The sequence below is a fragment of the Bradyrhizobium sp. MI1.11 genome (assembly GCF_055811255.1).
On the sequence record NZ_JBVVPM010000014.1, the window covers coordinates 1 to 110844 of the forward strand.

General features: G+C 64.0%; 112 protein-coding genes and 1 tRNA gene (1 of these 113 only partly in view). 61 read left to right on the top strand and 52 right to left on the bottom strand.

What is annotated here, in order from left to right; translation table 11 throughout:
• Positions 1-166: 166 nt before the first annotated feature.
• The 5 genes from AC0L30_RS16140 to pncA form a co-directional block, all read right to left on the bottom strand.
• Positions 167-1447, bottom strand: a complete 1281-nt coding sequence (locus AC0L30_RS16140; RefSeq protein ID WP_473404692.1) for a DUF1236 domain-containing protein — start codon at positions 1445-1447, stop codon at positions 167-169.
• 109 nt (positions 1448-1556) lie between these two features.
• Positions 1557-1943, bottom strand: coding sequence for a GrlR family regulatory protein (locus AC0L30_RS16145; RefSeq protein WP_007590950.1), 387 nt, complete (start codon positions 1941-1943; stop codon positions 1557-1559).
• A 14-nt stretch (positions 1944-1957) separates the two neighbouring features.
• Positions 1958-3991, bottom strand: coding sequence for an NAD(+) synthase (locus AC0L30_RS16150; protein ID WP_473404693.1), 2034 nt, complete (start codon positions 3989-3991; stop codon positions 1958-1960).
• Positions 3992-4132: 141 nt separating this feature from the next.
• Positions 4133-5248, bottom strand: coding sequence for an alpha/beta fold hydrolase (locus AC0L30_RS16155; protein ID WP_473404694.1), 1116 nt, complete (start codon positions 5246-5248; stop codon positions 4133-4135).
• A gap of 16 nt (positions 5249-5264) precedes the next feature.
• Positions 5265-5903 carry a bifunctional nicotinamidase/pyrazinamidase gene (gene pncA / locus AC0L30_RS16160; protein WP_473404695.1) on the bottom strand — a complete coding sequence of 213 codons (639 nt, stop codon included), beginning with the start codon at positions 5901-5903 and terminating at the stop codon, positions 5265-5267.
• A gap of 256 nt (positions 5904-6159) precedes the next feature.
• Between pncA and glk the strand changes: the two genes are divergently transcribed.
• From glk to AC0L30_RS16175, 3 genes are all read left to right on the top strand, one after another.
• A complete protein-coding gene (gene glk, locus AC0L30_RS16165) occupies positions 6160-7131 on the top strand; it encodes a glucokinase (RefSeq protein ID WP_473253619.1) in 972 nt (323 codons plus the stop codon).
• Positions 7132-7270: 139 nt separating this feature from the next.
• Entirely contained in the window at positions 7271-7474 is a 204-nt protein-coding gene (locus AC0L30_RS16170) for a hypothetical protein (RefSeq protein WP_473404696.1), read from the top strand.
• A 142-nt stretch (positions 7475-7616) separates the two neighbouring features.
• A complete protein-coding gene (locus AC0L30_RS16175) occupies positions 7617-7781 on the top strand; it encodes a hypothetical protein (RefSeq protein WP_162847220.1) in 165 nt (54 codons plus the stop codon).
• A gap of 63 nt (positions 7782-7844) precedes the next feature.
• On the opposite strand, the gene AC0L30_RS16180 is transcribed toward AC0L30_RS16175, so the two are convergent.
• Positions 7845-8222, bottom strand: a complete 378-nt coding sequence (locus tag AC0L30_RS16180) for a response regulator (protein ID WP_354210012.1) — start codon at positions 8220-8222, stop codon at positions 7845-7847.
• A gap of 111 nt (positions 8223-8333) precedes the next feature.
• Entirely contained in the window at positions 8334-9119 is a 786-nt protein-coding gene (locus AC0L30_RS16185; protein WP_007590931.1) for a Spy/CpxP family protein refolding chaperone, read from the bottom strand.
• A 477-nt stretch (positions 9120-9596) separates the two neighbouring features.
• On the opposite strand from AC0L30_RS16185, the gene AC0L30_RS16190 reads away from it, so the two are divergent.
• The 6 genes from AC0L30_RS16190 to AC0L30_RS16215 all read left to right on the top strand — a co-directional run bounded on the left by AC0L30_RS16190 (position 9597) and on the right by AC0L30_RS16215 (position 15745).
• Positions 9597-10937, top strand: coding sequence for an ABC transporter substrate-binding protein (locus AC0L30_RS16190; RefSeq protein ID WP_473404697.1), 1341 nt, complete (start codon positions 9597-9599; stop codon positions 10935-10937).
• Positions 10938-11084: 147 nt separating this feature from the next.
• The gene (locus AC0L30_RS16195) at positions 11085-12023 is read left to right on the top strand and encodes a carbohydrate ABC transporter permease (RefSeq protein WP_007590928.1); all 939 of its coding nucleotides are present in this window, start codon (positions 11085-11087) and stop codon (positions 12021-12023) included.
• Entirely contained in the window at positions 12023-12934 is a 912-nt protein-coding gene (locus AC0L30_RS16200) for a carbohydrate ABC transporter permease (RefSeq protein ID WP_219684342.1), read from the top strand. The genes AC0L30_RS16195 and AC0L30_RS16200 overlap by 1 nt, the downstream gene beginning before the upstream one ends.
• A gap of 6 nt (positions 12935-12940) precedes the next feature.
• Positions 12941-14041, top strand: a complete 1101-nt coding sequence (locus AC0L30_RS16205) for an ABC transporter ATP-binding protein (protein ID WP_473404698.1) — start codon at positions 12941-12943, stop codon at positions 14039-14041.
• A gap of 33 nt (positions 14042-14074) precedes the next feature.
• On the top strand, positions 14075-15064 hold the full coding sequence (locus AC0L30_RS16210; protein ID WP_473253622.1) for a hydroxyacid dehydrogenase: 990 nt from the start codon (positions 14075-14077) through the stop codon (positions 15062-15064).
• 183 nt (positions 15065-15247) lie between these two features.
• A complete protein-coding gene (locus AC0L30_RS16215) occupies positions 15248-15745 on the top strand; it encodes a hypothetical protein (RefSeq protein WP_473253623.1) in 498 nt (165 codons plus the stop codon).
• Positions 15746-15778: 33 nt separating this feature from the next.
• On the opposite strand, the gene AC0L30_RS16220 is transcribed toward AC0L30_RS16215, so the two are convergent.
• Positions 15779-16276: a DUF1993 domain-containing protein gene (locus AC0L30_RS16220; RefSeq protein WP_473404740.1), complete on the bottom strand. Its 498-nt coding sequence runs from the start codon at positions 16274-16276 to the stop codon at positions 15779-15781.
• 138 nt (positions 16277-16414) lie between these two features.
• On the opposite strand from AC0L30_RS16220, the gene AC0L30_RS16225 reads away from it, so the two are divergent.
• The gene (locus AC0L30_RS16225; protein ID WP_473404699.1) at positions 16415-17197 is read left to right on the top strand and encodes a transporter substrate-binding domain-containing protein; all 783 of its coding nucleotides are present in this window, start codon (positions 16415-16417) and stop codon (positions 17195-17197) included.
• A gap of 28 nt (positions 17198-17225) precedes the next feature.
• On the opposite strand, the gene AC0L30_RS16230 is transcribed toward AC0L30_RS16225, so the two are convergent.
• Positions 17226-17984 (bottom strand): alpha/beta hydrolase family protein, encoded by a 759-nt coding sequence (locus tag AC0L30_RS16230; protein WP_473404700.1) that lies wholly within the window; start codon positions 17982-17984, stop codon positions 17226-17228.
• A gap of 449 nt (positions 17985-18433) precedes the next feature.
• Between AC0L30_RS16230 and AC0L30_RS16235 the strand changes: the two genes are divergently transcribed.
• Both AC0L30_RS16235 and AC0L30_RS16240 read left to right on the top strand, forming a co-directional pair.
• Positions 18434-19342, top strand: a complete 909-nt coding sequence (locus AC0L30_RS16235) for a DUF2147 domain-containing protein (protein WP_473404701.1) — start codon at positions 18434-18436, stop codon at positions 19340-19342.
• A gap of 179 nt (positions 19343-19521) precedes the next feature.
• Positions 19522-19872: a hypothetical protein gene (locus tag AC0L30_RS16240; RefSeq protein WP_473404702.1), complete on the top strand. Its 351-nt coding sequence runs from the start codon at positions 19522-19524 to the stop codon at positions 19870-19872.
• Positions 19873-20016: 144 nt separating this feature from the next.
• Here AC0L30_RS16240 and AC0L30_RS16245 read toward each other — a convergent pair whose 3' ends face one another.
• Both AC0L30_RS16245 and AC0L30_RS16250 read right to left on the bottom strand, forming a co-directional pair.
• The gene (locus AC0L30_RS16245) at positions 20017-20421 is read right to left on the bottom strand and encodes a (R)-mandelonitrile lyase (RefSeq protein ID WP_007590914.1); all 405 of its coding nucleotides are present in this window, start codon (positions 20419-20421) and stop codon (positions 20017-20019) included.
• A gap of 25 nt (positions 20422-20446) precedes the next feature.
• Positions 20447-21145: a ribonuclease activity regulator RraA gene (locus AC0L30_RS16250; protein WP_007590912.1), complete on the bottom strand. Its 699-nt coding sequence runs from the start codon at positions 21143-21145 to the stop codon at positions 20447-20449.
• 248 nt (positions 21146-21393) lie between these two features.
• Between AC0L30_RS16250 and pxpB the strand changes: the two genes are divergently transcribed.
• From pxpB to AC0L30_RS16265, 3 genes are read left to right on the top strand one after another with little or no spacing between them, the layout of a single operon-like run.
• Positions 21394-22125 (top strand): 5-oxoprolinase subunit PxpB, encoded by a 732-nt coding sequence (gene pxpB / locus AC0L30_RS16255; RefSeq protein WP_473404703.1) that lies wholly within the window; start codon positions 21394-21396, stop codon positions 22123-22125.
• Complete coding sequence (locus AC0L30_RS16260; RefSeq protein ID WP_473404704.1) at positions 22122-23159, top strand: 5-oxoprolinase subunit C family protein; 1038 nt, start codon at positions 22122-22124, stop codon at positions 23157-23159. Before pxpB ends, AC0L30_RS16260 begins: the two co-directional genes overlap by 4 nt.
• Positions 23160-23191: 32 nt before the next feature.
• Positions 23192-23962 carry a LamB/YcsF family protein gene (locus AC0L30_RS16265; RefSeq protein WP_473404705.1) on the top strand — a complete coding sequence of 257 codons (771 nt, stop codon included), beginning with the start codon at positions 23192-23194 and terminating at the stop codon, positions 23960-23962.
• A gap of 106 nt (positions 23963-24068) precedes the next feature.
• Here AC0L30_RS16265 and AC0L30_RS16270 read toward each other — a convergent pair whose 3' ends face one another.
• The 5 genes from AC0L30_RS16270 to AC0L30_RS16290 all read right to left on the bottom strand — a co-directional run bounded on the left by AC0L30_RS16270 (position 24069) and on the right by AC0L30_RS16290 (position 29889).
• Entirely contained in the window at positions 24069-24221 is a 153-nt protein-coding gene (locus AC0L30_RS16270; protein WP_007590908.1) for a hypothetical protein, read from the bottom strand.
• Positions 24222-24421: 200 nt separating this feature from the next.
• Positions 24422-26029 (bottom strand): sulfite reductase subunit alpha, encoded by a 1608-nt coding sequence (locus AC0L30_RS16275; RefSeq protein WP_473253628.1) that lies wholly within the window; start codon positions 26027-26029, stop codon positions 24422-24424.
• Positions 26026-27807 carry a NirA family protein gene (locus AC0L30_RS16280; protein WP_473404706.1) on the bottom strand — a complete coding sequence of 594 codons (1782 nt, stop codon included), beginning with the start codon at positions 27805-27807 and terminating at the stop codon, positions 26026-26028. Before AC0L30_RS16280 ends, AC0L30_RS16275 begins: the two co-directional genes overlap by 4 nt.
• Positions 27808-28138: 331 nt before the next feature.
• Complete coding sequence (locus AC0L30_RS16285) at positions 28139-29302, bottom strand: CmpA/NrtA family ABC transporter substrate-binding protein (protein ID WP_473404707.1); 1164 nt, start codon at positions 29300-29302, stop codon at positions 28139-28141.
• A complete protein-coding gene (locus AC0L30_RS16290) occupies positions 29299-29889 on the bottom strand; it encodes an ANTAR domain-containing response regulator (protein ID WP_473404708.1) in 591 nt (196 codons plus the stop codon). Before AC0L30_RS16290 ends, AC0L30_RS16285 begins: the two co-directional genes overlap by 4 nt.
• 111 nt (positions 29890-30000) lie before the next feature.
• Between AC0L30_RS16290 and rimO the strand changes: the two genes are divergently transcribed.
• A complete protein-coding gene (rimO, locus tag AC0L30_RS16295; RefSeq protein ID WP_007590900.1) occupies positions 30001-31326 on the top strand; it encodes a 30S ribosomal protein S12 methylthiotransferase RimO in 1326 nt (441 codons plus the stop codon).
• Positions 31327-31403: 77 nt separating this feature from the next.
• Here the strand turns inward: rimO and AC0L30_RS16300 are convergent, their stop codons facing one another.
• The 3 genes from AC0L30_RS16300 to AC0L30_RS16310 form a co-directional block, all read right to left on the bottom strand.
• Positions 31404-31847, bottom strand: coding sequence for a carboxymuconolactone decarboxylase family protein (locus AC0L30_RS16300; protein ID WP_473253630.1), 444 nt, complete (start codon positions 31845-31847; stop codon positions 31404-31406).
• A complete protein-coding gene (locus AC0L30_RS16305) occupies positions 31780-32211 on the bottom strand; it encodes a MerR family transcriptional regulator (RefSeq protein ID WP_473404709.1) in 432 nt (143 codons plus the stop codon). The genes AC0L30_RS16300 and AC0L30_RS16305 overlap by 68 nt, the downstream gene beginning before the upstream one ends.
• 125 nt (positions 32212-32336) lie before the next feature.
• Positions 32337-33284: a hypothetical protein gene (locus AC0L30_RS16310; RefSeq protein WP_473253631.1), complete on the bottom strand. Its 948-nt coding sequence runs from the start codon at positions 33282-33284 to the stop codon at positions 32337-32339.
• A gap of 403 nt (positions 33285-33687) precedes the next feature.
• Here AC0L30_RS16310 and AC0L30_RS16315 point away from each other — a divergent pair, with 403 nt between their 5' ends.
• On the top strand, positions 33688-34884 hold the full coding sequence (locus tag AC0L30_RS16315) for an acetylornithine transaminase (RefSeq protein WP_473404710.1): 1197 nt from the start codon (positions 33688-33690) through the stop codon (positions 34882-34884).
• Positions 34885-34981: 97 nt separating this feature from the next.
• On the opposite strand, the gene AC0L30_RS16320 is transcribed toward AC0L30_RS16315, so the two are convergent.
• The 3 genes from AC0L30_RS16320 to pcsA all read right to left on the bottom strand — a co-directional run bounded on the left by AC0L30_RS16320 (position 34982) and on the right by pcsA (position 37528).
• Positions 34982-35956, bottom strand: coding sequence for a quinone oxidoreductase family protein (locus AC0L30_RS16320; RefSeq protein WP_007590887.1), 975 nt, complete (start codon positions 35954-35956; stop codon positions 34982-34984).
• A 73-nt stretch (positions 35957-36029) separates the two neighbouring features.
• Positions 36030-36764, bottom strand: coding sequence for a TerC family protein (locus AC0L30_RS16325; protein WP_473404711.1), 735 nt, complete (start codon positions 36762-36764; stop codon positions 36030-36032).
• Positions 36761-37528: a phosphatidylcholine synthase gene (gene pcsA, locus AC0L30_RS16330; protein ID WP_219684364.1), complete on the bottom strand. Its 768-nt coding sequence runs from the start codon at positions 37526-37528 to the stop codon at positions 36761-36763. Before pcsA ends, AC0L30_RS16325 begins: the two co-directional genes overlap by 4 nt.
• Positions 37529-37615: 87 nt before the next feature.
• Here pcsA and AC0L30_RS16335 point away from each other — a divergent pair, with 87 nt between their 5' ends.
• Positions 37616-38800, top strand: a complete 1185-nt coding sequence (locus tag AC0L30_RS16335; protein ID WP_473404712.1) for a UbiH/UbiF family hydroxylase — start codon at positions 37616-37618, stop codon at positions 38798-38800.
• 7 nt (positions 38801-38807) lie between these two features.
• On the opposite strand, the gene AC0L30_RS16340 is transcribed toward AC0L30_RS16335, so the two are convergent.
• A complete protein-coding gene (locus AC0L30_RS16340; protein ID WP_354160822.1) occupies positions 38808-39761 on the bottom strand; it encodes an AEC family transporter in 954 nt (317 codons plus the stop codon).
• A gap of 106 nt (positions 39762-39867) precedes the next feature.
• Between AC0L30_RS16340 and hspQ the strand changes: the two genes are divergently transcribed.
• Positions 39868-40200: a heat shock protein HspQ gene (hspQ, locus tag AC0L30_RS16345; RefSeq protein WP_007590865.1), complete on the top strand. Its 333-nt coding sequence runs from the start codon at positions 39868-39870 to the stop codon at positions 40198-40200.
• A gap of 77 nt (positions 40201-40277) precedes the next feature.
• Here hspQ and AC0L30_RS16350 read toward each other — a convergent pair whose 3' ends face one another.
• Complete coding sequence (locus tag AC0L30_RS16350; RefSeq protein WP_219684367.1) at positions 40278-41081, bottom strand: invasion associated locus B family protein; 804 nt, start codon at positions 41079-41081, stop codon at positions 40278-40280.
• Positions 41082-41340: 259 nt separating this feature from the next.
• On the opposite strand from AC0L30_RS16350, the gene AC0L30_RS16355 reads away from it, so the two are divergent.
• The 3 genes from AC0L30_RS16355 to AC0L30_RS16365 all read left to right on the top strand — a co-directional run bounded on the left by AC0L30_RS16355 (position 41341) and on the right by AC0L30_RS16365 (position 46028).
• Positions 41341-43209 (top strand): extracellular solute-binding protein, encoded by a 1869-nt coding sequence (locus AC0L30_RS16355; protein ID WP_219684371.1) that lies wholly within the window; start codon positions 41341-41343, stop codon positions 43207-43209.
• Between the two features lie 4 nt (positions 43210-43213).
• Positions 43214-44716 (top strand): class I adenylate-forming enzyme family protein, encoded by a 1503-nt coding sequence (locus AC0L30_RS16360; protein ID WP_219684368.1) that lies wholly within the window; start codon positions 43214-43216, stop codon positions 44714-44716.
• An 85-nt stretch (positions 44717-44801) separates the two neighbouring features.
• Positions 44802-46028, top strand: coding sequence for a GGDEF domain-containing protein (locus tag AC0L30_RS16365; RefSeq protein WP_473404713.1), 1227 nt, complete (start codon positions 44802-44804; stop codon positions 46026-46028).
• A 116-nt stretch (positions 46029-46144) separates the two neighbouring features.
• Here AC0L30_RS16365 and mfd read toward each other — a convergent pair whose 3' ends face one another.
• Both mfd and AC0L30_RS16375 read right to left on the bottom strand, forming a co-directional pair.
• Complete coding sequence (gene mfd / locus AC0L30_RS16370; protein ID WP_473253637.1) at positions 46145-49663, bottom strand: transcription-repair coupling factor; 3519 nt, start codon at positions 49661-49663, stop codon at positions 46145-46147.
• Entirely contained in the window at positions 49660-49950 is a 291-nt protein-coding gene (locus AC0L30_RS16375; RefSeq protein WP_009859479.1) for an FAD assembly factor SdhE, read from the bottom strand. The genes mfd and AC0L30_RS16375 overlap by 4 nt, the downstream gene beginning before the upstream one ends.
• A 183-nt stretch (positions 49951-50133) precedes the next feature.
• Between AC0L30_RS16375 and recG the strand changes: the two genes are divergently transcribed.
• Positions 50134-52242, top strand: coding sequence for an ATP-dependent DNA helicase RecG (gene recG / locus AC0L30_RS16380; RefSeq protein WP_473404714.1), 2109 nt, complete (start codon positions 50134-50136; stop codon positions 52240-52242).
• On the opposite strand, the gene panE is transcribed toward recG, so the two are convergent.
• Positions 52239-53165, bottom strand: a complete 927-nt coding sequence (panE, locus tag AC0L30_RS16385; protein ID WP_473404715.1) for a 2-dehydropantoate 2-reductase — start codon at positions 53163-53165, stop codon at positions 52239-52241. The two genes, recG and panE, sit on opposite strands and share 4 nt — an antisense overlap.
• 285 nt (positions 53166-53450) lie before the next feature.
• Here panE and AC0L30_RS16390 point away from each other — a divergent pair, with 285 nt between their 5' ends.
• Entirely contained in the window at positions 53451-53897 is a 447-nt protein-coding gene (locus AC0L30_RS16390) for a P-loop NTPase family protein (protein ID WP_473404716.1), read from the top strand.
• 28 nt (positions 53898-53925) lie between these two features.
• Here AC0L30_RS16390 and AC0L30_RS16395 read toward each other — a convergent pair whose 3' ends face one another.
• The 4 genes from AC0L30_RS16395 to glmS form a co-directional block, all read right to left on the bottom strand.
• A complete protein-coding gene (locus tag AC0L30_RS16395; RefSeq protein WP_035992465.1) occupies positions 53926-54783 on the bottom strand; it encodes an NAD(P)-dependent oxidoreductase in 858 nt (285 codons plus the stop codon).
• A gap of 308 nt (positions 54784-55091) precedes the next feature.
• Positions 55092-55742, bottom strand: coding sequence for a glutathione S-transferase family protein (locus AC0L30_RS16400; RefSeq protein ID WP_473404717.1), 651 nt, complete (start codon positions 55740-55742; stop codon positions 55092-55094).
• Positions 55743-55975: 233 nt separating this feature from the next.
• Complete coding sequence (locus AC0L30_RS16405) at positions 55976-56746, bottom strand: DUF502 domain-containing protein (RefSeq protein WP_007590844.1); 771 nt, start codon at positions 56744-56746, stop codon at positions 55976-55978.
• An 88-nt stretch (positions 56747-56834) separates the two neighbouring features.
• A complete protein-coding gene (gene glmS, locus AC0L30_RS16410; protein ID WP_473404718.1) occupies positions 56835-58661 on the bottom strand; it encodes a glutamine--fructose-6-phosphate transaminase (isomerizing) in 1827 nt (608 codons plus the stop codon).
• Positions 58662-58880: 219 nt separating this feature from the next.
• Here glmS and AC0L30_RS16415 point away from each other — a divergent pair, with 219 nt between their 5' ends.
• Positions 58881-59099, top strand: a complete 219-nt coding sequence (locus AC0L30_RS16415; protein WP_473404719.1) for a hypothetical protein — start codon at positions 58881-58883, stop codon at positions 59097-59099.
• Between the two features lie 6 nt (positions 59100-59105).
• Here the strand turns inward: AC0L30_RS16415 and glmU are convergent, their stop codons facing one another.
• Positions 59106-60473, bottom strand: coding sequence for a bifunctional UDP-N-acetylglucosamine diphosphorylase/glucosamine-1-phosphate N-acetyltransferase GlmU (gene glmU, locus AC0L30_RS16420; protein ID WP_473404720.1), 1368 nt, complete (start codon positions 60471-60473; stop codon positions 59106-59108).
• A gap of 173 nt (positions 60474-60646) precedes the next feature.
• On the opposite strand from glmU, the gene AC0L30_RS16425 reads away from it, so the two are divergent.
• Both AC0L30_RS16425 and AC0L30_RS16430 read left to right on the top strand, forming a co-directional pair.
• Positions 60647-61990, top strand: a complete 1344-nt coding sequence (locus AC0L30_RS16425) for a hypothetical protein (RefSeq protein ID WP_473404721.1) — start codon at positions 60647-60649, stop codon at positions 61988-61990.
• A 110-nt stretch (positions 61991-62100) separates the two neighbouring features.
• Complete coding sequence (locus AC0L30_RS16430) at positions 62101-62481, top strand: hypothetical protein (RefSeq protein WP_007590823.1); 381 nt, start codon at positions 62101-62103, stop codon at positions 62479-62481.
• Here the strand turns inward: AC0L30_RS16430 and AC0L30_RS16435 are convergent.
• Positions 62441-64000, bottom strand: a complete 1560-nt coding sequence (locus AC0L30_RS16435) for a glycoside hydrolase family 17 protein (protein WP_007590821.1) — start codon at positions 63998-64000, stop codon at positions 62441-62443. The genes AC0L30_RS16430 and AC0L30_RS16435 overlap by 41 nt on opposite strands.
• Before the next feature lie 329 nt (positions 64001-64329).
• On the opposite strand from AC0L30_RS16435, the gene AC0L30_RS16440 reads away from it, so the two are divergent.
• The 3 genes from AC0L30_RS16440 (at position 64330) to AC0L30_RS16450 (ending at position 68202) form a co-directional block, all read left to right on the top strand.
• The gene (locus AC0L30_RS16440) at positions 64330-64920 is read left to right on the top strand and encodes a hypothetical protein (protein ID WP_007590816.1); all 591 of its coding nucleotides are present in this window, start codon (positions 64330-64332) and stop codon (positions 64918-64920) included.
• Positions 64921-65133: 213 nt separating this feature from the next.
• On the top strand, positions 65134-67809 hold the full coding sequence (locus AC0L30_RS16445) for a glycosyltransferase (protein WP_473404722.1): 2676 nt from the start codon (positions 65134-65136) through the stop codon (positions 67807-67809).
• A gap of 317 nt (positions 67810-68126) precedes the next feature.
• Positions 68127-68202 (top strand) — tRNA-Lys (locus AC0L30_RS16450).
• A 322-nt stretch (positions 68203-68524) separates the two neighbouring features.
• Here AC0L30_RS16450 and AC0L30_RS16455 read toward each other — a convergent pair.
• Positions 68525-69082 carry a helix-turn-helix transcriptional regulator gene (locus tag AC0L30_RS16455; RefSeq protein ID WP_473404723.1) on the bottom strand — a complete coding sequence of 186 codons (558 nt, stop codon included), beginning with the start codon at positions 69080-69082 and terminating at the stop codon, positions 68525-68527.
• A gap of 303 nt (positions 69083-69385) precedes the next feature.
• Here AC0L30_RS16455 and AC0L30_RS16460 point away from each other — a divergent pair, with 303 nt between their 5' ends.
• From AC0L30_RS16460 to AC0L30_RS16495, 8 genes are all read left to right on the top strand, one after another.
• Positions 69386-70399 carry an LAPAL motif-containing putative phage structural protein gene (locus AC0L30_RS16460; protein ID WP_473404724.1) on the top strand — a complete coding sequence of 338 codons (1014 nt, stop codon included), beginning with the start codon at positions 69386-69388 and terminating at the stop codon, positions 70397-70399.
• Between the two features lie 109 nt (positions 70400-70508).
• Positions 70509-70889, top strand: a complete 381-nt coding sequence (locus AC0L30_RS16465) for a hypothetical protein (RefSeq protein ID WP_473404725.1) — start codon at positions 70509-70511, stop codon at positions 70887-70889.
• Between the two features lie 429 nt (positions 70890-71318).
• Positions 71319-71849 (top strand): hypothetical protein, encoded by a 531-nt coding sequence (locus tag AC0L30_RS16470; protein ID WP_157158530.1) that lies wholly within the window; start codon positions 71319-71321, stop codon positions 71847-71849.
• A gap of 473 nt (positions 71850-72322) precedes the next feature.
• Positions 72323-72592 (top strand): hypothetical protein, encoded by a 270-nt coding sequence (locus AC0L30_RS16475; protein WP_473404726.1) that lies wholly within the window; start codon positions 72323-72325, stop codon positions 72590-72592.
• Between the two features lie 900 nt (positions 72593-73492).
• A complete protein-coding gene (locus tag AC0L30_RS16480; RefSeq protein WP_473404727.1) occupies positions 73493-73852 on the top strand; it encodes a hypothetical protein in 360 nt (119 codons plus the stop codon).
• A 38-nt stretch (positions 73853-73890) separates the two neighbouring features.
• Complete coding sequence (locus tag AC0L30_RS16485) at positions 73891-74349, top strand: hypothetical protein (RefSeq protein WP_245285851.1); 459 nt, start codon at positions 73891-73893, stop codon at positions 74347-74349.
• Positions 74350-74397: 48 nt separating this feature from the next.
• On the top strand, positions 74398-74589 hold the full coding sequence (locus AC0L30_RS16490; RefSeq protein WP_007590801.1) for a hypothetical protein: 192 nt from the start codon (positions 74398-74400) through the stop codon (positions 74587-74589).
• Positions 74590-74658: 69 nt separating this feature from the next.
• The gene (locus AC0L30_RS16495) at positions 74659-74841 is read left to right on the top strand and encodes a hypothetical protein (protein ID WP_157158529.1); all 183 of its coding nucleotides are present in this window, start codon (positions 74659-74661) and stop codon (positions 74839-74841) included.
• A gap of 80 nt (positions 74842-74921) precedes the next feature.
• Here the strand turns inward: AC0L30_RS16495 and AC0L30_RS16500 are convergent, their stop codons facing one another.
• Positions 74922-75128 carry a hypothetical protein gene (locus AC0L30_RS16500; protein WP_007590800.1) on the bottom strand — a complete coding sequence of 69 codons (207 nt, stop codon included), beginning with the start codon at positions 75126-75128 and terminating at the stop codon, positions 74922-74924.
• Positions 75129-75286: 158 nt separating this feature from the next.
• Positions 75287-75949: a hypothetical protein gene (locus tag AC0L30_RS16505; RefSeq protein ID WP_219684143.1), complete on the bottom strand. Its 663-nt coding sequence runs from the start codon at positions 75947-75949 to the stop codon at positions 75287-75289.
• A gap of 485 nt (positions 75950-76434) precedes the next feature.
• Here AC0L30_RS16505 and AC0L30_RS16510 point away from each other — a divergent pair, with 485 nt between their 5' ends.
• From AC0L30_RS16510 to AC0L30_RS16525, 4 genes are all read left to right on the top strand, one after another.
• Positions 76435-76605 (top strand): hypothetical protein, encoded by a 171-nt coding sequence (locus AC0L30_RS16510; RefSeq protein WP_007590796.1) that lies wholly within the window; start codon positions 76435-76437, stop codon positions 76603-76605.
• Positions 76606-76917: 312 nt separating this feature from the next.
• Entirely contained in the window at positions 76918-77160 is a 243-nt protein-coding gene (locus tag AC0L30_RS16515; RefSeq protein ID WP_007590794.1) for a hypothetical protein, read from the top strand.
• Between the two features lie 134 nt (positions 77161-77294).
• On the top strand, positions 77295-77522 hold the full coding sequence (locus AC0L30_RS16520; RefSeq protein ID WP_198288291.1) for a hypothetical protein: 228 nt from the start codon (positions 77295-77297) through the stop codon (positions 77520-77522).
• A 105-nt stretch (positions 77523-77627) separates the two neighbouring features.
• Positions 77628-77918 carry a hypothetical protein gene (locus AC0L30_RS16525; protein WP_473253653.1) on the top strand — a complete coding sequence of 97 codons (291 nt, stop codon included), beginning with the start codon at positions 77628-77630 and terminating at the stop codon, positions 77916-77918.
• Between the two features lies 1 nt (position 77919).
• On the opposite strand, the gene AC0L30_RS16530 is transcribed toward AC0L30_RS16525, so the two are convergent.
• Entirely contained in the window at positions 77920-78306 is a 387-nt protein-coding gene (locus tag AC0L30_RS16530) for an NUDIX hydrolase (RefSeq protein ID WP_219684146.1), read from the bottom strand.
• A 144-nt stretch (positions 78307-78450) separates the two neighbouring features.
• Positions 78451-79560, bottom strand: coding sequence for an AI-2E family transporter (locus AC0L30_RS16535; protein ID WP_007590777.1), 1110 nt, complete (start codon positions 79558-79560; stop codon positions 78451-78453).
• 141 nt (positions 79561-79701) lie between these two features.
• Here AC0L30_RS16535 and AC0L30_RS16540 point away from each other — a divergent pair, with 141 nt between their 5' ends.
• Together AC0L30_RS16540 and AC0L30_RS16545 are read left to right on the top strand one after the other, a co-directional pair.
• A complete protein-coding gene (locus tag AC0L30_RS16540) occupies positions 79702-79920 on the top strand; it encodes a hypothetical protein (protein ID WP_007590776.1) in 219 nt (72 codons plus the stop codon).
• An 84-nt stretch (positions 79921-80004) separates the two neighbouring features.
• Positions 80005-80232, top strand: a complete 228-nt coding sequence (locus AC0L30_RS16545; protein WP_007590775.1) for a hypothetical protein — start codon at positions 80005-80007, stop codon at positions 80230-80232.
• Between the two features lie 74 nt (positions 80233-80306).
• On the opposite strand, the gene dapD is transcribed toward AC0L30_RS16545, so the two are convergent.
• Positions 80307-81278 (bottom strand): 2,3,4,5-tetrahydropyridine-2,6-dicarboxylate N-succinyltransferase, encoded by a 972-nt coding sequence (gene dapD, locus AC0L30_RS16550; RefSeq protein WP_007590771.1) that lies wholly within the window; start codon positions 81276-81278, stop codon positions 80307-80309.
• A gap of 183 nt (positions 81279-81461) precedes the next feature.
• Here dapD and AC0L30_RS16555 point away from each other — a divergent pair, with 183 nt between their 5' ends.
• Together AC0L30_RS16555 and AC0L30_RS16560 are read left to right on the top strand one after the other, a co-directional pair.
• Complete coding sequence (locus AC0L30_RS16555; protein WP_007590766.1) at positions 81462-83510, top strand: acetoacetate--CoA ligase; 2049 nt, start codon at positions 81462-81464, stop codon at positions 83508-83510.
• 93 nt (positions 83511-83603) lie between these two features.
• Positions 83604-83906, top strand: a complete 303-nt coding sequence (locus AC0L30_RS16560) for a hypothetical protein (RefSeq protein WP_007590765.1) — start codon at positions 83604-83606, stop codon at positions 83904-83906.
• A 3-nt stretch (positions 83907-83909) separates the two neighbouring features.
• Here AC0L30_RS16560 and AC0L30_RS16565 read toward each other — a convergent pair whose 3' ends face one another.
• Positions 83910-84146 (bottom strand): hypothetical protein, encoded by a 237-nt coding sequence (locus AC0L30_RS16565; RefSeq protein WP_007590764.1) that lies wholly within the window; start codon positions 84144-84146, stop codon positions 83910-83912.
• A 338-nt stretch (positions 84147-84484) separates the two neighbouring features.
• Positions 84485-84772 carry a hypothetical protein gene (locus AC0L30_RS16570; RefSeq protein WP_007590763.1) on the bottom strand — a complete coding sequence of 96 codons (288 nt, stop codon included), beginning with the start codon at positions 84770-84772 and terminating at the stop codon, positions 84485-84487.
• A gap of 190 nt (positions 84773-84962) precedes the next feature.
• On the opposite strand from AC0L30_RS16570, the gene AC0L30_RS16575 reads away from it, so the two are divergent.
• From AC0L30_RS16575 to AC0L30_RS16585, 3 genes are all read left to right on the top strand, one after another.
• Positions 84963-85550, top strand: a complete 588-nt coding sequence (locus tag AC0L30_RS16575; RefSeq protein WP_007590762.1) for a formyltransferase family protein — start codon at positions 84963-84965, stop codon at positions 85548-85550.
• 212 nt (positions 85551-85762) lie between these two features.
• Entirely contained in the window at positions 85763-86107 is a 345-nt protein-coding gene (locus AC0L30_RS16580; protein WP_007590760.1) for a hypothetical protein, read from the top strand.
• Positions 86052-86597: a hypothetical protein gene (locus tag AC0L30_RS16585; RefSeq protein WP_007590758.1), complete on the top strand. Its 546-nt coding sequence runs from the start codon at positions 86052-86054 to the stop codon at positions 86595-86597. The genes AC0L30_RS16580 and AC0L30_RS16585 overlap by 56 nt, the downstream gene beginning before the upstream one ends.
• Before the next feature lie 52 nt (positions 86598-86649).
• On the opposite strand, the gene AC0L30_RS16590 is transcribed toward AC0L30_RS16585, so the two are convergent.
• Entirely contained in the window at positions 86650-87048 is a 399-nt protein-coding gene (locus tag AC0L30_RS16590) for a RidA family protein (RefSeq protein ID WP_219684152.1), read from the bottom strand.
• Between the two features lie 151 nt (positions 87049-87199).
• Here AC0L30_RS16590 and AC0L30_RS16595 point away from each other — a divergent pair, with 151 nt between their 5' ends.
• Positions 87200-88075: a DMT family transporter gene (locus AC0L30_RS16595; RefSeq protein WP_473404728.1), complete on the top strand. Its 876-nt coding sequence runs from the start codon at positions 87200-87202 to the stop codon at positions 88073-88075.
• A 234-nt stretch (positions 88076-88309) separates the two neighbouring features.
• A complete protein-coding gene (locus AC0L30_RS16600; protein ID WP_473404729.1) occupies positions 88310-89740 on the top strand; it encodes a caspase family protein in 1431 nt (476 codons plus the stop codon).
• Between the two features lie 75 nt (positions 89741-89815).
• Here AC0L30_RS16600 and AC0L30_RS16605 read toward each other — a convergent pair whose 3' ends face one another.
• Both AC0L30_RS16605 and cysK read right to left on the bottom strand, forming a co-directional pair.
• Positions 89816-90058, bottom strand: coding sequence for a BrnA antitoxin family protein (locus tag AC0L30_RS16605; RefSeq protein ID WP_007590749.1), 243 nt, complete (start codon positions 90056-90058; stop codon positions 89816-89818).
• A gap of 3 nt (positions 90059-90061) precedes the next feature.
• Positions 90062-91039, bottom strand: coding sequence for a cysteine synthase A (cysK, locus tag AC0L30_RS16610; RefSeq protein WP_007590747.1), 978 nt, complete (start codon positions 91037-91039; stop codon positions 90062-90064).
• Between the two features lie 223 nt (positions 91040-91262).
• Between cysK and AC0L30_RS16615 the strand changes: the two genes are divergently transcribed.
• Positions 91263-91481, top strand: coding sequence for a hypothetical protein (locus tag AC0L30_RS16615; RefSeq protein WP_007590746.1), 219 nt, complete (start codon positions 91263-91265; stop codon positions 91479-91481).
• Positions 91482-91514: 33 nt separating this feature from the next.
• Here the strand turns inward: AC0L30_RS16615 and tgt are convergent, their stop codons facing one another.
• Positions 91515-92663, bottom strand: coding sequence for a tRNA guanosine(34) transglycosylase Tgt (tgt, locus tag AC0L30_RS16620; protein WP_007590745.1), 1149 nt, complete (start codon positions 92661-92663; stop codon positions 91515-91517).
• Positions 92664-92892: 229 nt separating this feature from the next.
• Between tgt and AC0L30_RS16625 the strand changes: the two genes are divergently transcribed.
• The 4 genes from AC0L30_RS16625 to AC0L30_RS16640 all read left to right on the top strand — a co-directional run bounded on the left by AC0L30_RS16625 (position 92893) and on the right by AC0L30_RS16640 (position 97067).
• Complete coding sequence (locus tag AC0L30_RS16625; protein WP_473404730.1) at positions 92893-94077, top strand: patatin-like phospholipase family protein; 1185 nt, start codon at positions 92893-92895, stop codon at positions 94075-94077.
• A 134-nt stretch (positions 94078-94211) separates the two neighbouring features.
• Positions 94212-94958 carry a TetR/AcrR family transcriptional regulator gene (locus AC0L30_RS16630; RefSeq protein ID WP_007590740.1) on the top strand — a complete coding sequence of 249 codons (747 nt, stop codon included), beginning with the start codon at positions 94212-94214 and terminating at the stop codon, positions 94956-94958.
• 248 nt (positions 94959-95206) lie between these two features.
• Positions 95207-95809, top strand: coding sequence for a PepSY domain-containing protein (locus AC0L30_RS16635; RefSeq protein WP_007590739.1), 603 nt, complete (start codon positions 95207-95209; stop codon positions 95807-95809).
• A 220-nt stretch (positions 95810-96029) separates the two neighbouring features.
• On the top strand, positions 96030-97067 hold the full coding sequence (locus AC0L30_RS16640) for an aspartate-semialdehyde dehydrogenase (RefSeq protein WP_035992631.1): 1038 nt from the start codon (positions 96030-96032) through the stop codon (positions 97065-97067).
• A gap of 96 nt (positions 97068-97163) precedes the next feature.
• Here AC0L30_RS16640 and queA read toward each other — a convergent pair whose 3' ends face one another.
• From queA to coaD, 5 genes are all read right to left on the bottom strand, one after another.
• Complete coding sequence (gene queA, locus AC0L30_RS16645) at positions 97164-98234, bottom strand: tRNA preQ1(34) S-adenosylmethionine ribosyltransferase-isomerase QueA (RefSeq protein ID WP_007590737.1); 1071 nt, start codon at positions 98232-98234, stop codon at positions 97164-97166.
• 141 nt (positions 98235-98375) lie between these two features.
• Positions 98376-98840: a peptidylprolyl isomerase gene (locus tag AC0L30_RS16650; protein ID WP_007590736.1), complete on the bottom strand. Its 465-nt coding sequence runs from the start codon at positions 98838-98840 to the stop codon at positions 98376-98378.
• Positions 98837-99262 (bottom strand): hypothetical protein, encoded by a 426-nt coding sequence (locus AC0L30_RS16655; protein ID WP_007590735.1) that lies wholly within the window; start codon positions 99260-99262, stop codon positions 98837-98839. Before AC0L30_RS16655 ends, AC0L30_RS16650 begins: the two co-directional genes overlap by 4 nt.
• A gap of 8 nt (positions 99263-99270) precedes the next feature.
• Positions 99271-99834 carry a peptidylprolyl isomerase gene (locus AC0L30_RS16660; RefSeq protein WP_007590733.1) on the bottom strand — a complete coding sequence of 188 codons (564 nt, stop codon included), beginning with the start codon at positions 99832-99834 and terminating at the stop codon, positions 99271-99273.
• A gap of 41 nt (positions 99835-99875) precedes the next feature.
• Positions 99876-100370, bottom strand: coding sequence for a pantetheine-phosphate adenylyltransferase (gene coaD, locus AC0L30_RS16665; RefSeq protein ID WP_007590732.1), 495 nt, complete (start codon positions 100368-100370; stop codon positions 99876-99878).
• A 248-nt stretch (positions 100371-100618) separates the two neighbouring features.
• On the opposite strand from coaD, the gene AC0L30_RS16670 reads away from it, so the two are divergent.
• The gene (locus AC0L30_RS16670; protein WP_007590731.1) at positions 100619-100876 is read left to right on the top strand and encodes a hypothetical protein; all 258 of its coding nucleotides are present in this window, start codon (positions 100619-100621) and stop codon (positions 100874-100876) included.
• Positions 100877-101075: 199 nt separating this feature from the next.
• The gene (locus tag AC0L30_RS16675) at positions 101076-102929 is read left to right on the top strand and encodes a potassium transporter Kup (RefSeq protein WP_051058391.1); all 1854 of its coding nucleotides are present in this window, start codon (positions 101076-101078) and stop codon (positions 102927-102929) included.
• A 137-nt stretch (positions 102930-103066) separates the two neighbouring features.
• On the opposite strand, the gene gyrA is transcribed toward AC0L30_RS16675, so the two are convergent.
• On the bottom strand, positions 103067-105811 hold the full coding sequence (gene gyrA / locus AC0L30_RS16680) for a DNA gyrase subunit A (RefSeq protein WP_007590727.1): 2745 nt from the start codon (positions 105809-105811) through the stop codon (positions 103067-103069).
• A gap of 372 nt (positions 105812-106183) precedes the next feature.
• Positions 106184-106681 (bottom strand): single-stranded DNA-binding protein, encoded by a 498-nt coding sequence (locus AC0L30_RS16685; RefSeq protein ID WP_007590726.1) that lies wholly within the window; start codon positions 106679-106681, stop codon positions 106184-106186.
• Positions 106682-107140: 459 nt separating this feature from the next.
• Between AC0L30_RS16685 and AC0L30_RS16690 the strand changes: the two genes are divergently transcribed.
• From AC0L30_RS16690 to uvrA, 3 genes are all read left to right on the top strand, one after another.
• Entirely contained in the window at positions 107141-107923 is a 783-nt protein-coding gene (locus AC0L30_RS16690; protein ID WP_007590725.1) for an outer membrane protein, read from the top strand.
• A gap of 227 nt (positions 107924-108150) precedes the next feature.
• Positions 108151-108840: an outer membrane protein gene (locus AC0L30_RS16695; RefSeq protein ID WP_473404731.1), complete on the top strand. Its 690-nt coding sequence runs from the start codon at positions 108151-108153 to the stop codon at positions 108838-108840.
• Between the two features lie 278 nt (positions 108841-109118).
• Positions 109119-110844 carry the 5' portion of an excinuclease ABC subunit UvrA gene (gene uvrA, locus AC0L30_RS16700; RefSeq protein WP_473404732.1) on the top strand. 1256 nt of this gene lie beyond the right edge of the window, so the window shows 1726 of its 2982 coding nt (coding positions 1-1726); the start codon lies at positions 109119-109121; its stop codon lies off the right edge, out of view.

Here is a 110844-nt window from a genome sequence, read left to right on the forward strand (position 1 = left end):
GGACCACATGGGGCGGGGGGATCAAAGGCTGGGGCAAGGTTACGAGGTCCGGACTCCTAGGCACTCCGGACCTCGGGACTTTCTAGATTGAACGTGATTTCGCGCCGCCGGCTTGATCAGCCGTGCGGCGCGAAGTCGTTTTGGCGTCGTTATGCCGACACGGGCGCTAGCGCGTCTGGGGCTCGATCGTCACCGTGCAGTCGCCCTGCCCTTGCGTCGCGACCACGATGTTGCCCGCGGGAGCGCCGAGGGCGATCGGCGCGGACGAGCCGCCGCCGGGCATCTGGACAGTCACGCTCAGAGAATCGGTTCGCGCGGTCGAGCCTACGGTCGAGGGCTCTGCCTGGGCCACATTGCCCGAGGCGTCACGCCGCATGATCTGGCAGTTCACATTGCTGCCCCCGGCCGCGCTCCCTCCTGCCGCAGCCATGCCCGATGAGGTGCCGCCGCTCATTTGCGCACGTGCTCGCGACGGATCGCGGGGCACCTGGCTCACGATGCGATGCGTCCGCGGCTCCACAATGACGACGTCATCGCCGGTCGCAAAATATTCGTAGTCGCGATATTCGGGCTCGATCGAGACGATCTCGGGCGGAAGCCTGTGAAGGCGCACGCGCGAGGGAATGGTCTCGCCGACCCGGATCGAAATGTTCAGATTGCGCTCCGGCTCCGCCAGGCGTGCACGGCTCACCGTTTCAGAAATCCGCACCTGCTTCTCGGAGGTCACCTGCGCCTGCTGATTGGCTTGCGTGTTGGTCTGCGTGGTCTGGTTGGCTTGGTTGGTCTGCGTGCCCGAACTGGCAGGTGCGCTCTGCGCATTGTTGGTCGGGGCCGTCCGGTTCGTGTCGGTCGCGGTGGCCGGCCGGTTGTTCTGCTGCGCCGGCGGCTGCTGCTCGGCCGCGTTGCGCTGCGGCTGGGTCTGGTTGCGCTCGTTCTGGTTGGCTGCGGCACCCGTGCGCTCGTTCTGCTGGCTAGACGTGCCTGACTTGGACTTCTCGGACTCTGCCGTTGATTTCTGCGGCGCGGATTTGTCCTGCTTCGTCTCAGCACTGCTCTTGCTGTCGCGTCCGGGTTTCGTGCTCTCGGCATCGCGGTTGCGATCGCGCGAGGGCTCGCGGGATTCTTGCGCCTGATCCTTCGATTTCGGCTGGTTGCGCTCGGCAGAACTGGCCGGCTGGCGCTTATCGTCACTCGCGTCCTGCCTGGCAGCGCCGCCCTTCTCCTCGCGGCCCGCGCCCTGCAATCGTTCCTGGGCGCCCTGCGCGCGCTCTTGAGCACGCTCCTGAACACGCTCTTGGCCGCCGCCGTGTTGCGGTGCGGCGCCTTTCGCCGGCTCCTCGGTCCGTCTCGGCTCGTCCCTTCGCTCACCGGGCGCCTGGGCGTAGGCGAAGCCGGAAGCAAGCATCAGTCCGATAGCTGCGGTCGATAACATCAAGTGCTTGCGCATGGTCCCTCTCCTCGGAAATTCGCAACAACAGACGCGAACGTTCTGTGGGTGCGAAGGTTCCTGATCAGGAACGAGGGCTGATCACGCGGTCTCACATCTCAGGCGGGTCTCACATCGGGTCCTTCAGCGTGAGCCGCGCCGTGAATGTCACGCTGGTCTTGCCAACCAGCGCCATGCCTTCGACCTCGGCGCCGTCGGCGGAGTAGTCGCCCGAAAAGCCGCAGGTCACTTCCCTGCCGCCGAACGCGAGTGGCTTGCCGACGGCCTCGGTGTGCTGATTGACGGTCATGTCGCCGCGCCATTTCCCGTTCCGGAAGGTGTAGCTGCCGGTGTAATAGAAATAGCTGTCACCGCCCATGATGCGGCCATCGCAGAGCACGACGACGCCTTTGGCCTGGCCGCGCTTGCCGTCGCGCATCTCAATCTCAAAGATGTAGAGGCCGTTGAGGACCTTCTGTGGGTTGGCGCCCTGCTCGGGCTCATCGCCGGCCGACATCGCTCATCTCCCGTTCAAACCGGCACATTCCGTTCGAGATCTTCAAGCCACGCCGCCGCGCTCGAATCCGACGGCGCGCGCCAGTCACCGCGCGGCGACAATGAGCCGCCGGCCGAAACCTTGGGGCCGTTCGGCATCGCCGAGCGCTTGAACTGGCTGAAAGCGAAGAAGCGGCGCAGAAACACCTCCAGCCAGCGGCGTATCTCGGGAAGGTCATAGGCCTTGCGCTTATCGGTCGGGAATGCCGGCGGCCATTCACCCTGGGCGACGTCCTTCCACGCCTGCAGCGCCATGAAGGCAATCTTGGACGGCCGCATGCCGAACCGCAGCGTGTAGAACAGGTTGAAATCCTGGAGCTCGTAGGGACCGACGGAAGCTTCCGTGCTCTGTGGCTTCTCGCCCGGCTCGGCCGGAACCAGCTCCGGCGAGATTTCCGCCGACAGGATCGATCCAAGCGTTTGGTTGACGTCGTCGCTGAACTGCTTGGAAGCAATCACCCAGCGGATCAGATGCTGAATCAGCGTCTTCGGCACCCCGGCATTGACGTTATAATGCGCCATCTGGTCGCCGACGCCGTAGGTGCACCAGCCCAGCGCGAGCTCGGAGAGATCGCCGGTGCCAATCACGATGCCGCCGTGATGATTGGCGAGCCGGAACAGATAGTCCGTGCGCAGGCCCGCCTGCACATTCTCGAAGGTGACGTCGTAGACCTTCTCGCCCTTGCCGAAGGGATGGCCGATGTCCTTCAGCATTTGCGTCGCCGTGGTGCGAATGTCGAGCTCCTGCCAACTCGTCTGCAACGCCTTCATCAGCGCCAGCGCATTGGTCTTGCTCTCGCTGCCGGTGGCAAAGCCCGGCATGGTGTAGGCGAGAATGTTTTCGCGCGGCAGGCCAAGCAAATCGACCGCCTTGGCGGCGACGATCAAAGCGTGGGTGGAATCGAGCCCGCCCGAGACGCCGATGACGACGCGCTTGGTGCCGGTCGCGCGCATACGCTGGACCAGGCCCGCGACCTGAATGTTGTAGGCCTCATAGCAGTCCTGCTCGAGCAGGCTCTCGTCGCTCGGCACGAACGGAAAGCGCTCGACCTTGCGCAGGAAGCCGATATCGGCGGCCGGCGGCTTCAGGGTAAAAGTCACTTTCCGGAAGAAGGCCTCGCGCTGCCGGCGGTTGTCGTCGAAGGTTCCCATCAGTGCGCGTTCCTGCCTGAGCAGGTCAAGATCGACGTCGGCCAGCGTGATCTGGCCGCCCTGGCGGAACCGCTCGCCCTCGGTCAGTAGCACGCCGTTCTCGTAGATCGAGGTCTGGCCGTCCCAGGCAAGATCCGTGGTCGATTCCCCTGCCCCCGCCGCGGAATAGACATAGGCCGCGAGGCAGCGGGCCGAAGTCGATTGACACAAGAGCGCGCGCGAGCGGGCGCGGCCGATCGTGATCGGGCTGCCCGAGAGATTGATCAGCACGCTCGCGCCCGCGAGCGCGAGCTCGGAAGCCGGCGTCACCGGGATCCACATGTCCTCGCAGATCTCGACGCCGATGGTCAGGCCCGGGACGTCCTCGGCCGCGAACAGCAGGTCGACGCCGAAAGGGGCATGCAGCCCGCCAAAGGCGACCATCTCTCCGACGGTGCCGGCGCCGGAGGCGAAATGCCGTCCCTCGTAGAATTCGCGATAGGTCGGCAGGTAACTCTTGGGCACGACGCCGAGGACTTTGCCGCGATGGATGACGACCGCGCAATTGTAGATGCGATTGCCAAAGCGCAACGGCGCGCCGACGATCAGGATGGTCATCAGGGCCGAGGATGCCTCAACGATGGCCACAAGCCCGCGCTCGACCGCATCGAGCAGCGGATCCTGCTTCACAAGATCTTCGATCGCATAGCCGGACAGACACAGCTCCGGAAACACGGCAACCGCCACTGACTGTTCGTGGCAGTCCTTCGCCGCCGCCAGAACCGCCGTCGCGTTGGCCGTGGGATCGGCCACATGAGAGGTGGTGACGCAGGCCGCCACGCGCGCAAATCCGTGGGCATAGATCGAGTGGAAACTCATCGAGCACAGTCCCTTTGTCTCGTCGCGACCGGCCTCCGCCAGCTCTGGACTCCATTTAACCCATCGACATGGCCCCGTGCAGGCCATTCGACGGCATGCATAACGGATTTGCAGCTTCGCTGCCCGGCCCTTGGGGCAGTGTCAGGCTCTGCGCACCAGCATGCCGGGCAGATCGTCGCGCAGCCATTCGGCGATCCGGGGCCAGGCATGGGCATGGGTCCGCGCCCCCATGAACAGGCCGAGATGGTTGCTGGGCTCGGAGGCCGCCGCAACGAAGGCCGGCGGTGTGCCGAGCAAACCGGCGGTGGCGAGCGCCTGCGCAGCCGGCACGACGTCGTCATCGAGCCCGGCCAGCAGGAAGACCGGCGCCTTGACGTCCTTCAGATCAATCACGCGGCCGAGTGCCGTGAATTGGCCGCGCGCGATCCGGTTCTCCCGGAAGATCCAGTTGACGATCTCGAGATAATAGGTGCCGGGCAGATTGAGAGGCTCGGCGTTCCAGCGCTCGAAGCGTGCCAGCAGCGCCGCACCTTCCTCGCCGGAGAGGTCGCTCTGCAGCGCCGTCGCGATGTCGTCGCAGCTCGGCGCCTTCGACCAGACACGCAGCATCTCCTCGCCGCTGACATTGCCGCCGCCGCGGGCGACGAGCTGGTCATAGACCATCTCCGGCGCGTTGCGGGCGAGCTGCGACAGCCTGGACTCGATCGAGAGGTCGACGGGCGCGCCTGCCAGCACCAGCCGCCGCACCTTGGCGGGAAAGCGCGCCGCATAGAGCAGCGACAGCCAGCCACCCTGGCACAGGCCGACGAGATCGACCGGCGCGCCGATCTCGTCGATGGCGACGTTGAGATCGCCGAGATAGCTGTCGATCGAGAGATAGCGCATGTCGGGTGCGGCCGAGCGCCAGTCGGTGAGATAGACCCGGTCGATGCCGCCATTTTGCAGGGACTGCACCACGCTGTGGCCGGGCGCGAAGTCGGCGATCAGGGCCCGGTGCAGCGCATAGGGCGCGCAGACCAGTGCCGGGAGGCCGGAGCCCGTTCGCGTGCAATCGCGCAGGCGCATGGTCGCAAGCTCCAGCGCGACGGAGTTGGGCGTGGTCCACGGCAGACTGCTGTCGGCCTGCTCCGGCGGACCGCGGTCGAGCCATCCGAAGCAGGCGTCCATGGCAAGCCGAGCTGCTGCGAACGGCCACAGCAGCGGGTCATCCGGGACCGGGCCCGGTGCGCGCTGCTGTTTGCCGGTCTTCTCCGCCATGGCTATCTCACGGTCCTCACAGGAAGGCCTCGAAGCTGACGAGCGAAATACCGCGCTCCCGAAAACTCTGATGGGTCGCGGCCACCGAGCCGTCGAGATCGATGCCGCGGCAGGCGTCCTCGATGACTGCGACCTCGAACCCCGCCTTGCGGGCATCCTCCGCCGAGAAGCGGACGCAGAAATCGAACGCGAGGCCGGCGACGAAGACGGTGTTCAACTCGCGTTCGCGCAAATATCCGAGCAGGCCGGTCGGCGTTTTCCTGTCGTTCTCGAACAGCGCCGAATAGGAATCGATGCCGCGCCGAAACCCCTTCCGCACCACGAGATTTGCGCGAGTGGCGTCGAGATCGCGATGAAATTCAGCGCCGGCCGTGCCCTGCACGCAATGGCTCGGCCAGAGCACCTGGACGCCGTAGTCAAGCGCAATGGTCTCGAACGGCTGTTTGCCCGCATGGTTCGGGGCAAAGGAGACATGATCGCGGGGATGCCAGTCCTGGGTCAGCACCACATTGGCGAATTTTTGGGCGATCCGATTGATGGCGGGGACAACCTTCTCGCCGCCGGGCACGGCGAGCGCCCCGCCCGTGCAAAAATCGTTCTGCACGTCGATGACCAGGAGCACGTCGCGGTCGGAAATCTTCATCGCAAGGTCCATTCCAGGCCATCCCGCGCGACCGGCGCCGAAGGCCACGCCGCCAGTGTCGATCTTCCCGCGCTGCTTCGCAACCACCGACAAGGTGCGGCGATATGCGCGAATGCACCCCGTCGGGACCGGGATGCAACGGTTTGGGCTGATGCGTGTTGACTAGATCCACCCGGGGACGGATTCTGACAGCCGTTCGCGTCTTGCGATCGGATAGAGCGGAGGAAGCGGTTCCCGCAGCCGGAAGGGCTGCGGCAGCCATACGCACATGACCATCGGCAAGACAGGACAGATTCTTCTCGCCGATATCGGCGGCACCAATGCGCGCTTCGCGCTCAGTCAGGGCGACCAGACCGGACCGATCGACTACGTCAAAGTGGCAGACTTCCCGACCGTCCGGGAAGCCATTGCCGATGTTCTCGCGCGTCGCTGCCACGGCCTGCCGCCCCCAAGGGCCGTGCTGGCCGTGGCGGGCCCGGTGACCAACAACCGCTGCGTCATGACCAACAGCCCCTGGGTCATCGACGGCAACGAGCTCCAGCCGGCCTTCGGCTTCGACAGCGTCCATGTGCTCAACGATTTCGAGGTGGTGGCCTGGTCCCTGCCCGCCCTGCAGCCCGCCGACCTGATCCCGCTCGGCGGGCAAGATGGCCTTCCCGGAGAGCCGTTGCTGGTGGTCGGCCCCGGAACCGGCTTTGGCGTTTCCTGCCTGGTCGAGCGCCATGGCGCACGACTGGCTGTCGTCACCGAGGCCGGCCACGCGACCCTGCCGGCGGAGGACGAGCGCGAGGAACGCGTCATCGCCTGCATGCGCCGACGCCTCGGCCATGTCTCCATCGAGCGTGGCGCGTTGTCCGGTTCCGGCCTGCAAAGCCTCTACGAGGCGCTGGCCGAGATTGACGGCGCTCAGGTGCCGCATCGCGATGCTGCCGCCATCACGAAGGCCGCCCTGGAAGGCAGTTGCGAGCTCAGCCGCAAGACGCTGGAGATGTTTTGCGCCATTCTCGGCTCGGTCGCGGGCAATCTCGCGGTGACCTTCGGCGCACGCGGCGGCGTCTATATCGCCGGCGGAATCGTGCCGCGCTTTCCCGACTTCCTTGCAGCTTCCGCATTCCGGGCGCGCTTCGAAGCCAAGGGACGCTTCCAGGACTATCTCCGCGACATCCCGACCCGGCTGGTCACCAAGCCCGATGCGAGTTTCCTCGGCCTCAAGATGTTCGCCGAGCACAACCAGCCTTAACGGCGCGCGCCTCCGTTCGCGCCCAGTAATTCACAGCTGATTAACGAGCACGCGCGCGCGACGCGGGATCGTGCTTGCGCGCACGTCCCGGATGAGAAACAATCCTGGCTTGTGTGTGGCGTAGTTGCGGGGGCGTGACATGCGTAAGCAGGATCTGGGTTTCGACTATCACCGCTATCACCGCCTGCTGCTCGAGGCGGACGACGATGGCAAGCGGCTGGCCCTGATCGAGCTCTTGATCGAGGAAAAGGCGCGTGACCGCCTCGCCGCCCAGCGCGCTTCGGACCGCGCCGCCATGACGGCCCACACCATCGCTACCGTGCTGAAGAACGGGCGCCACTGAACGAGTAATGGCGCTCCAGTGCCCGAAAATGCAGGACCGATTGCCATTTCGTTAACGATCCCTCGAAAGCTCGCGTCAAACTTTTTGCTCTAGGAGTTCCCTCACCTGATCCAATTCAGGGGCAACAAAGGGGGGAATGAACATGAGCATGATTTCGATCGCCGCGATGCCGGCCACCAGCGAAACGCGTTTGGCCGATTCTTCGTTTTCTTCGTTCAAGACCATCTTGCTGTTTTGCTGCACGGGCCTGGTCGCCTCGTTCGGCCTGATGGCGCGCGGCATCGATCTCGGCGCAGGCCTGATGTGAGACAGCGACGAATTCCGTCGCGAAATGGCCGCCCCTGACGGGCGGCCGTTTTTGTTTTTGGTCTCAGTGCGGCGTCTTCGCTGCCGCTTCCGGAAACATCGAATCGATCATCGCCTTGAGCTGATCGATCGAAATCGGCTTGCGCAGGATCGGCCGCCGTCGGAGCAAGGACGGCAGCAGCTCCGGACCGTAGCCCGTGGCGAACAAAAACGGCTTGCCGCGGCGCTCGATCAGGTCGGCGACCGGATCGACGTAGAGGCCCTTGAGATTGATGTCGAGGATCGCAAGATCGTACTGCGCGGTCATGGCGAAAGCGCTGGCGTCCCGCACATTGTCCGCTTCCGCGGCGACGTGGTGGCCGAGTTCCTCCACCATGTCCGCCATCATCATCCGGATCAACGTCTCGTCTTCGACCAGGAAAACGGAGAGTCCGTCCGCCATATCAACCCCGCCATCAGCTTCCGAAGCTAATCATAACCGAATCGCGAAGAGGATTCACGAATTCGTGGCGGGGGCCGTTAATTCGGACACGCCCGATCCGATTCAACTTGATCAATCCAGTCCTCGTTCGTGGCTGAGCCGCACCATCTCCTGTACGAAGACCTGCTTCTGCTTGTCATCGAGGCTCGAATAGAGGGGTTCGGCGGCGTCGGCGACATTGCGCTGGTCGGCAGCGCGGTCGATGAGAAATTGGGCCTCGTTGCGCATCTGCTCGACGATGTCGTCGGGAGGATCCCGCTTGGCGCGCGCAACCCGCAGGTTGAGCCGCTCCGCACCGTTATGCCCGAGGTAGTGCATGGCGCTCGAGAATCCGTACCAGTGCTTCTCCTGCTCGGGCGTGAGGTTCAGTTCGGTCTTGATCCGCTCGATATAGGAGTCGCTGTTGGTGACGATCTGGTCGGCGGTCAATTGCGGCGCGCCGGTCTGGGTCAGGACCGTGACATCCTGCGGAGCGTTCTTCGCCTCCTTGCTCGCCTTGGCGCCCTTGCCCGCCTTGGCGCTCTTGGCATCCTTGTCCTTGCCGGCGCCCTGCTTGGCGTCCTTGGCCGCATCCTTGCTTGCGTCCTTGCTCGCATCCTTGGCTGCAGGCGCCTGATTGCCATTATTGCCAACGCCGAGCACGCCGGTGAAAACGCCGACCACACCGCCGATCGCGCCGCCAAGCACGCCGCCGACCGGACCTGCCGCCTTGTTCCCGGCCGCCGCCCCTTCCTGAACCCCTTTGACCAGGCCCTGAGCGTTCGCCACCGCGGCTGCGCCGAGCAGCAACACGAAAACGGACCCCAGCGCGAACCATCGTCGCAGGTTAAGCCGCGCGAGCGGCGCCGGGTTGATCATTCTGGTCTCCATCTCGATCTGATTAGGCTGTTGGGGGTGAGAACCACTCGCCAGTTGCAACTCTATCGTTTTCACCGCTTCGAGGTCTAGCCACCGACAATTGCTATCCACGCCCGAAAAGTGTTTGGCCCGAGGCGCTTATGCAGGCTTATTCGAAACTGCGGCGTAATTGCGCATGCATCGGCCGGGCAGGTCGGCGCAAAGTGTGCGTCGCAAAATGACCGATCGTGGTTCATGGCCTGCGCAGGACATCGAGGGCACTGCCACCTTCCCGGACACAACGTTAGTTCTAGGCGCAAGCCGTTCGGTTTTCTCGACAGAAGCAATCAATCATGATCTGATCGCGCTACCAATTTGCCTTCGAAGCCGACGGCATCAATAAGAAACGTCGAACAAGAAACTTTCAAAAAGAAAGCAGAACTCGGAAGAGTTCAGAGGAAACGCCAGAACAATAAAACACCCAAGCGAGGAAACGAGATGTCACGCAAGACACTGACGCGACGTCAATTTGTGGCTGCCACTGCAATGTCCTCCACGGCGCTGATCGCGGCGCCCTATGTCCGGGGCGCTTACGCCGCCGGCAAACTCTCGATCGGCTTCTGGGACCATTGGGTGCCCGGCGCCAACGATGCCTCAACCGCTCTCGTCAAGGAATGGGGCGAGAAGGAGAAGGTCGAGGTTTCGATCGACTACATCACCAGCAACAACAAGAAGATCGAGCTGACCGCAGCGGCGGAAGCCCAGGCCAAGTCCGGTCACGATATTCTCCAGATGCCGAGCTGGTGGCCGCACGCTTATTCCGAGAATCTCGAGCCGCTCAACGACGTCATGGAGCCGCTCATCAAGCAGAACGGTGAGGTGAACGACACCGTCAAATATCTCGGGCGGTCGGGTGGCAAATGGCTCGCAGTGCCCGCGACGCCGGGAAGCCAGATCAAAGGCCCCTGCTCCCGCATAGATCTCATGAAGAAACACGCCGGCATCGACGTGCAGGAGATGTATCCAGTCGGCGCTCCGCCGAAAGCGGACAACTGGACCATGGAGACGTTCCTGAAGGCGGCCGAGGCTTGCCACAAGGCCGGCTTCCCCTTCGGCATCGGTCTCGGCGAGACCACCGACAGCGTCGACACCGCCGGCGCGATCTTCCAGTCCTTCGGCGCCGAGCTCGTCAACGCCAAGGGCGATATCACCGTCAAGACCGACGCGGTGCGGCAGGCGCTCGAATTCTACAAGAAGCTGATCGCCGTCCTGCCCACCGACGCGCCGTCCTGGGACGATGCCTCCAACAACAAATGGCTGATCTCGGGCCGCGGCGCGATGATCCTGAATCCGCCGAGCGCCTGGGCGGTCGCCAAGCGCGACGCACCGCAAGTCGCCGAACAGTGCTGGACGCACGGCTTCCCGTCCGGTCCGAAGGGCCGTTTTGCGCCCTTCCTGCCATACTTCTGGGGCGTCTGGGCCTTTGGCAAGAACAAGGAAGCGGCCAAGAGCTTGCTCGTTCACCTGTCCTCGCCAGCGGCGATCGAGAAGTTCGTCGCGGCGAGCGGCGGGTACGATCTCCCGGCCTACGCGAACATGACGAAGTTCAAGACTTGGGCCGAGGAAGGGCCGCCGAAGGGCACACTCTTCCACTATGCGGATCCCTACAAGCAGCAGACGATGTCGATCGCCGCGTCTCCGGCGCCGCCGAAGATCGCCCAGCAGATCTACTTCCAGGCGACGCTGACCAAGATGGCGCTGCGCTTTGCACAAGGAGAGAAGTTGGAAACCGCGCTCGCCTGGGCCGAAGGCGAGTGCGAAGGCTTCATGCGGACCTGAGCCGGGTATGTGCCATGGCGGTTCACGCTTCGGGCGTGGGCCGCCGAGGCACCCCTCGCTCGATCCGCTTGCCGAATGAAGCCGACGGCTGCGCCGGCTTCGCCGTTCCAGATATCCTGCTAGGTGTCCTGCAAAGAGGCTAAATTCATGGCCGATGTCGTCGTTGAGCAAGGCCGTCCCGCTCGAGCTGCGAGCCCGCGCAAACGGGCGAGCCTGCGCAATGCAATGGGACGGAAATCGACCGTAGCGTTCTTCCTGACGCTGCCGCTGATCCTCCTGATCGCCCTGCTCGTACTTTATCCCGCCTTCTACTCGGTCTACCTGGCGACGCTGAACAAGGCGATGACAAAATTCGTCGGCCTCAGCAACTTCACCTTTCTGTTCAAGCGCGAAACGTTCTGGATGGTGGTGAGACAGTCCTGCATTTTTGCGATCACCGCCGTGGTCTTCAAAGCGCTGATCGGCTTCATCGTCGCGCATTTCGTCCACAACATTCCCGGCAAGAAGCAACGTAAATGGCGCGGCATGCTGCTGGTGCCCTGGGTGATCCCGCCGGCGATGAGCACGCTGGCATGGCTGTGGCTGTTCGACCCCTCCTACAGCGCCTTCAACTATACGCTCTCGTTCTTCGGCATCGGTCCCATCCCGTGGCTCGGTGATACCTTCTGGGCGCGTTTCTCCGTCATCCTCGTCAACGTCTGGTACGGCGCGCCGTTCTTCCTGATCATGTACCTGGCCGCGTTGAAATCCGTACCCGATCAGCTCTACGAAGCCGCAGCAATCGACGGCGCCAATTGGTGGCAGAAGATCTGGCACATCACCTTGCCGATGATGCGCAACATCATCGCCATCACCACGCTGTTCTCGCTGATCGTCACTTTCGCCAATTTCGACATCGTGCGCATCCTCACCTCCGGCGGTCCGCTCGACCGGACGCACCTGTTCGCCACCTGGGCGTTCCAGGTCGGCATCCAGAGCAGCGACATTCCGCTCGGCGCCTGCGTCTCGCTGTTCATGGTGCCGATCCTCGCCGTCGCAGCGGTCTTCATCCTGCGCGATGTCAACAAACGTGGGAACGAAGCCTGATGAGCACGCTCGCAATCGACAAGGCCGGACCGACACGCAAGGTCAAGCTTCGAAGCATGAGCCGCGACCGCACCTGGGCGCTGCGCTGGTCCTACTTTTTCCTGGTGCTGTTTGCGATCTTCTTCCTGATCCCGCCGATCTACATGCTGATCACCTCGCTCAAGAGCAGCGCGGAGATCTCGGCCGCCACCAATCCGTGGTGGGTATTTCATCCGACCCTCTCGAATTATGTCGAGCTACTGACCTCGAACCAGTTCCTGCGATTCTTCTGGAATTCGTCGATGATCTCGATCGTGGTCGTGATCGTGACGATGTTGATCAGCATTCCGGCGGCGTTTGCATTGGCGCGGATGAAGTTCTGGGGCTCGGCGACGCTCGCGACCGGCGTGTTCCTGACCTATCTCATTCCGGACAGCCTTCTGTTCATTCCGCTGTTCAAGGTGCTCGCGACCGTCCAGGAGTTCACCGGCATCCCCCTGCTCAACCGGTGGTACGTGCTGGTGTTCATCTATCCGACGCTGACCGTGCCGTTCTGCACCTGGATCATGATCGGTTATTTCGCCTCGATCCCGAAGGAGCTGGACGAGGCGGCTCTGATCGACGGCGCCTCCTGGCTGCAGACCCTGACGCGGATTTTCATCCCCGTTGCCCTGCCCGGCCTGATCGCAGCGACCATCTTCGCCTTCACCGTGTCCTGGGCGCAGTTCCTCTATCCGCTGGTGTTCACGACATCCATCGACCAGCTCGTGCTGCCGGTCGGCATCACCACCACGCTGATCAAGGGCGACGTCTTCAACTGGGGTCAGATCATGACCGGCGCGCTGCTGGGCGCAGCCCCTCCGCTGGTCATCTACGCCTTCCTGATGGACTATTACATTGCCGGCCTGACCGCCGGCGCGACAAAGGGTTGATGTCTTATGGCTGAGGTTGCGTTGCGGAAAGTGATCAAGCGTTACGACGACGTGGAGGCGGTGCGCGGCATCGATCTCGACATCTCCGATCATGAGTTCATCGTGCTCGTCGGCCCCTCCGGCTGCGGCAAGTCGACGACGTTGCGGATGATCGCGGGGCTCGAGGACATCACCGACGGCGACATCATGATCGGCGGGGACGTCGTCAACGACGTGCCGCCGAAGGACCGCGACATCGCCATGGTGTTTCAGAACTACGCGCTCTACCCGCACATGACGGTCGCGGAGAACATGTCGTTCGGGCTGCGGCTCAAGCACTATCCCAAGGCCGAGATCAAGGCGCGGGTGACCGAAGCCGCCCGCCTCCTCGACATCACCGACCTGATCGACCGCAAGCCGAAGCAGCTCTCCGGCGGCCAGCGCCAGCGCGTTGCGATGGGCCGGGCCATCGTGCGTAACCCAAAGGTCTTCCTGTTCGACGAGCCGCTGTCCAATCTCGATGCCAAGCTGCGCGTGCAGATGCGGATCGAGATCAAGAAGGTGCACCAGAAGGTGCGTACCACGACGGTCTACGTCACCCACGACCAGGTCGAGGCGATGACGCTGGCGGATCGCGTGGTGGTGATGAACAAGGGGCGGATCGAGCAGATCGGCACCCCGAACGAGCTCTACCACAAGCCGGCCACGCGCTTCGTCGCGGGCTTCATCGGCTCGCCGGCGATGAACTTCATTCCGTGCCGGCTCGAGGATTTCGGCGGCAAGCTCAACATCCGCCTGACGGACCGCATCTCATTCCCGTTGCCGCCGGCCCGCGCCGCCCGTTACAGCGCGCTGCCCCGAGCTGAAAACCTGTTGCTCGGCATCCGTCCCGAACATCTCACGGAATCGCATGCGCATCTGGAGCCGGGTGTCGAGACCTTCGACACCGTGCTTGATGTCACCGAGCCGATGGGAATGGAGACGCTGGTCTATTTCGGACTGGAAGGCACGCCCGTCTGCGGCCGCGTCGATCCCAATGCGGGCGCCAAGGACGGGGCACCCATGCGTTTGGCGATGGACCTCAACAATATGCACCTGCTAAACGAGGCGACCGGCGTCGTGTTGTGACGGCCGGCCAAGAAACTCGCGCAGGTAGGGACGATGTCGACCAACAAGAAGAAAATCTTTGTCACGCAAACTTTGTCGCAAGGGGCCCGCGCCCTCCTCACCCAGCGCGATGACATCGAGCTCATCGAGTTTCCGAACCTGATCTCCGCCAGGGATTTCGAGGCATTGCTGAAGAGCCACGCGCCGGTCCATGGCGTGGCGCTCGGCGCCACCGCTTTCGGCGAGACCGAGCTCGAAGCCTCGAAGGACATGAAGGTGGTGACCCGGATCGGCGTCGGTTACGACGCCGTCGACGTACCAGCCCTCTCCCGCCGCAAGGTGCCGCTGATGGTCGCGGGCAGCGCGAACTCGCCCTCGGTCGCAGAGCAGGCGCTGTTCATGATGCTGACACTGGCAAAACGCGCGCAGGAGATGCATTCCTGCGTCAAGGACGGCAAATGGGCCGACCGCCTCGGCATGCTGCCGTTCGATCTCTACGGCAAGACCGTCCTCATCATCGGCTTCGGCCGCATCGGCACCCGCACCGCCAAGCGCTGCCTGGCGATGGACATGAATGTGCAGGTCTATGATCCCTATAAGCCCGCCACAGAGATCAAAGCAGCAGGCTGCGAGCCGGTCGCCGATCTCGATGCCGCGCTGCCGCACGCCGATTTCGTCACCATCCACTGCCCGAAGACGCCAGAGACCGTCGGCCTGTTCGATGCTGACAGGATCGGCCGGATGAAGCCGAAATCCTATCTGATCAACACCGCGCGCGGTGGCATCGTGAAGGAGACGGCGCTGTACGACGCACTGGTCTCGGGCAAGCTCGCCGGTGCCGGCATCGACGTGTTCGAGGTCGAACCGCCGCCGGTCAGCAACGCGCTGTTCGCGCTGCCCAACGTCATCATGGCGCCGCATGTCGCCGGCGTCACGGTCGAGGCGGTGAGCCGGATGAGCGAGCAGACCGCGCGCAACATCCTCAGTGTGCTGGACGGCGATCCCATCCGGCAGAACATCATCAATCAGGATGTCCTGGGCTGAGCTGGTCTCCCGGGCGGTTCTTCTGGGCGGACGATCAACCCGCCCGCCTTCGGAACGCCAGAATGAGTCCCATTTTGGTGCAGATCGAGCCCTCACTCAGCCTTAATCAAACCCGCGTAATAGGTCCGGCTGCGGCGGCAGTGGGACAGACTTGCCGGCCGCGTCGAGCTGGAGGATGGACCCTTGTCAGAGATCGACCCGACCGACCACGCGTTGGCGACCATCGCCAGCATCCTGGAGCACCCTGAACCCGTCCTCGTCGTGCGCGAGACCGAGACCGTGCGCGAGACCGAGACCGTCACCGTGACCGAAATGGTGGTTGCTGGTGAGGATGGGGTCGCGGACGAGCACGCTGTGGTCGACGAGCATCCGGTTGTCGAGGAGCAGCCGCTGGTGCCGGAGCATACCGATGCCGACGGCTACAGCAAGGTCGGCCCCGGGCCGATGGTGGCGATCCGTCTGAAATGGACGGTCCATCGCGGCGACGACGGCCAGTTCTACGTCCACGAAACCATCGGCGAGCAGTCCGTGCCCGTGGTCAGCGGCCCTATGACCGGCGAGGCCGCGGTGCATTTCGTCGACACGCACGAGGACGAGGCCCATCGGCGCTTCGAAGAGCTGCGCAGCGAGATCGCCGGCCGCAGCTCGCTCGCCGATTACGAGCGCAAGGGCGAAGCCTAGCGCGCTTCCGAGCGAACTGGATACGGGTTCGGCTTATCGCCGTCCGAGATAATCCTTCTTCACGAGCTCGACGCCTGCGTGCCGCAACAGGTCGTAGGCCGTCGTGACGTGAAAGAAGAACTGCGGCACGCTGAAGGTCAGCAGCAGCGTCCGCCCGGTGAAGGGCAACTCGGTCCCGTTCTTCAGCCTGAAGAAGACATTCCGTTCCGCCGCAGCATTGATCTCCGCGCGCGGCAGGCTTTCGATGAACTCGATCGACGTCGCAATCCGGGCCTGCAGCCCGGCCATGTCGTGCTCCAGCACCGGCAGCATCACCGGCTCGCAGTCGGCCAGCAAGGCCGCGGCGACCGTGGCATGGCGGCAGGCCTCGCCGATCTGTTGCGCCAGATCGTACATGTCGGGCGCAATGCGCATGCCGAGCAGGACGGCCGGGTTGAACTTCCGGGCTTCGGCATAGGCAACGCCCTTGTCGAGCAGCGCGGACAGATTGCGCAGATACGGCACGAAGACGCCGACCGAGGCGTCATGCATCGAAATCGTCACTTCAAAATTCCCTTCACTTCCGCCTCGCCAGCGACGGGCATCTGGTCTAAATCCAAGCCTCAAGACAGGCATCGAGAGCTGCACAATGACAGCTTGGGCATGGGTGGAAAAGAGATGATCGTTCGAATGACCAGTCGAATTCTGGCGACTTTGGCCGTGGTCCTGCTGGCAAGCCTATCTGCCCACGCACAGCAGGCGGCGCCGTCCCGCCTCGACGAGATCGTCAAGCGCGGTACTTTGCGCATCGGCATGACCGGCGACTACAAGCCCTTCACCTATCTCGACAAGACGACGCAGCAATTCAGTGGCTTCGATGTCGACATGGCGGAGGCGCTCGGCAAGGCGCTCGGCGTCAAGGTCGAATTCGTGCCGACGGCCTGGCCGAAGCTGATGAAGGATTTCGAGGCCGATCAGTTCGACATCGCCATGGGCGGCGTCTCGGTCACGCTGGACCGGCAGAAGAAGGGCTTCTTCTCCACGCCGATCATGCGCGAGGGCAAGACGCCGATCGCGCGCTGTGCCGATGTCGGCAAATACCAGAGCATCACCGACATCGACAAGAAGGGCACCCGCGTCATCGTCAATCCCGGCGGCACCAACGAGCGCTTCGCCCGTGCCAACATCAAGGACGCCGACATCACAGTCTTCCCGGACAATACCGTGATCTTCGACGAGATCGCCAAGGGCAATGCCGATCTGATGATGACGGACGCCTCCGAGACGCGCTACCAGCAGAAGCAGCATCAAGGCGTGCTCTGCGCGGTGCATCCCGAAACGCCGTTCGATTTCTCCGAGAAGGCCTATTGGCTGCAGCGCGACATGGCGCTGAAGGCATTCGTCGACCAATGGCTGCACATTTCCATGCAGGACGGCAGCTACAAGAAGATCTACGCCGCCTGGTTCGACTAGGCGATACCCGCGCTGCGTGCGCCTTACGTCACTCCAGGCGCGCGCGGAAGAAGGCCACGACCGCGCCATTGAACTCGTCGTGAAACGCTTTTCGATTGAACCCGGGCGGATCGGTGCAAAGAATCGGCGCTGTTTCGGCCAGTTCAGGCGCGCATGGCGCGATAAAGGAGAAATGCGCGGAGTTGGGCACGATCCGATAATCGGGCCGTGCGGGAAGAAGGGCTTCCAGCACATCGACAGCATCGGGCGTGACGCCGTCGCCACCGAGCGCTGAACGCCACAACATAATTGGGATCGTTAGATCGGCGAGGCGCTCTCGGCTGAAGAGACCATCAAGAAGTGGCGGATCCGCCAAGATGGCCGCTCTGACACGGGGATCGTGGACTGCCGGCTCGGTTGGCATCCGGCCCTCGCGAATGTCCCGACATTTCGGCGTCGTGCCTCCCTCTCTCTCGCAGAGCCGGGCCAGCGCGCCGAAGTCAGGGTTGCCGCCGATCACGACGAGACCGGTATAGGCGCCGCGCGAGAACCCGAACAGGCCAATCCGCCGGGGGTCCAGGACCGCCGCTTCCTTCCATGCGCCGAGCATGAAACTCGTGAGCCGTTTCATGTCGGTGGGACGCTGCATAAGGACGGAGAACTCGTCCGTCCGGCTGCTGTCCCTGGCATTGTCGCCGGGATGGCTGATGGCAGCGACCACGAATCCGGCATCAGCAAGTGCGGCCGCGGTATCGTTGTGCGTGAGAAACGAGCCGCGGCGCCCGTGCGAGACAACGATCAGTGGCAATCGATTGCCGCGACCGGACAGTCCTTTACGCCCGGCACAATGACTCCGCGGCCCAATGCGACCTCGGCGGGCGCCGCCGTGCAAGGTGTCCACGCCATGCCCTTGAGGGCGAGCCCGTCGGCATCCGCGGGTACCTCGATGAATTGAAGTCCGGCCGCTTGCGCCAAGGTCGCACCTAGACAGCAGGCCGCGATCAGAATGATTGTGGCAAGTGGCCGTGGCATGAGCGTGTACTTTCAAACTATTCAACCAGGACGGTTGTACTTGCCCATTCTGTATCCGTCCAGATGCGGGCCACGCCGCTGTCCAACTTTGGACCCGCTCCGGTGTTATTGAACCCGAAACCGCCGGACCACGACTCATACGGTGACAGTGATCTAGGTCACTTTTTGCGATCGAACCGGCGCGTAAGCGTCGGTGCGGGGACCACCTGTTTCAGGAGATGCGAAATGAGGAAGCTGTTGGCCACGGCCGCATTCCTTTTGGCGAGCACCGCTGCGCAGGCGCAGTACACTTTCGACTATGGCGGGCGCACCATCCGCATCGATCCCGACCGCGGCACGGTGCAAATCCCCGGCGTCTACGACAACACCGGCCAGGGCAAGGCGAAGAAGGCCAAGAACGATGCCAAGGGGGCTCCCAAAGCGGACCCGCAGGCACCGCAACAAGCCAAGGTTGACCCGCAGCCGCCGGCCAATCCGGCGCCGGCACCGGTCACGGCGCCCCCGGCCGCCGAGCAGGCCCCTGTCCAAGCCCCCGTCCAAGCTCCCGTGGCCGTCGCGCCTCCTGCCCCGCCGGCACCTCCCGCCGCCACGGCTAACAATGCTCCGGCCGAAGAGGCGCTTGTGCCGCCGCCTCAGCCGGCCCCAAGTGCCGCCCCGACGGTGGCGGCAGTCCCGCCCGCACCGCCTCCACCGCCCGCCCCGACCGTCGCAGCCGCGCCTCCGGCGCCGTCTCCGCCTCCCATCCCGGCGCCTGCGCCTGCCCCCGTTCAGTCCGCTGCCGTCGCGCCGCCGGCTCCCGCAACCGCGCCCACGCGCGATCTCAATTCACCGCTCGGCGTCTGGCTCACCGAGGAGAAGGAAGGCAAGGTCCGGATCGAGCAATGCGGCAGCAATCTCTGCGGTTACTCGGTCGATTCGAAATCGAACCAGAATGGCGAGCAGGTTCTAATCAACATGAAGCCCGGCAAGGACCAGAACAAGGACCCAAAATGGTCCGGCCGCATCCTCGATCCGAACTCCGGCTCGACCTATGATTCAACCATCGCGCTGAAGGGCACCGATCGCCTGCGCGTGCAGGGCTGCGCCTTCGGCGGCATGTTCTGCGGCGGCCAGACCTGGACGCGGGTGAACTGACTTCGGGGCGACACTCTGACCGAGACAAAGGGCCCGCAATGCGGGCCCTTTTGCTTTCGCCCGCCCAATCGATTGCGACGTGCGCGACATCACAGAGCCAGTCGCGCGCGTGACAGCCCTCACATCGCCGGTTCCGCGTCCGTGACACGATCCCGCATGATCAACCCTAGGGGCGTGTCATGAACGGATTTCGCAGGGCTCTCTTCGCCACAATCATCGTCATCGCGTTGCCAGCCGCGCAGGCCAGCGCCAGCACTTTCGACGGCGCATGGAATGTCCGCATCTCGTCGTCGAGCGAGACCTGCGGTAACGGCTCGACCGTCGCCATCGGCATCAACAACGGTCAGATCGCCTCGAGCAGCGCAATGGTGACGGCGTCAGGCCGCGTCGCAGATGCCGGCAGCATCAACGTTACCTTGAGCACCGGAATCAAACGCGCCGTCGGCTTCGGCCGGCTCAGCGGCACTTCGGGCTCCGGCACCTGGCGCGGCAGCATGTGCACGGGCACGTGGACGGCGGAGCGGATGTAGGGTGCTGTGTCCCGGACGCGGCGCAGCGTGCAACGCTGCTCCGCAGAGCCGGGACCCAGCATTCTTCGTGGGTCCCAAATCTCTGAGTCCCGGATCGGCGCCGCACCGCCTTGCGGCGATGCGTCTTGTCCGGGACACGAGACGTTAGCCGACCGCCGCGCCGTATTCCGCGTCAGTCACCGGCTCCAGCCAGGTCGAGAACACGCCGTCGAGCGCTTCCTGCATGGCGATGTGGGTCATGCCGTTGGTTGGCGACCCGCCGTGCCAGTGCAGCTCGCCCGGTGGAATCCAGACGGTGTCGCCGGGACGGATCTCCCTGATCGGCCCGCCCTTGGACTGGACCCGGCCGACTCCCGAAATCACATAGAGCGTCTGCCCGAGCGGATGGTGGTGCCAGTTGGTGCGCGCGCCCGGTTCGAACGAGACGCGCGAGCAGTTCAGCCGCGCCGGGGCGGGCGCCATGATCACGGGGTCCTGCCACACGGTGCCGGTGAAGTGTTCCCCGGGCGCACGGCGTGTCGGCCGCGTGCCTGCTACAGTGATGTCCATTGGATTTACCTCGTTTCCTTACCGATTACTTCTTGCTTGCGGCGTAGCGCGCCTTGGTCTCGGCGTTCATGGGATAGAGGCCCGGGAGCACCGCGCCATTGTTCACCTCGTTGACGATCCAGGCTTCCATCCGCTCCTGCTCGACGCCCTCATTGAGCACGTGTTCGAGCATCGCCTGCGGGATCAGCACGCAGCCGTCCTGGTCGGCGACCACGATGTCGTTCGGGAACACCGCAACGCCGCCGCAACCGATCGGCTCGCCCCAGCCGACGAAGGTCAGACCGGCAACCGACGGCGGCGCGGCATAGCCGTCGCACCAGACCGGCAGGTTGGTGCCGAGCACGCCCTCGACGTCGCGCACGACACCGTCGGTGACGAGTGCGGTGACGCCGCGCTTCATCATGCGCGCGCACAGGATGTCGCCGAAGATGCCGGCGTCAGTGATGCCCATGGCATCGACCACGGCGATGCAGCCCTCCGGCATCGCCTCGATCGCGGTGCGGGTCGAGATCGGCGACGACCAGGATTCCGGCGTCGCCAGATCCTCGCGCGCCGGCACGAAGCGCAGCGTGAAGGCCGGTCCCACCAGGCGCGGCAGACCCGGGCGCAGCGGACGCGCGCCGCGCATCCAGATGTTGCGCAGGCCCTTCTTCAGCAGGACCGTGGTGATGGTAGCAGTGGTGATGCCGGCGAGGGTCTTGCGGGCTTCGGGGGACAGCGACATGGAAACAGACGAGCTCCGGGATGGGCGGGAAAGAACGCGCGCATCTTGCGGGGTGCGGGCCTTGCGTCAAGGGCCAACAAGCTACCAATCATGCAGGGCCGCAGCGCAGTTATGCGTCGCGATAACAAGGCTTTATCGCCTCCCCCTGCATTAATTTATTGGACTTGCGGGCGCATTTACGCGAAGCAGGAACAAGCGGAGCTCAAGGCCGAGCCCGCGTATCTCCAGAAGCCCGATTTCGACAGCCCATGTCCGCGACGCTTCCCCCGCCCCGCCTTCTGCCCAGTGGCGACAGCGCCGTCACGGTCGAGTTCAGCCGTACCATCGACGACGACGCCAACCAGCGCGTGCTGGCGCTCGACAAGGCACTCGCAGCAAGCCCGATCGATGGCATCACGGAGTCCGTGCCGACCTATCGCTCGCTGCTGGTGCATTACGATCCCGGCAAGATCGGCTTCGATGCCCTTGGCGAAAGGCTGCTCGCGCTCGCCAGCCAGCCGCTGCCGCCGGCGACCCGGGCGCGCCGCTGGCGCATTCCCGTCGCCTATGGCGGCGAGCACGGCATCGACCTCGAGGACGTCGCGAAGGCGCTGAACACCACACCCGACGACATCGTCGCGCGCCACGTCGCCGGCGACTATAAGGTCGCCATGATCGGCTTCACGCCGGGCTGGTCCTATCTCAGCGGCCTCGACAAATCCCTGCAGATGTCGCGGCGGCAGAATCCGCGGCTGCTGACGCCTGCCGGCACGATCTCGATCGGCGGCATCCAGGCCGGAATCCAGTGCCTGGCAGCGCCGAGCGGCTGGCACCTGCTCGGCCGCACGCCGGTGCGGACCTATCAGCTCCACCGCAATCCGACCTTCCTCACCGAACCCGGCGATCGCGTGACGTTTTTCGCCATCGACCACAAGACGTTCGAGGAACAGGACCGCGCCGCCGAGGCCGGCGAGATCATTGCCGAGCAGGTGATCGCATGAGCCGGCTCGTGATCGCCAGCATCGGGCCCGCAAGCTCGGTCCAGGACGGCGGACGCCATGGCGCGCAACGCTATGGTCTGACGGTCAGCGGAGCGATGGACCGCCTCTCGCTCGCGGCAGCGAACACGCTTGTCGGCAACGAACCGTTTGCAGCCGCTGTCGAGGTCGGCCCGTTCGGCGCCTCGTTCACCGCGCGCGACGGTGCCGTGCGCGTCGCGATCTCAGGCGCGCCGCGCAATGCGGACGTCGCCGGCAGTCCAGTCGCCATGGACACATCGGTGACGCTGAAGGACGGCGAGACGCTGACGCTGGGTTTTGCTCGCGGCGGTGCGTTCACTTATCTGGCGATCGAAAGCGGGATCAAGGGCGAGCCGGTGTTCGGCAGTCTCGCGGTCAACGCCCGTGCCGGTCTCGGCAGCCCCTACCCGCGCCCGTTGCAGGCCGGCGACGAATTCAGCGTCGATGCCGCAAGCGGTGCACCGGAACTGCGCATCGAACTGCCGAAGCCATCGAGCGGTCCGATCCGCGTCCTGCTCGGACCGCAGGACGACGAATTCGACGACGCCAACAAGGCGCTGTTCCTCGACAGCGAGTGGAAGATCTCGGCGACGTCAGATCGCATGGGCTACCGGCTGGAAGGTGCCGCGATCAAGCATCTGCACGGCCACAACATCGTCTCCGACGGCACGGTCAACGGCAGCATCCAGGTGCCCGGCAACGGCGCACCGATCGCGCTGATGATGGATCGCGGCACCTCCGGCGGTTACCCGAAGATCGCGACCGTGATCACAGCCGATGTCGGCCGTCTCGCGCAGACCTCGGCAGGAACGGCGTTCCGCTTCAAGTCGGTCAGCATGGCCGAGGCGCAGGACGAGGCAAGGAAGCTTGCGCAATTGATCCGCAACCTGCCCGATCGCCTGCGCTCCGCCGACACAGTCGCGCTCAACATCGAAGCGCTCAGCGATGCCAACGTCGCGGGCTATGCTGTCAGTGCCGTCGACGCCGGGACCTGGCAGGTCGCAGCCGAGCCGTAAACGACAAGACGACCAGAGACGGAGAGCACCCCATGAAGACGATCGATCTCAATTGCGATCTCGGCGAAGGTTTTGGCGCGTGGGAGATGGGCAACGATGCCGCCATGATCGAACTGGCGAGCTCAGTCAACGTCGCCTGCGGCTTCCACGCCGGCGATCCCGATATCATGCGCCGGACGGTCGAGCTGGCGAAGGCGCGCGGCGTCTCGGTCGGCGCGCATCCTGGATATCGCGACCTGCATGGCTTCGGCCGCCATCCGATCGCGGGCCTGAAGGCCTCCGAGATCGAGAACCTCGTCGCCTACCAGATCGGCGCGTTGCAGGCGATCGCGACCGCCGCCGGCCACAAGGTCACGCATGTGAAGGCGCATGGCGCACTCTCCAACGTCGCCTGCGAGGACGATATGACCGCGAAGGCGATCGCGGCCGGCATCAAGGCGGTCGATCCCGGCTTGATCTTTGTCGTGCTCGCCAATTCGAAGCTGGTGAAGGCCGGCGAAGCCGCCAATCTGCCGATGGTGCATGAGGTGTTCGCCGACCGCGCCTATGAGGACGACGGCAATCTCGTCTCGCGCAAGAAGGAGGGCGCGGTGCTGCATGACGCCAAGGCGATCGCCGACCGCGTGGTGCGCATGGTGCAGGACGGTGCGGTGGTTTCGGTCACGGGCAAGGTCATCAAGATGCGAACCGACACGGTGTGCATCCACGGCGATACGTCCGGCGCGGTCGAGATCGCGCGCGGTCTGCGGCAGGCTTTGAAGGACGCAGGGATCGAGGTCGCGCCGTTCAGGCGCGGGGCGTGAGGTTGGTCCGTAGGGTGGGTTAGCGAAGCGTAACCCACCATGGCTCAGCGCATGCGGAACGAAGTTGGTGGGTTACGCCTTCGGCTAACCCACCCTACGTGGGTCATCAGAACGGGTGCACCGAGAGCGTGCCGAACACGATGGCGGCGATGACCGCGAAGGCGCTGTACATCGCGGCATGATGCACACTCGCCCCGGTCCGCCGCGAGAGCGATCGCGCGTAGAAGTGCAGCCTGGCTTCCGCCGATAGTTCGCGCATGGTCGATCTCCAACGCCCCATTTGGGGGATTATGAGGGATCAACCGGGGTGGCGGGCAAGACTCCCGCCGAAATAGCGATGCAGGTTCTCTGAAGACCCCGCATTGCAGGAGCAAATTCTCCTGGCCCGCCGCTTCCGAGAATCTTATTCGTTCAAATCCGAGCCAGTTGGAACCGGCTCGGATGACGGTAGGATGACAGCTAGTAGACGTCAGCCTGGAAGCGGCCCGTCTTCTTGAGCTCGGCGACAAAACTGACGGCTTCGTCGGTCGAACGCGCCCCGAACTGGGCGACGATATCGACCAGCGCGCGCTCGACGTCCTTGGCCATGCGCTTCGCATCGCCGCAGATGTAGAGATGCGCCCCCTCGGCGAGCCACGTCCACAGCTCGCGGCCGACCTCGCGCATGCGATCCTGCACATAGAACTTCTTCTCGCCGTCGCGCGACCAGGCCAGCGACATGCGCGTGAGCAGGCCCGAGGTCTTCATCGCGTTGAGCTCCTCCTGGTAGAAGAAGTCGCAATCGCTGCGCTGATGGCCGAAGAACAGCCAGTTCTTGCCGGGCGCACCGGTCGCCTTGCGGTCGAACAGGAAGGCGCGGAACGGCGCAATGCCGGTGCCGGGGCCGATCATGATGATCGGCGTCTTCGGATCCTGCGGCAGACCGAAATTGTGCGCCTTCTGCACATAGACCTTGAGCTTCTCGCCTTCGGCGATGCGCTCCCCGAGGAAGGTCGAGGCGACGCCGATGCGCTTGCGCTTGCCGATCACGTAGCGCACGGAATCGACCGTCAGCGACAACTTTCCAGGCGTCGCATTGTGCGACGACGAGATCGAATAGAGCCGCGGCTGCAGCGGCTCCAGCGCCTCGACGAAGGCTTCAGGATGCGGCCGCGTGCCCGAGAACTTCTGCAGCGCCGCCATGACGTCGAGCGTGGCGGCATCGCCATCGGGATCCTCGCCCTGCGCCAGTGCCCGCGCCTTCTCGCGCTGCGCGCCGCCAGTGATGAAGGAGAGCAGTTCGAACAGCGTGTCGGGCGCCGGCGACAGCGAGACGTCGTCGATCAGCACCTCGCGCAGCGTCTTGCCATTGACCTTGGTGGTGTGGGACGCGCCGAGCAACGCGATGACCTGGTCGACGAGACCGAGCTCGTTGCGCGCGAACACGCCAAAACTGTCACCGACGACATAGTCGAGCTTGCTCTCGGAGAGATCGAACTCGACGTGATAGGTTTCCTTCTCGGACTTTCCCTTGTTGAGAAGACGGCGCGACAGGAAGGTCGCCGCAACAGGGTTGTCGCGCGAGCGGCCGGGCTCGGCGATCGTCACGGTCACGGCGGGGGCCGCCACAGCGTCTTGCTTGTCGCCAGCCTTTGCCGCCGGCGCCTTGTCCAGCTCTTCATGCAGTGACTTCAGCATCCGCGCGGTTTCCTTGCCGCCGGGGACGCAAAGGTTGAGCCGCGCTTCACTGCGGCTCGCGATCGCCTCCGAATAGTCGTGGCAATTGTAGCCGCACTGCCCGCAATCCTGCTGCGCCATCGCCGCCATCATCTTGCGCCGCACGGGACGGCCTTCGGCGAGTTTCATCCGATCGGCGATCGGCATGGTCTGGTCGTGCCACGGCGCTTCACCGTCATCACCATCACCGCCTTGCATGACAGCAGCGCCCTGCTCGGCCGACAGCGGCGTGGCCGCGTCAGGCGACAGCAGCCCGGCAAAGAAGCCGTTCAGCCAGGAGCGTTGCGCGTCGGAGAACGGGGCACTCGTGGGAATGATGTCTAGTTTGGGTGGAGGGCTGATCTGGTTCATGAAGACACCTCGGCATCGGCAAGCTTGCGCAGCGTCTCGCCGTCGTGGCGGCGCGCAAAGGACAGGAACGTCTCGTCGGGAGACGAGCGATGGGCGATATAGGCCTTGAGCAACCCTTCGACCGTCTTCGGCGCGTCTTCGGCCTTGAGGTCGTGGTAGACCTCCTGCCCGACGTCGGCGTCAGGACCGAACCCGCCGCCGGTGAAGAGATGATAGCCCTCGACAGTGTCCTCGTCGTTCACCGGCACGCGCGCCCCGATCAGGCCGATGTCGCTGATGTAGTGCTGGGCACAGGAATGGTGGCAGCCGGTGACGTGGATGTTGACCGGCTTGTCCATCTCGACGCGCGGCTCGCACCAGTCGCCGATCTCGGCAGCGTGGCGTTTGGTGTTGGAGGCGGCAAAGCGGCAACCGGCGTTGCCAGTGCAGGCGATCAGGCCGGCGCGGATATGCGAGGCCTCGACCGCAAGCCCGATCTGCTTGATCGCCGCGATGGCGAGTTCGACATTCTCGTCGCGCACCCCTGATATCAGCAGGTTTTGCCAGACGGTCAGACGGATCTCGCCGTCGCCGAGGTCCCGCGCCACCTTGGCGAGGCCCCGCATCTGATCGCAGCTGATCTTGCCGAGCGTCAGCGACACGCCGATCCAGTTCAAGCCGTTCTGCTTCTGCTTGTGCACGCCGATATGCGCCATGCGGTCCGCGGCCGGTCGCGGCACAAACGCCTCTTCCGGCACGCGCGTGAATGGCGTCTTCAGCCGCTCTTCGACGAGCTTGAGGAAACCGTCATGGCCCATGGCGTCGAGCACGTATTTCAACCGCGCCTTGTTGCGGTTGGTGCGGTCGCCATGCTCGATGAAGACGCGCACGATGGCGTCGGCAACGGCGGTCGCGTTTTCAGGCTTCACGACGATGCCGGAATATTTGGCAAAGTCCTTGTGGCCGGTGATGCCGCCGAGGCCGAGGCGGAACCAGGTCCCGGGCTCGACGCCGAAGCCGTCCTTCACCTCGACCGCCGTGAAAGCGATGTCGTTGGTCTCCTCGAGCACGGCGATCCTGCCGGCACCGTCGAAGGCGACGTTGAACTTGCGCGGCAAGCCATACAACGAGCGATCGTTCAGGATGTGGTAGTGCCACTCGCGCGCATAAGGCCGCGTGTCGATCAGCTCCTGCGGATCGATGCCCGCCGTCGGCGTTCCCGTCACGTTGCGGATGTTGTCGGCGCCGGAGCCGCGCGAGCACAGGCCGAGGTCCTGAATGCCCTCGATCAGCTTCACGGCGTTCTTCGGCGGGATCTCGCGAAGCTGCAGGTTGGCGCGCGTCGTGACGTGGCTGTAGGGACCGCACGTTTCATCGGCGAGATCGGCAAGGCCGGTCAGCTGCCAATGCTTCATGATGCCGTTCGGAATGCGCAGACGGCACATGTAGGAGTCCTGCGTCGGCGCGACGTAGAAGATGCCGTAATAGCGCCAGCGGAAATTGTCCGCCGGGCTCGGCGGCGTATTGTCGAGCGCCTGCTGGCGGAGACGCGGATACGCATCGAAGGGATGCTCGTCGCGCTTGACCTTCTCCTGGTCGGCGAGCTTCTTGCCCGCGGCGATGACCTTGTCCTGCGCCTTGATGTGCACGGCATCGGGACCGGTCGGCTCGGTGTTCGCCTTGCCGGCGCCGCCGCCGAGACCGCGACCGACGCGACTGATCTGCAGACCGGTCGTGAAGCCTTCGAGATAGCGTTTCTGGTCGTCGGTAAAGTCGACTGAGACGGTGTCGAGTTTCATGGTCAGTAACGAAGCTCCTGCGGCCACCTGGGTGGTATCGACGGAAAGTGCACGACCCGCGAGGAGCTCGGCTGGCTCGAGAGCCGGCTGTGCACCCAACGGTCCGATCAGCTTCGTTGCTGGGGACTGGCGCAGCAGGCATCTGTGACAGGCTGGCCGCACTGCAACATTCAAGTTGCGTGCCAGCTTCGACGAAATGAAAATGTGTGTAGTATCAGGTAATTAAGAGCGCCTTGGGGAACTCTTGGCTCTGGAACTCTTATGAAATTCGAGCAGTCGGCCTAAAATTTAGACTCGGATCTCCAGCGCTCAAAAACGATGCAGGCCCGAATCACACCTTCCAGCGACCCACCTCGAAGGCTTCGAGATGCCCCCGAATATTGGCGGGATCGAAGGCGGGGCCGGCGAATGCGCCGAATGCCGCGGGGGCTTGGGCGGGCGGCCGGCGGCCGAGGGCGCCGTCGTAGAGGTCGGGCCTGAACACGGCCATGGCCGTCTTGACGCCGTCGGCCGTCAGCGTCGTCTGCCCCCAGCGAACCATCTGCGCATAAAGCCAGGCGGCCTGGACCGGATCGGGGCGCCCTGCTTCCTCGCGTCCCACCAGGAGGTAGCTGCCGCTCTCGCGAAAGGTGCCATCCGGCGAAATCTTGAGGCGCCCCGTGAGGGTGCGCTGAATGACTTCGGCATCGACACCGATCCGCTCGGGCTGCGCCAGGATCTGCGCCGCTTCGGTCCGGTTTTCCGGATGCTCGATGAACTCGGCGGCTTTCACCGCCGCGCGCACCAGGCTGGCGACCACGTCCGGATTCTTGTCGGCCCAGACCTGGCGGAGCGCCAGCACCTTCTCCGCCGCATGGGCCAGGATGTCGGAGACGAAATGCAGGATGTGGCCGATCCCGAGATCGACCGCGATCGAATTCCAAGGTGCGCCGACGCAGAACGCATCGACATGCCCATTGGCGAGACTGTCGACCATATAGGGCGGCGGCAGCACCACCAGCCGCACGTCCTCGTCGGGATCGACGCCGGCCGCCGCCATCCAGAACCGCAATTGGTAATTGTGGGTCGAGAACGGGAAGGTCATGCCGAAGGTCAACGGGTCGGCCCCCGCTTTGCGCCGCTTGGCGACCACACGCGCCAACGCTTTTGCCGTGGCGAGCGGATCGAAGCGGTCGCCGTCGATCTCCTCCATCAGTGCCGCATGAAGCGCCGGCGAGACCGTGATCGCGTTGCCGTTGATGCCGAGATTGAAGGGCGCCGCGATCGGCACCTTGACATGCCCGAGACCGAGCGAGGACGCGATCGCGACGGGCGCGAGCAGGTGCGCGGCGTCGAACAAGCCGATATTGAGCTTGTCGCGGACGTTGGACCAGGAGACCTCGCGGACCAGTTCGACCTCGAGCCCTTCGGCCGCGGCAAATCCCTTGTCGACGGCAACGATCAGCGCTGCGGCATCGACCAGCGGAATGAACCCGATGCGGAGGGGAGTGGTCATTTCAGCATCTCCGACGCGGTGATGATCGACTGGGCGATCTCGCCGATTTTCTTCTTCTCGCGCATCGCGGTGGAGCGCAGCAGCACATAGGCCTCGTCCTCGGTCAGGCCCTTCAACTTCATCAGGATGCCCTTGGCCTTCTCGATGACCTTGCGATCCTCGAGCTGCGACTTGGTACGCTCCAGCTCCTCCTGGAGTTTCGCGAAGGCATTGAAGCGCGACACGCAGAGGTCGAGGATCGGCTTGATGCGCTCCTTCCTCAGCCCGTCGACGATGTAGGCGGAGACCCCCGCCTCGACCGAGGCCTGGATCGAGGATGAATCGCTCTGGTCGACGAACATCGCGATCGGCCGCTTCACGGCGCGGCTGACCTGGAACATCGCTTCCAGCACGTCGCGGCTGGGGTTTTCCAGGTCGATCAGGATGATGTCGGGGTCGACCGCATAAATACGGGCGAGCAGGCTTTGCATCTCGCTGATATGAACGATCTGCGTGAATCCGGCCTCCCGCAACCCTTCCTCGAGGATCGCAGCCCGGATCGGGCTTTCGTCGACGATCACGATTTTGGGCGACTGTTCGGCGCTCATTGCTCACTCACCACCAGTGATTCATCCATAGCATGCCCGCCGGCCATGCAAAGGGTTGTAATTATGGGCAATTGGGACTAGCTCAACCCTGTCAATCAGGCAGATTTGGATATGGATCAGACGGCTGCGCCGAAGGTCAGCTTCGTGTCGCTCGGGTGCCCCAAGGCTTTGGTGGATTCCGAGCGCATCATCACGCGCCTGCGCGCCGAAGGCTACGAGCTCGCCCGCAAGCATGACGGGGCCGACATCGTCATCGTCAACACCTGCGGCTTCCTCGACAGCGCCAAGCAGGAATCGCTCTCGGCGATCGGCGAGGCCATGGCCGAGAACGGCAAGGTGATCGTGACCGGTTGCATGGGCGCGGAACCCGAGCAGATCGAGCAGGCCTATCCTGGCGTGCTCTCCATCACCGGCCCGCAGCAATATGAGAGCGTGCTGGACGCCGTGCATCGCGCGCTGCCGCCCGCCCACAATCCGCATCTCGATCTGGTGCCGCCGCAGGGCATCAAGCTGACGCCGCGGCACTATGCCTATTTGAAAATCTCCGAGGGCTGCAACAACCGCTGCACCTTCTGCATCATTCCGAAGCTGCGCGGCGACCTGGTCTCGCGACCGGCCAACGACGTGTTGCGCGAGGCCGAGCGCCTGGTCGGCGCCGGCGTCAAGGAGCTGCTGGTGATCTCGCAGGACACCTCGGCCTATGGCGTCGATCTGAAATACGCCGAGAGTCCGTGGAAGGATCGCCAGGTCCGCGCCAAATTCATCGACCTCGCGCGCGAGCTCGGCGAATTGGGCGCCTGGGTCCGCTTGCAATATGTCTACCCCTACCCGCATGTCGACGAGGTCATCGCGCTGATGAACGAGGGCAAGGTGCTGCCCTATCTCGACATCCCGTTCCAGCATGCAAGCCCCGAGGTGCTGAAGGCGATGAAGCGCCCGGCAGCGCAGGACAAGACGCTGGCGCGCATCAAGCGCTGGCGCGAGCAATGTCCCGATCTCGCTCTGCGCTCGACCTTCATCGTCGGCTTCCCCGGCGAAACCGACGCGGACTTTGCCTATCTGCTCGACTGGCTGGACGAAGCCGAGATCGATCGGCTCGGCTGCTTCAAGTACGAGCCGGTCGCCGGCGCGACCGCGAACGCGATCGAGAACCCCGTGCCGGAAGAGATCAAGCAGGAGCGCTACAACGCGCTGATGGCGCGCCAGCAGAAAATCTCCGCGCGCAGGCTGAAGCGCAAGGTGGGCACCCGCCAGCAGATCATCATCGACGAGGTCGGCCCGACCGTCTCAAAGGGCCGCTCCAAGGCCGATGCGCCGGAGATCGACGGCGCCGTCTACCTGTCGAGCCGCCGCCCCTTGCGCGTCGGCGAGATCGTCACCGCCAAGATCGAGCGCGCCGACCAATACGACCTGCACGGCAGCGTCGCGGGATTCTGATCTTCCGCTGTCGCGGTCAGTGCAGCGACGAACTCTCCGCTCCCTCTCCCGCAAGCGGGAGAGGTCGCGAGCCGTCGCTAAGCTACGGCAACATCACGCCCGCCGTTCGCTTCTCCCGACGCCTGCTGTTCGTCACGTGCGGCGAACACTTCCTTGGCTGCGAACAGCCCGTTCAGCGCCGCCGGGAAGCCCGCATAGACGGCCATCTGCATGATGACCTCCACGATCTCGTCGCGAGACAGCCCGACGTTCAGACCCGCCTCGATATGCACCTTGAGCTGAGGCGCGGCATTTCCGAGGGCCGTCAGCGCGGCGATCGTCGCGATCTCGCGATCGCGCAGGCCGAGGCCCGGGCGGCAGTAAATGTCGCCGAACGGAAACTCGATCACGTATCGTGCGAAATCCGGAGCAATGTCGGCGAGTGAGGCGACGACCGCTTCACCAGCTCTGCCGTCAATGCGTAACAGGGCCCGCTGTCCGCGATCGAAGCGGCTTTCGTCTTGCGTTTGGGCGTGCGTCATTTTCCTTCGTCCTCTGTTCGTCGCTGGCATAGCCGGCGATCTTGGTATCAAGGACGAGCAGGCATTCCTGGAGTTCGGCAATCTGCGTGCGCACCTGTTCGCGGTGGACTTCCAGCATCTGCCGCCGGCTTGAGCCGGTAGCGTCGCCTTCGTCACGAAGCGCCGCGTAACGCAACATGTCCCGGATCGGCATTCCCGTGGTCTTGAGCCGACCAAGGAATGCGATCCATGTGAAGATCGATGCGTCAAAGTCACGCTGGCCGGAGCGATCCCGGTCGGCGTATGGCAGCAGCCCGATGCGCTCGTAGTAGCGCAGCGTGTGCGTCGACAGGCCGGTTCGTTTTGCGAGGTCGCCGATCTTCATGTGTGCCCGTTCTCGTACTGACGCATGTACAGATACCCCTTCGAGCGCGCTCTAAGTCAAGGGGGATCGAAGGTGCAAAGATTTCGGCGCGCCGGCGGGGCGGCAGCGTCGCGGCAATCCGGGCTTCAAGATCCCGCCAGCCATTTCGGCACCCAGCGCTCCGGCCGCGGCGCGCGGGCAAGATCGGCTTGTGCCTCGGACAACTTCGCAGGCTCGCCGTCGATGCTCGGGCGCACATCGTATTCGAAGTTGGGCATGACGCGGCCGTCGGCATAAAGCCCGAAGTTCATCGCGTACCACAGCCCGAGCTCAGGCTGCGCGCGGCGCATCTCCTCGCGCAGATCGCGCAGCAGGGATTCGATCGCGGCGGCTTCCTCGAACGGCTGCGGCCCGCCCGTCAGCACACGCGCCTGGTATTGCCTGCCGACGATCGCGATCTCGAAGCTCGTCCTATCCCAGGGCTTCTTGCCCTTCGGTAGATGCGCGGCGAGGCGCCAGCCGAGTTCGGCCATCAAGCGATGATTGGCCCAGTAGTCTTCGCGATCCCGGCTCCATTTTTCCATGAAACCGCGAAAGTCGGGCAGCTCCGACGGATCGTCATCGGGCGCCGCCATCTCCCCGCTCAGCCGTCCGATGAGCCATTGCGCAAGTTCGACCGTCTGGCATTCGACTTCGTCGTGCGGCTTCAGATCGCTCCAGGCCTTGTCGAATTGTTGCGACGTCAGTTTTGCGAGCAGGCCATCGAGGCTCGGTGCCAGCAGCTCGTAATCGCCCTCGGACCCAAGCCCCACGATCGGCGGATTGTCACGGTCGAGACCCGCGCCATACCAGCCGCCAACAGCCGAGCCATCCGGCAACCGCATGAACAGCGAAAACCTGTCGCGCAAGGGACTGCCGTCGACAATCGGAGCGTGATCGGAGAATTGGCCTTGCAAGGAGAAGCAGCCGACGCTGCCCCAGGGGCGCCCCTCCAACCAGCCGGCGAAGTCCAGCAACAGCGACGGCGCCTCGATGCCCGGCGGAAACGCGCCGCGAATGCTGTCGAGGTCGATCGGATAAGGCGTGTCGGACAAGGTTTAAAACTATCTGGTTGGTCCCGCCCCTCTTGGTCCGAACCGTCATGCGTTCGGTTCGAGCCAATTCGCGTCCTGTGATCACAAACGCGCTAGAGACATAATGGTTTCCAGGCGCGCATCTCTCACCTGCCCCATGCACGCTGCGCGTGTGGTTTGTAAAGCGCCCGCTTGACAAGCCCCACCTTTCGCATGTATTGCCGCGCACCATGATCAACGCTCGGACCCATCAGCGCACCGAAATGCTCCGCCGTCGCTCCCGCGACGATGAGAGGGTGCGCCATGTCCGACGACGCCGCTGAAGCACTGAATTCAGCGTAAGTTTTCGAGAAGGCCGCACCCGCAAGGTGCGGCCTTTTTGCTGTTCGCGCGCCCTTTTCCCCCGCCTCCAGAGGAGTTCGACATGACCAACGCCACCCATCCGTATGACGCGTTGATGGACATCACCGCTCGGCCCAAGGCCGTGTTCGTCCGTGGCGCCGGCTCCTACCTCTGGGACGACAACCGCAAGCGCTATCTCGATTTCGTGCAGGGCTGGGCCGTCAACTGCCTCGGCCACTCCCCGCCCGCGATCGCCGACGCGCTTGCCGCGCAGGCCAAGCGGCTGCTGACGCCGAGCCCGGCCTTCTACAACGAGCCCAGTCTGAAGCTCGCGCAGGCACTGGTCGCAAACAGCGCGTTCGACCAGGTGTTCTTCGCCAATTCCGGCGCGGAAGCCAACGAGGGCGCGATCAAGCTCGCGCGCAAATATGGCGGCATCCACAGAGGTGGCGCATTCGAGATCATCAGCTTCGAAGGCAGCTTTCACGGCCGCACGCTGGCGACGATGTCGGCCTCGGGCAAGAAGGCCTTTGAGCCGCTGTTCGAGCCGAAGGTCGCCGGTTTCAAGAAGGCGAAGCTCAACGACATCGCGTCGGTCGAAAAGCTGATCAACGACAACACCGTCGCTGTGATGCTCGAGCCTATCCAGGGTGAATCAGGCGTGTGGCCGGCGACCGATCAGTTCTTGCAGGAGTTGCGCGCCCTCACCGACGCGCACGGCCTCCTCCTGATCTTCGACGAGATCCAGACCGGCATGGGCCGGACCGGCAAGCTCTTCCACTACGAGCACACCGGCATCGCCCCTGATATCATGACGCTCGGCAAGGGCATCGGCGGCGGCGTGCCGCTCGCGGCGCTGCTCGCGACCGACCGCGCCGCCTGCTTCGAGCACGGCGACCAGGGCGGCACGTTCAACGGCAACCCGATCATGTGCGCGGCGGGACTGGCGGTGCTCGACGAGGTCAGCAAGCTGGATTTCCTGAAGACGGCGACCGAAACCGGGCTGCTGCTTGAAAGCGAATTGCAGAAGGTCTCGGCGCGGCATGGGCTTGGCGAAGTGCGTGGCCGCGGCCTCCTGCTCGCGCTCGACCTCAAGCTGCCGATCGCGCCCGGCATCGTCGCGCAGGCGTTCGAGGCCGGCGTGCTGCTGAACGCGCCGCAGGTCGACACGTTGCGCTTCATGCCGGCGCTGAACGTCACGCGGGCCGAGATCGCCGAGATGATCGATTGTCTGGACGGGATTTTGACCAGGGCAGGCGCGGCACGGCGCGTGGCGTGACGCGTTCGTCGTTGCGAGGAGCGAAGCGACGAAGCAATCCAGACTGCCTCAATGGAAAGATTCTGGATTGCTTCGCTTCGCTCGCAATGACGGCGAGCTACGGCTTCAAGATCGACGCGCCGGTGGTCTTGCGGCTTTCGAGATCGATATGCGCCTTGGCGGCGTCCTTGAGCGCGTAGGCATGGTTGATCGGCACGTGCAGCTTGCCGTTGATGACGGCGGCGAACAGCGTGTCGGCGCCTTCCAGCAATTCCTTGCGCGTGCCGATATAGTCGTTGAGCTTGGGCCGGGTCGCAAACAGCGAGCCGTGGGTGTTGAGCTCGGCGATCGAGAACGGCGGCACCGGGCCCGAGGCATTGCCGAAGGAGACGAACATCCCGCGCGGCTTCAGGCAGGACAGCGAGCCCGGGAATGTCGCCTTGCCGACGCCATCATAGACCACGTCGCAGCCCTCGTTGCGGCTGATCTGTTTGACGCGCGCGACGAAGTCTTCCTCGTTGTAGAGGATGACATGGTCGCAGCCATTGGCCTCGGCAAGCGCAGCCTTCTCGCGCGAGCCGACGGTGCCGATGACGTGGGCGCCCATGGCCCTCGCCCATTGGCAGGCGAGCAGGCCGATGCCGCCCGCCGCGGCATGGATCAGCACGCGATGATGCGGCTCGACCTTGAAGGTCTTGTGCAGGAGATACCACACGGTCAGCCCCTTCAGCATCAGCACGGCGCCCTGCTCGTGGGTGATGTGGTCGGGCAGCTTGACCAACCGCTCCCAGGGGATGTTGCGCTCCCCGGTATAGGCGCCGAGATTGTGGTAGTAGGCGACGCGATCGCCCGGATGGAAATTCGTCACGCCCGGCCCGACTGCGAGAACCTCGCCCGAGGCCTCGTTGCCGGCGATGAAGGGCAGCCCCGGCGCCTTGTAGAGGCCGGTGCGGTAATAGACGTCGATGAAGTTCAGGCCGACGGCATGCTGGCGGATGCGCACCTCGCCGGGCCCGGGCGCCGGAACATCGACGCTCTCATAGACCAGGGCTTCGGGGCCTCCGACCTTGTGCACACGGACGGCTTTGGTCATCACCTGACCTCCTCTTCTGGCGGACCAGCGAAAGACATCGCGCCCGCCTTGTCAACTCGACCCGGCTGAACGTCTAGACCGACGGCTTGCCGGTTTTCCTGCGGTTGCGTTTTGCCAGCACGTTGAAGAACTCGACCGCCGCCGAGAACGCAATCGCGAAATAGATGTAGCCGCGCGGGATGTGGAATTGGAATCCGTCCGCAACCAGCGCGACGCCGATCAGCACCAGGAAGGCCAGCGCCAGCATTTTCGTGGTCGGGTGCTCCGCGACGAATCGCGACACCGGCCCGGACGAAATGTACATGATGAGACAGGCTATCACGACGGCCGCGATCATGATCTCGAGGTCCTGCGCCATGCCGATCGCGGTGATGATCGAGTCCAGCGAGAACACCATGTCGATGATCACGATCTGGACGATGACCCAGAAGAAAGCGTTACGAGGGGACTTTTCGTCGCCCTCGCCGTCATCGGCTTCGACCTCGCCATGAATCTCGTGCGTCGCCTTCGCGATCAGGAACAGGCCGCCGCCGATCAGGATGAGGTCGCGCCAGGAGAAGCCGTAACCCGAAAACGAAAACACCGGCGCGGTCAGGCCGATCAGCCAGACCAGGAGGCTGAGCAGGATGATGCGGAAGATCAGCGCCAGCGCCAGCCCGATCTGGCGGGCGCGGTGCGCCTGCTTCTCGGGAATGCGCGAGACGATCACCGACAGGAAGATGACGTTGTCGATGCCGAGTACGATCTCGAGCGCGGTCAGGGTGAGGAGCGCGGCCCAGGCTTCGGGGCTGGTCAACAGGTGCATCATGCGAAGGATCTTGTCAGCCGTATCAATGCGTCGCTAAAGCTGATCCAGAGCGCGATCGCGCAGAGCGCGACAGTCACGCCGGTGCCGACGCGAAAGTCCATCTGCAGCGTGTAGAAGGAGAGCAGAGCCCAGATCGCGATCAGCGACATCGTCAGCCAACGCAGCCGCACGACGCGCACGGGATGCAGCACGTGGAACGGCACGAAGGTCAGCACCACCAGGGCCGCGACCAGCAGCGTCGAGAGCAGCGGCGACCAGTGCAGCAGGAACAGATAGAACGCCGCCGCATTCCACAGCGCCGGAAAACCGCGGAAATGATTGTCCTCCGCCTTCATGCGCAGATCGGCGAAATATAATGCGCTGGTGACGATGATGGCGACGCCGAGCAAGGGTGCTGCGACCGGCAGCAGCAAGCCGCTGGCCACGATCGCATAGGCCGGCACGAAGACGTAGGTGACGAAATCGACCACGAGATCGAGCACGTCGCCCGACCAGTTCGGCTGCACGTCCTTGACGTTGAGCCGCCGCGCGATCGGACCGTCGATCGCGTCGATGATGAGGGCGACGCCCAGCCATTGAAACATCGCCGCCCAGTGCTCGCGCACGGCCTCAAGCATCGCCAGCAGCGCGATCGCCGCACCGAACGCGGTGAAGATGTGCACCGAGAAGGCGGCGGCGCGGATCGCGGGCCTGGGCTTCAGGGAATCCTCTTGGCTTTCCATGGCTTCTGCTATCAGAATGACACCGGTTTGCACATAAGCCATTGCGTCGCCCGGTCGCACAATTCGTCATAAAATCAGGGAAATATCAGTGGGCTTGAATTTGCCGCGGGGCGTGTCAAATGTCGTTCCATGACAGATGCATCGACACTTTTTGACGCGGCCGTGATCGGCGGCGGACCGGCGGGACTTAGCGCAGCCATCGCATTGGCGCAGGCGGGCGCACGGACCGCGCTGGTGGCGCGTCGCGTGCCCTATGCCGACAATCGAACCACGGCGCTGCTCGGTGCCTCCGTCGATCTGCTGGAGAGCCTCGACGTCTGGCCGCGCTGCAAAGACAAGGCGGCCGCGCTCGAAATCATGCGACTCGTCGACGACACCGGCCGGCTGTTTCGCAGCCCCGAGGTCCGGTTCTCCTGCCACGAAATCGGCCTCGATGCCTTCGGTTACAATATCGACAACCGCTCGCTGATGCTGGCGCTGGAGGCGCGCGCGGCCGAACTGCCCGATGTCGTCCGTTTCGACGACGAGGCCGAAACTGTCGTCATCGAAGCCGATGACGTCGCGATCCGCACCGCGGCTGCGCAATTTCTCTCGGCCCGCCTCGTGGTCGGCGCCGACGGCCGGCATTCGCTGTGCCGCCAAGCCTCCGGCGTCGCGGTGACGCGGCGCGAGCTGACCCAGACGGCGCTGACCTTCAATGTCGGCCACGCGCGGCCCCATCGCAACGTCTCGACCGAGTTCCACACCCCGCATGGCCCTTGCGTGTTCGTGCCTCTGCCCGGCGATCGCTCCAGCGTCGTCTGGGTCTCGGCGCCTGCGGACGCAGAGCGACTTCGCGGCCTGAGCGACGAGGAATTGTCCGCCGCGATCGAGAAGCAGTCCCATTCGATCCTCGGACGCATGACGGTGGAGCCGGGCCGCCATTTGTTCCCGCTGGCGATCGAACGTCCAAAATCCTTTGGTCGCGACCGCATCGCGCTGGTCGGCGAAGCCGCCCATGTGGTTCCCCCGATCGGCGCCCAGGGCCTCAATCTCGGCCTTCGCGATGCCGCCGACATTGCGAGGCTCGCAGGCGAGGCCATCGCGGCCGGTCAGGATCCCGGCGCGCCCGACGTGCTCAAACGTTACGACCGGGCGCGGCGTCCGGACATCCTGAGCCGGACTTTTGCGATCGACATCGCCAACCGCTCGCTGCTCAACGATTTCCTGCCGCTCCAGCCTGTCCGCGCGGTCGGCATGCACCTGCTTGGCGCGATCGGCCCGCTGCGCCGCTTCGCCATGCGCGAGGGGCTGACGCCGACTTGGCGGAAGTAACCGCCGCTCAAGGAAACGCCAGCCGCCCGGTCTGGATCGCCCACATCACGCTGGTCAGCGTGACAACGGACGCAAAGGTCCCAAGGAGCACTGCGACGGAGGCGGATTCGATCCAGGCGTCGTTCTGCCGGGCGATGACGAACACGTTCAACGCCGGCGGCAGCGAGGCCATCAGCACGGCGGTCGCGGCCCAGGGCTGCGCGAACGGGCCGAACGCCAGCATCAGGCCGAAAGCTGCGAGCGGGTGGATCAGGAGCTTGATCGCGATCACGCCCGGCACTTCCCACGGGACCCGATCGAACGGACGGAGCGCCACGGTGACGCCGAGCACGAACAGCGCGGTCGGGGCGGCTGCGTTCTGGAGGAAGGTGATGGTGCGATCGAGCGCGACCGGCATCTCGATATGCAGCGATGCGAAGGCCGCGCCGAAACAGGCCGACATGATCAGCGGGTTGAGCACGATCTGCTTCAGCACGACGCCGAAGGCATGCACGATCGAGGGATGATCGCGGTCCGAGAGCTCAATCAGCAGCGGCACGATCGTGAACAGAAAGATGCTGTCGCAGCAGAAGATCAGCGCAGTCGGCGCCGAGGCCTTCGGCCCGAGCACGGCGAGCGCCAGGCCCGGTCCCATGTAGCCGATATTACCGTAGCCGCCCGAGAGCCCGGCAAGCGTCGCCTCGCGCAGTGTCAGCCGGCCGAGAACCTTGCCGATCACCAGCGCGAGTGTGAACGCCGCAACCGTCGACAGCGTGGTCGCGACCAGGAACGGCGGGTTGTTCAATTCCGAAAACGGCGTCTTCGACATGATCGCAAACAGCAGCGCCGGCAGCGACACATAGAGCAGGAAGAAGTTCATCCAGGCGAGGCCCGATTCCGGAAGCGACTTGACCTTGCCACAGGCGAATCCAACGAAGATTAAGCCGAAATAAGGTAGAGCCAGATTGAGGATATCGACCATTGATGAAGTGTTTTCTGAAGATTGTGGGGTTATCTGCCCCGCAACCGCGGGTTAATTCCAGATCAGGGCACTAGCATCGGCCACAATCCTGGTCTATCGACGGGGAATGATTAAAGCGCGGACCGCCAAATTCCAGATCGGACAGGTCGTGCGCCACCGGATCTTCTCGTTCCGGGGCGTGATCTTCGACATCGATCCGGAATTCAACAACACCGAGGAGTGGTGGCTGTCGATCCCCGAGGAGGTGCGGCCCCACAAGGACCAGCCGTTCTATCACCTGCTCGCGGAGAACTCGGAGTCGGAATACGTCGCCTATGTCTCCGAACAGAATCTCGTGCCGGACGATTCCGGCGAGCCGGTCCGGCATTCCCAGGTCGCCGAGATCTTCGTCAAGGACAAGACCGGCGGTTACCGCCCGCGGAATCCATCGCTGAACTGAGTTTCGCCGCCACCAACTGGCCAGCAAAAAAGGCGCTCGAACCGAGCGCCTTTTTCATGTGCGGGATTGATCGCTGATTACTTCTGTCCGGCCGGAGCGGCGCCAGGCGCTTGCTGCTGCTTCTTCTGCAGCTCTTCAGCCTTCTTCTGGAGCTCTTCCTGCAGCTTCCTCTGAGTTTCCTCGAACACCTTCGGATCGGTCGGCGGACCGTCATAGGCCTTCTGGAATTCGCCGGCGAGCGGCAGCGGCAGCGTCAGCGGTGCGCCGTTGGCATTGATCGCCTGAACAACGAGGTTCTGGCCCTTCTTCATGTTGTTGATGAACTCGGGCGTGGCCTCGTAGTCGGACATGCAGCCGTTCTGGAAGCAGATCACATACGGGCTCTGCAACGGCGGATTGTTGTCCACGATGATGCGGGTGCCGTGCACCAGCTGCATGCCGAGCGGCAGCGTCACGCGCAGGATCTTCTTCGGCTCGCCTTCGGGCTCGATGATGACGGCTGCGATGACCGGCTGGCCCGACTCGATACGGCCGTCCTTGCCGGTGAAGCAGACCTGCTTGGCGTTGGCGTCCTGGCCCTTGAGGCAGAACTTGGTCCAGGGGGCATAGATCAGCTGGATCTGCTGATCGGCCGGCTGGGCCGCGCCCTGCTGCGCCGGAGCGCCTTGGGCGGGTGCCGGTTGGGCGGGTGCCTGAGCGGCCGGCGCCGGCGCTTTTGGGGCAGCCTTCGGAGCGGCCTTCGGAGCCGCCTTGGGCGCGGGCGCGCCCGGAGCCGGCGCCTGAGCCTCGGCGGCAAACGGGACGGCCAACGCCGTCGCCGTCAACAAGGCGAGAAGTCGCCCGCGCGGCCGGACGGACGCGGCCAAGTAACGGAAATTCATTGCGGAAAACCCTTTCTAAACGGGAAGTGCCCGAACCGCTTCGACGCACCGAACCTGGCCGCCTTGGGCGCGGCTCTCTCCCCGTCAAATGAGGCGGATAAGTGACGGCTCGGCGCTCGTGCGCGATTGCGTGCCTTCTTAACGTGGCCGACGAAAAGATCAATGCCGACAAGCGTCTTTGGCCGCGCGCCGGCGTGCGCCCCCGGGAAAATCCCTGTGATAGGATTCAGGCCCGCGGTCCTCGAATCAACGTGTGCAGATGTTCATGTTCCAGCGCCTTCTCGAGGGCCGCCCTGAAGGTCTTTGCGTCCGCCTCTGCACCCTGGCTTTCGGCTTGGGGGTCTCATTCGCCTTGGGGCTCCCGGCAAGCGGCGCGGGGGCAGAGGAGGCCCACGCCATCGCGATGCACGGCAAGCCGGCGATGCCTGCCGATTTCACCCACATGCCTTACGTCAATCCTGATGCCCCCAAAGGCGGCCGGCTGACCTGGGGCGTTCTTGGCACCTTCGACAGCCTCAATCCCTTCATCGTCAAGGGACTGGCCGTGCAGCAGATGCGGAACTACGTGATCGAGAGCCTGCTCGCGCGCGGCAATGACGAGCCGTTCACGCTCTACGGCCTGCTCGCCAGATCGGTCGAGACCGATGACGAGCGGAGCTTTGTCACGTTCCACATCGATCCCCGCGCCCGCTTCTCCGACGGCAAGCCGGTCCGCGCCGAGGACGTGCTGTTCTCCTGGCAGCTGCTGCGCGACCACGGCCGCCCCAACCACCGGCAATATTACGGCAAGGTCGCAAGCGCCGAGGCGCCGGATCCCCTCACCGTCCGCTTCGACCTTGCGGGGGCCAATGACCGCGAACTGCCGCTGATCCTCGGCTTGATGCCGATCCTGCCGAAACACGCGGTCGACGTCGCGGCTTTCGAGGAGACGACGCTGACGGGTCCGGTCGGCTCCGGCCCCTATCGCGTCACCGCGGTGAGGCCCGGTGCCAGCGTGACGCTCACCCGCAATCCCGACTATTGGGGCCGTGACCTCCCCATCAATCGCGGGCTCTACAATTTCGACGAGATCAGGCTCGACTATTTTCGCGAGGCCAACGGCCAGTTCGAAGCTTTCAAGCGCGGCCTCTATGATTTCCGCATCGAGCACGAGCCGCTGCGCTGGCATGACGGCTACGACTTTCCCGCGGCGAAGAATGGCGACGTGATCCGCGACACCTTCAAGCCGGGCGTGCCGCAACCTTCCGAATTTCTGGTGTTCAACACGCGGCGTCCCATCTTCGCCGACATCCGCGTCCGCCAAGCCTTGACGCTGCTGTTCGATTTCGAGCTGGTCAACCGCAACTACTTCTTCAACCTCTACTCGCGCGTCGCCGGCTATTTTGCCGGCTCGGACCTGTCAGCGTATGGCCATCCCTCCGATACGCGCGAGCGCGAGCTGCTCAAGCCGTTCGCCGCGCAGATTCCGCCTGACATCATGGACGGCAGCTACCGCCTGCCGGTGACCGACGGTTCGGGCCGCGACCGGACCACGCTACGCGCGGCCCTGAAGCTGTTGTCGGAAGCCGGCTACGATCTCGACGGCACTGTGCTGCACAACCGCGCGACCAAGGCGCCCTTCACCTTCGAGATCCTGGTCACGACCCGCGACCAGGAACGCGTCGCGCTTGCGTTCCAGCGCGACCTCAGGCGCGCCGGCATCGAGCCGAGCGTGCGATCGGTCGATCCCGTGCAGTTCGACCAGCGCCGGCTCGCCTACGAGTTCGACATGATCCAGAACCGCTGGGACCAGTCGCTGTCGCCCGGCAACGAGCAATATTTCTACTGGGGGAGCGCTGCCGCCGACAATCCGGGCACCCGCAACTACATGGGGGCCCGGGATCCCGCGGTCGATGCGATGATCGCCGCACTGCTGGAAGCCCGTGAACATACGGATTTCGTATCCGCGGTACGGGCGCTCGATCGCGCTTTGATCTCCGGTTTCTATACAATCCCCCTGTTTAACGTATCCGAGCAATGGATCGCGCGCTGGAATCGGATAGAACGGCCAGAGGCCACCTCGCTGTCCGGCTATTTGCCGGAGACCTGGTGGTCGAAGGGGCAGCCGCAAGCTGATCAAGCAAAGTGACGCCGTGAACCAGCCAGCCGTATCGCCGACGCTCGACACGTTGTTTCAGCGCACGCTGATGCGGCAGCCGCACGCGACTGCCCTGCTCGACCCGCTGAACAAGTTCCGCGTGACCGGGCACCAGCCGCGGCGGATGAGCTATGCCGAGGCTGACACGGCCATCGAGGCGCTGTCCGCCTATTTCGTCGAATCGGGCCTGCCGGCCAATTCCGTCATCGCCATCCAGCTGCCGAATACGGTCGAGTTCGTGCTCACCGTTCTCGCCGCCCATCGCGCCGGCCTCGTCGTTGCCGTGCTGCCGCTGCTCTGGCGCCATGCCGAACTGACCGCCGCTCTCAACCGCACCGCGGCGCGCGCCATCGTCACCATGAGTACGGTCGACGGCGTCAGCTATGCCGATCTCGCCATGCATGCGGCCGCGGAAGCCTTCTCGATTCGCCATGTCTGCGGCTTCGGCACCAACCTGCCCGAAGGCATGGCCTCGCTCGACGACGTGCAGGCCCGTCCGCCCGGCACCTCGCGCGCCGTGATTCAGGATGGCCGCAAGGCGGCGATGATCTCCTTCGACGTTACCGCGGAAGGCTTTCGTCCGGTGCCGCGACCGCATTTCAGCCTGATCGCCGGTGGGCTCGCGATGTCGCTGGAAGCCGACGTCAGGCAGGGCGCGACCGTGATGGCGGCGTTCACGCCGATGTCGTTCGCAGGGCTCGCCTCCTCGCTCGCGGTGTGGCTGCTGTGCGGCGGTACGCTGGCGCTGCATCATCCGTTCGAGAACGACGTGCTGGAGCAGCAGATCAACGCGCACGAATGCGACGTGCTGATCGCACCGGCGCAATTTGCCCAGCGGCTCGGCGATTCCGATCTGGCGGCGCGGATGCCGACCTTGCGCAACGTCATCGGCCTGTGGCGCGCGCCCGAGCAGGTGGCGGCGAGCGAGGCATGGATCGCGCCGCACGCGCCGTTCACGGACGTCTATCTGTTCGGCGAGGCCGGATTGTTCGGCGCCCGGCGTGGCGAGGACGGCATGCCGGTACCGGTGATGCCGGGACCGCACGGCGCGCCACGCGAGCAGTCGGGTTCATCGATCGCCGGCGAGATTCTGCTGACGCCGAAGGGCACGCTCGGCCTGCGCGGCCCGATGGTGCCGATCGCGGCCTACGCCCCGCCACAGCCGGCCGGCGACACCCTGATCGCGCAGCCGCCACGTGACTATGTCGATACCGGCTATGCCGCGCGGCTCGATCGTCCCAGCGGCGCGATCTGCATCACCGCGCCGCCCTCCGGGATCATGGCCGTCGGCGGCTACCGCTTCCTCTCCAACGACCTCCAGGAATGGGCGCGCCGGCTCGGCCAGGGCGCCCTGCTGACCGCGCTGCCCGACCGGCTCTCCGGTCACCGGCTCGCGGGCCGAGCCCAGGACAATGCCCGCGCCCGCGAGGCGCTCAGTGAACTCGGGCTTAACCCCCTGATGGTCGAAGCTTTTCGCGACCGTTCCGGACCGGGTTGAGGGTCATTTCGACCGTTCCATTGACGCTGCATTAAGGCGGCCGGACTAGATTGCGCGGCACCTGTCGCGTGATCAGAGTCTCTCGATGTCCCAGGCCGGCCCGATCCTGTTTGTGTCCAATGGCGAGCGGCCGGCCTTCATCGCGGCGCTGGACGAGGCGCGATTCTTCCCCGTGATCGACACCGGCTGGGCCGGCGCGACGCGCGCGGTCGAAGAGGTGCAGCCGGCCGTGGTTCTCGCCGCGATGGATGCCGGGCACGAGCCGCATCTGGCGCTGCTCGCCAGGAAGATCGCCGAGCAATCGCCTTACCTTCCCTTCGTGGCGTTGGACGCGGCGGGCGCGCTCCCGCACAACGCCCTGCCCTTCTCCTCCTCGCGCGCCGGCCATTCCGAACGCCTGATCGCACGGCTTCGCGCCGCGCTACGGATTCGCACGCTTCATGCCACGGTGCTGCGCCGGCTGCCCGAGGTGAAAGTCGCGCTGCCGGACGCTGATCCCGTTCGCGATGCTACGGTGCTTCTGATCGGTCGCGGCGTGGCTTACCCCGCGCTTTCCGTTGCGCTAGGCGAGCGTATTGGCGTCGTCGGCGCGCTCTCGATCGAGGCCGCGGCCAAGCATCTCAACACCCGCGACCTCGACGGCGTCGTGCTCGCCGAAGGTTTTACCGCCCGCGTGACCGATGCCTTCCTCACGGTGCTCGCCGAGGACACTCGCTTCCGCAGCCTGCCCGTGGTCGTCACCGCGCATCAGTTGACGCAGGCTTATGACTTGCCCAATCTCGAGCTGATCCCGGGCGAGCCGGCGAAGGTCGCCGCCAACGCGCTGCCCCTGATCCGCCAGCACGCGATGGAAGCCCAGCTGAGCCGCACGCTGCGCTCGATGGATGCCGGCGGCTGGCTCGACCCGCGCAGCGGTCTGCTCACGGTAGAGGCCTTTGCCCGCGATTTTGCCAAGGCGGTCGAGCAGACGCTGGCCCACGGCGGCGGCCTCTCGGTCGCACGCTTCGCCTTCGATCCCGGCAATTCCCGCGCCCAGCTCGATGCCGCGCGCATTCTCAGCCGCCTGATGCGACAGATGGATTTTGGCGTGGCGCAGAAGGACGGGTCGGTCATCGTCGTGTTCGCCGAAACCGACTTCCGCACCGCCCACATGATCGCCCGCCGCCTCTCTGCCGTGATGCGGCACACGTCGAACGGCAAGCACGAAATGCGCAGCGATCCCGTGGTCTCGGTGGATTCGCTGTCGCCGTCGGATACGGCAAGGTCGCTACTTGGGCGGCTCTCGGCCGACGCGTCGCGGGCGGCGTCGTAATTACCTCGCGAGCTGCCGTAGGGTGGGCAAAGGCGCACTTGCGCCGTGCCCACCATTTTCCAAAGTTGACGATGGTGGTGGGCACGCTTCGCTTTGCCCACCCTACGGCACCTCGCTCACGCCGCCTTCTTGCTCTGCGCGAGCTGCGCCAGCTGGCGCATGATCTCGGTGGTGCCGGCCAGACGCTCTTCCGGCGTCTCCCAGTCTTGCAGGAACACCACCTTCATGTCGGGCCGCACCTTCGCGGCCTGGCCGTGGCTGCGGATGAAGCTCACCAGCCGATCGGGATGGGCGAAGGAATTGTCTCGGAAGGCGATGACGGCGCCCTTCGGACCGGCATCGATCTTGCCGACATTAGCCTGGCGGCAGAACGCCTTGATCGCGGCGACCTTGAACAAATAGCGCACCTCGTCCGGCAGCACGCCGAAACGATCGCGCATCTCGGCACCGAAGTTCTCGATCTCCTCCTCGCTGTCGAGGTCGGCGAGCCGCCGGTAGAGTGACAGCCGCACCGAGAGATCGCCGACATAGTCCTCCGGAATCAGCACGGGCATGCCGATTGTGATCGTCGGCGACCAGCGGTCGGCGGCGGGCTCGGACACGCCGGCCTTGAGGTTGACGATCGCCTCCTCCAGCATCGACTGGTAGAGCTCGAAACCGACCTCCTTGATGTGGCCGGACTGCTGCTCGCCCAGGATGTTGCCGGCGCCGCGGATGTCGAGGTCGTGCGAGGCGAGCTGGAAGCCCGCGCCCAGCGTCTCCAGCGATTGCAGCACGGTGAGCCTGCGCTCGGCCTGCGCCGTGATCTTCTGCTGCGCCGGCAGCGTGAACAGCGCATAGGCCCGCAGCTTGGAACGGCCGACGCGACCACGGAGCTGGTAGAGCTGGGCGAGGCCGAACATGTCCGCCCGATGCACGATCAGCGTGTTGGCGTTGGGGATGTCGAGGCCGGATTCCACGATCGTGGTCGACAGCAGGATGTCGAACTTGCCGTCGTAGAACGCGGTCATGATGTCCTCGATCACGGCGGGCGGCATCTGCCCGTGCGCGACCGCGACCTTCATCTCCGGCACGTTCTTGTCGAGGAAGTCCTTGACCTCGGCGAGGTCGTCGATGCGCGGCACCACGTAGAACGCCTGGCCGCCGCGATAGCGCTCGCGCAGCAGCGCCTCGCGGATCATCAGGGGATCGTGCGGAGCGACGAAGGTGCGGACCGCGAGACGGTCGACCGGCGGCGAGGCGATGATCGAGAGCTCGCGCACGCCGGTGAGCGCCAATTGAAGCGTGCGCGGAATCGGCGTCGCCGACAGCGTCAGCACGTGCACCTCGGCGCGGAGCTGCTTCAGCCGCTCCTTGTGGGTGACGCCGAAATGCTGCTCCTCGTCGACGATCAGCAGGCCGAGGTCGCGGAACTTGATCGACTTGCTGAGCAGCGCGTGGGTGCCGACGACGATATCGACCGAACCGTCGGTGAGGCCTTTCTTGACCAGATTGAGCTGCTTGGCCGGCACCAGGCGCGAGGCCTGTGCGACCTGCACCGGGAAACCCTTGAAGCGGTCGGTGAACGTCTTGTGGTGCTGACGGGCGAGCAGCGTGGTCGGCACCACGACTGCGACCTGCTTGCCTTCGAGCGCGACCGCGAAGGCGGCACGCAGCGCCACCTCGGTCTTGCCGAAGCCGACGTCGCCGCAAATCAGCCGGTCCATGGGACGGCCGAGCTCGAGGTCCTTCAGCGTGGACTCGATCGCGCCGAGCTGATCCTCGGTCTCGTCATACGGGAAGCGCGCGCAGAACTCGTCATAGAGGCCCGGCTGCACCGGCAGCTTCGGCGCCTCGTGGAGGTGGCGCTCGGCAGCGATCTTGATCAGCTCGCCCGCGATCTCGCGGATGCGGTTCTTGAGCTTGGCCTTGCGCGTCTGCCAGCCGGAGCCGCCGAGACGATCGAGTTCGACCGAGGTCTGGTCGGAGCCGTAGCGCGACAGCAGCTCGATGTTCTCGACCGGCAGGAACAGTTTTGTCTCGGCGGCATAATGCAGCTCGAGGCAGTCATGCGGCGCGCCGGCGACGTCGAGCGTCTGCAGGCCGATGAAGCGGCCGATACCGTGGTCGACGTGGACGACGATGTCGCCGGCGGCGAGGCTCGTCACCTCCGAGATGAAATTGTCGAGCTTGCGGCTCGCCTTGCGCGGCCGCACCAGGCGATCGCCAAGAATGTCCTGCTCGCTGATGACAGCGATCTCGTCGGTCTCGAAACCGCTTTCGAGGCCGAGCACGGCAAGCATGGTCTCGTTGCGCGGGGTCGCCTGCACCGTGCGCCAGCTGTTGACGCTGGTCACAGGGGTGAGCTTGTGATCACGCAGCATCGAGGTCATGCGGTCGCGCGAGCCCTCCGTCCAGAGCGCGATGACCACCTTCTTGCGGCTTGTCAGCAGCCCATGCACATGTGCGACGACGGCTTCGAAGACGTTGACCTTGTTATCATTGCGCTCCGGCGCGAAGTCGCGGCCCTTGCGTGCCCCGGCATCGACCACGCTGGTACCATCGGCAGGCACCGAAAACTGTGTCAGCCGCACCAGCGGCATCCCGCTCTCGCGCTTGCCCCACTCCTCCTCGGTCAGATAGAGCCGGTCAGGCGGCAGCGGCTTGTAGATGGCGCCGCCGCCCGGATGCTCCATCGCATCGCGGCGGGCCTGGTAATAGTCGAGGATCTGCTTGAAGCGCTCGCGGATGGCGTCCTCGGCCTGCGGCTCGATCGCGATCGCCGCGCCCTGCAGGTAGTCGAACAGCGTGTCCATCCGGTCCTGGAACAGCGGCAGCCAGTGCTCCATGCCGGGATGACGGCGGCCCTCGCTGACGGCTTCGTAGAGCGCATCGTCGCGCTCGGGCGCGCCGAACTCGGCGACATACCCCATGCGAAAGCGGCGGATGGTGTCGGTGACGAGCTGGAATTCTGAGATCGGCACGAGATCGAGCGCGCGCATGTCGAGCAGCGTGCGCTGGGTCTCGGCATCGAAGGTGCGGATCGATTCCAGGCTGTCGCCGAAGAAGTCGAAGCGGACGGGCTGTTCCAGGCCGGCCGGAAACAGGTCCAGAATGCCGCCGCGCACGGCGTATTCGCCGGGCTCGCGCACGGTCGAGGAGCGATTGTAGCCGTTGTGCTCGAGCCAGGCGATGATGGTGTCCATCGGCACGACGTTGCCCGGCGCGACCGACAGCGCCTGCGCCGCGACGAGCTCGCGCGCCGGCACGCGCTGCACGACGGCGTTCACCGTGGTCAGCACGATCAGCGGCTTGTCGCTACCGGTCAGGGACGCCAGCCGTGCCAGCGTCGTCAGGCGCTGCGCGAGGACGCCGCCATGCGGCGAGACGCGGTCATAGGGTTGGCAGTCCCAGGCCGGGAAGGTCAGCACGGGCAAATCGGGCGCGAAGAATTGCAAGGCACGTTCGAGCTGCTGCATCCGCGGCCCGTCGCGGCAGATCACCGCGAGGCTGACGGCCGGCTTCTTCGGCCGCGCCGCGATTGCGCGCGCCAGATCGGAGACGACGAGGCCCTCGGCACCCTCGGCGACATTGGCAAGCGTCAGCGCGCGGCCGGGCGTGAGCAGCTCGGCCGGCGATTTCATCCCCTGCTTCATACGTCGCGGTCCGCGATCGGAAACGCCTTGATGCGCGCAAACAGCGGGCCGATGACTTCGGCGGGAAGCACCTTGTCGCCGGTGATGGCGGCGTAGAGGTCGGGATCGGCCTCTTCGAGCAGGGTCTCGAGCTGCGTCAGCTCGTCGTCGGACAGATTGCCGATCTCGGCATCCGCGAAGCGGCCGAGGATCAGGTCCATCTCGCGCGTGCCGCGGTGCCAGCAGCGGAACAGAAGCCGCTTGCGGCGGTCGTCCAGCCCGTCGCTCGATCGTGTCGTTCCCGTCATGTCTCAATTCCAGTCAAACGCCAAAAGCCCGGACGTGCCGGGCCGGGGTGATATAGCCACTCGGGCGGGCCCTGTCAGCCCTCGATTTGTCATGGCCGCTGCCGCCGCAGGGACGCGAAAAAACACGTGGATGCCGGGCATAAAGCCGGGCATGACGAGCGAAAACGATCCTAGGTTCGCCTGATGCGCCCCAGCCTGCTCAATCCGCTGTTTGCCCCCGTGACCAGCCTACCCGGCGTCGGTCCGAAGCAGGACAAGCTGCTGCAATATCTGCTCAGCCGCAATGAGACGCCGCGGCTGGTCGATCTGTTGCTGCATTTGCCGAGCCAGGTCATCGACCGCCGCGCGCGGCCGAAGATCCGCGACGCCGTGCAGGGAACTATGGTGACGCTGGAGGTCACGGTCGACCGCCACCGCCCGCCCCCGCCGCGCAATGCCCGCGCGCCCTACCTCGTCTACGCCAGCGACGATACCGGCGACGTCGTGCTGACGTTCTTCCGCGCAAAGCCCGGCTATGTCGAGAAGCTGCTGCCGATCGGCGAGAAGCGCTTCGTCTCCGGCACGCTCCAGATGTACGACGGCATCCCGCAGATCGTGCATCCCGACCGGGTGCTGGACGAGGAGGCGATTTCCAAACTCTCCGGCATCGATCCCGTCTATCCCTTGACCGAGGGCCTTGCACTCGGCTCACTCCGCCGCGCGGTCGCCCAGGCGCTGCAGAAGCTACCGGCGCTGCCGGAATGGATCAGCCCGGAGGTGCTGCGCCGCTGCGGCTTCCCGCCGATCGCCGAGGCGCTCACCCGCGTACATCAGCCGGTCGAGCTCACCGACATTCTGCCCGACCAGCCGTTCTGGTCGCGGCTCGCCTTCGACGAGCTCCTGGCCGGGCAACTCGCGCTTGCCCTGATCCGCGCGCAATTGCGCCGCCCGGCCGGTGTGCGCAACGCCGGCGACGGGCACCTCCGCAACAAGATCATCGATGCCCTGCCCTACGCGCTGACCTCATCTCAGCGCGACGCAGCAGCCGCCATCGCCAATGATCTACAACAGCCGGTGCGCATGCTGCGCCTGCTCCAGGGCGACGTCGGCTCCGGCAAGACCGTGGTCGCGCTGCTCGCCGCAGCTGCCGTCACCGAGGTCGGCAAGCAGGCGGCGCTAATGGCGCCGACCGAAATTCTGGCGCGCCAGCACATCAAGACCATCGCGCCGCTCGCCGAGCGTGCGGGCATGCGGGTCGCGATCCTCACCGGCCGCGAAAAAGGCAAGGAGCGGCGGGAACTCTTGGCACAGCTCGAAGCCGGCGAGATCGACCTGCTCGTCGGCACCCATGCGTTGATCCAGGACGACGTGATCTTTCGCGATCTCGCCCTCGCGGTCGTCGACGAGCAGCATCGTTTTGGCGTGCGCGAGCGGCTGGCGCTGACCTCAAAGGGCGAGGCCGTCGACGTGCTGGTGCTGAGCGCCACGCCGATCCCGCGCACGCTGGTGCTGACCTATTTCGGCGACATGGACATCAGCGAGCTCAGGGAGAAGCCGGCCGGCCGCCAGCCGATCGAAACCCGCACCATCTCGATGAGCCGCCTCGGCGAGGTCACCGACAGCATCGGCCGCGCGCTCGAATCCGGCAAGCTGGTCTACTGGATCTGCCCGCTGGTCGAGGAATCCGAGGCCGAGGGCACCGAGCACCTAACCAATGCCACCAAGCGCTTCGAAAGCCTCCAGAAGCGTTTCGGCGACCGCGTCGGCCTTGTCCACGGCCAGATGAAGGGCACCGAGAAGGACCGCGTCATGGGCCAGTTCGCCGCCCACGAGATCGGGCTGCTGGTCGCGACCACCGTGGTCGAGGTCGGTGTCGACGTGCCGGCGGCGACCATCATGGTGATCGAGAACGCCGAACGCTTTGGCCTCGCCCAGCTTCATCAATTGCGCGGCCGCATCGGGCGCGGCTCGGAGGCCTCGACCTGTCTGCTGCTCTACTCCGAGCCGCTCGGCGAAATGTCGAAGGCGCGGCTGAAGGTGATCCGCGAGACCACCGACGGCTTTCGGATCGCCGAGGAAGATCTGAAGCTGCGCGGCGAAGGCGATGTGCTCGGCGTGCGCCAGAGCGGCCTGCCCGGCTACCGCATCGCCCGGTCGGAGGTGCACGGCCAGCTCATCACGCAGGCCCGCGACGAGGCGCTGCGCATCCTGAAGGACGATCCGAAACTCAAGGGCGAGCGCGGCGAGGCACTGCGATGCCTGCTGTATTTGTATGAGCGGGATGAAGCGATCCCGCTGATCGGGGCGGGTTAGGCCGCTCTCTGGCGCCCGATCTCATAGGCCGCCACATGCGCGCGGGCCAAATCCAGCAGCGGCGTGTCGACGCCGAGTGCACGGGCCCGGTTGGCCATATCGCCGAGGATGTGGTCCGCCTCGGTGATCGAACCGCGCTCGATATCACGCAGCATCGAGGCCTTGAGCGGGGAGTCCGGGGTCGTGAACAGCTTCCGGTCAAACTCGATGAAAGGCGCTCGCGGCTCAAAACCCGAGGCCGTCGCGACGGCACAGCATTCCGCAAACAGGCGGAAAATAGATTGCTCGCCGTTCGGCACGGACAGAATGTCTCCGATGCTTGCACGCATCAGGCAGGTGATGCCGGCTAGCGTGCTGAGCTGGACGAATTTCTCCCACATGTCCTGCATGATCGCTTCGCTGGCGCGCACGTCGATACCGGGCACGTGCAGCAGCGTCTCCAGGGCAAGCACACGCTCGCTCAGCGAACCCTCGATCTCCCCGAAGACAATCGTCTGATTGGCCATGAACTGAACGACACGGCCATCCGCATCGAGCCCGGCACTGACATTCGCGAGCCCGCCGAGGACGCACCTCGCACCGAACCGCGCAGTCAGGGCGTCGACATGTTTCAAGCCGTTGAGGATCGGCAAAATCATCGTGTTGGCGCCGACCGCCGGGGCAAACTGGACCATCGCATCGTCGAGCGAGTAGGATTTCACCCCGACGAGCACGACGTCGAACGTTTCCTTGAGATCGTTGGCCAGGATGACCTTCGGCTGCACGGCGAAGTCGCCATGCGGGCTCACGACCTGCAATCCATTCCGCCGCAATTGCTCCGCCCGCCCGGCCCGCACCAGAAAGGTCACGTCGCCGCCGGCTCGGACCAGGCGAGCTCCGTAATAGCCTCCGAGCGCTCCCGCGCCGATCACAAGTACTCTCATTCGAACTCCCAATGCGGAGTGACCGCTTCCGCACAAAGAATAACAGATGGGCCACGCGCCGTCTCCTTCCCGTCATTGCGAGCCAAGCGAAGCAATCCAGGATCTTTCCATTGAGGGACTCTGGATTGCTTCGCTCCGCTCGCAATGACGATGCGGATAAGCCCGGCTCTTAAGTGCCCCCTTTCGTCGCGGCTGGCTTTGTGAAATCTTCCCATCATGCGCCGGATCATCGTCGTAGGCTGTCAGGGTAGCGGAAAGACGAGCCTCTCCCGGAATCTCGGGCGAATGCTCGGGCTGCCGGTGGTGCATCTCGACGTGCTCTACTGGCGGCCGGGATGGAAGCCATCCGACAAGCCGAGCTTCCGGGCGCGCGTCGCTGATGCGATCGCGGGCGACGCATGGGTTGTCGACGGCAGCTTCTCGGGACTTGCCTTCGATCTCACGCTGGCGCGCGCCGATGCGCTGGTCGTCATCGACCGCCCGCGCTGGCTCTGCCAGTGGCGCATTCTCTTGCGCTCCGCCTTCGATCGCGACAAGACCCGGCCTGACCTCCCGGAGGGGTGTCCCGAACAGTTCGACTGGAAATTGATGCTCGAGGCATGGCGCTACGACACCGAGCGCGCGCCTGTCATCGAGGCCGAGCGTATGCAGTATGGCGCTGACGTCCCGGTCGTGCGCTTGAGACGCGATCGGGACATCGAGGGTTTTCTGGATTCGGTGCACGGCGCATGATCGATGACCGTGACCTGAGACCGGACAATCAGGATTTCTTCTGCGCGATGCCCGCGGCGAATGCCTTCATCAGATCGGTATCCGCCGCGTCGCCTTTCGCGTCCTCGGCGAGATGCTCGAACCAGCGCGCAAAGCCTTCGTAAACCTGGCTGGCCGGATGATCGGGGCCGAGAAAGCCGGAAATCTCCCGCATCTCCGCAACCCAGCGATAGGCCTTCGGGATCATGTCCGGCAGCGCGACTTCGAGGCGGGCCAGAACCGCGGGCTGGCTGCGTGCGAGTTCGTCGCGCAGCGCATCGGCAGCCCCCGCTTTCGTTGCCGCGACCACCATCGCCGAGCCGATGCCGGCGAGGCCCTTGACGATACCGGCGTAGGACATTTTGAGCGCGGACGCGGCACCGACCGGCCCTTCGACGATCCGCACGTCGAGCCCGAAATCCTTCAGCACGGCGACGTCCTTGGCGTGCTCGCCGGACATGTAGAACGCGGGGCTCTTGCCGCCGGGCTGGGGCGGGAACCCGATGATGCCGGCATCGACGAACGGCGCCTGAGCCGAGCCGATGATCTCCTCGATCCTCATCACGGTATCGACGTTGACGGCATTGCAATCGACCACGACCGGCTTCTTCTCGCGCCGGACGATCAGCCCAGCCAGCCGCTCGGCGAGCGCCACCGCTTCGCCCGGCGGCACGATCGAGAGGATGATGTCGGCCTCCGCGATCGCGTCGTCCTCGGCGCCGATCATGCCGGCATCCGCCGCGCGTTTGCGCGTCGCCTCGCTCCGCCCATTCAACGACGTCAGCACGCGCGCACCGTGCTCGCCGAGACGGCGGGCCACGGCACTGCCCATGGCACCGGGCGCGAGGATCGCAATTGTTTTGGACATCGTGTTGGACATCGTGCACTCCAAGTCGAAGCAAAGTCGAATTCCAGGCGAGGCGCTCAATCTAACCGGAAGACCGGGGCGCGTACTCATAAACTTGCGTTGCACTTCGTGTGAGGCCCGCTCTGTCCGTGATAGCGCGCGCTGGCGCAGCTCACCCAAGCTCCGCGATCACCTAGCCAGATATCCAAAGGGCATAGTAACGCGAGTAAGCTTCGCCACCTTGCTCCCAGGGAGCCGTGGGTTGGAATCCGATCCTTTCGTATTGCCATGGGCATCCTCTCCCTTGATCATACGCCCTGACGTGCAAATCAAAAATCAAGCCGGCCGTAGAGTTCGTCGAATGGTACGCACACATGCTCATTGTAGGCGGCCCTCGATTGCAGCCGCTCATACCAGCGCTCAACGTTCGGCAAGTTCGGGCGCGGAAGGTCAAGATTGAGATAGCGATAAAGATGCGTCCCTACCGGAATATCGGCGAGTGATAGCTGGTCTCCCAGCACGAAACACCTGCCTTTCAACTGATGGTCGATGTGCTTCAGATAACGGCTGGTTTGTTCCAGAGCTTTGTCAACCGCAGCCAAGTTGCGCTGCGCTTCGGGCGTGCGGTACCAACCCCAAAACACACCAACCATGAATGCTGGCTGCAACGCCGTTTGCGTCCAGTCTATCCATTGGTCTGCCTTCGCGCGCTCAGCCGGATTCGCCTTCCAGAACGACGTTTCGGAAGCGTATTTGGCCGCAAGATACCTCAAGATGGCGTGCGACTCCCAGACGACGACGCCGGAGTCATCAATCACTGGAACGCGGCCATGCGGGTTCATGGCCAGGAATTCAGGCGTGTCGAGGCCCCCGAACGAGCCTCCAAGTTCGACATGCTTGTGCGCGATGCCGAGCTCACCGACCAGCCACATCACCTTCTGCAAGTTGAATGACGATTTACGGCCATAAATGGTGAGCATTGGCGCGGATCTCAATTAGGATATCGGCTTACACCTAGAGCCCAGCAGTAAGCAGAAATGAAATGACGCCACAAGCTGCAATAGCTCCTTGCACTCGTTTTGGGTGACAAGGCACCTGTCAGGCTTGAATCACAGCTTTCCGCTGTGACTGCCAAGCTGACGTTCATGAGTACACGCCCTGGCAGGGATGCGAACGCCCGCGTGAACGGCGGCCATCCCGCAAAGGAATGGCCCTACTCCACCTTCGCAGGCTGGGGCTGGAGAGCCGAGGCGTTGGCGATACGCGCGGCATTCGCCATGCCCGCCAGCGCCGCCGCCTTCTTCGAATCGGGCGCCGAGCCCGGCTGCACCACGCCGGCCGACATGATCAGCGTCGCGGCGTCCTCGGTGCTCATGTCGACCTCGACGATCTTGCTCTTGGGCACGTAGAAGAAGAAGCCCGTCGTCGGGTTAGGCGAGCAAGGCAGGAACACCGAGACGTGCTCCTCCTGACCCGGCAGGCTGCGGGAGACGTCCTCGTTCGGCGCTTGCGAGATCAGCACGATCGACCACATGCCCGGCGAGGGAAACTCGACCAGGCCGACCTTGCGGAAGCTCGAGCCCTTGCCCGAGAACAGCGTCTCGAACACCTGCTTGAGGCCGCGGTAGATGGCGCGCACCGCCGGAATGCGGCCGAGGAAGGTCTCGCCGACATCGACCAGTGTCCGGCCGATCAGATTGGCGGCGAGGAAGCCGACCAGCGTCAACGTGAAAAATGCGACGATCAGTCCCCAGCCGGGGATGACGTACGGCATGTAGGTTTCAGGCCGATAGGCCAGCGGCACGAACGGCCGCACCACGCCATCAACCCAGGTGACGAACCACCAAACCAGATAAAAGGTGATCGCAACCGGTCCCGTCACCACGAGACCGGTGAGGAAATAATTGCGGAAGCGGCCTATCAGGCCGGTATGCGGCTCCGGCACGGGATCAAGGGGCGCAGGCGCGTCGTCACGGGGGTTCATTCGGGTTCCAGGTCGGTCGCTTCGTTCAAGCTAGGTTCTTCTAGCAGGTTTTGGAAGACCACGAAGCGTTCCGGCCCGACCCTTCTGCCTATTCCACGGTCACGGATTTCGCGAGATTGCGCGGCTGGTCGACGTCGGTCCCCATGATGACCGCCGTATGATAGGCGAGCAGCTGAACGGGGACGGCATAGACCATCGGCGTGAACGCCGCCGCCATGTCAGGCATGACGATGGTGACGAGGGACTCGACGGTCGCCTCCGCCGCGCCTTTGGCGTCGGTCATCAGGATGATCTTGCCGCCGCGAGCGGCGACCTCCTGCATGTTGGAAACGGTCTTTTCGAACACCCGGTCGTAGGGCGCGATGACCACGACCGGCATGGTCTCGTCGATCAACGCGATCGGACCGTGCTTGAGCTCGCCGGCGGCATAGCCCTCGGCGTGGATGTAGGAGATCTCCTTCAGCTTCAGCGCGCCTTCGAGGGCGAGCGGGAAGCTGGTGCCGCGACCGAGATAGAGCACGTCACGCGATTTCGCGATCTCGCGCGCGAGCTTCTCGATCTGGAGCTCGGTGGTGAGCGCATCCGACATCAAACGCGGGACCTCGACGAGCCCGTGGACGAGCTTGGTCTCGTCCTCGTCGGACAGTTCGCCGCGGGCCTTGCCGGCCGCGATCGCAAGATTTGCCAGCACCATGAGCTGGCAGGTGAAGGCCTTGGTCGAGGCGACGCCGATCTCGGGGCCGGCCAGCGTTGGCAGCACGGTTTCGCTCTCGCGCGCGATCGTCGAGGTCGGCACGTTGACGACGGCCACCGTGTGCACGCCTTCGGCCTTGGCGTAGCGCAGCGCGGCCAGGGTGTCGGCGGTCTCGCCCGACTGCGAAATGAAGATGGCGAGATCTCCCTTGCGCAACGGCGCCTCGCGGTAGCGGAATTCGGAGGCGACATCGACCTCGACCGGCACGCGCGCGAAACGCTCGAACCAGTATTTTGCGACGAACCCGGCGTAGCTCGCGGTGCCGCAGGCCGTGATGTTGATGCGCTGGATGTTCTTGAAGTCGAACGGCAGCTTGACCGGCAGGGAGACCCGCTCGGTCGCCATGTCGACATAGCGTGCCAGCGTGTGGCCGACCACTTCCGGCTGCTCGTGGATCTCCTTGGCCATGAAGTGGCGGTAATTGGCCTTGTCGACCAGCGAGGTCGAGGCGGCGTGCTTGGTCTTCTCGCGCTGGACGGCGTGGCCGTCCTTGTCGAAGATCGCAGCGCTCGTATGGGTCAGCACGACCCAGTCGCCGTCCTCGAGATAGCTGATCGTGTCGGTGAACGGCCCAAGCGCGATGGCGTCGGAGCCGAGATACATCTCGCCGTCACCATAGCCGATCGCGAGCGGCGGACCGTTGCGGGCGCCGATCATCAAATCGTCCTCGCCGGCGAAGATGAAGCCGAGCGCGAACGCGCCGCGCAGACGCGCCAGCGTCAATTTCACCGCTTCCACCGGCTTGTTGCCGCGCGTGAGCAGATCGTCGACGAGATGCAGCACGATCTCGGTGTCGGTCTGGGTGTGGAACACCGTGCCTTTGTTCTCGAGCTCCTCGCGCAGCTCGCGGAAATTCTCGATGATGCCGTTGTGAACCACGGCGACACGCTCGGTCGCGTGCGGGTGCGCATTGTTCACGGTCGGCTTGCCGTGGGTGGCCCAGCGGGTGTGACCGATTCCGGTCGTGCCCTTGAGCGGCTCGGCTTCCAGCCGCTTCTCCAGATTCTTCAGCTTGCCCTCGGCGCGGCGGCGCTCGAGATGCTTGCCCTCGAGCGTGGCGACGCCCGCGGAATCATAGCCGCGATATTCAAGACGTTTGAGCGAATCCACCAATTGCTCTGCAACCGGCTCGCGCCCGAGAATGCCGACAATCCCGCACATGCGGATCAATATCCCCCAAATCGTCGAAAAATCGCCTAAACGACGCGCTCGGTTTTTAGCGAAGTTCCTAAGGAACCAGATACTCAATAATTATTGCTGATTGAGACAGCACCGACGGCGACGAGCCTCGCCTGCGTCGAACTGGCTGGGCCTTAAACCGCGCGCGTTAACTTGTTGTCAACGAATTTGGCCAACCCTTGCGTACCAGGGAGACAGGCCATGAAAGGCTCATCCGACCGCAAAAGTCTGTCATCGATGTCGGTGCGCGCCAGCGAGACCACCGGCACGCACCTTGCGCACTGGCCGCCGCCCCAGCGCGGCAAGGAAAGCAAGCCCGTCATCATCAAGCACGTCGCCGGCGAGCCGGCAAAGCGTGCCAAGCTGCGCGGCTGGCGCCTGACGCGCGCGATCTTCTCGGAATTCGCCGACGACGAATAGCGCCGCTCATTTCGCCGGCTTCTTTTCAGGCTTCCTGGCACCCGTCTTCATCTCGCGATAGCGCGCCGCACCACCTTCGCGGATGGTCTGCGGACTGCGCTCCAGCGCCATGGCGTCATCAGGCACGTCGCGCGTGATCACCGAGCCCGAGCCGATATAGGCGCCGTTGCCGATGGTCACCGGCGCGACCAGCGAGGAGTTGGTGCCGACGAAGGCGCCCTGCCCGATGATCGTCTTGTGCTTCTTGAAGCCGTCGTAGTTGCAGGTGATGGTGCCGGCGCCGATGTTGGAATTGGCGCCGATGGTGGCGTCCCCGATGTAGGAGAGATGGTTGACCTTGACGCCGGCCTCCAGCGTCGCGGCCTTGGTCTCCACGAAATTGCCGATGCGCGCGCCGTCGCCGAGCGAGGTGCCGGGCCGCAGCCGCGCATAGGGGCCGATGGAGACCTTCTTGCCGAGCGTGGTCTCGACGATGTGCGAGAAGGAATGGACCACCGTGCCGTCGCCGATCGAAACGCCGGGGCCGATCACCACGAAGGGCTCGATCGTCACGTCCTTGCCGAACACGGTATCCGCGGCGAGATAGACGGTTTCGGGCGCGATCAGCGTGACGCCGGCCTCCATAGCCGCTTTCCGCAACCGCGCCTGCATCACGCTTTCGGCCTCGGCGAGCTGCGCCTTGGTGTTGATGCCGCGCACTTCGTCCTCGCTGGTTTCGATCACCACGGCATCCCATCCCTGTTCGCTGACAATGCCGACCACATCGGTCAGATAATATTCGCCCTTGGAGTTCGCATTGCCGATCTTGTCGAGGATCGCGAGCGCGCGGCGGCCGTCGATCGCCATGACCCCGGCATTGCAGAGGTCGATCCTGCGCTCCTCGGCGCTGGCATCGGCCTGCTCGCGGATCGCGACCAGGCGGTCGCCCTCGACGATGAAGCGGCCATAGCCGGTGGGATCGGCGGCGCGGAAGCCGAGCGCCGCAATCGCCGCGCCTTTGGCCAGCGGCGCGCGCAGCCGCGCAAAGGTCTCGGCCGAGATCAGCGGCGTGTCGCCGAACGCAATCAGCAAATCATCCACGCCCCGCGCAATGGCATCGCGCGCCGCCAGCACCGCATGTGCGGTGCCGAGCCGTTCATGTTGCACGAAGGTGAGCGCGTCGGGGCGGATGCGCTTTGCTTCGTCCGCCACCGCCTGATGGTCGGGTCCGATCACGACCGCGAGCGAGGTGCCGGTTCCCCTGGGCGCCGCGGCGAGCACGTGGGCGAGCAGGCTCTGGTGCGCGACCGGATGCAGCACTTTCGGCAGGTGTGAGCGCATACGCGTGCCTTCGCCGGCGGCGAGCACGATCGTGAGGCTGGAACGCGCGGTCATCGAAATCCTGTCAATCCGGCCGAATCAATCGGCGCCAGCGGCAACGGCCGCCCTCATGAGCTATCGCCTTGCTACCCCCGCAAACGCCCGGAGTTCAAGTGCGACACGCTTTTCCTGTTAATGTTCCCTGATTGATTCGGGGAAGCCGGACAGGGGTTGGGCACTTAACGTTCATGGCAAAGGATTCCGACCCACTGGCGGATGCCTTCGGCGCCAAGGAGACCGGCGGGCTGTTCTCCGGACTTGTGGCCGAGGAGAGTTCGTTCGATCGCGGCATGATGTGGCAGCTGGGCTCATGGGGCGTGGCGGCCGTCGGCGCCGTGGTGATTGCCGTGTTCGCCAACCAGGCCCAGCTCGGCTGGCGGCGCGACCAGGTCGCGTCCGCCGATCTCGCGCGCCAGGCCGACCGGCTCCAGATCCTGACCAAGGAGAGCCAGAACGAGGCCCGACGGCTCGCCTCCGCCATCGAGACGCTGAACACGGACCGCGACCGGCTCTATTCGCGCGTCACCGTGCTGGAGCAAGGGCTCGATTCCGTCACCGGCGCCATCGCCAAGCAGACGACAACGCCGCCGCAGGCATCCATCGCGAAGCCGCAGGACGCGCCAGCTTTGATCGGGCCGCCGGCGCCCGGCATCGCGCCGGTCGCCTCGACACCAGCTCCGGCCAACGACAAGCCGCGCACCGAGGCTGCAAGGGAGCCGTCGAGCCCACCGCCGCAGAGCGCAGCGGCGGCCTCGCTGGTCGCGCAGTTGCCGGCGACGAATTCGGCACTGCCGATGCTTCCGTTGGTCCCGTCCAAATCGATCATGGCGCCGCCCGATCCGGCCGCCCCGAAACTGGTTCAGCCCGAATCCACTGAGAAGACCACTGAGAAGGCTGCCGAGAAGAAGCCCGATCCGGCGCCCGCGCCCATCGAAGTCGCCGCTGCACCCACCAAGCCGCCGGAGGCTGCCGAAAGCGAGGCTCCCGCGATCGCGGTCCAGCAGACGCGCTTTGCGATTGATCTCGGTGGCGCCAACTCGCTCGACGGACTGCGCGCTCTGTGGCGCGGGCTCACCAAATCCAATCCCGAGATCGCAGCGCTGCGGCCGATCATCATGATCAAGGAAGGCAACACCGGCCTCGGCATGCAGCTCCGCCTCGGTGCCGGCCCGCTGATCAATGCAGCGGCTGCGGCAAAACTCTGCGCCGGCCTCGCCGAGAACGACCGCCACTGCGAGACCACCGTGTTCGACGGCCAGCGGCTGTCGATGCGCGGCGGCCAGGAAAAACAAGAGAAGACTCAGGATCGAGTTCAGGAGAAGAACTCCGACAAGAACCAGGACTCGGTGCCGCAAGCCGAGACCGCACCGGCGCCCGCCGCCAAGCCCGACAAGCATCGCCGCAGCTATTCCTCGAAACGCTCGTCGAAGCGCGAGGAACCCGCGCCTGCTCCTGCGGCGCCGCCGGCCGCACAGCCGAAGCCGGAGACGGCGTCGGCGGGATCGACGCTGTCGTCGTTCTTCAGAAGGTAGCTTACCTCGCGGCAATTCATCAGCGTAATGGGCGAAGGATCTCACGCAGGGCGCGAGAAACTTGCGCCTTCCCTGTTGCCCCCTCTCTCCTTCCCGACCATATTGCCGCCATGACAAAAAAGCCCTTCCGCCTCACGCCCTACCAGGTGCAGTTCCTGATCGTCGTCGGCTTCGCATCCGTCGGCTATGCGCTCTATCTGCGCTACCTCGGAATCGAAAACTCGCAGGTCGGTCTCGCCTGCGACGCCGGGCTTCAGACCCTGATCTGCAAGGCGCGCTCGGTCTCGACCGTGCTATTCAAGAATTCGGTATTCGGCATCGTCGCGCTGGTGGTGGCCACGCTGAACCTGATGCGGCCGTCGATCGTGCTGCTCACCGTCGGCATCATCGCGGCCGGTCTCGGCATCGTGCTCTACAATGTCGTGCTGTCGGGCCTGGCGATCGGCCTGTTCATTCTTGGATTTGCTCGGCCCGCGCCCGCCACAGCGTGAGCGCGAACAAGAGATACATCGCGCAGGTCCACAGCGACTGCCAATTGTCGCGGCCCTCGTTGAAGAGCACATAGGCCGCCGACAGCGTCAGCACGCCGGCGAAGACCGATTCCGCGATCGGACGCTGGCCAATCTGCGGCCGGTTCAGCATCAACAGCGCGAACGGCACCACCGCCATCGTCAGCGAGGCGTAGGGGAAGTCGTGGTAACGCGGGTCGAACACGAAGCCGAGCGCGGTCTGCGCCGCGATCACCGCGGCCACCGCCAGCGTCAGACCCAGCACGGCGGTGAGCTTCGACCATTTCCGGCCCTCGCGCGGACCGAGCAGATCGAGGAAGGTCGGAAGGCTGCGGCCGATCACCATCGCCTGCGCGCAGAAGATCGGCGACAGGATGCCGGCCGCGAGCAGCGTGCCCCAGAGCAGCCAGCCGCCGATGCCGTAGCTCTCGTAGTACATCTTGTCGGCGCCGATCCCGAGCAGGATGCCTGCCGAGGTCGCCGAGATCGCCACACCGAGCCAAGCCGAGAAACGCGGCGTCCAGGGCCTGCGCCGCAACGTCAGGCCGGCCACCGCGAACACCAGCACGCAGAGGCCCATGCCGGCGCCCATGTACCATTTCCAGTAAGGGAAATTGCTGATCGGCTGGCCCGGCGGATATTTCAGGTTCCGGCGCACCGAGTCATAGAGGCCCCAATAGCCGCCGACGGTGCCTTCCAGCTTGCGCTTCCAAGGCTGGTCGTAGGACTCGATCAGATTGACGCGGAATTTCTGCGCTTTCGCCAGACTCAGGATCTCGGAGACGACGCGCGCCTGGTTGGTGCGCGAAGGCAGCGCGCCCTCGCGCATGCGCCCTTCGCTCGGCCAGCCGGTTTCACCGATCAGGATCTCCTTGCCGGGAAATGCGACCGCCATGCGCTCGCGGATCTGTTCGACATGGGAGGCGGCAAACTTCGCCTTGACCGGGAAGTCCTCCCAATAGGGAAGGATGTGGATCGTGACGAAGTCGACGGCGTCATAGATCTCGCGATTCCTGAGCCAGAACTCCCAGACATCGGCATAGGTGACGGGCACGCTGACCTGCGCCTTCACCGAGCGGATGATGGAGACGAGGTCCGCGGTCGTCATCTCGCCGCGGAGCAGCACTTCGTTGCCGACGATGATGCTGGTGATGGTTCCGGGGAAATCCTTGGAAAGGCGAATGGCGAGCGCGGCCTGCTCGAAATTCTTGGTGCGGTTGCTGGAGAGCCAGATCCCCTGGAGCACTTTCAGTCCACCGATCCGGGCCGCGATCGCCGGCACCTGGTCGAGCCCGTTCTCCATCGAATAGGTGCGGACGCAGTCGGTGATCTCCTTGAGCTGGCGCAGGTCCTGCTCAATCTGGTCGGCCTCGATATGGGTCCACGCGTTCAGCGGCGACTGCTCGCCGCGGAACGGCGCGTAGGAGACGCACTGCACCTTGTCGGCGGGATCGATCGGGGCGCGCGCGAGCGAGATCGGCGTGGCAAGCCACCACCACACGGCAGCGATCGCACCCAGTGAAACGAGCAGAAGCGCCAGTGGCGTACGAAGAGAAATCGGTTCCGTCCTCCGCGAAGGGCAGTCGATTACCTGCTAGCACGCCGTCTGCCAAGGGGGTGACTCCGTTATGGATACATCCCTCCCCTGAGGAATTTACCTGCGGCCGTTCGACCGAGGCCTAGGATCGTGACTTTGCTGGACAAAATTCCAGATTCAGGCCATGGACTCGGGAGGACTTTTCCGCCGCATTGGAGACCTATTTGGACGCCATCACGGGGCGCGTCCGCGAAGGTCCTGACGCGGACGGTCAGTGATATATTGGGGAATTCATGCGGCAACGGGTGTTCGAGTTACGAAATGCGGTCCTGCGGCAGCTCGCCGCCACCTTGGCCGTTTCTTCCCTTGTCATCCTGATGGGTATCGGCGCGGCCTCCGCCCAGAGCGGTACGCCCGCCCCCGACCAGAGCAAGGCAGCCGCCCAGCCCGCCGACGCGGCCAAGGATGCCGCCCAGAACCAGCGCCGCACCGACGAGTTCGCCGAAGCAGCCCAAGTCATCAGCGGCCCGGCCGGCAACCCCGAATGCGTCTGGCTCGGCCGGCGCGTGGTGCGGCTGATGTGGCGGGATGACCTCGATACCGCATTCCGCCATCTCGACTTGTACGACCGCTTCGGCTGCCCCGGCGGCCATATCCAGGCCGCGTTCCGCTGCCTGACCCGCTTCGGCGGCCAGATCGATCCCAAAGTCGCCGAGACCCTGGACAGCCGTGTGCACGCTTGCTGGATCAACCCGGCGTCGCAGCCGCAGCAGGCGGCGGCCGCAGCCTCCCAGCCGGCCGCGCCGGCATCGGGCAATGCGCAGCCGCAGCCGGCCGCGAGCCCCTCGCCGGCGGCAAGCCCGTCACCGGCGCCCCCGAAATAGCCGCGATTGTTTCAGCCTCCGTTCAGGAACGATCGGCGATAGAGGCAATTGGCACTGCTGCGAATTTGAAATGTGCATGCCCTCATACGGTCATGAGGCGATGACAGTTGTGAAACCGCGCGGCAGAGGTATGCTCCATTTGCCGCGGACTTGGTCGGATCTCGGGGTCGGATCCGCTTCCCTGCCCCCTCAGCCCCTTTTGGTTTAGCCGCGATGCGGGTTGTCGCCGCCGTTCTGTTGCTTGTGTCCGCGCTCCACGCCGGCCTCTGGGGGGTCTTGCGTGACAAGGAACCCGCGCCCGACTTCAAGGGCTTGCTGCCCAGCGTCTCCTATGCGCCGTTCGAGGGCTCGGCTCACCCCGATATCGACAACATTCCGACGGTGGAGAAAATCCGCGCCGACCTGAAGACGCTGTCGACGATGACGCGCGCGATCCGTCTCTATTCGTCCACGGGCGGCGTGGAACTGGTGCCGCCGATCGCGGCCGAGTTCGGCCTCAAGGTCACCGTCGGCGCCTGGATCGACAAGGACAAGGATCGCAACGAGCGCGAGATCAAGGCCGCCATCGAGCTCGCCCGCAAGAACAGCAACGTCAACGGCGTCGTCGTCGGCAACGAGGTGATCTACCGCGGCGAGCAGAAGGTCGAAGACCTCATCGAGATGATCAAGAAGGTCAAGGGCGCGCTCCGCGTGCCCGTCACGACCGGTGAAATCTGGAACATCTGGCGCGACAATCCCGACCTCGGCTCCAATGTCGACTTCATCGCCGCCCACGTGCTGCCCTACTGGGAAAACTTCCGCTCGGACCAGGCGGTCGACCAGGCCGTCGACCGCTACAATCTGTTGCGCAACCTGTTCCCCGGCAAGCGCATCGTGATCGCCGAATTTGGCTGGCCGAGCGCGGGTTACAATTTGCGCAACGCCGACCCCGGTCCGTTCCAGCAGGCACTGACCTTGCGCAACTTCGTCAGCCGCGCCGACGCCATCGGCATGGAATACAACATTGTCGAAGCCATCGATCAGCCCTGGAAATACTTCGAAGGCGGCGTCGGTCCGTACTGGGGCATCCTCAACGCCAGCCGCGAGCCGAAATTCGCATGGACCGGGCCGGTGGAGAATCCCGACTATTGGAAGCTGATGGGTGTGGCGCTCCTGGTCGGTATCCTGCTGTCGCTGCCGATCCTGCGGCTGCAGCAGCCGACGGCGAAGCAGGCGTTCCTGCTGTCGGCCACCGCCAACGGCGTCGGCGCCTGGGCCGCCACCGTGTTCGCGTTCTGGAACGGGCACTATTTCATCTTCGGCTCGGCCTTCGCGCTCACGCTCGGCATGATCCTGCTTGTTCCCCTTGTGCTGATCGCGATGGCGCGCATCGACGAGATCGCCGCCGTCGCCTTCGGCCGGCCGCCGCAGCGCCTGCTCGCGAAGGACAAGCCAGTCGAGAACGTACCGGAGAATTACTTTCCAAAAGTCTCGATCCACATCCCCGCTTATTTCGAGCCGGTCGAGATGCTCAAGCAGACGCTCGATGCGCTGTCGCGGCTGAACTATCCGAACTACGAATGCGTCGTCATCATCAACAACACGCCGGACCCTGCGTTCTGGCAGCCGATCCAGGATCATTGCCGCGCGCTCGGTGAACGCTTCAAGTTCATCAACGCCGAGAAGGTGCAGGGCTTCAAGGCCGGTGCGCTGCGCATCGCGATGGACCGCACCGCCGTCGACGCCGAGATCATCGGCATCCTCGATGCCGACTACGTCGTCGATCCCGACTGGCTGAAGGACCTCGTGCCGGCGTTCGCCGATCCCAGTGTCGGCCTGGTGCAGGCGCCGCAGGAACATCGCGACGGCGATCTGTCGATCATGCACTACATCATGAACGGCGAATATGCCGGCTTCTTCGACATCGGCATGGTCCAGCGCAACGAGACCAACGCCATCATCGTGCACGGCACGATGTGCCTGATCCGCCGCGCCGCGATGGACATGGCCGGCGGCTGGTCGTCCGACACGATCTGCGAGGACAGCGACCTCGGCCTTTCGATTCAGCAGTTCGGCTGGACCACGCACTACACCAACCACCGCTACGGCCAGGGCCTGCTGCCCGACACCTACGAGGCCTTCAAGAAGCAGCGTCACCGCTGGGCCTATGGCGGTCTCCAGATCGTCAAGAAGCACTGGCGGAACTTCCTGCCGGGACGGAGCCGGCTGACGCCCGACCAGAAGCGCGAATATGGCCTCGGTTGGCTGAACTGGCTGGGCGCAGAGAGCCTCGGCGTGGTCGTGGCACTGCTCAACCTCGTCTGGGTGCCGATCGTCGCCTTCGCCGACATCGCCATTCCCGACAAGATCCTGACGCTGCCGATCATCGGCGCCTTCATCGTCTCGCTCGCGCACTTCTTGTCGATGTACCGCGCGCGCGTCGCGATCAAGCCCGGCCAGATGCTGGGTGCGATGATCGCCGCGATGAGCGTGCAGTGGACAGTGTCCCGCGCCGTCGCGCAGGGACTGATCACCGAGCACATCGCGTTCGCGCGCACCTCCAAGGGCGGCCTGTCCAGGATGTCGATCGAGTTCCAGGCGTTCTGGGAGGCCGTGATCGGCGCCCTGCTCCTGATCGGCGCCGGCGTGCTGGTGGCCTCCAACAGCTATCGCCAGATCACCGAGATCTACATCTTCGCTGGCGTGCTGGTGCTGCAGAGCCTGCCGTTCCTGGCTGCGGTCGCCATCGCCATCCTCGAGCTCAGCCGCATCAACTCGTTCCAGTTCTGGCGCGACAGCGCGATCCGCACCGCCGAGCTGATCGGCCTGCGCCCGGTCGCGCTGCCGACCCCCGCCGGCACGCCGCAGCAATTGCCGGTGCCGAGCGAGGTCCGGCGGGAAGCGAACTGACGGGGCTCCGAACGCGGCATCCGGCCCATGGGCGGACGTCGCGGGTTCTTCGGCGTGGATGACGGCCCGCCATTCCGGTTGAAAATCACGGCTCAAGCATTGGAAACGGCGAGCGAATTCCCGCTGCTGCCTTCAACTTCGGCAACCACCCCGAGCTATTGACCTCCGCGCCCCATCCCCCTACACAGCGCGGGCCGAAAGCATGATCCGGAAACAGCCGGTTTTTCCGCAACGCTTGCGTCCACGTGGCGGCAAGACATGCTTTTCCAAATGACCGAAGACGATGGCGATTTCTTTGAAGCCATCAGCGGCCATGGGAGCGCGTAGCTCAGCCGGTAGAGCACGTGACTTTTAATCACGGGGTCCTGGGTTCGAGCCCCAGCGCGCTCACCAAGTAACCTCCTGAAATAGAACAATTATTTGACTTCGCTGCATCGCAGTGCCCCCACGATTTTTCTTCGGGGGCACTTGGGGGCACCTTCGGTGCGTGATGATATTTTGTTTAAAAATCATTGACTTAGCGGGTTCCCGCTCCGATTAGTTATCTAACCGGCCCTATCTTAAAAACGACGAAAAATCAAAGAGATAGGATTTTCATGGCCGCGCGGGCATGCGCTCCAAATGGGTCTTGGGGACGGCGTGGGACGAGTGCATACCGCTTCGGTACGGCCTGCTCATCCGTCTGGCTTGTGGTCAATCTCGGATCACCGGGGCATCAACGGCGTGCGGCCCGCCCCGCGATCCGTTGCTCTACATAGGCTTCGACTTCGCTGGCGACCCACGCTACTCGGCGCTCCCCGATCGGCAAACGCTTGGGAAACTTGCCTGCCGCCTCCAGCCTATCAATCTGCCTACGCCCGAGCGGTATGTCGTACGTCTCCTTCAGTTCATCGAAGGTAACGAGCTTCCGTGGGATTTTGGCAGTGGAGTTCGTCGGGTCCAGCGCTTTGGTTTGTCGCTGACGTGCCCTATCGTTAGCTGGACGCGAATCAAATTTGCGCTTGGCGCGCACGGAATGAGTTTGCGTTGGCTTTGTCGTAGTCTCGGACCGAGTTTTCTTGCCCGTGATCTGCTTTTCGGAGAGGAGCTTTGCTGCGAGTTTGCGAGCTTTTTTAAAGCTGATCTTGTTGACTGTCCCGATCACCTTCTGGGTCAGCTCTCCATCCTTCCCGTACTCGACGGCGTAAACCATCCGATCCTTTCGGGTCAGAAAAATCCCGAAGCCCGGCAAGCCATCTAGTGTCCGCAGCGTCCAATAGCCGGTCTCGCTCACAAGATAATTGTTAAACAAAAATTATGAAGAAGGCAATACCTACTAAACAAAAAAAGAGAGGACGACCTGCCACAGGCCAAACTCCCCTTCTTGGTTTTCGGGGGTCGCCGGAGTTGCGAGCTGAGATCGTCAAGTGGGCCGAACATCAGCCGGATCAGCCCAAGTTGTCGGAGGCAATACGGCGCCTCGTAGAACTGGGACTTAAGAAATAGCATCCCATGGCTCCCTTCGCTGCTCACAACAGGGGGTAGCAGCGTCCCCGTTAGGTTGTGTAGTCTGGTCATAGACGGGGGAACCAGCAGGATGGCTGACGAGGGGGGCGACGACGTTCGTCGCGAGGCATTTCAGGTCGCATACTATGGCGACGTGCCCGATGATCATTCACTCGATGTCGAAGCACTCGCGCCAGCGCTATTGGGCTTCGGTCGGCTTATTCGTGAGGCGAACGCCACGCTAAATGGTGATGGGGCTAGGATCAGGCTCCTCGTCACCTCAGATTTTGAGCATAAGTGCTTTCACATCAACTTTGAGGTTGTGCAGACAGTTTTCGAGAAAATGAAAACTCTCCTGCAGGACGACCGCCTCAAGACGGCGAAGGATCTGCTGCAGATAATTGGCGTGCTCAGGAGTGCTCGTCTAGGAACGCTCCTTGATTATCTAAAGTGGAAGAAAGACAAGCCAGTCGCGAAGATCGAGCAAGCTCCCGAGCAGCGGGGCTTGATAACCATCCAGATCACCGGCAGCGATAATACGATCAACATCTCGCCGGAAGTTTTCAAGCTGGCTGAGAACCGGAGGGTGCTCGAAGCGGTCAAGGACACATTGGCTCCTATCGATATGAATGAGGCCAAACGCATCGAGTTCAAGGAAAATGATCAGCCCGTCGTTTCTCTTGACCAGACTGAAGTACGGGACATCGAGCTTGCTTGTGACGTTGCTGAGACGCCCACGTTAGATGAGCATGACAAGGGGACACCGGATACGGTGATTGCAACACTCTACGTGCGCTCACCAGTGTTCGACGAAAAGGCCAAGCGATGGGATTTCGTCTACAAGCGCAACCAGCACATCTCTGTGGATATATCGGATACTTCGATTGGCGCCGACACGATGAAGCGTGGCGCATCGTTCACAAATGATCGTTACCGCGTGCGTATGGAAGTCACACCTCCCTCGCGACCTGATGGCAAGCCCCATTACAAGATCGTCGAGGTCCTTGAGTTCACACCTGCGCCTCAACAGGGCAATCTGCCGTTTCCAAAGCAAGGTCGTAAGAAGGCCAAGAAGGGAACGACAAAGAAAGCATCTCGGAAATGACAACTGGCTCTGCCGCTGCTGCATTTGGGAGCACGTAAGTCGAGACCCAACTATGTCTTGGAACGGGATAGTACTGACGAGGAGAGTAATTGCGCTTGCGGTGAACGCGGTGCTCTGGTTGCTCGGTGTCGGCACCGCGTCAGCAGAACCTCCATTGTCGAATGTTGATGTAGGCCAGTTCCTTTACCTCAAGGGAGAGGTAATCCAATCAGTACAGTCGGGAGCAGATTTTTGGCTGCGCGTAAACATAACACCCGGTGATTACGGAACCTGGAACGACACCATTATCGTCACCTACCGGGCCGTCTCACCGCTTCAGGAACGCGTTCGCGAAAAGACGGTAGTGGGATTTCAGGGCTGGCATCGTGGCAAGACGAGCTACAAAACCGCTCTTGGCGCAACACTGGAATTGCCGCTCGTCAATGCCTGTCTGTTGTGGGACGAGAATGACACTTTGAGATTTGCCCCGCCTAAGGGCTGCGGTTGGTAATCCACGGCTCTGAGATGGCGATCCGAGAGCACGTGACTTCTGCAGTTTATGCGATCAAAATGCTGCCACCTCCGGCTGTTCTTTGCTATCATTTTCACTCATAACGAGAACATCCACATATCCCTTTTGAGTTGCTTGATGTCTATTTCTGTCTGCGCATGTCTGACTAAGACTTAAAAATCACGTGCTGGCGTGACTTTTAATCACGGGGTCCTGGGTTCGAGCCCCAGCGCGCTCACCAACAGATACTCCGCTTTAAATTTTCGGTTTTATCGGAGCCTTGCTCATGCGGGGCGCATTCCGGGCCACTTGGACCCTTTTGCCGCCATAGGAAAATAGGGCTGCCGAGCACGTGCAGCGTGCGCCTCCATCGTGCCACTATCGACTCCTTGATTCGGAGTGAGTCTAGATGGCGAGTAGAAGCGTCAGTTGGCCGTGTTCTGGCTGCCGCTCCTTGCGGGTATCCTACTTAGCGGGATTGCCGGCAGTGCTTGGTACGGCGGCGACAAAATTCCAGCAATTTGGATCGCTTTCTTCGGAGTGGTCTGTCTATTGCTGACCGCTGCTCTCCAAATACAAAACTTCGCGTATGCCAACCTGCTGCAACCAGAAATCGATATCGAAGCACCGACCCAACGAACAATTTTGACGTGGAATCCGCCTACCAGCTTTTTCATCAACTCCCGTCCCGAGAACAAAGCGCCGCCCGGAAGAGACAGCTCCGAGTCCCCGGCGATCATTTTCGAGAACAGGAGCAACGTCATCGGGCAGGACGCGTCCAATGTTGCGCCCGCTCAGCTCAATCAGCGCGTCGACACGATCTGGCGAATAGCCGGTGCGTCCGCGCTCAAAATCGGTCGTGAAGGCGCACATCTGATCTTCCAGCACCGCGAACCCGCCAACGTGATAAACCTGCACTTAGGAAACGTGCGGCGGGGGCGGTGGTTGGTTCTTGCCTGAACCACGCCAATTCATAGCGTTTAGCTCCTTTTGGCCGCCGGCAGTCAATGTCCAGCCATCACGCTCATTGCGTATCAGCTTTTGCTGTTCGAGCTTCTGCGCCAGACGGTACACGTCCAATTTCCGATAGTCCCCGGTACTCCACCGGACATGCGCAGCCGTCTAAAGGGAACTACCCTGCCGGCTTTTGGACCATTTCGGATGACGCGCAGCAAGGAGCGGGGCAGCCCACCGATCCTCATTTGCCGCAAATGCAGGGGCGAATGGACTACCTCGCGACGCTGCCTGCGATTGTGAACCTACCGGCAGTGTATGCTTACAGGTGCCTCCCCTGCCTGAGAGTCGACACCGTCGCTCTGGAGTAGCCCGCATCGAGCGCCGAGGCTTATCCACACCCACGACCCGCAGTAGCTCGCCGCCGACCGACGCCCCTACCAATCGATAATTTGCAGCCTGCATCGAGGCGCGTTTTGATGGGGCATGCCTCGCTCGGCCGTCATAGCGCCACTCATTTCAGTCGCCGCCCGGTCAAGATCACTTTCGGCGAGCTGCGCGAGATGGGCATAAGCGGCGTCATGGTCTGGTGCCACTGCGGCCATCACGTCGCGGTCAGCGCCGATCGCTGGCCCGACGAACTGCGGCTTTCTGATCTTGAACGGCGGTTTATCTGCCAAGTCTGCGGTAGTCGCGGCGCCGATGTGCGGCCTGACTTCGCCCCTCCCAAAATGGGCACCAACGTATGAGGCCCGCCAGGCTTAGCCGGCGGGCCCTTTGATGGCTCACTGAGGAGGCTTCTTCGTTGCGGTCGGTGGCTTCGCTGTGCCACTGCTGGGGGTATCATAATGCGCCGAGTTACGTCCGCCCCCAGGCTTCCCATTCATTTTGCCCGCCGATGCTGGAGACGTCATAAAGCCGGCGGCGATCATCGCGCCGCCGAACGCAACAATCACAAACAAAGCAGTAGCTCTTACGATTTCGGCGCGTTCTCCGGCCTGTCGTTCCCCCGTGTAGGCCGGGACTCCGCCTCCTGCCAGTGGAGTGAACCTTTATGTAGCCGGCTCAGACCAATGAATGTCCGGGATTTTGCTGATCCCTCTCGGGGCTGGAACGCCGCCGCCTGCGCTTCATTTCAAGCGGGCGGCGTTTTCATGAGGAAAGCCTATGGTACGCGCGCACCCCCAGCTTTGGTGCGGAATTCAGTATCTATTCTGACTGAACAAGCGCCTAGTCATTCGATCACCGGCCCATCACGGCATCTATCGGTGACTGAGAGCTGCTCGTGCTCCCGCCCTACGCGGAGCCACCCTATGCCAACCAGAAAAAAACAAACCATTCCCCTGACAACGCGACTTGCTCAATTGGCGGAGGAAGCCCGCCGCCGCGCCGAGGCGGCTCCGCTCGGAGCGAAGCGCGAAACTCTCCTGAAAGCGGCGCGCATAAGCGAAACCGCCCTCCAGCTCCAGCAATGGATTAGCTCACCTGGATTGAGAGCACCGAGCTAACGGGAAGGGCCGCCCGGTGGGCGGCCTCTTTTCTTTGCCTCACTGTGACGGCTTGGCTGGCCCCCGACCCGCCAAGGCGCACGGCCGACGGCCGGAACGATCCGCCAGCAGCGCAATTGCTCCCTGAGTAGGAGTTGCGTCATGCGTCATGCGCCGTCGATCGTGCCGCTGGATAGGCTCGACCGGGAGATTTACCTGGTGCTGGAAGACTTCGGCGCGCGCGCCGGCTGCTCCTGGCGGGAGACCGACGAGCAGGACACCGACGTCGAGACCATCATCCGCGACCTGCTCTCCGGGCAGTACGCCTATCCGGTCCGTATCGTCGCCTTCAACGCGATCGAGGGCCGGGCTCGCGATGCGACCAGCGAGATCGCTGACGAGCTGGCCGAGCGCGTCACAGGGCGCGCCGAGATCACGCCGGCCTTGCAGGCCTTCATCCGGGCCAATGCTTCCCGACCGTTTGCTGTACAACTGGCGCTCCCTCTACGGGGCGCCGCCTGACTTCAAATCTGTGATCGACATGTTGCGTGGGGACTGCGGTGACAGTGATCAAGCAGGCACAGTTATCGGAAGTTCGCCCTTCCCCTCCGCCTGATTTTTTGGTACCAAATAAAATGAAACCAGCAAAAAAGATTCGTGCCAAAAAGCATCGCGGCCGCCCCGCTACTGGTCAGGGCGTCCAGATCGGCACGCGCTGGCCGGAGGCGACTGTCGTTCAGATCGACGCATGGGCGTCGCGGCAGGAAGACACTCCGGCTCGCTCTGAATCCATCCGTCGGCTGGTCGATATTGGCTTGGGCAAGCCCGCCCCCGCCCTCGCGGTTACGTCTGCCGCCAAGGCCTCGTCCGAGCGGGCTCGGGAAATGGCGGGTAAAGCGATCGACAAGCTCAAAGACAACAAAGCGAGCCCGGATGACCAGGCCAGCCGCAAGCGGCGGCTCGTCAAGGGACCCGAGGAATTCCAGAACGTTCGACGCGATCGGCCAAATCGAAAATGATTTGACCGGCGCCCGCTTGGTCAATCTCGGCCTCAAGGCAAAAAGCAAATGATCAAACCCAAACGGTCGGCCGAGCAACAAATCGCGGACGAAGCCGATCGAAGGACCCTCAATCCGATAGCATCGAGACAGACAATAGCGGACAGTCAAGCCACTCCGGAGTTTCAGGAAAACCTCAAACGCCTGAAGTCCGAGCGGCTGGAGCGTGAGGCTCGACTGAATCCGAAGCGCAAGGTCTGATTTGAGCTTGTCGACCTTTCGCCTCGCCTGGTTGGGCCGGTCAGGCCAACGGGCCGCGTTGGATGGAGGGTGCAGAAGGTCGTGGAAATGTTGAATCGACGGTGGATGATCTTCCTGCTGGTTTCCGTGGTGATCGTTTGCTCGATCTTCGCAGGCGCTCGGTACTATCTCAGCAAATGCCATGGCATGGATGCGTGCGCGGCCGCTGAAGCCGAGAGCCATGAGCGAGACAAGCCGGCCGAGCCACAATAGTTTTCGGATAAAAGCCCGCTGCGAAGACGGACGACCCCAACGGCGAGCTCGCGAATGAAAGTCAGGACCGCGACGACGGACTACACCACGCCGCCGAAGTCGATGCCTTCCTTGGCAAGCGCCTCAGCTTCCTCGGCGGACGTTGTCGGCTTCGTATCGAGGTAGGGGCGCTCGGACGCTGGCAAAATCGTGCGGAGGTTCTGGCCGTCTGTCCGCGTGATGCGAGCAACCCAGCGCTTGGGCCCGTGCTCAAGCCGTTCGATATGGTACTGCTTGTACGTAATCATGACCGTCGGACGCAACTGACGCTGACACAGGCTTTATTCTATCCAACCAGGCATCGCCGCACAACGGCCGCTTAAACTGGGTTAGGGCCCGCCAGCCCGTCAACGCGAACCCGGCCGCGATGGCGCACACAGCCCCAGATGATTTGCCTGACCTACCTTCAGCTCTCCGGAGCTGACACCGTAGCCGGCGTGCTCAGCGGAGCTCCTCCCACCGAAACTGGCCCGATAGATTTCGACTGCCGGGCGATCCGCTTACGGATCGCGGCGGACAGTCCGTAGCGCGCATGCGCTCGTCGAACGGAGGACGTGACGTCCGACATCATGGCATTTTGCAGCGAGTCGATCTTCGCAATCAGTGTGGACAGCTGCGAAGATACCTTCCTCACATCGACCCGTTCGTCCGTGATGCTCTGTCGCAGCGAAAGCAGCACCATCGAATCAGCCTGCAGCACAGCCGCGTTTTGTTGCAATGCCTGGTTGCTCTCCTGCAGCGAAGCCGTGTGTTGCTGCTGGGTCGACTGAATATCCTTCAAGGCAGCGACAACCGGATCCGGCTTTGGCGCTGAAGCCTCTTGCCGCGGTAGCAACTCAGCCAGGCTGCTCAGATTGAGCGACGGCAAGCCGGACGGCCATGTGTAGATCGCCGCCGCGCCGTTGATGGCCAGCGCACACACCGACAGCGTCATAACCGACGTCCGGCTGGACCGCTTGACGGGTTCTGGAGCGTCCAAGCTTGCGGGTTCGTCGGCGGCGATGGCCGCAGCCAGTGCGGCAGGGTCGAGCTGTTCGACAAGGCCTTGCGTTTCGAAAGTCGCGGTCATGGCATTGACCCCAAATGAGCGAGCAACAGGAAGCCGTCGCCGGAACGTCCTCGCGACGGCTCCCTTACGCAGCACCCATCTACAACTGTCTAAAATTGTCGGCTTTTCAGCTTAATTTCACGTTAGCGGCCGCGGCCTGCCGCAGACCCCGCCGCCCCGGCCGACTACGGGGTCGTGCGACAGACATAACTCGCAGGCCGATGCGAGAGCTCCTCCCGAGCCCGGGACGCCGCCTCGGCCCGAATCGGATTTTCCGAAGTTGGCACACTACGCCTGTTTTGCCCGACGCGTCAACCGGCGTCTCCGCCGGATGCAAGACCGCCGTGTGCCAAAAAGAAAGCGTTGCGCCAGCAGGACTTAGCTACTGTGCATGGGGTTGTTTTCGCGATTTTGGCCAGCGTGTGTTCGTGCGCCGGCCCTGCCCCAAAAGCCGCGAGACAACCCGCTCAAAAAGTGTAGGATTCGACAAAACAGGGAGGAGCGGCATGTTTGAAATCAGCGGTTTCGACACGGCAGGAATCGTCAGCCTCAAGCGGCTGTCACTCACCGCCGCCCTCAAGAAGGCCAAGGAACTTATCGCCGACGGGTGCTGGGGCGTTCAGGTGATTGGTCCAGGGGGCCAAGTCTACACCTCGTTCGAGGAGCAAGCCGCGTAGTCCGCCCGCCTTCGGCAGCATTCGGAATCACCCGCCCATCCGATCGGGCGTCGCGCGCTCTCGCCCTTGCGGTGATCGACGTGAAAACCCCAGCGCCTGGTGGAGCGCTGGGGCGTTTTCAAAATATCAATTGGTGAAGCAATGAGGCCTTCGTAGCAGCGATCTCGGCCATCGCTTGTGAACTGCTTCACACGTCCTTCGATCTTTCCACACCTTGACGAGGCTCAACTGCCGCACGCCGTGCCGTTGCCAATCAACTCGTTTGGGAGCACGCTCTCTCCAGGCGCGCAGACGCCACTCAGGGAGAAAGCCATGAAGGACACGGGCCTGGATCATCGCCACCGCGACAAGGATGGCGCGATCAGCAAGAAGCACGGCAACACGCTGGTCGGTACGTTGCGCAAGATCTACGGCAAGGGTTTTGCTGCCGGTTATCCGGATACGACTGAACTCAGCGAGGTCCTGCACCAGTTGAACGAGACATCGCTCAGCCAGTTGCGACGCGATCACGACACCGGGCATCTCGGCCACAAGATCGACCACGTCCCGAAGTGAGGGACTTCCCCTAGTCCCAACTTCAGGTAGACGATTCAACTTCGCTGCCGGTGGTCTCGCCGAACTTGCCGTTTGAGCTCTCGCAGCCCGAGCGCTAGGATGAGCCTTTTACGGAGGCTCATTTGAAACAGTTCATGATCATCACCGCCATTGCACTCGCCGTGACGGCTCCCGCCCGCTCGCAGGCTCTCGTCGATCCCAACAAGGTTGCACCCGAATATCGCGAGGCGGCAGAGAAGCGGCGGGCCGAGCAGATGCGGCAGCGCGAATGTGCGCTGAAGGCGGATCTCGAGAAGGTGCTGCCCAGGGATCGCACCGTCTATCTCAACCATTGCCTGGACACGATAGCGGCCAAGCAATAGGCGGCTGTTCAAGCGGCTTGAGGTCGCCGACGCGTTCAAGCTTTCTTCAGACATTTGGGATCACCTGACGATCCATTTCCATCAGTCATTGTCGATCGACCGCGCATGAGTTTCGTCCAGATTCAGTGCACGCGCTGCAAGACCGTGTTCCGCGACCGCGCGGGACGGTTGCAGGACGGCTATTCCAGGCAATGTCCGAGCTGCGAGGTGGTGCTGTTCTTCGCGGAGGATTCGCCGAACCCTCAGGTCAAGCAGGCCATGAAGCGCGCGCGCCAGGCTCGCAAGGAGCAGCGCGAAACCGAAATGGCCAGGATCTCCGCGCCGCAACCGCGCGCCAATTCTTCGCGGGCCCACACCGGGCGGATACAGCTCTCATCGGAGGACGACGGGGACTAGCTCACCCGCGCTTCCGCGGAAACAGGCGGTCGCGGATGTAGCGCGAGGTCGGCGTCAGGCGGATGCCGCGCGGCTTCTGCCAGACGGCGCGATCAATCTCGTGCTTGTCGCCGATCGCGAGCCTGCCCTTGGCGCCCTTGGCGATGAAGATCGCGTCGCTCATCTTGCGGCCGGAGCGCTTGTTCCTGGTCGTCACTTCCTTCCAGAGGCTGATCCGGCCGAGTTTCAGCTTGGGCAGCTCTTCCTTGATTTCCCGCCGCAGGCAGTCCTTGTCGGATTCGCGCGCCCGCTTGCGGCCGCCCGGAAACATCCACAGGCCGTCCGACCGCCGTCTGACCAACAAGACCTTGCCGCGCTTGGCGGCAACCAGTTTGGAAGACTTCGCCATGTCCGCCGTAATCGAAAATAGAATCGAGCCCATGGTAACTTGTCTAGTCCGATAGACAAGTTCGGGATCGATCTTGATCATATGGGCAACGCCGCCAGGTCTGATTGAACCCGGCAGGCCGATCCCGCCGTTCGAGGCGCCGGATCAGCCCTCGCCCGCCGCCGTCCCCGCCCTTGCCCCCGCCTCTGCCCGGTCCTCCGTCCTGATCCAGGCCATCATCATCTCCCAGGCCACCGACAGGATGATGGGGCCGATGAACAGGCCGACGATGCCGTGGGCGAGCGTGCCGCCAATCACGCCGACGAAGATGACGATGGTCGGCGTGGTCAGGCCGCGCCCCATCACCAGCGGCTTCAACATGGTGTCGAGGAAGCCGACGACGACGAGAAACACGGTGAGCAGCAGCGCGGTGGTGACGTCCTTGGCGGTCCAGATCCAGATGATCACCGGCAGAAGCACCAGGAAGGCGCCGATCTGCACGATCGAGAGCAGCAGCACGATGAAGGCGAGCAGGCCTGCGCTCGGCACCGCGGCAAGCTTGAAGCCGATGCCGGCGAGCAATGCCTGCACGATCGCGACGCCGATCACGCCTTGCGCCACGGCGCGGATGGTTGCGCCCGCGAGCCCCAGGAAATGCTCGCTCTGTTCGGGCACGATGCGAAACAGGAAGCCGCGGCCGGCCGCAACCAGCCTCGGCCCGTGCGGAAACAGGAAGCCGGCCACGAACACCGAGACCAGGAACTGGAGCGTGCCGACGCCGGCATCGCCCGCGAGCGACAAGAGCGGTCCCGCCAGCGGCTGGAGATACGGCGCCACCTCGCGCAGCACCGCGCGGATGTTGTTGTAGGCCTGCTCCCAGAGCTCGAATAGCCAGGGGCCAACGACCGGCCACGACTTCAGCTGCTCCGGCGCCGATTGAAGCGCGAGGTCGCCGGTGCCGAGCTGGTGCGCCAGTTCGCGCACGCCGTCCACTGCACTGATGCCGAGCCAGGTCGCAGGACCGATGACGATGCCGAGCGTGATCAGGGTCAGGATCGCCGCTGCGGTCTTGGGCCGGCCGCCCAGGATCTTGGCGACCCAGCTGAAGGCCGGGTAGAAGGCAACCGCGAGCACGCCGCTCCAGGCAAGGATCGGCACGAAGGGGCGGATGATCAGGAAGGTCCAGATGATCAGCAGGCCGAGCAGGCCGACGCGGATCACGAGCTGGATGATGTCCTCGCCCGTCAGGAGCTGACGCAGACTTTTCACGGGCACGGCTTTCCTTGCGGCATTGACGCGGGTTCCGGCACTTGCGCGGCCCAGCGTTATTGCCAGCCGCGCACCCGGCGTCAAGACGACCGAGCCGGCCCGAGCCGGTGATTAGGAACGCATCGGGCCACTCGGCATTCCGAGACGATGGCACGCCGCCCCAGAGAGCCCGTCGCACATGCGGGAATTCACCGCGGCATCCACTTTTCCCTGAAGCCAAACGCCGCACCGGGCTATTGGCGCTACGCCTATGCCGTCGGCGACAGGGCCCGCTCCGGGCGCGTGCAAGGCAGGCTGCCGTTGCTCGCCATCAGGCGCGTACAGATGCGCATCGACCGCGACATGCGGAGCATTAACGACGGTTAACCGGATTTCGTCCAACCGGTTTACGCCGATGCAAAGGCGCGCACCTACGCTTCCATCGAGGTCCCCCAAACCACTTTCGGTGCAATGGCCAATACCATCTGGACGATCGAAGAATTCACCTGCGCGGGTTGCGGCATGAACTACACCGCGACAAGGGAGGAGCACGCAGAAGTGCATTCCGGCAGCTTCAAGTGCAGGATCTGCAGCGGCGTGGTGCACACCTGGTCCGGCAAGCACCATTTCTTCGGCTGGGAAGCGGTGAAGACCAAGCCACCCGTGTTCGGAAGGCGCTGGGCCGGGGTGCCGTGGTAGGCCAACCGACGAAGCGGGCAAGCTGAGGCTGTTCTGCGACGGCGGCCAGGGAGCAACGCTGCGGCCGTCGTGGCCTAGCTGTGAAGTTGCGCGTTGAGGCCCTCCCAATTTGGCGTACGTTTGGTTGCCTCGATCGCACCGCTCTGGGAATTACGACGAAACAGAAGGCCCTTCTGGCCTGATAGTTCTCTGGCTTTCAGGATTCGGCCATCTTCCAGAAGGATGCGCGCGCCCGCCGTGACATAACAGCCGGCTTCGACGATACAATCGTCACCCAATGAAATGCCGATGCCGGCGTTGGCTCCGATCAGGCAGCGCTCACCAACTGTGACCCTCTCTTTCCCTCCTCCGGACAGAGTGCCCATGATCGATGCTCCGCCGCCAACGTCGCTGCCGCTTCCCACAACCACACCGGCGCTAATGCGGCCCTCGACCATGCAGGGGCCGAGCGTACCGGCGTTGAAATTGCAAAAGCCCTCATGCATGACGGTTGTGCCCGGCGCCAGGTAGGCTCCGAGCCTTACACGGTCCGCATCTGCAATTCTCACGTCCGCAGGCGTCACATAATCCGTCATGCGCGGAAACTTATCGATGCCTGCCACCTCAAACGCGAGGGCACGCTTTCGCGCCACCATTCGCGCTTCCGGGACACGAGAGCATTCACAGGGACCGAGTGTCGTCCAGGCAACGTTGGGCAAAAGACCGAAAATTCCTTCAAGATTCAGGCAATGGGGCTGGACGAGCCGGTGGCTCAGGAGATGAAGTCGAAGATACGCGTCGTGCACATCAGTCGGCGCAGATGCAAGAGAGTGAATTTCTGTACGAATGGAAACGATCTCGACATCGCGGATATCATCGTGTCGCGCATATCCGTCCGCCGATGCACCCAACGATCTGACGATCTCGTCGCTCGTCAGCCGTACCGTCACGGCCTTGTCGGCCGCCACAACCAGGCGCAGCCGAGGAAACCAGGAATCCAGCACGCGACCATCAGCGCCAACCGTCGCAAATCCCTCACCACTCGCGCCCCTCAGCTCCATCGTCATTTGAATGTCTCACACTATGATCCCAGACGCAGTGCATACGCGTTCCCGGCGAAATGGCAACTTCTGGTGGCTCAAAGGCGATCGCCCGGATTTGGCGAGCCAGACGCGGCTGCGCGAACTGCGACTTCTACTTCGTTCCATCGCCGGCTACACTCCTCTCCCTGCAATCAAAATCGATCCGCAATGACCTCACCCTTCGTTCCCCAGATCGCCCTCTACCGCAACTGGCTCGCCGAGCAGCGCGGCCTCACCTTCGCGACCTACGAAGACATGCGGCAATGGTCGGTGCGCGATCTCGACGGCTTCTGGCACAGCATCTGGGACTATTACGATCTGCAATCGCCAACACCGTTTGCGGCCGTGATCACCGAGCGCAAGATGCCCGGCGCGATCTGGTTTCCTGGCGCCCAGGTCAACTATGCCCGGCAGGTGTTCCGCCATGTGGATGCGGCTGACGCCGCCGGCCTGCCCGCGATCGTCAGTTCCGGCGAGGACGGCAGGCTTTGCGAGACGAGCTGGCCGGAGCTGCGGCGCAAGGCGGCCGCGCTCGCGCTGCATCTGAAAGCAAAAGGCATCAAGCCCGGCGACCGCGTCGCCGCCTATCTGCCCAACATCCCCGAGACCATCATCGCATTCCTGGCGAGCGCCAGCATCGGCGCGGTCTGGAGCGTGTGCGCGCCCGATATGGCCGCGCCTGCCGTGATCGACCGCTTCAAGCAGATCGAACCCAAAGTGCTGATTGCCTGCGACGCCGTCACCTATGCCGGCCGCCGGCACGATCGCAAAGACGTCCTCACCGAGCTGCGGCAATCGCTGCCGACGGTCGAGCACGTCATCCTGCACAGCGAGGCCGCCGCGCCCGCAGCGCCGGTCGCCCTGCTGTCCGAAATTGTCGCAACAACCGGCGCGGAGATCGACGCATTCGAGCCGGTCTGGCTGCCGTTCGATCATCCGCTCTGGATCGTCTATTCCAGCGGCACCACCGGCCTGCCGAAGCCGATCGTGCACGGCCATGGCGGCATCGTCATCGTGGTGCTGGCGCTGCTGGGATTGCACAACGATCTCGGCTGCTCATACCACGAGAACTCGTTCGGCGAGCGCTATCACTGGTACTCTTCGACCGGCTGGATCATGTGGAACTCGCAAGTCGGCGGCCTGCTCAGCGGCACCACCTGCTGCATCTTCGACGGCAGCCCCGGCGGCGCCAGGGACAAGCCGGACTGGACCACACTGTGGCGCTTCGTCGCGCAGTCGAAAGCGACCTTCTTCGGTGCGGGCGCCGCGTTCTTCGCCAACTGCGTCAAGGCCGAGATCGATCTCGCCGCCGCCGGTGATCTCTCACAGCTTCGATGTCTCGGCTCGACCGGCTCTCCGCTGAGCGCCGACACGCAAGCGTGGTTCAACGACCGCTTCGCGGCGCTCTCGAAAGCCAACGGCAGCAAGGCGCAGGCCGATATCTGGTGGGCCAACATCTCCGGCGGCACGGATTTCGCCGGCGCCTTCATTGGCGGAAATCGCGAACTGCCGCAGACGCCGGGCGCGATGCAGTGCCGTCTGCTGGGTGCTGCCGTGGAAGCCTTCGACGAACAGGGCCGCGCCGTCATCGGCGAGGTCGGCGAACTCGTCTGCACCGAGCCGATGCCGTCGATGCCGCTCTATTTCTGGAACGACAAGGGCGATACGCGCTATCGGGCGAGCTATTTCGAGACCTATCCGGACAATTTCGACGGCAGCGGCCGCGGGCCGGTGTGGCGGCATGGCGACTGGCTCAAGGTCGACCCTGACGGCTCCTGCATCATCTATGGCCGCAGCGATGCCACCATCAACCGGCATGGCCTGCGCATGGGCACGAGCGAACTCTATTCCGCGATCGAGGCCCTGCCCGAGGTGCTGGATTCCCTCGTCGTCGATCTCGAATATCTCGGCCGTGACAGCTACATGCCGCTGTTCGTGGTGCTGCGCGAAGGCGTCGCCTTCGACGGCGCAATGCAGGCGAAGATCAACAAGGCGATCGAGGCCGGCCTCTCGCGCCGTTTCCTGCCCAACGAGATTCTTGCGGTCGCCGAAATTCCGCGCACGCTCTCGGGCAAGAAGCAGGAACTGCCGATCAAGAAGCTGCTGCTCGGCCAGCCCGTCGAGAAGGTCATCAACCGGGAGGCGATGGCCAATCCCGCCTGCCTCGACTGGTATCTCGCCTTCGCACGCGACTATGTGGCGCGGACCGAGACTTGAGGGGGAGATCGCCCCAATTGCGCCGATGCCGTTTGGACTCCGTTCACCGATGGCCGCTAGAGCAGGATGGATCTTCCGCAACGAACGCGCGCCATGGCCGACCTCAACGCCGTCCTCACCAGGCTCAACGACCGTTTGCTCCGCCTCGAGGGCGAGCTGTTCGTGCTGCGCTCGCTGGCCCGCGCGACGCTGACGGCGGGCGATGACCACGCGGCGCGAATGCGCAAGCTGGTCGAGGCCGCAAAGGTCGCGCTCGACGACGAGGCCACGCGCCCCCTCGACAAGCCGACGCGCAAATATGTCGATGCGGCGACCGCGCTGGTAGAGGAATTGCTGGTCGAGCCGACCTCGGCGCGGCCGTTGTTCACCGTCATCGACGGCGGCCGGCGCGACTGAGCGTCAAACTGGCCGGCCGTCATTCGTCGCTGCGATATCGCCCGACTTGAGCCGGCTGAGGCCGGCTTCGATGATCGCGATCTCCTCGTCGATCTGGCCGATCGGCAGGCTGAAATCGTAGCCGGACCTGCTCTTCAGATCGACCGCAAGCCGCTGTCTGTGCATCATCAGTTCGTCGAGGCCGCGCCGGTTCTTCAGCCGGACATAGACGTCGACGATCTGCTCAATCGCGCTCGGCATGAAATAGGTCCCGGCGAAAAAGCCCGCACGGCGCACCCACGCCGGCGGGACAATCTCGGTGTCGCGGTACGCAATACAAATCCGCGACGGATTCGTCGATACGCCAAGCTGGTTGAGATCATGTTACCGTCAGATGATTTCGTGATGGCCGAGCACGAAAAAGCCGCTGGCAATTACGCCAGCGGCCAAATCCGGGTTCGAAAACGGATGCGGGTTGAAATGTCGCCAGCCCCGGTGGGTCCACGTTCTACCGGCAAATCCTGGATCACTCTGCTAAAAACGAAACACAGGAACCGGCCTATCTCCACTTGCCGCCCGACCGTGGTGGCGCGGCCACGCTAGTCCGAAACGCAAAAATATTTGCGCGGCAGCCTACGGTAGGCGCTGTAGCGGTAATGCGGCCGGTACGCGTAGCCGCGATAGAGTGCCGGCGGCTCCTGGCCGTAATAGGCGCCGTGATCAAAATTGATGACCGGCCCTTCCGCGCAGCGATAGGTGTCCCAGGTCGGGCCGATGAACGGTGCCACCCCAACCTCGGGCGGAACCGCCGGATAGGGTGGTCCGCCAGCGCGCGCCGCAACGGTTACGACCGGGGCCGCGAGAAGGACAAACCACGCGCTCCGCATGCGTTCGCTCCGAGCCGATGCCATGCGCGCATGGAAGCACCGGACCGGCCGACGCCGCAATCGCGGAGTTGATCGCGCACCCCTCGCCCGGTGCATTGTTGATAACCGGCGCAAACCCGGCGCGGGTGGTGACAGGACCTCCGGACGTGTTATCGGGAGATGACGCAGTTGCGAGACGGATCGGACACCCATGCGCATTACCCTCGTCGGCTCCCGCCATTTCGGCGTGACCACCCTGAACATGCTCCGGGAGCACGGTGTCTCGATCGTGCGGGTCGTGGTGGCCGACGCCGAGGATCGTCTCGCCGCGACAGCGAAGGCGGCAGGCATCGGGGTCGTGGTCCAAGCCAACCCCAAACTGGTGGTGGCCTCCGAGATCGCCCCCGACACCGATCTGATCGTCACCGCGCACAGCCACGCCCGGATCGGCAAGGACGCGCTCGAGGCCGCGAAGCTGGGCGGGATCGGCTATCATCCCTCGCTGCTGCCGCGTCACCGCGGCAAGGCGGCCGTGGAATGGACCATCAAGGAAGGCGATCCGATCGCCGGCGGCACGATCTATCACCTCGCCGACCGCATGGACGCCGGCGCCATCGCGGCCCAGGAGTGGTGCTTCGTCAAGAAGGGCGAGACGGCGCGGGAGCTATGGGAGCGCGCGCTGGCCCCGCTCGGGCTCAAATTGCTGGCCGACGTGATCGATTACGCCAAGGTCCACAAGGCGCTGCCGTCCAAGACTCAGGACGAGCAGTTCGCGACCTCGGCGCCAAGTCTTTCCTAAAGCCCCTTTCCTAAGCCCCTTTCCTGAGTCGCTGTCCTGACGTTTACCCTTAACGTGAGGGCTCGTTGATTCTGCTTCGAAAATTGCAGCCGGAAACCCAAATAAACCATTGTTCCCACAGGAACAATTTTCGATTTGGCACCGCACCAAATTTCCGTCACATTTGGCCCGAATAAGGGTCAGCATATCAGACAAATTCAAGGACGGATTTTATGCGTTTTGCTCGCATTGCGGCGTTCTGTGCCGCTTCAGTTTTCACCCTCGCCGCGCCCGCTTTCGCCCAGACTCCCTATGACGGCAACTGGCAGGTCACCATCGTGACCAAGAGCGGTTCCTGTGAGCCGACTGCAAGCTCCTTGCTGACGGTTGCCGACGGCAAGATCACCGCGCCGGGCGCTAACGTTTCCGGCACCATCGGCAGCGGGGGACTTGTGAAAGTTTCGATCAATGGTGCATATGCCAACGGTCAACTCAGCGGCAACGCCGGATCGGGGAAGTGGAATGGAGCATCTGCAGGCATACCGTGCAGCGGGCGGTGGGAAGCATCGCGCCAATAGAAAAATCGTGACGAACGGTCTGGGCCGGCGGTTGCTGATCGCGGCCGCCGTTATGTTTGCGGCCGGAATTGCCAACTCCGAGAGCAAGGCCCAGTCCGGCCCGTTCGCCCCGCTGGCCGGCAGCTGGAGCGGCTCAGGCACGGTCACTCTGGATGACGGCTCGACCGAGCGGATCCGCTGCCGGGCCAAATACGCTCCGATCGGACCGACTATGGAGTTGTCGCTGACCTGCGCCAGCGACGCCTACAAGTTCAACCTCGGCGCCAACGTCAGGGCTGAAGGCAGCGCCATCGCGGGCAGCTGGTCCGAGGCCAGCCGCAATATCAGCGGCTCCCTTTCCGGCCGCGGCGCCGGCGGAAACTATGAGCTGCTCGCCTCCACCGCCGGCTTCAACGCCAACATCTCGCTCAAGACATCCGGCAACAAGCAGAACGTCACGATGCGCGCCGACAGCCAGTTCCGCGGCGCCAACATCTCGCTCTCGCGCTAAGCCGATACGAGTAGATTGACAATCGACCCGGCGATCTCGCCGGGTCGATTTTTTATGTGCCCGGCACGAACGCCGTGACCTCGATCTCGACCTTGGCCCGGTCGTCCACGAGACCGCCGATGTAGAGCAAGGTCGAGGGCGGGAAATTGCGCCCCAGCGTTTCCTTCCAGGCCGTGCCGATGCCGGCCCCGGCTGCCTCATATTCGCTGCGGCTGGTCAGGTACCAGGTCAGACGAACGATATGCTCGGGGCCGGCGCCGGCCTCACCCAGGAGCTTGATGATCCGCTTCAACGCGGTCCCGACCTGCGCTGCCATGTCAGGCGCGTAATTGCCGGTCTCGTCGCCGCCGGTCTGCCCGGCCAGCATCACCCAGCGGCCCGGTCCCTCGACCACGACACCATGGGAAAAGCCGCGCGGTTTTTTCCACTCGGCCGGCTGCAAGATGTCCATGAGCGAATATCTCCCGATTGTTCTCGTTGTTCACTGATGCCTTAGCACGCCGCCATGCATCGCTGCACCGGCAGATTTGGCCGTTGCAAATGGCGACGATGTCGCTGATACCGGCTCTCCCTCAGGACCCTCGCCTCCCACACCTGCGCCGATGAACACGACACCGTCCAAAACGATGGCTGCCCTGTGGATGGCCGGCTGGCTTTCGCTGATGCTGGTCATGGCGGTCGCTGGGCGCGAGACCACGCGCGAGCTGAACGTCTTCGAGATTATGGAAGTGCGCTCGGTGATCGGGTTCACGCTTCTGCTGCCGATCATCTACCGGGCCGGTGGCTTCAAGGCGGTCGCGACCAAACGCCTGCCCCAGCACCTCGCACGCAACGGGGTCCATTATTTCGCACAGCTCGGCTGGTTCTACGCACTGACGCTGATCGGGATCGGCCAGGTCGTCGCGATCGAATTCACCATGCCGATCTGGACGGCGCTGCTGGCCGCAACATTCCTGTCCGAGCGCATGACCCTCTGGAAGGTATCCGCGATCGTACTCGGCATCGTCGGCGTGGTCATGATCGTGCGGCCCGCCACCGGCGAGATCAATCCGGGCCAGCTGATCGCACTCGGAGCCGCGATCGGCTTCAGCATTTCCATGATATTGGCGAAATCGCTGACCCGGACCGAAAGCGCATTATCGATCCTGTTCTGGATGATCGTCGTGCAGATGGTCGTGGGCCTGCTTCCGACGCTCTATGTCTGGACCTGGCCGTCAACCTCCCTGTGGGGTTGGCTGTTCGTCATCGGGGTCTGCGGCACATTCTCGCACTATTGCCTCGCCAGCGCGCTCCGGTACGCGGATGCGACCATTGTGGTGCCGATGGACTTTCTGCGGGTTCCACTCACGGCGACCGTCGGTTGGCTGCTCTATTCCGAGCGGCTCGATGCCTGGACCGTGCTCGGCGCGGCGCTGATCCTCTGCGGCAATCTCCTGAATTTGAAGCCGGCTTCGCCGGTTCCTGTCCGCGCGCGCTGAACCTCCCGACGCCTCGTGCGACAAAACCAAGTGGCCGTGTGATTTGGATCACGTTGGAGGGGCTTTCCATCGTGCACATTCTGCCACACAGCAGCGGGTTGAACGCGACGAACTGCCGTTTGGTGGTGCCAAGTCTTGGTGGTGCCAAGTCTTGGTGGCGCCAAGTCGGGCAATTCGTGTAAGTTCGTTGCCAATTTGTTGCTGCCTGCAATTCGATTCTGTTGGGGATTTCAGATGCGCACTCTCACCCTCCTCGCGTCGCTGATGTGCATGGCACTGTCGGTCAGTGCCGCGAAGGCCGACCGCCGTGTGGCTTTCGTCGTCGGCAACGGCACCTACAAGAACGTCGCACAATTGCCGAACCCGCCGATCGACGCCAAGGCGATGGCGGCAACGCTGCGCAATGTCGGCTTCGAGGTGATCGAAGGTTCGAACCTCTCGCGCGATCAGATGACGGAGAAGCTGCTGGACTTCGGCCGCAAGGCGCAGGGCTCCGATGTCGCAGTGTTCTATTATGCCGGTCACGGCATCGCGGTCGGCGGCTCCAACTATCTTCTGCCTGTCGATGCCGACATCAAGTCGGAGATGGACGTCAAGCTCGGTGCTGCCATCAACATCGATCTGACGCTCGAGCAGACCATGGGCGACGCCAAGGTCAAGCTGGTCTTCCTTGACGCCTGCCGCGACAATCCGTTCGCCGCCAAGATCAAGTCGAACTCCGCGACCCGCAGCGTCAACGTGCAGAGCGGTCTTGCCGAGATGAAGTCCGGCGAAGGCACGCTAATCGCGTTCGCCACCGGCCCGGGCCAGACCGCGCTCGACGGCCAGGAGGGCAACAACAGCCCGTTCACCCGTGCGCTGATCGACAACATCACCAAGCCCGGTGTCGAGATCCAGCAGGCGATGACGTCGGTCCGCGCCCAGGTCAACGAGGAGACCCACAAGGGTCAGCTGCCCTGGGGCCACACCAATTTGACCGGCGCGGTCTATCTCAACCAGGCTCCGACGACCCAGGTCGCCAATGCCGCACCGACGGCTGCTGGCAGCGCGCCAATGGCGACCGGCGGCAGCTCGGACGGCATCGAGCTCGAATACTGGCGCTCGGTGAAGGAGAGCAACAAGCCGGAAGAGCTCAACGCCTACCTCTCCGCCTACCCCAACGGTCAGTTCAAGGCGCTGACGCTGGCACGCCTCGCGGCCATCAAGAGCGGCCCCTCGACCGCGACGCGTACCCTCACCGCTGGCGTCGATCCCGCGACCTTCACCGATGAGGCCACCCAGCTTACCGAGGACCAGATCGGCCTCGACAAGAACCTGCGCCGCGACGTTCAGCGTCGCCTCGGCGGGCTCGGCTTCGACAACAAACAGACAGGCGTGTTCAGCGAGGAGACCCGGTCGGTGCTCAAGCGGTGGCAGGCGGCGCGCGGCTATCCCGCGTCGGGTTACCTGAACAAACTCCAGCACAAGGCTCTGCTTTCGGAGGTTGTGGCCGGCCCGCCGACCGCGAGCGACAACAGCCAGAAGGCAGCCCGCCGGGCCGCCGCCCCCGCGGCCAGCAGCGCGCCCGCACCGGCTCCCCATCGCAGCAGCGGCGGCGATCCTGCCGGAGCAGCCTTCGTCGGCGGTGTCGTCGGCGGCATGATGGGCGGCATGTTCCGCCGCTGAGGCGACGCCAATCGCAGATACAAAAGCCCGGCTCGCGCCGGGCTTTTTCGTTGCGAGTCCCTCAGCCTTTGGTGCCTACTTCCCCGCGGCCTTTCGCAGGGCCTCGTTGATGCGGTCCTGCCAGCCGGGACCGCCGGCCTGGAAATGCTCCAGCACGTCCTGGTCGATGCGCAGCGTGACCTGCTCCTTGACCCCCGGCGCCACGTTCTGTTTTGGCGGTGCTGCGGCGATCTTCGCCGTCACCTTCTTGAACGCCGCCTCGGCCTCCGTCCTGGCGTCGCCCAACGTCCGCGGCCGCCTCGGTGGTTGATCCGCCATGTCCTAGATTCCTTCAAACAGAGCCGTCGAAAGATACCGCTCGGAGAAGGACGGCACTATAGCCAGGATGGTCTTTCCCGCAGCTTCCGGCCGCCTGCCGATCTCGAGGGCCGCGGCGATCGCGGCGCCCGAGGAGATGCCGCCCGGAATGCCCTCATGCCGCGCCAGCGCCCGCGAGGTCTCGATCGCCGTCGTCGAGTTGATCTTCACGATCTCGTCGATCACCGAGCGGTCGAGGATGTCAGGGACGAAGCCCGCACCGATGCCCTGGATCTTGTGTGGCGTGTGCTGGCCGCCCGACAGCACCGGGCTCTCCTCCGGCTCGACCGCGATCACGCGCAGCGAGGGCCTGCGCGGCTTCAGCACCTGGCCGACGCCGGTGATGGTGCCGCCGGTGCCGACGCCGGCGACGAAGAAGTCGATGTTGCCGCCGGTGTCGTTCCAGATCTCCTCCGCGGTGGTGCGGCGGTGCACCTCGGGATTGGCGAGATTCTTGAACTGCTGCGGCATCACCGAATTCGGCGTCGTCTTCAACAGCTCTTCGGCTGTCGCAATCGCGCCCTTCATGCCTTGCGCGGCGGGTGTCAGCACCAGTTCCGCGCCCAGAAAGGCCAGCATCTTGCGCCGTTCGATCGACATCGACTCCGGCATGACCAGCTTGAGCCTATAACCGCGCGACGCCGCGACGAAGGCCAGCGCGATTCCGGTATTGCCGGAGGTGGGTTCGATCAGCACGGTGTCGGGCTTGACGATGCCGGCCTTCTCCATCGCGATGATCATGGCCGCGCCGATGCGATCCTTCACGCTTGCGGCGGGATTGAAATATTCAAGCTTTGCCAAAATGGTCGCGTTCACGCCGTGCATGGCCGGTAACTGGCGCAAGCGCACGATCGGCGTGTCGCCAAAAGCATCGACGATCGAGTCATAGATCCGGCCGCGGCCGGGTTGGTGCGCTGCACCCGTGGTGGACGATGCGTCCATGATGAACTCCCTGTGGCGACGATTTGTGCTTCTGTTGCAGCTCTTGCGCAGTTAGAGACAGCCTGCGGCGACACGCAAGCGACATTGCGGCACATGTTAAGTACGCTGCATCGCAAAATCACGTGAGCAGTAATTATCAGAAAACCAGCGCATTTGTGTTGCGACCTCGTCAACTGATTCTGCTTATGTTAGACTTAGGTCTCAAAGCAGAGAGGTCACCACGATGTCAGCAGTCGCTGAAGTGTTGTCGACCGTCGCATCGAACCGCGCTCCGCGGTGCAGTGAGTTGCCCACCTGTCCCGTCTGCGCCGACTCCATGGTCGCCGCCGAAGGTTCTGCGTATGTGTCGGAACACCTGATCAGCTATCTCTGGACCTGCGACAATTGCGGCTACGGCTTCGTGACCAAGCACGCCGTCAAGCAGCGCATTCTCTGCAACTGACGTTTCCTCTGCATCCGACCTTGCGCAATTGACCTAGCGCGGGGCGATATCGCCCCTCGCCCAGTCATCGCGCGTACGCCGATAGAACTCCTCGAACGTGCCCTGTGCGACCGCGTCCCTGATGCCCTGCATCAGGAACTGGTAGTAAGCGATATTGATCTCGGACAGCAGCATCGCGCCCAGCGTCTCGCCCGCCTTGACGAGATGATGCAAATAGGCGCGCACGTAGCTGCGCGCCGACGGCCAGGAGCTCTCTTCGTCGAGCGGACGGGGATCGTCGGCGTGGCGCGCGTTGCGCAAATTCACCTGGCCAAAGCGTGTGAAGGCAACGCCATGACGGCCATTGCGCGTCGGCATCACGCAATCAAACATGTCGATGCCGCGCTTGACTGCCTCGAGGATGTCGTCGGGTGTGCCGACGCCCATCAAATAGCGCGGCCGCTCTTTCGGCAGCAGCGGCGCTGTCTCGTCGATCATCGCCAGCATCACGGCCTGCGGCTCGCCGACGGCGAGACCGCCAATGGCATAACCATGGAAACCGATCTCGACGAGGCCTTGGGCGCTGGCATGACGAAGCTGGGGTATGTCGCCGCCCTGCACGATGCCGAACAGCATGTAGCCCTCGGGCGCGCTCTCGAAGGCGCGCTTGCTTCGCTCGGCCCAGCGCAGCGACAATTGCATCGCGCGGTCGATGTCGGCGCGCTCGGCGGGCAGTCGCACGCATTCGTCCATCTGCATGGCGATGTCGGAGCCGAGCAAACGCTGCACCTCGATCGAGCGCTCCGGCGACAGCTCGACCTTGGCGCCGTCGATATGCGAACGGAAGGTCACGGCCTGCTCGCTGACCTTGCGCAGATCCGCCAGCGACATCACCTGGAAGCCGCCGGAATCCGTCAGCATCGGCCCGTTCCAGCCGGTGAATGTCTGCAGGCCACCAAGTGCCGCGATCCGCTCGGCACCGGGACGCAGCATCAGATGATAAGTGTTGCCGAGCACGATGTCGGCACCGGCCTCACGCACCTCGCGCCAGTGCATGCCCTTCATCGCGCCAGCGGTACCGACCGGCATGAAGGCGGGCGTGCGCACCACGCCGTGCGGCGTAGTCAGGCGCCCGGTGCGCGCGGCGCCATCGGTGGCGAGCAGTTCGAAATGATTGGGCAGACCGGTGTCAGGACGATTCATGACGGTGCTTATTGCGTGTCGGAGCAGGCCGATCAACCCGCTCAGGCGATGCCTCGGCCGGCTTATGCATCAGACTGGGACAACGGACACCAATATTGGGGACACGGAATTGTGCGGCGTCGGCGCTTGTTAAACAAAACGATACAGTGTAGTTTTACTTTGGGGGTTGGACGAGATGCCGCGGCGATGTTGCCGGCGGCGGTAGACACGTGATCGCCAGCCACCGCCAATGCCCTTCCCTTCAAGTTCGACTGAGCCGTCCGCCCGTTCGCATGGCTGGACAAGGCAGACCGGCGCCCGCCTGTTCGGATTGCTGGTCCTGACGTGCAGCCTGGCGCTCGGCGCCTGCACCTCCCTGCCCCGCACGCCCTATACGGCCACCGAAGCTAGCACGTCGCGCGTGCTCGATATCGACGGCCTCCGGCGCTACGCCGACGAACCCATCACGAAATTCAGCTTCGAGAAGGACACCAGCACCGCGACCAAGTCCTACCTGGCGCTGTCAGGCGGCGGTGCCGATGGCGCCTATGGTGTCGGCGTGCTGAACGGCTGGACCGCGGCCAGAACCCGTCCCACCTTCTCGGTCGTCTCGGGCGTGAGCACCGGCGGCCTGATCGCGCCCTTTGCGTTTCTCGGCTCGCGATATGACGACACTCTGAAGGAGGTCTACACCAGCGGTGTCGCGGAGAGCCTGTTGAGCGATCCCAGCATCATGCGCGTGCTGTTCGGATCCGGCCTGTTCGGCAACACGCGGCTGCGCGAGCTCGTCGCCCGCTATGTCGGGCCCGAGATCATGGCGCAGGTCGCCCGTGAAAACGCCAAGGGCCGAAGGCTGCTGGTGGTGACCACCGATCTCGACACCCAGCGGACCGCGATCTGGGACATGGGCAAGATCGCCGCGGTCGGCACGCCCGAGGCGCTCAAGCTGTTTCGCGACGTGATGGCGGCCTCCGCCAGCATCCCCCTGGTGTTTCCGCCGATCATGATCGACGCCGAAGGCGAGGGCCGCAGGTTTCAGGAGATGCATGTCGACGGCGGCGTGACCGCCCCGGTGCTGACGCTGCCGGAAGCCCTGCTGTTCCAGGGCAGTCGCCTTCCCGGCCCTGCGAAGCTGGACATCTACATCCTCGTCAACAAGAAGATCGAACGCAATTTCGAGCTTGTCTCCAACAGCACCATCGACGTCGCCTCACGCAGCCTGTCGTCGATCACCCAGTCGCAGACCCGTTCGATCATCTTCTCGACTTATGATTTTGCCAGGCGCAACCGCCTGGGCTTCCATCTCTCCTACATCGCGCGCGACTATCCGGCGGCTCCCTCGGAAGGGTTCGACACCGCCTATATGCGGGCGCTGTATCAGTACGGATATGAGAAGGCGGCGTCTGGCCAAGCCTGGACTTCGACGCTTCCGTGAGCGCTCGCCGAGGAACGGGGCCGTGCCGGGACGGTTGACGATGAGGCCCATTCGGCCAGATTAGCCATGACGCACCCGTTGCTGCGCGTTATAGAGCAATCACGGATGTCACGACCGCGCAGGAATCATTGGGCATGGGATTGACTGCGACCAGGACAAGACCGGCAGCTCAGCGGCGCGAGGTGCCGAAATCGCGCGGCGGCCGGCCGACGAAGAGCGCCGCGATCGAGCGCGATCAGCGGCTGATCGAGGTCGCCACCCGCCTGTTCCTGGATCGCGGCTTTGACGCGACCTCGCTCGATGCAGTCGCTGAAGCCGCGCGAGTGAGCAAGCCCACCGTCTATGCCCGTTACGGCGACAAGCGCGGATTGTTCGCCGCCGTGCTGCGGCGCGAGATCGCGCGATGGCTTGCACCGCTATCCGCGGCCGCCGAGACGCAGCTCGGCAGCGCCTCGGATATCTCGGTCGAACAGCGGCTGGTCGAGATCGGGCGCGAGATGCTGACATTCACCTGCGGTCCCGATGCCGTCGCCTTCAGCCGCATGATGACGTCGCAGGCCATCAACTTCCCCGAGATCGCCAAGCTCGGCAAGGAGGAAGGCTGGCTCAAGGCCGTCGCCACCACGGCACGCTTCTTCGACCATCTGGTGGCGCAAGGCGCACTCAACATGGAAGACACCACGATCGCAGCCGAGGTGTTTCTCGATGTCGTCGTGGGACACACCCACCGCATGGCGACCTTCGGAACGACGCTCGAGCTGAAAGACGCCGAAAAGCGTATGCGGGTTGCCATCAAGCTGTTCCTGGCCGGAGCGCTTGGCCCCCCGGACCGCCTCCAGGACGCCGCCAAGACCACGCGGCGGCGGCGCCCATCCCGCTGACAATTCCGTGAGATTGCGATCTTTCCAGTGAATCCCGCGCCCGCGCCGTTGACCAAAACAAAACGATACGGTATGGTTTAGTTATAGGGCGATGCGGATCGCTTTTTCACCAGCCCCAAGAGGTCCGCACCGCCTCGATCGCCGCGGCGGTACAGCCCGTCACGACGCTCAGCGGCCGACCGATGCCCAAGGTCGGCCGCAAATTCTTTACGATCATCCGGCACACTCGCTGGCCGAGGGTTTCGAGCATGACGACAGCCAAACGACGTATCTCGGGATTGCTCGCGATCGCCCTGTCCGCACTCCTCCTCGCGGCGCCGGTGCGGGCGATCGTGAGCACGGGCACGCCGACCGCCCTTCACAGCGACACAGATGGTGACGCTGAGGCCGACCGCCAAGCGGTCAGTCGCGAGATCGAGCGCTTCCGCAGCTCGTCGATCTCGATCAACCAGGCCATGGCGATTGCGGAAGCCCGCCACGCCGGTGCCACCACGGCGGATGTGAGTTTCGACGGAGCCTCCGGTGTGCCGGTCTACCGGGTGAAGACCCTGCACAACGACCGGATCTGGCGCCACACCATCAATGCGGCGACTGGTGAGCTCGTCGGCGGCGAAGCCGCCCTCCCTCTCGCCGAGCTCGACCTCGACGACCGCAGCAACCTCGCAGCGCTCGGTGCCATCAAGCATCGGCTTGCGGATGCCGTGCACGTCGCCGAACGCGCGGCCTCAGGCAAGGCGATCAGCGGCGGGCTGGTGCGCGAACGCGGCCGGCTGAATTTCGCGATCGTCGTCATCAGTGGCGACAACCTCAAGGAGGTCATCCTCGAACCGCCGGGCGCCCGGACTAAATAGCGGCAGCCCCAATCCCGCCGAAAAGCCATTGACGGGCGCAAAACTCTCCCGCATAAGCTCCCGCCATGTTCACGACCACCAAACGCACGACGAAAACCACCACGGCCTTCGGGGCCCGGGGAGGCGTGCGCGTGTAGTCGTCGACTAGAACGCAATCCACTCTACCGAAGCCCCGCCCTCGTTGGTCCGGGGCTTTTTTGTTGTCTGAATTCTCAAATCAATGGAGGACACAGTGAGTAACGATCCCGTCGTCGCGATTGTCGGCGTCACCGGTGCGGTGGGCGCCGAATTCATTGCCACCATGGACAAGCGCGGCTTTCGCGTCGGCAAGCTCAAGGCGCTCGCCAGCGCCCGCTCGGCCGGCAAGACGGTGTCGTTCCGCGGGCAAGACGTCGTCATCGAGGAGCTGACCGAACGCGCCTTCGAAGGCGTCGACATCGCCCTGTTCTCCGCCGGCGGCAGCATCTCCAAGAAGTACGCGCCGATCGCCGTCAAGGCGGGGGCCGTCGTCGTCGACAACTCCTCCGCCTTCCGGATGGACCCGAACGTGCCGCTGGTAATCCCCGAGATCAATGCGAACCGCATCCGCGACCACAAGGGCATCATCGCCAACCCGAACTGCGCCGCCATCACGGCGCTGGTGCCGCTATGGCCGATCCACCAGACCAACCGCATCAGGCGCGTGATCATCTCGACCTACCAGGCCGCCTCCGGCGCCGGCGCCGCCGCCATGGACGAGCTGGTCGAGTCCACCCGCGCCAACCTCAACGGCCAGGTTTATACGCCGAAAGTGATGCCGCATCCCTACGCCTTCAACCTCTTCAACCACAACACGGCGATCGACCCCGACACCGGCTACAACGACGAAGAGACCAAGGTCATCAACGAAACCCGCAAGATCTTCGAGGACGACAAGATCGCGATCGGCGTCACCTGCGTCCGTGTGCCGGTGCTGCGGGCTCATTGCGAAGCCATCACCTTCGAATGCGAGAAGCCGATCAGCGAGGATCAGGTCCGTGCCATCATGGCGCGAGCGCCCGGCGTCAAGGTCGTCGACGACCGTGCCAAGAACTACTTCCCGATGCCGATCGACGCCACGGGCCAGGACGACGTCCTGGTCGGCCGCATCCGCAAGGACCTCAGCGACCCCTCCGGGCATTCGATCTCGATGTTCGTGGCAGCGGACCAGTTGCTCAAGGGCGCTGCGCTCAATGCAGTGCAGATCGCGGAGCTCTTGCCGCAGCGGGTGATGGCGTAACGGGAGGTGCGTAGGGTGGGTTAGAGACAGCGTAACCCACCACTGTCTCTACCGCGTAAACAGAAGCGGTGGGTTACGCCTTACGGCTAACCCACCCTACGGCGCCCGAAACAACAAACACGCATCGCCATAGGAATAGAACCGATAGCCGGTCGCGATCGCATGCGCATAGGCCTGCCGCATCGCATCGAGCCCGGAGAACGCCGACACCAGCATGAACAGTGTCGACTTCGGCAAATGGAAATTGGTCAGCAGAACATCGACGGCGCGGAAGCGATAGCCCGGGGTGATGAAGATCGACGTCTCGGCGGCGAACGGCTCAAGGGTGCCGTCCTCGCTGGCTGCGCTTTCGAGCAGGCGCAACGACGTGGTGCCAACCGCGATGATGCGGCCGCCGGTCTTGCGCGCGGTGTTGAGCCGCTCCGCCGTCTCGGCCGAGAGCGTGCCCCACTCGGCGTGCATCTTGTGGCCTTCGGTGTCGTCCACTTTCACCGGCAGGAAGGTCCCTGCCCCGACATGCAGCGTGACGCGGTTGATGCCGACGCCGCGCGCGTGCAGCGCCTGCTCCAGCGCGGGCGTGAAATGCAGGCCGGCTGTCGGCGCGGCAACGGCGCCTTCGTTCGCCGCGAACATGGTCTGGTAGTCGGCGAGATCCTGATCGTCGGGCGTGCGTTTCGAGGCGATGTAGGGTGGCAGCGGCGGGCTGCCGAGATCGGCGATGGCCTGATCCAGCGTCGGACCGTGGAACGAAAATGACAGCGTCACCTCGCCTTCCGCGCCCTTGGCCTCGACCTCGGCGTCGAGATGGCCAAGCAGGCAGACCTTGCCCTCATTGCCGAAGCGGATGCGGTCGCCGGCTGCGAGTTTCTTGGCGGGCTTCACCAGCGCCTGCCAGCGCGAGCCGTCGAGGCGCTTGATCAGCGTCGCCTCGATCTTCGGCTCGGTCTCGCGGCCGATGCGACGGCCCTTCAATTGCGCCGCGATCACCTTGGTGTCGTTGACGACGAGCTGGTCGCCCGGCTTCAGCCATTGCGGCAGATCGGCGATGACCTGGTCGCGGAGCGTGCCGGGATCGACGACCAGCATCTTCGCGGAGTCGCGCGGGCTCGCCGGGCGCAATGCGATGCGCTCGGCGGGCAGGTCGAAATCGAAGAGATCGGTGCGCATCTCGGGCTCACGGCCGTACAGTCACTCCTCATCCTGAGGAGCGCGGAACGCGCATCTCGAAGGATGAAGGCCCTGCTGCTGCAGCTCGGCCTTCATGGTTCGAGACGGCGCTACGCGCCTCCTCACCATGAGGAGAAACGCCTACTCCGCGTCAGCCGCCATCCGCGCCTTGACGATCTTGTCGGGGTTCTGCACGGGTTCGCCGCGCTTGATCTTGTCGACGTTCTCCATGCCCTCGGTAACCTTGCCCCACACCGTGTACTGGTTGTCGAGGAAGCGGGCGTCGTCGAACACGATAAAGAACTGGCTATCGCCGGAATCCGGGCTGGCGGCGCGCGCCATCGAGGTGGTGCCGCGCACATGCGGCTCCTTGTTGAACTCGGCCTTCAGCTTCTTGCCGGAGCCGCCGGTGCCGGTGCCCTGCGGGCAGCCGGTCTGCGCCATGAAGCCGTCGATCACGCGATGGAACACGATGCCGTCGTAGAAGCCCTCGCGCACGAGCTCCTTGATGCGCGCGACGTGGCCGGGCGCCAGATCAGGCCGCATCTCGATGGTAACGGGGCCCTGGGTGGTCTCGAGGATCAGTGTGTTTTCGGTGGCGCTCATGCTCGTCTCTCTTGGGTTGGGGGTGAAGTCCTGTCAGGTGAAGATTTGCGGTTGCGAAACTGGATCGCGAATGGACGCCCTGCAGCGGCGCCGGCCATCGCATCGGTAAATGGCATCGGCGTGCAACGTTGCAATGCCTCCATCACCGCGACCCGGTATTGCAGCCGGTCCTCGTCGGAAGCCTCGGCGGATTCATAGGTAATCCTCGGGTGGCCCAGAATGTTTCCAGCCCGGTTAAAGCTCACGACGACGGTGATGTCGATCGGGCGGGCCTTGGCGGCGGGCGGCGGCTTCCAGCAGGTGCGCAGATGCCGGAAGATGTCCTGGATGGTGTTGACCTGTGCGTCCTCGGCGATTGCGCCGGGGACGCCGAGCAGCAGCACCGCGGCAACCAGCAGGAGCTTGCCACAGGCGCGCGCCATCGCCTCTCCTACTTGATGTCGGAAGCGACCTGCACCTTCACCATCTTGTCGGGATCGGTGACGGTGCCGCCGCTTGATCCGGGAGGCGCCTTCTTCAGCTTGTCGACGACGTCCATGCCCTGCACGACCTCGCCGATCACGGTGTACTGGTTGTCGAGGCTGCCGCCGTCGGCGAACATGATGAAGAACTGCGAATTGGCGGTGTCGACGCTGTCGCCGCGCCGGGCCATGCCGACGATGCCACGCGCAAAATGCACCTTGGAGAATTCCTGCTTCAGGTTCGGATATTTCGAGCCGCCGGTGCCGTTGAAGTTCTGACCGTCGCCGGTCTGCGCCATGAAGCCGTCCATGACGCGGTGGAACGGCACATTGTTGTAATAGCCCTCGCGCGCGAGCTGTTTGATGCGTTCGGCGTGCTGGGGCGCGAGGTCCGGCCTGAGCTTGATGACGATGCGGCCCTTGGTGGAGTCGATGACGATGGCGTTGGCCTTGTCGAGGCCGGCCGGCAAGGCTTGCGCGAAGGCCGGCACCGCGAACAGAACCGCGGCAAGAACTGCGAGAATTCGGATCATGATAACTCCGGATCAGAGATGAGAAAGGAAACGCGCCGTTATCAGGCGAATTTTGCCTTGAGCTGGGCCGCAACCAGCGGCGGGACGAAGGCCGAGACGTCCCCGCCCATGGCAGCGATCTGGCGCACCAAAGTGGCGGTGATCGGGCGGACCATGGGAGAAGCCGGCAGGAAGACCGTATGCACCTCGGGCGCCATGGCCTCGTTCATGCCGGCGAGCTGCATCTCGTAGTCGAGATCGGTGCCGTCGCGCAGGCCCCGAATCATGATCGTCGCACCGTACTTGCGCGCCGATGTCACCGACAGATCGTCAAACGTCACCGCTTCGAGCACGCAGCCGGCCTGGGCCGCCACCGGCCCGCAGACGTCATGGAGCATCTTCAACCGCTCCTCGGTCGAGAACAGCGGCTTCTTGCCGGGATGCACCCCGATCGCCACAACGAGCCTGTCGCACAGCGACACGCTGTGCCGGACCACGTCCAGATGGCCGTTGGTGATGGGGTCGAAGGAACCTGGATAGAAGGCAATGCGCGGCATGGCCAACGTCCTACCGCGCCCGGCCCGGCCCGGCAAGCCGGTCAGGTTCCCTGGCGGTTTTTCCGCAAAACCGTGTCGGAATGGGCCGAATTGTTTCGTCCTGAGGGCGGCCACGAAACAAAACGGAGCGCGAACGAAACCATTTCCCGGGTTCGCGAAGACGTCCGGAAACTGGCCATGGTTACTAATCCGGCCAACGAACGACGGGCCGCACACTGGGCGTAGCGGCCGCATCACAGGGGACTGTCATGATCAAAGCTCTTTCGGCGATCGCCATCTCTGGGTGTGTTGCTGCCGCTCTCACCCTCCTGCCCGGCTTCGCCCCCACCGTCGAAGCGAGCGTGCCGCAACCGCTCGCCAAGAGCGACCGGCTCGACATCCGCACCATCGGCAAGGACTGCTCGCAGCAGGCCTGGCCGAATTTCGAGGCGTCCTGCCTTCGCCAGGCCGGCACCAAAGCCGACATCCGCGAGGCTCGCCTCGTGACCGCAAACCGCACTCCGTAGCGGCGTCTGTCAGTTTCGCGTCAGGTAGCGACAAATCCCATAGATAAACCCCATGGATATTTGCGACGTCCCGTCGCAGACTGCCCGATGCTCGCGCCCGCCGGAATGACCCGTCGGCCGCGATCCCATCGAGGGGTCGCCATTGTCCAGTACGCCTGCAGTCGCCTCCGGCCATCAACCTGATCCACTGCCGCTTGCAATGACCATGGGCGCCCTCGGGGTGGTCTATGGCGATATCGGCACCAGTCCCCTCTACGCCCTCAAGGAAGCCGCCAAGGCCGCCGCCCACGGCGGCACATTGACGAACGATGCCGTTCTGGGCGTTGCCTCGTTGATCCTCTGGGCGCTGTTGCTGATCATCTCGCTGAAATATGCGCTGTTGATTTTGCGCGCTGACAACCGCGGCGAAGGCGGCATCGTCGCCCTGCTGGCCTTGCTGCATGCCCGCAACGCCCAACCCGGTACTTGGCGCGCGCATCTGCTGGTCGTCGGCCTCGTCGGCGCCGCCCTGCTCTACGGCGACGGGGCGATCACGCCGGCGATCTCGGTGCTGTCAGCCATCGAAGGTCTGAAGGTCGACGCACCCTCGCTCGCGCCGGCGGTGGTGCCCGTGACCGTCGTCATCCTGATCGGACTGTTCATGATGCAGAAGCAGGGCACCGGCTTCATCGGCCGCATCTTCGGACCGGTGATGCTGGCCTGGTTCTTCGTGCTGGCAGCGCTCGGCATCCACGGCATCGTCAAGGCGCCGGCGGTGCTGGCGGCGCTGAGCCCGCTCTATGCGTTCGACTTCCTGATCCACCAGGATTTTCATGTCTCCTTCGCGATCCTGGGGGCCGCCTTCCTCGCGGTGACCGGCGGCGAAGCCATGTATGCTGACATGGGGCATTTCGGCCGCCTGCCGATCCGGCTGGCCTGGTTCGCGATCTGCCTGCCCGCGCTGGTGCTGAACTATTTCGGCCAGGCCGCGCTGCTGATCACCGACCCCTCCATGATCGAGAATCCGTTCTTCCAACTCTGCCCCGACGCCCTGCACTATCCGCTGGTCGCGTTCTCGGCGGTCGCGACCGTGATCGCCTCGCAGGCCATCATCTCGGGCGTGTTCTCGCTGACGCAGCAGTCGATTCAGCTCGGTTTCCTGCCGCGCATGCAGATCCGTCACACCACGAGCGCAGCGATCGGCCAGATCTACGTGCCGTTGGTGAACTGGCTGCTCGCCGCCGCAACGCTCGGCGCCGTGCTGAGCTTCGGCAGCTCGGAGGCGCTGGCCGGCGCCTACGGCATCGCGGTGTCGCTGTTGATGGCGATCACCACGCTGCTCGCTGCCCTGGTCGCGATCCAGTGGGGCTATTCGCCGTGGCTGGTGGTGGCCGTGAACGGCTTCTTCTTCGTGATCGACGTGATCTTCTTCTCGGCCAATTCGATCAAGCTGTTCGAGGGCGGCTGGTTTCCGCTGATGCTCGCGGGCTTCGTCGCTTTCCTGATGCTGACCTGGCGCAGCGGCGTGAAGCTCGTCGAAGCGGCACGCGCGAAGCTGCGCCAGCCCGAGGAGGATCTGATCGAAACCGCGGTCAACAAGTGCAGCGCCAGGCTGCCCGGCACCGCCGTGTTCCTGGCGTCGGCGCCGCGCGGCGTGCCGCTGGCGCTGACCCAGTTCGTCAAGCACAACCACGTGCTGCACGAGCGCATCGTCCTGGTCACCGTGCTGATCGAGGAGCTTCCTCACATCGACGACGAAGACCGCATCGAGGTGATCGAAATCATTCCCGGCATTACCCGCGTCGTTCTGCATTACGGGTTCATGCAGAACCCGACGATCTACGAAGGGCTGACCTTCGCCTGCCGCCACGGCAAGCTGCCCGGCATCGACCTCTCCGACATCACCTATTACGTCGGCCGCGAGACCATCATCCCGCGCGAGGACGTGCCGGGCATGTGGGTCTGGCGCGAAACCGTGTTCGCCTTCCTGCAGCGCAACGCCGAACGCTCCGCCGCGTTCTTCGGCGTGCCGACCAAGCAGGTGGTGGAGTTCGGCACGGAGCTGGAGATTTAGCGCAATTCGTAGCCCGGATGGAGCGACTTGTCCGCCGTAGCTCGGAGAGCGAAGGCGGAAGTGCAATCCGGGACAGCCGTTCGAATGAAGAACCCGGATTTCGCTTGCGCTCCATCCGGGCTACGAGGGGTGACGCATCACTCCCCGTTCGACTCCCCATTCGCCCCGTTTCCGCTCTCGGCCTCTTCCGTGATGTGCTCGACCGAGACGACGTGTTCGTCCTCGGCGGTGTCGAACACGATCACGCCCTGGGTTGAGCGGCCGGCCACGCGGATGCCTTCGACCGGGCAGCGGATCAGCTGGCCCTTGTCGGTGACCAGCATGATTTGATCGGCGTCTTCCACGGGGAACGACGCCACCAGGTTGCCGTTGCGGTTGTTGACGCTCATGGCCACGATGCCTTTGCCGCCGCGGCCCGTGGTGCGGTACTCGTAGGACGAGGTCCGCTTGCCGTAGCCGTTGACGGAGACGGTCAGCACGACCTGCTCGGCCGCCGACATTTCGACATAGCGCTCCTGAGCCAGCTGGAAGCTGCCGGAGGTCTCCTCGGCCTCGGCGTCCGCCGCCGGCTCCTCGGCCGCAGCTTCGCCGGCAACCGCACGACGCATCTTCAGATACGCCGAGCGCTCGTCGGACGTCGTCTCGACGTGGCGCAGGATCGCTAGCGAAATCACCTTGTCGCCCTCGGCAAGCGCAATGCCGCGCACGCCCATCGAGGTGCGCCCGGTGAACACGCGCACGTCGGTCACGGGGAAGCGGATGCACTGGCCGCCGGCGCCGGTCAAAAGCACGTCGTCGTGCTCGGTGCAGATCTGCACGTCGACGATAGCTTCGTTGTCGTCGAGCTTCATCGCGATGATGCCGGAGCGGCGGACGTCGACGAAGTCGGACAGCTTGTTGCGCCGGACGTTGCCGCCTGTCGTGGCGAACATCACGTCGAGATTGCCCCAGGTGGACTCGTCCTCCGGCAGCGGCATGATGGTGGTGATGCGCTCGCCCTGCTCCAGCGGCAGGATGTTGATCAGCGCCTTGCCGCGCGCGTTCGGCGCGGCCATCGGCAGGCGCCAGACCTTGATCTTGTAGACCTGGCCGCGCGAGGAGAAGAACAGCATCGGAGTATGCGTGGACGCCACGAACAGCCGGCTGACAAAATCCTCGTCGCGGGTCTGCATGCCGGCGCGGCCCTTGCCGCCGCGGCGCTGGGCACGGTAGGCCGACAGCGGCACGCGCTTGACGTAGCCGGCGTGCGAGACGGTGACGACCATGTCCTCGCGCTGGATCAGGTCCTCGTCCTCGACCTCGCCTTCCTGCTCGATGATGACGGTGCGGCGCGGGGTCGCGAACTCGGCCTTCACCTCGGCGAGCTCGGACTTGATGATTTCAAGCACGCGGTCGCGCGAGCGCAGGATGTCGAGATAGTCGGCGATTTCGCCGGCGAGCTTGTCGAGTTCCTCGCGGATTTCGTCACGGCCGAGTGCGGTGAGGCGTTGCAGGCGCAAATCGAGAATGGCCCTCGCCTGCTCCATCGACAGCCGGATCGTACCGTTCTCGCTGATGCGGTGGCGCGGATCGTCGATCAGCGTCAGCATGTCCTCGACGTCCCGGGCCGGCCAGTCGCGCGACATCAGGGTGTCGCGGGCGGTGGTCGGGTCGGGCGAGGTCCGGATGACGCGGATCATCTCGTCGATATTGGCGACCGCGATCGCCAGACCGACCAGGATATGGGCGCGATCACGGGCCTTGGCGAGCAGGAACTTGGTGCGCCGCGTGACGACGCGCTCGCGGAAGTCGACGAAGATCGCCAGCAGGTCCTTCAGATGCATGATCCGCGGACGGCCGCTGTCGAGCGCCACCATGTTGACGCCGAAGCTCGTCTGCAGCGGCGTGAACCTGTAGAGCTGATTCAGCACCACATCCGGCACGGCGTCGCGCTTCAGTTCGATGACGACGCGGTAGCCGTCGCGATCCGATTCGTCGCGCAGGTCGCCGATGCCTTCGATCTTCTTTTCCTTGACCAGCTCGGCGATGCGCTCGACCATCGTCGCCTTGTTCACCTGGTAGGGAATCTCGCTGATGATGATCGCCTCGCGCTCCTTGCGGATGGTCTCGATCGCGACCTTGCCGCGCATCATGACCGAGCCGCGCCCGAGGTGATAGGCGGCGCGGATGCCCTGCCGTCCGAGGATGACGCCGCCGGTCGGGAAATCCGGTCCCGGCACGATGTTGATGAGCTCGTCGATGGTGAGCGCGGGGTTGTCGATCAGCGCGACGCAGGCGTCGATGACTTCGCCGAGATTGTGCGGCGGGATGTTGGTCGCCATGCCGACTGCGATGCCGCCGGCGCCGTTGACGAGCAGGTTCGGGAACTTGGCCGGCAAGACCGACGGTTCGGTCTCGTTGTTGTCGTAGTTCGGCTGGAAGTCGACCGTGTCCTTGTCGATGTCGGCCAGCAGAGCCAGCGCCACCTTCGTCAATCGGGCTTCAGTATAACGATAGGCAGCCGGAGGATCGCCGTCGACCGAGCCGAAATTGCCCTGACCGTCGATCAGCGGCACGCGCATGGAGAAGTCCTGCGCCATCCGGACCATGGCGTCGTAGATCGACTGGTCGCCATGCGGATGATATTTACCGATGACGTCACCGACCACGCGGGCGGACTTGACGTACTTCTTGTCCGGCGTGTGCCCCTGCTCGTTCATCGAGTACAGGATGCGCCGATGCACCGGCTTCAGGCCGTCCCGGGCGTCAGGCAGCGCACGCGCCACAATCACGCTCATGGCGTAGTCGAGATAGGACTTCTTCATCTCCTCGAAGATGGAGACGGGGCGAATATCCGAGGGTTGCGCCGGCTGGTCGCCGGGCTTGTCGTCGTCGTCAGCCAAGGGGAAATCCGATGAGGTTTTATCTGGGAATCATATAGCGCATCGAGCCTCTGATAACCACCCTCGCGGGGATCTGGGAAGCGCTTTTTCCGCCTATTTTTCCAACAACTTAAGCCCTTGCGAGCGGTGCCTCGGGCAGCCCCCGCATCGGCCTTGCAAAATCGCCGGTAACACGTGGAAAACCGACCGGCGAGCTTGCCCCGTCAGCGCGTTTGCCAAGCCGCAATCCGAGCTCACCCCAAACATGAAGCGGGCCCGGAAATCCCGAGCCCGTCCTGCCGATTAGTGGGATTTTTTGACACGAGATGAGAAGCGCCGCCCACGCGGCCGGCGCCTCCGCATCGATATGCCTCGTTCTCAGAACGGAATCGCTCAGAACGGGATGTCGTCGTCCATGTCGCTGTTGCGGCCACCGCCGCCGGCGGCAACGGGTCGCCGCGGCGCGCTGCTGACCGGACCGGAGGAGCCGAAATCGCCGCCCGGCTCGTCGCCGAAGCTGCCGCCTCCCCCGCCGCCACTACGGCCGTCCAGCATCGTCAGGGTGGAGTTGAAGCCCTGCAGCACGACTTCGGTCGAGTACTTTTCAACACCGCTCTGGTCGGTCCATTTGCGGGTCTGGAGCGCACCCTCGACGTAAATCTTGGCGCCCTTCTTCAGATACTGTTCGGCGACCTTGCAGAGCCCTTCATTGAAGATCACGACGCGGTGCCACTCGGTCTTTTCCTTGCGCTCGCCGGTCGCCTTGTCGCGCCAGGTCTCCGAGGTGGCGACGCTCAGATTGGCGATCGGCCGCCCGTCCTGGGTGCGGCGGATTTCAGGATCCTTGCCGAGATTTCCAACCAGAATGACCTTGTTGACGCTTCCCGCCATCTCCGCTCTCCGCTCCGAATGCCACTGAATTCAAGAAGGCCGGTCCGCTCCCCGCGCTCCACCGTGCCTGTTGAGGCGACCCTATACGCTCGCCGAACGCTTGCGGACGACGATCAGTCCGTCGCCCCTCCGGTTATCCCCACATATAGCATCGACCTCCGGCATGTTCCAGATTTGTTCTTGGCGAACTTCCGCATCGAATATGTGGCGTCGATCGGCCAATGTACTGCGGGAAGGCACGCGTCGATTGGAACCTTTGTAGGTTCCCAAAAGCGAAGGAAAGAACTTAACATTCAGCAAGTTGTGGGTCCTCGCACGGCCCCGTTCTTGTTGCATTTCGGAGACGGACTTTGCCGCTCCGCAGAGCTACGGTTTCCTCGGACTTAAATCATATGGGCCCTCGTGCCTGATCAACCGCTTCGGGGAAGAAAGAAGCGGACGAACCTGGGGAGACTGGCAATGAATAAGCTTCTTATTGGTGCAATCAGTGCAGTGGCGATGGGCCTGTCGGCTCCCGCGAGCGCGGCGGATCTTGCCGCGCGTCCCTACACCAAGGCTCCGGCGCCGGCGATTGCCACCATCTACGATTGGAGCGGCTTCTACATCGGCATCAACGGCGGCGGTGGCTCGAGCCACACGTGCTGGGACTTCGTCACGCCCGCGACCGGCGTTTTGGTCGGGGAAGGCTGCCATAACGCGGTCGGCGGCACGGTCGGTGGCCAGATCGGCTATCGCTGGCAGTCCACCAATTGGGTGTTCGGCCTCGAAGGCCAAGGCAACTGGGCCGACTTCCGGGGCGACAACGTGAGCACACTTTTCCCCGGCACCGCCCTGGTCACGGGTGATCGCAACCGTTCCCGCATCGACTCTTTCGGGCTCATCACCGGTCAGATCGGTTACGCCTGGAACAACGTGCTGCTTTACGTGAAGGGCGGCGCCGCCGTCGTCGGCGACAAATACGACATCTACGCTGCGGCGGGCACGCCCGGCGCGGGCGCGCTGCTGGCCTCGGCGCGGGAGACTCGCTGGGGTGGCACGGTCGGGGCCGGTCTGGAGTTCGGCTTCGCTCCCAACTGGTCGCTGGGCTTTGAATACGACCACATCTTCCTTGGCGATCGCACGATCGGCTTCACAACGCCCGCGGGTGCGGTTTTCGGCAGCGACCGGATTCGCCAGGACGTCGACATGGGCCTCGTCCGCTTGAACTATCGCTGGGGCGGTCCGGTCATCGCAAAGTACTGATCGCGCTGGAATAGAGCACTTCGAAGGCCGGCCTCGTGCCGGCCTTTTGCTGTGCGGTTCTGCGATATCAATAGGTCAATAGCCGTTCCGTTTTCCGATCGCTGTTGCTTTTCAGTGACACAACTTGCGGCTTCACCGGTGTATGGACGATATCAGTTGGACCACGGCGTCCGATGCTCTTCCGGGACAGGGAGGGACAACAGAAACTGGGACTGGGATTACTGAAGATGAAAAAGATTTGGTTGGCTTCGGCCTGTTTGTTCGCACTCGCTGCCCCGGCTTCGGCCGCTGATCTGGCGGCGCGCCCCTACACCAAGGCTCCGGTGGCCATGGCTTCGGTCTACAACTGGACCGGCTTCTACCTCGGTATCGTCGGTGGCGGCGCCTGGGAAAATTCCTCGACCGACCCGAAGATGAAGGGCGGCTTCGTCGGCGGTACTGCCGGCTACAACTGGCAGACCGGCAACGTCGTGTTCGGTGTCGAGGCCGATGGCGCCTGGGCGGACGTCAGCGCGTCGGTCACCGGCCCCGTTGCCGTCCCCGGCTTCGGCCTCGTCAGCACCACCCTCAGCTCGAAGACCGATGCGATGGGCACCGTGCGCGGCCGCATCGGCTACGCCGTCAACAACGTCCTGTTCTACGGCACCGGTGGTTACGCCTGGATCGACAACAAGCTCAGCATCAGCGCGCTCGGCGTGACCGCTTCCGACAGCAAGTGGCACTCCGGCTGGACCGTCGGTGCGGGCGTCGAAGCGTTCTTCGCTCCGCAGTGGTCGGTCAAGGGCGAGTACCTCTTTCGCAGCCTCGGCGGCGAGACCTACTTCTCGGGCGCCCTGCCCACCGGCACGCTCGAGTTTCACACCGTGCAGGTCGGCGTGAACTATCACTTCGGGGGCCCGATCGTCGCGAAGTACTGATCTTCGCTATCGACGCCATCGTGTTACGAAAGGCCGGCCTCGCGCCGGCCTTTTTGTTTGAACGGGACCGGTCACGCGCAGTTCCGCAAGCCGTGCTCCTGCCAGATGCCGCCAGCGCGCCAACAATCCGTTGACGATTCGCAAACGCCACTGGAAATCCGTCCCTGTTCTTCCTACGTTCGCTTACTTACCCATCGGCGCCGATCCCGGTTCCGGGCGATGCGCGCCTTTCAAGTTGGCGCGATCGCGCGCTTTTGGATTCCCTGAGGACCACCAGGATGGATGAAGTGATCAAGGCGAAGCGCCAACAACAGAACGCGGGAGCACACCTGCGCGCGATTACGATCCGTGGCGCGCGCGAGCACAACCTCAAGAACGTCGACGTCGAAATTCCCCGCGACAAGCTCGTCGTGTTCACGGGGCTGTCAGGCTCCGGCAAATCCTCCCTCGCGTTCGACACCATCTATGCCGAGGGCCAGCGCCGCTACGTCGAATCGCTATCGGCCTATGCCCGCCAGTTCCTGGAGATGATGCAGAAGCCCGACGTCGACCAGATCGACGGCCTGTCGCCGGCGATCTCGATCGAGCAGAAGACGACATCGAAAAACCCGCGCTCCACCGTCGGCACGGTGACCGAAATCTACGACTACATGCGCCTGCTGTGGGCGCGCGTCGGCGTACCCTATTCGCCCGCCACCGGCCTGCCGATCGAGAGCCAGACCGTCTCGCAGATGGTCGACCGCGTGCTGGCGCTGCCGGAGGGCTCCCGGCTCTATCTGCTCGCGCCGGTCGTGCGCGGCCGCAAGGGCGAGTACCGCAAAGAGCTCGCCGAATGGCTCAAGAAGGGCTTTCAGCGCGTCAAGATCGACGGCGCCTTCCACGAGCTCGCGGAAGCCCCTGTGCTCGACAAGAAATTCCCGCACGACATCGACGTCGTCGTCGACCGCATCGTGGTGCGCCCCGACATCGGCCAGCGCCTCGCCGAAAGTTTCGAGACCGCGCTGAAGCTCGCCGAGGGTCTTGCCGTCATCGAATTCGCGGACGCGCCGGCTGCAACAGCACCCGCGGAAGAGAAAAAGAAGACGGCTAAGATCCACGACAAGAGCGGACCCGAGCGCATGCTGTTCTCGGAAAAGTTCGCCTGCCCTGTCTCCGGCTTCACCATCCCCGAGATCGAGCCCCGGCTGTTCTCGTTCAACAATCCCTATGGCGCCTGCCCCGCCTGCGGCGGCCTCGGCGTCGAGCAGCATGTCGACGAGGACCTCGTCATCCCCGACAAGGAGCTAGCCATCGGCAAGGGCGCGATCGCGCCCTGGGCCAAGTCCTCGTCGCCCTATTACATTCAGACGTTGACGGCGCTCGGCAAGCATTACAAGTTCACGCTGACCACCAAATGGAAGGATCTGCCCAAGAAGACGCAGAACGCGATCCTGCATGGCTCCGGAGAGGACGAGATCAAGTTCTCCTACGAGGACGGCGTCCGTTCCTATGACACCAAGAAGCCGTTCGAGGGCGTCATCACCAACATCAACCGCCGCTATCGCGAGACCGAGAGCGAGTGGGCGCGCGAGGAGCTGGCGAAGTACTTCCACGACGTGCCCTGCGAGGCGTGCCACGGCTTTCGGCTCAAGCCCGAGGCGCTCTGCGTCAAGATCGGCGGCAAGCATATCGGCGACATCTCCGAGATGTCAGTGAAGGGCGCCGGCGCATGGTTCGAGACCGTGCCGGAGGCGCTGAACACCCAGCAGAACGAGATCGCCGGCCGCATCCTCAAGGAGATCCGCGAGCGCCTCACCTTCCTGCTCGACGTCGGCCTCAACTATCTCACGCTGTCCCGCTCCTCCGGCACGCTCTCCGGCGGCGAGAGCCAGCGCATCCGCCTGGCCTCGCAGATCGGCTCGGGCCTGACAGGTGTGCTCTATGTGCTGGACGAGCCCTCGATCGGCTTGCACCAGCGCGACAACGCGCGCCTGCTCGATACCCTCAAGAGACTTCGCGACCTCG

Bases quoted from the DNA above. Each gene is read 5' to 3' on its own strand.
- AC0L30_RS16300 (WP_473253630.1), bottom strand. From the start codon at position 31,847: ATGACGCACGCCCAAACGCAAGACGAAAGCCGCTTCGATCGCGGACAG.
- AC0L30_RS16570 (WP_007590763.1), bottom strand. From the start codon at position 84,772: ATGCGGAGCGCGTGGTTTGTCCTTCTCGCGGCCCCGGTCGTAACCGTT.
- AC0L30_RS16340 (WP_354160822.1), bottom strand. From the start codon at position 39,761: ATGGTCGATATCCTCAATCTGGCTCTACCTTATTTCGGCTTAATCTTC.
- queA (WP_007590737.1), bottom strand. From the start codon at position 98,234: ATGCGCACCGATCTCTTCGATTTCGACCTGCCCGCCGAGCGCATCGCA.
- AC0L30_RS16155 (WP_473404694.1), bottom strand. From the start codon at position 5,248: ATGGCGGAGAAGACCGGCAAACAGCAGCGCGCACCGGGCCCGGTCCCG.
- AC0L30_RS16355 (WP_219684371.1), top strand. From the start codon at position 41,341: ATGTTCATGTTCCAGCGCCTTCTCGAGGGCCGCCCTGAAGGTCTTTGC.
- coaD (WP_007590732.1), bottom strand. From the start codon at position 100,370: ATGCCGCGCATTGCCTTCTATCCAGGTTCCTTCGACCCCATCACCAAC.
- AC0L30_RS16575 (WP_007590762.1), top strand. From the start codon at position 84,963: ATGCGCATTACCCTCGTCGGCTCCCGCCATTTCGGCGTGACCACCCTG.
- AC0L30_RS16440 (WP_007590816.1), top strand. From the start codon at position 64,330: ATGCGGCAACGGGTGTTCGAGTTACGAAATGCGGTCCTGCGGCAGCTC.
- AC0L30_RS16515 (WP_007590794.1), top strand. From the start codon at position 76,918: ATGAAGGACACGGGCCTGGATCATCGCCACCGCGACAAGGATGGCGCG.
- AC0L30_RS16655 (WP_007590735.1), bottom strand. From the start codon at position 99,262: ATGGCGCGCGCCTGTGGCAAGCTCCTGCTGGTTGCCGCGGTGCTGCTG.
- AC0L30_RS16650 (WP_007590736.1), bottom strand. From the start codon at position 98,840: ATGAGCGCCACCGAAAACACACTGATCCTCGAGACCACCCAGGGCCCC.
- AC0L30_RS16615 (WP_007590746.1), top strand. From the start codon at position 91,263: ATGTCAGCAGTCGCTGAAGTGTTGTCGACCGTCGCATCGAACCGCGCT.
- AC0L30_RS16565 (WP_007590764.1), bottom strand. From the start codon at position 84,146: ATGCCGAGCGCGATTGAGCAGATCGTCGACGTCTATGTCCGGCTGAAG.
- AC0L30_RS16585 (WP_007590758.1), top strand. From the start codon at position 86,052: ATGGAGCATCTGCAGGCATACCGTGCAGCGGGCGGTGGGAAGCATCGC.
- cysK (WP_007590747.1), bottom strand. From the start codon at position 91,039: ATGGACGCATCGTCCACCACGGGTGCAGCGCACCAACCCGGCCGCGGC.
- AC0L30_RS16660 (WP_007590733.1), bottom strand. From the start codon at position 99,834: ATGATCCGAATTCTCGCAGTTCTTGCCGCGGTTCTGTTCGCGGTGCCG.
- AC0L30_RS16210 (WP_473253622.1), top strand. From the start codon at position 14,075: ATGTCGACCAACAAGAAGAAAATCTTTGTCACGCAAACTTTGTCGCAA.
- AC0L30_RS16270 (WP_007590908.1), bottom strand. From the start codon at position 24,221: ATGCGCGAACTATCGGCGGAAGCCAGGCTGCACTTCTACGCGCGATCG.
- AC0L30_RS16400 (WP_473404717.1), bottom strand. From the start codon at position 55,742: ATGCTCACCATTTATGGCCGTAAATCGTCATTCAACTTGCAGAAGGTG.
- tgt (WP_007590745.1), bottom strand. From the start codon at position 92,663: ATGAATCGTCCTGACACCGGTCTGCCCAATCATTTCGAACTGCTCGCC.
- AC0L30_RS16395 (WP_035992465.1), bottom strand. From the start codon at position 54,783: ATGTCCAAAACAATTGCGATCCTCGCGCCCGGTGCCATGGGCAGTGCC.
- AC0L30_RS16170 (WP_473404696.1), top strand. From the start codon at position 7,271: ATGCGTAAGCAGGATCTGGGTTTCGACTATCACCGCTATCACCGCCTG.
- AC0L30_RS16480 (WP_473404727.1), top strand. From the start codon at position 73,493: ATGCGTCATGCGCCGTCGATCGTGCCGCTGGATAGGCTCGACCGGGAG.
- pncA (WP_473404695.1), bottom strand. From the start codon at position 5,903: ATGGACCTTGCGATGAAGATTTCCGACCGCGACGTGCTCCTGGTCATC.
- AC0L30_RS16260 (WP_473404704.1), top strand. From the start codon at position 22,122: ATGAGCCGGCTCGTGATCGCCAGCATCGGGCCCGCAAGCTCGGTCCAG.
- AC0L30_RS16640 (WP_035992631.1), top strand. From the start codon at position 96,030: ATGGAGGACACAGTGAGTAACGATCCCGTCGTCGCGATTGTCGGCGTC.
- AC0L30_RS16405 (WP_007590844.1), bottom strand. From the start codon at position 56,746: ATGAACCCCCGTGACGACGCGCCTGCGCCCCTTGATCCCGTGCCGGAG.
- AC0L30_RS16145 (WP_007590950.1), bottom strand. From the start codon at position 1,943: ATGTCGGCCGGCGATGAGCCCGAGCAGGGCGCCAACCCACAGAAGGTC.
- AC0L30_RS16510 (WP_007590796.1), top strand. From the start codon at position 76,435: ATGTTTGAAATCAGCGGTTTCGACACGGCAGGAATCGTCAGCCTCAAG.
- AC0L30_RS16685 (WP_007590726.1), bottom strand. From the start codon at position 106,681: ATGGCGGGAAGCGTCAACAAGGTCATTCTGGTTGGAAATCTCGGCAAG.
- AC0L30_RS16245 (WP_007590914.1), bottom strand. From the start codon at position 20,421: ATGGACATCACTGTAGCAGGCACGCGGCCGACACGCCGTGCGCCCGGG.
- AC0L30_RS16240 (WP_473404702.1), top strand. From the start codon at position 19,522: ATGAACGGATTTCGCAGGGCTCTCTTCGCCACAATCATCGTCATCGCG.
- AC0L30_RS16415 (WP_473404719.1), top strand. From the start codon at position 58,881: ATGAAAGGCTCATCCGACCGCAAAAGTCTGTCATCGATGTCGGTGCGC.
- AC0L30_RS16180 (WP_354210012.1), bottom strand. From the start codon at position 8,222: ATGGCGGACGGACTCTCCGTTTTCCTGGTCGAAGACGAGACGTTGATC.
- hspQ (WP_007590865.1), top strand. From the start codon at position 39,868: ATGATTAAAGCGCGGACCGCCAAATTCCAGATCGGACAGGTCGTGCGC.
- AC0L30_RS16520 (WP_198288291.1), top strand. From the start codon at position 77,295: ATGATCATCACCGCCATTGCACTCGCCGTGACGGCTCCCGCCCGCTCG.
- AC0L30_RS16695 (WP_473404731.1), top strand. From the start codon at position 108,151: ATGAAAAAGATTTGGTTGGCTTCGGCCTGTTTGTTCGCACTCGCTGCC.
- AC0L30_RS16335 (WP_473404712.1), top strand. From the start codon at position 37,616: ATGACAGATGCATCGACACTTTTTGACGCGGCCGTGATCGGCGGCGGA.
- AC0L30_RS16320 (WP_007590887.1), bottom strand. From the start codon at position 35,956: ATGACCAAAGCCGTCCGTGTGCACAAGGTCGGAGGCCCCGAAGCCCTG.
- AC0L30_RS16205 (WP_473404698.1), top strand. From the start codon at position 12,941: ATGGCTGAGGTTGCGTTGCGGAAAGTGATCAAGCGTTACGACGACGTG.
- AC0L30_RS16375 (WP_009859479.1), bottom strand. From the start codon at position 49,950: ATGACGGGAACGACACGATCGAGCGACGGGCTGGACGACCGCCGCAAG.
- AC0L30_RS16275 (WP_473253628.1), bottom strand. From the start codon at position 26,029: ATGAACCAGATCAGCCCTCCACCCAAACTAGACATCATTCCCACGAGT.
- AC0L30_RS16150 (WP_473404693.1), bottom strand. From the start codon at position 3,991: ATGAGTTTCCACTCGATCTATGCCCACGGATTTGCGCGCGTGGCGGCC.
- AC0L30_RS16390 (WP_473404716.1), top strand. From the start codon at position 53,451: ATGCTCGGGCTGCCGGTGGTGCATCTCGACGTGCTCTACTGGCGGCCG.
- AC0L30_RS16325 (WP_473404711.1), bottom strand. From the start codon at position 36,764: ATGATGCACCTGTTGACCAGCCCCGAAGCCTGGGCCGCGCTCCTCACC.
- panE (WP_473404715.1), bottom strand. From the start codon at position 53,165: ATGAGAGTACTTGTGATCGGCGCGGGAGCGCTCGGAGGCTATTACGGA.
- AC0L30_RS16690 (WP_007590725.1), top strand. From the start codon at position 107,141: ATGAATAAGCTTCTTATTGGTGCAATCAGTGCAGTGGCGATGGGCCTG.
- AC0L30_RS16605 (WP_007590749.1), bottom strand. From the start codon at position 90,058: ATGGCGGATCAACCACCGAGGCGGCCGCGGACGTTGGGCGACGCCAGG.
- AC0L30_RS16460 (WP_473404724.1), top strand. From the start codon at position 69,386: ATGGCTGACGAGGGGGGCGACGACGTTCGTCGCGAGGCATTTCAGGTC.
- AC0L30_RS16670 (WP_007590731.1), top strand. From the start codon at position 100,619: ATGATCAAAGCTCTTTCGGCGATCGCCATCTCTGGGTGTGTTGCTGCC.
- AC0L30_RS16445 (WP_473404722.1), top strand. From the start codon at position 65,134: ATGCGGGTTGTCGCCGCCGTTCTGTTGCTTGTGTCCGCGCTCCACGCC.
- mfd (WP_473253637.1), bottom strand. From the start codon at position 49,663: ATGAAGCAGGGGATGAAATCGCCGGCCGAGCTGCTCACGCCCGGCCGC.
- AC0L30_RS16675 (WP_051058391.1), top strand. From the start codon at position 101,076: ATGACCATGGGCGCCCTCGGGGTGGTCTATGGCGATATCGGCACCAGT.
- AC0L30_RS16475 (WP_473404726.1), top strand. From the start codon at position 72,323: ATGGGGCATGCCTCGCTCGGCCGTCATAGCGCCACTCATTTCAGTCGC.
- rimO (WP_007590900.1), top strand. From the start codon at position 30,001: ATGGATCAGACGGCTGCGCCGAAGGTCAGCTTCGTGTCGCTCGGGTGC.
- AC0L30_RS16350 (WP_219684367.1), bottom strand. From the start codon at position 41,081: ATGAATTTCCGTTACTTGGCCGCGTCCGTCCGGCCGCGCGGGCGACTT.
- AC0L30_RS16140 (WP_473404692.1), bottom strand. From the start codon at position 1,447: ATGCGCAAGCACTTGATGTTATCGACCGCAGCTATCGGACTGATGCTT.
- AC0L30_RS16560 (WP_007590765.1), top strand. From the start codon at position 83,604: ATGGCCGACCTCAACGCCGTCCTCACCAGGCTCAACGACCGTTTGCTC.
- AC0L30_RS16635 (WP_007590739.1), top strand. From the start codon at position 95,207: ATGACGACAGCCAAACGACGTATCTCGGGATTGCTCGCGATCGCCCTG.
- glk (WP_473253619.1), top strand. From the start codon at position 6,160: ATGACCATCGGCAAGACAGGACAGATTCTTCTCGCCGATATCGGCGGC.
- AC0L30_RS16505 (WP_219684143.1), bottom strand. From the start codon at position 75,949: ATGACCGCGACTTTCGAAACGCAAGGCCTTGTCGAACAGCTCGACCCT.
- AC0L30_RS16545 (WP_007590775.1), top strand. From the start codon at position 80,005: ATGGCCAATACCATCTGGACGATCGAAGAATTCACCTGCGCGGGTTGC.
- AC0L30_RS16290 (WP_473404708.1), bottom strand. From the start codon at position 29,889: ATGAGCGCCGAACAGTCGCCCAAAATCGTGATCGTCGACGAAAGCCCG.
- glmS (WP_473404718.1), bottom strand. From the start codon at position 58,661: ATGTGCGGGATTGTCGGCATTCTCGGGCGCGAGCCGGTTGCAGAGCAA.
- AC0L30_RS16595 (WP_473404728.1), top strand. From the start codon at position 87,200: ATGAACACGACACCGTCCAAAACGATGGCTGCCCTGTGGATGGCCGGC.
- AC0L30_RS16425 (WP_473404721.1), top strand. From the start codon at position 60,647: ATGGCAAAGGATTCCGACCCACTGGCGGATGCCTTCGGCGCCAAGGAG.
- AC0L30_RS16305 (WP_473404709.1), bottom strand. From the start codon at position 32,211: ATGAAGATCGGCGACCTCGCAAAACGAACCGGCCTGTCGACGCACACG.
- glmU (WP_473404720.1), bottom strand. From the start codon at position 60,473: ATGACCGCGCGTTCCAGCCTCACGATCGTGCTCGCCGCCGGCGAAGGC.
- AC0L30_RS16580 (WP_007590760.1), top strand. From the start codon at position 85,763: ATGCGTTTTGCTCGCATTGCGGCGTTCTGTGCCGCTTCAGTTTTCACC.
- AC0L30_RS16365 (WP_473404713.1), top strand. From the start codon at position 44,802: ATGTCCCAGGCCGGCCCGATCCTGTTTGTGTCCAATGGCGAGCGGCCG.
- AC0L30_RS16490 (WP_007590801.1), top strand. From the start codon at position 74,398: ATGATCAAACCCAAACGGTCGGCCGAGCAACAAATCGCGGACGAAGCC.
- AC0L30_RS16500 (WP_007590800.1), bottom strand. From the start codon at position 75,128: ATGATTACGTACAAGCAGTACCATATCGAACGGCTTGAGCACGGGCCC.
- AC0L30_RS16525 (WP_473253653.1), top strand. From the start codon at position 77,628: ATGAGTTTCGTCCAGATTCAGTGCACGCGCTGCAAGACCGTGTTCCGC.
- AC0L30_RS16200 (WP_219684342.1), top strand. From the start codon at position 12,023: ATGAGCACGCTCGCAATCGACAAGGCCGGACCGACACGCAAGGTCAAG.
- AC0L30_RS16220 (WP_473404740.1), bottom strand. From the start codon at position 16,276: ATGCATGACGCCTCGGTCGGCGTCTTCGTGCCGTATCTGCGCAATCTG.
- AC0L30_RS16280 (WP_473404706.1), bottom strand. From the start codon at position 27,807: ATGAAACTCGACACCGTCTCAGTCGACTTTACCGACGACCAGAAACGC.
- AC0L30_RS16175 (WP_162847220.1), top strand. From the start codon at position 7,617: ATGAGCATGATTTCGATCGCCGCGATGCCGGCCACCAGCGAAACGCGT.
- AC0L30_RS16195 (WP_007590928.1), top strand. From the start codon at position 11,085: ATGGCCGATGTCGTCGTTGAGCAAGGCCGTCCCGCTCGAGCTGCGAGC.
- AC0L30_RS16540 (WP_007590776.1), top strand. From the start codon at position 79,702: ATGGCACGCCGCCCCAGAGAGCCCGTCGCACATGCGGGAATTCACCGC.
- AC0L30_RS16590 (WP_219684152.1), bottom strand. From the start codon at position 87,048: ATGGACATCTTGCAGCCGGCCGAGTGGAAAAAACCGCGCGGCTTTTCC.
- AC0L30_RS16630 (WP_007590740.1), top strand. From the start codon at position 94,212: ATGGGATTGACTGCGACCAGGACAAGACCGGCAGCTCAGCGGCGCGAG.
- pxpB (WP_473404703.1), top strand. From the start codon at position 21,394: ATGTCCGCGACGCTTCCCCCGCCCCGCCTTCTGCCCAGTGGCGACAGC.
- AC0L30_RS16530 (WP_219684146.1), bottom strand. From the start codon at position 78,306: ATGGCGAAGTCTTCCAAACTGGTTGCCGCCAAGCGCGGCAAGGTCTTG.
- recG (WP_473404714.1), top strand. From the start codon at position 50,134: ATGCGCCCCAGCCTGCTCAATCCGCTGTTTGCCCCCGTGACCAGCCTA.
- AC0L30_RS16555 (WP_007590766.1), top strand. From the start codon at position 81,462: ATGACCTCACCCTTCGTTCCCCAGATCGCCCTCTACCGCAACTGGCTC.
- pcsA (WP_219684364.1), bottom strand. From the start codon at position 37,528: ATGGCTTATGTGCAAACCGGTGTCATTCTGATAGCAGAAGCCATGGAA.
- AC0L30_RS16225 (WP_473404699.1), top strand. From the start codon at position 16,415: ATGACCAGTCGAATTCTGGCGACTTTGGCCGTGGTCCTGCTGGCAAGC.
- AC0L30_RS16315 (WP_473404710.1), top strand. From the start codon at position 33,688: ATGACCAACGCCACCCATCCGTATGACGCGTTGATGGACATCACCGCT.
- AC0L30_RS16265 (WP_473404705.1), top strand. From the start codon at position 23,192: ATGAAGACGATCGATCTCAATTGCGATCTCGGCGAAGGTTTTGGCGCG.
- AC0L30_RS16250 (WP_007590912.1), bottom strand. From the start codon at position 21,145: ATGTCGCTGTCCCCCGAAGCCCGCAAGACCCTCGCCGGCATCACCACT.
- AC0L30_RS16235 (WP_473404701.1), top strand. From the start codon at position 18,434: ATGAGGAAGCTGTTGGCCACGGCCGCATTCCTTTTGGCGAGCACCGCT.
- dapD (WP_007590771.1), bottom strand. From the start codon at position 81,278: ATGACGATGGAGCTGAGGGGCGCGAGTGGTGAGGGATTTGCGACGGTT.
- AC0L30_RS16190 (WP_473404697.1), top strand. From the start codon at position 9,597: ATGTCACGCAAGACACTGACGCGACGTCAATTTGTGGCTGCCACTGCA.
- AC0L30_RS16625 (WP_473404730.1), top strand. From the start codon at position 92,893: ATGCCCTTCCCTTCAAGTTCGACTGAGCCGTCCGCCCGTTCGCATGGC.
- AC0L30_RS16185 (WP_007590931.1), bottom strand. From the start codon at position 9,119: ATGATCAACCCGGCGCCGCTCGCGCGGCTTAACCTGCGACGATGGTTC.
- AC0L30_RS16285 (WP_473404707.1), bottom strand. From the start codon at position 29,302: ATGACCACTCCCCTCCGCATCGGGTTCATTCCGCTGGTCGATGCCGCA.
- AC0L30_RS16430 (WP_007590823.1), top strand. From the start codon at position 62,101: ATGACAAAAAAGCCCTTCCGCCTCACGCCCTACCAGGTGCAGTTCCTG.
- AC0L30_RS16600 (WP_473404729.1), top strand. From the start codon at position 88,310: ATGCGCACTCTCACCCTCCTCGCGTCGCTGATGTGCATGGCACTGTCG.